This is a genomic window from Xanthomonas sp. F4, assembly GCF_011761895.1.
This window is the reverse complement of record NZ_JAASQX010000006.1, coordinates 57,672-173,014: the sequence shown is the minus strand read 5'-3', so window position 1 is coordinate 173,014 and position 115,343 is coordinate 57,672. Positions and strand designations below refer to the sequence as shown.

Below are 115,343 nucleotides of genomic sequence, written 5' to 3'. Positions count from 1 at the left end.
ACCGGTCGGCCGCGGCGAACCTCGCCTGCATTGGATCGCTGACGCCGCTGTTCAAGGGCGACTACGACCTCCATCTCCGCAACGGCCGCACCCTGCGGCTCAGCCGGCGCTATCGCGACGCCTTGTTCGCGCGCATGGGCGGGTAGCGTCCGCCTCGCCCCGGCGGGCCTCCTTTCACCCCAAATCCGCTGCTGGCCGGCTGCCGTTCGCTCAGGCTCCCTGGTATCGCGGAGAACAGGGGCCCAATCGATGCTTGCCACCACACGCCCGCAGGAGCGCTACGACTTCCTGGACTGGTTGCGCGTCATCGCCATTTTCGTCCTGTTCTTCTTCCATACCGGGATGATCTTCGTCGGCTGGGGCTGGCATATCGTCAACAGCCAGACCATTCCGTCGCTGCAATGGCCGATGGATATCGCCCACCGCTTGCGCATGCCGTTGCTGTTCGTCGTCGCGGGGGCCGGCATGTGGTTCGCGCTGCAGCGACGCAGTACCGGGCAGTTCCTGCAGGAACGGACGAAGAAGCTGCTTTTGCCGCTGATCGTCGGCATGTTTCTGGTCGTGCCGCCGCAGATCTACTACGAGCGGCTGCTGCATGGACAATGGAGCGGACGCTATCTGGATTTCTACCTGACACGCGTTCTGCAATTGAAGTTCTACCCGGCCGGGGATTTCGGCTGGCACCACCTGTGGTTCATCCTGTACCTCTACGCGTACGTCCTGTTGCTGCTTCCCGGGATGCTGTGGTGGAGGCGAGCCGCAAGGCGGATCGCGCCAGGAACGTGGCTGTTCCTGCTGGGAATTCCGCTCGGCATCAACGAAGCCCTACTGAAGCCGCGGTTCCCGGAGACGCACAATTTCGTCAGCGATTGGTACATCTTCGGCCAATACCTGCTGCTGACGGCATATGGATACTTCATGGCATCCATGCCCGGTGTCTGGAAGTGGCTCTCCGATATGCGCAGGTGGTCGCTGGTCCTGGGGCTGGCGGCGTTCTTCTTGTTGATCTCGCTGTTCAGTCTGGGGGTCATCGAGCACGACTCCCTGATCGATCAGGTGGGCGCCAATGTCTTCACCTGGCTGTGGATGATGGTGTTTCTCGGTTACGGCTATCGCTATCTCTCGCGGACGAACCGGGTGCTTGCCTGGGCGAAAGACGCAAGCTATCCCGTTTACATCCTGCACCAGACGATCATTGTCATCCTCGGCTACTACGTCATCCAGTGTTCGTGGGGGCCCTGGATCAAATACGTCGTCATCCTGCTCCTCAGCATGGCCGCGTGCCTTGTGCTCTACGAGGGAAGCCTGCGCAGGTTTGCATGGCTGCGCCTGGTTTTCGGGATGAGGGAAAAGCTTCCGCGCGCCGGTCGTCTTTCGAAATGACGTTGCTTTTTGCCGCCTGTACTTTCCATCGCGGGTGCCGGCGCCGAAGAAGCCGTGGTTCTTCAACTTGGAAGCCAGGCGCGCAATGGCCGTGGCGGCAATCCGGGCAGCAGAATGCGCTGCAATGTAGCCGCACGTCGTGACGGCGCGTGGCCGGCAAGATTGCCGCCGGCCACGCCGGCTCGACAGCTCAGTCGTCGGCGGCCGCGGCTGTGGCCGGCGCGCGGGGCGGCCGCCGGTACACGAAGGCCGGCGCCGGCGCGGCGGCTTCGCGCTGCGCCAGCGCCTGCAGCGCGGCGTGCGCCGGGGCGCGTTCGCAGACCGGGTCCAGCGTGGCGGCGTCGCCGCTCAGCGCCAGCGCCTGGCAGCGGCAGCCGCCCCAGTCGATCTCGCGCTTCGGGCAGCCCTGGCACACCTCCGGCATCCACGCGCTGCCGCGGAAGCGCACGAAGGCCTCGCCGTCTTCCCAGATCGCCGCCAGCGGGCGCGTGCGCAGGTTCTCGAACACCATGTCCGGCAGGGTCTCGGCGGCATGGCAGGGCAGCACGTCGCCGCGCGGGGAGATGTTGACGAAGCGCTGGCCCCAGCCGCCCATGCAGGCCTTGGGCCGGTGCGCGTAGTAGTCGGGGGTGACGAAATCGATGTGCAGGCGGTCCTGCAGCCGCTGGCGGGCGGCGTCCACCGCGGCGACAGTGGCGTCGATCTGCGCGCGGCTGGGCATCAGCGCGGCGCGATTGCGCAGGCCCCAGCCGTAGTATTGGGTATGGGCCACTTCCAGGCGTTCGGCGCCGAGGTCCAGCGCCAGCTCGATCATCGCCGGCACGCGTTCGGCGTTGTGGCGGTGGATCACCGCATTGATCGTCAGCGGCAGGTCGAGGGCGCGCACTGCCGCGGCGAACGCGCGCTTCTTCGCCAGGCTGTCGCGGTAGCCGGCGATGCGGTCGGCGCCGGCGGCGTCGGCGTCCTGGATGCTCAACTGCACGTGCTCCAGCCCGGCCGCGGCCAGGTCCGCCAGCATCGGCGCGCCGCCGGCCACGCCGGAGGTGATCAGGTTGCTGTACAGGCCCAGCGCGCGCGCATGCGCGACCAGCGCGGGCAGATCCTTGCGCAGCATCGGTTCGCCGCCGGAGAAATGCGCCTGCAGCACGCCCATCGCCGCAGCCTGGTCCAGCGCCGAGCGCCAGCCGGCGGTGTCCAGTTCCTCGCGCAGGCCGGCCAGTTCGATGGGGTTGGAGCAGTACGGGCAGGCCAGCGGGCAGCGGTGGGTCAGCTCCAGCAGGATCGACAGCGGCGGCGGCACCGGCGCGCTCATGCGCGCAGCAACCGCTTGGCGTGCAACTGCTGCGCCAGCTCGCACACGTCGCGTGCGACCTCGTCCGGCTCGGCCTCGAATTCGGCGGCCAGTTCCGCGGCGATCGTCGCCAGGCTGCGATTGCCGTCGCAGCGCGAGACGATGGCGTGCGCGATCTCGTCCAGTTCGATCACCCGCTCCGGCGCCAGCAACACCCACTGCGCGCGGGCGCGGTCGTGCTGCAGGCGTACGCCGGCGGCGAGCCGTGGCTGGCTGCTGGCGTCCAGTACGCTCATGCCGGGGCCTGTGCCGGGTCCGGGGCGAATGCGTCCGGCCAGGCCACGCCCGGCTGTACGTAGGCGAAGTGCAGCGCATCCAGTTGCGACCACAGCACGCCGCACTTGAAGCGCAACGCGTCCTGCACCAGTTTCTGCTTCTCCACGGTGTCGGCGTGGCGCTTGACGTAGTCGAGGGCGAAGTCCGAATCGCGCGGCGCCTCGTGCAGGCGATGCTCGAAATACGCCAGCGCCTCGCGCGAGACGAAATCGTAGTGCTGCAGCATGCCGGCGACGCGGTGGCTGATGATGCCCGGCGCGAACAGTTCGGTGAGCGACGACGCGATGGCCTCGAGCAGGCTCTTCTCGCGCACGAAGTGCAGGTAGCCCTGCACCGCGAAGCGGGTGCCGGGCAGCAGGCCGCGGCCGGACTGCACCAACTCGCGATCCAATCCCAGCGCGTCGGTCAGGTGCAGCCAGCGGGCGATGCCGCCTTCGCCGTCGGCGCTGCCGTCGTGGTCGACGATGCGCTGGCGCCAGATCCGGCGCAGCGCCGGGTCGTCCATGCGCGCCAGGATCGCCGCGTCCTTGAGCGGGATGCAGCGCTGGTACTCGTAGCGGTTCAGCGCCCAGGCCTGGACCTGGCCGCGGTTCAGGCGCCCGCTGTGCAGCAGGGCGTGGAAGGGATGCTGGTCGTGGTACAGCCGCGCGCCGATCGCGCGCAACGCGGTTTCCAGCTGTTCGGGGCTCAGCAATGTGGGCACGGGCTTGGTCTCGCAGGGGCTGGATGAGCAGCGGTCACAGTGCGATCTCCATGCCGTCGTGGGCCACGTCCCAGCCGTGCGCAGCGACCGTGGCGCGCTCGGGGGAGGCGGCGTCGAGGATCGGGTTGGTGGTGTTGATGTGGATGAAGATCTTGCGTGCCACCTGCAGGTCGGCGAAGGCGCGCAGGGTGCCCGCCTCGCCATCGATGCTCATGTGGCCCATGCGCTGGCCGGTCTTGGTGCTGACGCCAAGCTGCACCAGTTCGTCGTCGCGCCACAGGGTGCCGTCGAAGAACACCAGCTCGGCGCCGCGCAGGCGCGCGCGCAGGGCATCGGTCAATACGGCGCAGCCGGGGATGTAGTGCACGCGGTGCCGGCCGTCGTCGATGGTCAGGCCCAGCGTCTCCTCGGCGGAGCCGGCCAAGTCGCCGCTGTGGCGGCTTTCCATGAACAGCGGCACCTTGCCCGGCACCGCGAACGGCGTGACCTGCAGCCCCAGCAGCGACAGCGGCATGTCCAGGGCGAAGGGGTGGCGATGCACGTAGGCCGGGTGCAGGGCGTCGAACACCGGGTTCTGCGCCAGCAGCTCGAGCACACGGCCACTGGCGTACAGGTCGAAGCGCTGGCTTTCGCGCATCGACAGCAGGCCGGCAATGTGGTCGATCTCGCCGCTGGTCAGCAGCACCGCCTCGATCGGCGAATGGCGCTGCTCGCGTTGCGGCCACAGCGCCGGGGTGGCCAGCACCTGCTGGCGAAAATCGGGCGAGGCGTTGATCAGCAGCCAGCGCTGGCGGTCGACGCTGACCGCGATGCTGGCCTGGGTACGGCGTTGGGCACCCGGATGTTGCTGCCACGCGCGTTGGCTCGCGGGCGTGTGGCAGTTCCACTGCGGGTGCCCTCCGCCTGCCGCCGATCCCAATACGATGAGGTGCATCCGGTCTCCGTCTTTAGCGCATGGCCGGTCGCGCGTCGGTCGCGGGAAGGGAGGAGCGCGCGGGTCAGAGCTCGCCGGAGGCGTAGCAGTTGATTTCCGCGCCGACGCAGATCTCGCGGATCACAGGCTTGTTCCACTTCTTCATGTGCGTTCCTCTTCGAGTCGGTCTAGGGGTCGACGGCCGCGGCGCATGCAGAACAGCAGCGGGTGGCCGTCGCGTTCGAGCATAGGCGCGGGGGTCGGGGCGGTTGTGAAATTCCGGTAAAAGCGCCGCAAGTCGCAACCGGGTCACAGTGAGTTGGCGGTGCGTATCTGCGCCGCACGCCGCGGGCGCGCCGTCGGCGCAATTGTGAGAACGCGCACAAGCGCGCTAGTGTAGGCGGCACCGTTTCGTCGACTGCGTCCGTCCTTGAACCACACCGCCCACTCCGGCCTGGAGGCGTTGCTGCAGCGCCCGGCGGCCGCGACCCTGGCGCCCGCCCTGCGCGCGGCGCTGTTGCAAGCCTGGCAGGACCAGCCCGAGCCACCGCGGCTGCCGTGGCCGGTGCTGGCCGATACCCTGGACGCGCTGGCGTTGCTGTCCGCCGACGAGGCCGCGCTGCTGGCCGCGCTGTTGTTCGACCTGCCGGGCTTGCGCGCACAGTTGCCGCAGCTGCCGGTGGAACCGCCGGCACGGGCGCAGGCGGTCACCGGGTTGCTGGACGCGCAGGACGCCGCCGACCAGGTGTGGGCGCTGCACGCCGGGCGCGAGGCCGGGCGCAACAGCGAGGGCCTGCGCCGGCTGCTGCTGTCGATCGTGCAGGACCTGCGGGTGGTGCCGATCCTGCTGGCGCGGCAATTGGCGCAGATGCGCGTGGCCGACAAGGCACCGGAGGCGCAGCGCCGCGCACTTGCCCAGCTGACCCGCGACATCCACGCGCCGCTGGCCAACCGCCTGGGCATCTGGCAGCTGAAATGGGAGCTGGAGGACCTGGCGTTCCGGCACCTGGAGCCGGACACCTACCGGCGCATCGCCCGCGAGGTCGACGAGAGCCGGGTGGCGCGCGAGCGCTACATCGAGGCGGTCAAGAAGATCCTGTCCAAGGCGCTGGCCGAGCAGGGCCTGCGCGCGGAGATCAGTGGGCGGCCCAAGCACATCTACAGCATCTGGCGGAAGATGCAGAAGAAGCGGCTGGCCTTCGACCAGCTCTACGACCTGCGCGCGGTGCGGGTGATGGTCGACGACGTCGCCGCCTGCTATGCGGCGCTGGGCGTGGTGCACGCGCTGTGGGCGCCGGTGCCCAGCGAGTTCGACGACTACATTGCCCGGCCCAAGGCCAACGACTACCGCTCGCTGCACACCGCGGTGGTCGGCCCGGAAGGGCGCACGATCGAGGTGCAGATCCGCACCCACGACATGCACGCGCAGGCCGAGCTGGGCGTGGCCGCGCACTGGAAATACAAGGAAGGCGGCAAGGGCGCGGAGAAGGCGTTCGACCGCAAGATCACCTGGATGCGGCAGCTGCTGGAGCAGTCGCAGGACGGCGAGCAGGGTGGGCTGGCCGGGGCGCTGGACGCCGAGCTGGTCGAGGACCGGGTCTATGCGTTGACCCCGATGGGCGAGGTGATCGACCTGCCGCAGGGCGCCACCCCGCTGGATTTCGCCTACCACGTGCACACCATGGTCGGGCACCGCTGCCGCGGCGCCAAGGTCAACAACCGCATCGTGCCGCTGACCCATAAATTGCGCAGCGGCGACCGCGTGGAGATCCTCACCGGCAAGGAAGCCGAGCCGCGCCGCGACTGGCTGCTGCCGGCCAACGGCTACCTGGCCAGCGGACGCTCGCGCGACAAGGTGCGCGCCTGGTTCCACAAGCTCGACCGCGCGCGCAACGTGCAGGCTGGCAAGGAGCTGCTGGAGCGCGAGCTCAAGCGCCTCGGGCTGCAGCAGGCCGACTTGTTGCCGGCGGCGAAGAAGTTCCATGCCGATGGCGTGGAGGAGCTGTACATCCAGGTCGCGCTGGGCGACGTCGGCCCCAGCCAGGTCGGGCGCGCCCTGCACGAGGCCGAGCGCGCCGCGGCGCAGCCGGCCGCGCCGGCCATGCCACGGCCGACCGCCCGCCGCACCGGGCTGGGCAAGTCCAAGTTCACCGTGCAGGGCGTGGGCAATCTGCTGGTGCAGCTGGCGCGCTGCTGCCAGCCGGTGGCCGGCGAGCCGATCGCCGGCTACCTGACCCGCACCCGCGGCGTCACCGTGCACCGCAGCGACTGCGCGGCATTCGCGCGGCTCGCCGCGGGCAACCCGCAGCGCGTGCTGCCGGTGGAGTGGGGCCAGGCCGGCGGCGGCTACGAGGTCGACGTGCTGGTGCGCGCGGTGGACCGGCGCTGGCTGCTGAAGGACATCACCAACCTGATCGCCCAGGAAGAGGCGCACGTGCTGGAGATCAACAGCGACAACGTGCGCGACAGCGGCCTGGCGCAACTGCGGTTGCGGCTGAAGGTAGGCGACTACGGGCAACTGTCCACCTTGCTCGGCAAGCTCGATGCGCTGCCGGGCGTGCACGAGGCGCGGCGGCTGGGCTGAGGCGGCTGCGGGGGCGGCCTCAGGCGTGCCCGCGGCCGGTCCGCCACCCAGCCGGGTGGCTGGCGCCACGCACAGCTGTTCGTCATCGGCGCACCGCTAAGCTTGCGCGGTGAGCATGCCGCCAGATCAGGTCAGGGACGAACCCGAGCGCAGGCAGCGGCCAGTGCCGCTGTGGCGCGATCGGCGTGCCTGGCGCTGGGCGCTGGCGGTGCTGCTGGTGCTGGGCATGGCCGTGGTGGTGTTCCGCCGCCCGCTGGCCGACCTGATCTGGCCGGAGACGCGCATCCAGCAATTGCTCGACCAGGGCCACGCGGCGCTGCGCGCGGGCCGGCTCAGCGCCGCCGACGGCAGCGGCGCGCGCGAGCGTTTCGAGGCCGCGCTGGCGCTGGACAGCGATCGCATGCAGGCGCGCGTCGGGCTGGCCGCGACCGGGCGCGCGGCGCTCGGGCAGGCGCGCGCGGCGCTGGCCGCCGGCCGCTACCCGCAGGCGCACGCGGCGCTGGCCCTGGCGCGCGCGCTGCAGGTGCCGCGCGCCGATGCCGATCGCATCGAGGCGGCGTTGCGCACGCGTGAGGCCGCGCACGCCGGCATCGATCAACTGCTGCAGCGGGCGGCGCAGGCGCGCCGCGACGGGCATCTGGACGATGGCCCGGAGGCGGCGCTGCCGCTGTACCAGCGGGTGCTCGAGTTCGCCCCGGAGCGCACCGCGGCCCTGGAAGGCCGCGAGGATGCGCTGTCGGAACTGCTGCAGTACGCGCGTACTGCGCTGGCGCGCGGCGACCTGGCCGGCGCCGCGGCGCTGGTGGAACGCGCGCGCGGCTACGACGCCGGCCATGTCGACCTGCCCGAGACCCAGGCGGAACTGAATCGGGCGCTGGAGCGCCTGCAGCGCGAGGCCGAACAGGCCCTGCGCCGGCAGCGCCTGGACGCGGCGGCGCGCGCCTTCGCGCAGTGGCGCGCGGCGGTGCCGGATGCGGCCGGCGCCAACGACGGCCTGGAGCGGGTGGCTGCGGCCTATGCCCTGCAGGCGAGCCGTGCCGCCGCCGATTTCCGTTTCGGCGAGGCCGAGCGCGCGCTGCGCAAGGGCCAGGCGCTGGCACCCGACAGTCGTGCCCTGGCCGATGCCAGGCAGGCGCTGCAGCGCGCCCGTCAGAGCCAGGCGACGCCGCAATCGCGGATATCGCCGGCTGAGCGCGAGCGGCGCCTGCAGCGCCTGCTGGCCGATCTGCAGGCCGCCGAGGCGCGAAGCGACTGGTTGACCCCGCCCGGCGCCAGCGCCTACGACAGCTTGCTGGCGGCGCAGATCCTGGCGCCGCGCGATGCGCGGGTGCGCGCGGCCGAGCAGCGCGTGCTGGCGGCGCTGCGGCGCTGTTTCGACGATGCCATGCGCGGCAACCGGGTGCTGGCGGCCAGCGCCTGCTACGACGCCTGGCGCGCATTGGCGCCGGGCGGCAACGGCCTGGCCAGCGCCCGCCGGCGCCTGGCGCAGCGCTGGCTGGCGGTCGGCGACGAGCGCCTGAGCGGCGGCGATGCCGCCTTCGCGCGGCAGGCGCTGCAGCGCGCCCGCGCGATCGATCCGGCCACCCCGGAACTGGCGGCCTTCGAGCGCCGTCTGCGCAGCCTCAGTCCCGGGCGTTAGCGCGGGCGGTGAGGTTCAGGGGCCGTCACTCGGCTGGTGGCGTGGCGCGTCGGGACTGAAGTCCCTCCCACAGGGGGCGCTCGGAAATGCCGGTGATCGTTGTGTATCTGCACCTGTGCGTCGTGCTCTGCATCGCCCAACGCGATCCTTGGCGATAGCCACTGCAGGTCAAGGATCCGCTTCGTTTCCACACGTGGCCCAAGCAGCGGTGATACTGGCAGCACCGTTGTGGGAGGGACTTCAGTCCCGACCCGATAGACCGCAACGCCCGTCGGGGCTCAGTCCAGGAACGCCTCGCGCACGGTGGCGCGGGCGGCGTCCAGCGAGAAGTGGGTCTCGATGTTGCGCAGGCCGTTGTCGGCCAGCCGCTGCCACAGCACCGGATCGGCGTAGAGCCGCGCGATGGCGTCCGCGAACGCCGCGGCGTCGTCGGCGATGAGCACGTCCTCGCCGTCGCGCAGGTGCATGCCTTCCACCGCGCACGCGGTGGCCACCACCGGCTGGCCGTGAGCCATGCTCAGGTTGACCTTGCCCTTGACCCCCGCGCCGAAGCGCAGCGGCGCCACGGCGATGCGCATGCCGTCCATGTAGGCGGCGATGTCGGGCACGTGGCCGAGCAGTTCGACACCGGCGGTGGCCTCGCCGAGGCGGCGGATGTCCTCCGGCATGTCCGCGCCGATGCAGTGGAAGCGCACCTCTGGCAGGCGCATGCGCACCGCCGGGAACACCTCCTGCAGGAACCAGCGCACTGCGTCCACGTTGGGCGCATGGCGGAAGCCGCCGACGAACACCAGGTCGCGACGCTGCGCCCATGGCAGGCCGGGGCCGGCGACCTCGTGCAGGTTCGAGATCAGCGCCGTGCGCACCTGCGGCGCCTCGCGCTGCAGCTGTTCGCGTTCGACCGCGCTGACCAGCACGGTCACATCGACTTGCGCCATCACCTCCAGCTCGCGCATGCGGGTGCGCTCGGCCTCGCGCAACAGGCGCGCATCGCCAGCGAGTTCGGCGCCGCGGCGCTCGCGCAGGTAGTGCAGGTCCACGGTGTCGAACAGCCGCCGCGCCTGCGGGGCGAACCGGCGCAGCAGCGGCAGGCAGGCGTGGGCGACGTGGTGGCGCACCAGCAGCACGCTGTGGAACCGCGTGCCGTGCTGCTGCAGGAACCAGGTGAGGTTCTTCAAATAGGGCGCGTACCACACCTCCACGCCGAGCCGCTGCAGCGCCTCGCTGTGGCGGCTGGCATAGCTGCGCTCGCTGGGCACGAACACCACGTGCGCGCCTTCCTGCAGCAACAGGCGGATCAGGTTGAGCTGGCGCAGCGAGGCGGAGTCACGGTCCGGCTGCGGCAGCGCTTCGTCCAGGATCAGCACTTGGCGCTGCTGTCGGTGCAGCAGGGCCGGCGTCGGCACCTCGCCGGGCGCGAGGTGTTGCGGCAACACCTCGGCCCACTTGGCGGCGAAGATCGCGCGGTTGCGCACCTGGTAGGCCTTGACCCCGCTGCTGGTGTCGGTGCCGTTGCTGGTGCCTTCGTCGTGCACCACGCGGCTGGCCGGCTGCACCAGCGTGCGCAAGCCGGCGGCGCGTACCGCGAAGGCGAGGTCGGTGTCTTCGTAGTAGGCCGGCATGTAGCGGGTGTCGAAGCCGCCCAGTGCCAGGAAGCGCGCGCGCTCGATCGCCAGTGCCGCGCCGCTGCCATAGTCGACGTCGCGCAGATAGGCGTAGCGCGGGTCGTCGGGCGATTCGAAGCGGCCGTAGCTCCAGGCGCTGCCGTCGGCGAAGACCGTGCCGCCGGCATCCTGCAGGCGGCCGTCGGGATACAGCAGTTGCGCGCTGACCAGGCCGGCCTCCGGCACCTGCGCGAAGGTGTCCAGCAGCGCGTCCAGCCAGCCCGGCTGCGGCACCGTGTCGTTGTTGAGGAACACCAGGTAGCGGCCCTGCGCACGCGCGGCGCCATCGTTGCAGGTGGCGATGAAGCCGCCGTTGCGCTCGCGCACGTGGTAGTGCAGGCCGACCACCTGCGGCAAAAACTGCGCGGTGGCGTCGCTGCTGCCGTCGTCGATCACCAGGATCTCGCAGGGCGCGGCCGGCGGGTGCGCAGCCAGCGCGCGCAGGCAGGCGAGGGTATGGTCGACGTGGTTGTAGACCGGGATCACGATGCTGACCAGCGGCGCCGGACTGTTCGGCACCGCGAACGGCGCGAACCGTGCAGGCGCCACCGCGAACAGCGCGCGCTGCGGCGGCGGCAGCGGTTGCGCATGCACGCGCAGGCGTTGCCAGGTGCTGCGCCAGCCGCGCGTGCGCAGGCTGGTCAGGCCGCGCCGGACCAGGCCGGCCAGGCGGTTCAGGGCGTAGCGCACATTCGCCCACGACATCGACATCCGGTACCACTCCAACTTAAACGAAGAGGCCCCCGCGCCGCGCTGCCCGCTGGGCTGCGCTAGACTCGGCGGAATTTACATTCTCGCATTCCCGTGCCCCGACGCTACGACGATCACGACACCGACGATCAGGACGACGCCCTGGACAGCCCCGCCGCAGTATGGCGCCGGCGTCTGCTCACCTGGGGCCTGGCCGCCGCCGCACTCGGCCTGGGCTTCCTGATTCCGTACACGGTCTATCTGAACAAACAGGTCACCCAGCGGTTCGGCGAACTGCGCTGGCAGATTCCCACCCGCGTGTACGCGCGGCCGCTGGTGCTGGCGCCGGACACGGCGATGGACCCGCAGACGCTGAAGACCGAACTGGATGCGGCCAGCTATCGCGCCGACGCCGGCGCCGAGCGTCCCGGCAGCTACCAGCAGGACGGCAGCCGCTTCGTCATCGCCAGTCGCGGCTACGTCGACGTCGACGGCCGGGTCGCGCCGCGCCGCATCGAGGTCGGCCTGGGCGGGGGGCGCGTGGTGGCGCTGCGCGATGCGCAGACGCGCAAGTCGCTCAAGGCCGCGCGCCTGGATCCGGCGCGCATCGCCACGCTGTACGGACAGAAGCAGGAAGAGCGGCGCCTGGTGCGCGTGGACGAGGTGCCGGAACTGCTGGTCACCGGCCTGCAGGCGGTGGAAGACCGCGACTTCAACTCGCACCACGGCATCGACCTCAGCGGCATGGTCCGCGCGGCCTGGGTGATGGTGCGTTCCGGCGGCAAGAGCCGGCAGGGCGCCAGCACCCTGACCCAGCAGCTGGCGCGCAGCGGCCTACTCGGCATCGGCAAGGAACAGACCGTCACCCGCAAGTTCAACGAGATCCTGTACGCGCTGATCATGGAGGCGCGCTACGACAAGCGCACCATCCTGGAGGCGTATCTCAACCAGGTGTACCTGGGCCAGCGCGGCAGCCAGGCGGTGCATGGCGTGGCCTCGGGCGCGGAGTTCTGGTTCGGTCGTGAACTCGATGCGCTGGCGCCGGAACAGGTGGCGCTGCTGATCGGCCTGGTCAAGGGGCCGTCCTACTACGACCCGCGGCGCTATCCCGAGCGCGCGCTGGATCGGCGCAACTTCGTGCTGGGCAAGCTGCGCGAGAGCGAGCTGATCGACGAGCCGACCTATCGCAAGGCGCTGGCCGCGCCGCTGGGCGTGCCGGCCAATCCCGGCCTGGTCGCCGCCAACCGCTTCCCGGCCTATGTCGACCTGGTGCGGCGCCAGCTGGCGCGCGATTACCCGGAAAGCGCGCTGCAGGGCGCCGGCCTGAGCGTGCTCACCGGCATGTCGCCGTCGGCGCAGGCCTATGCCGAGGGCGCGGTGACCCGCACCATCACGTCGTTGGAAACCAACAAGAAGCGCCCGCCGCTGCAGGCCGGGCTGGTGCTCACCGACACCCACAACGGCGAGGTGTTGGCGGTGGTCGGCAGCCGCGATGTGGCCCAGCCCGGCTTCAACCGCGCGATCGAAGCGCAGCGCCAGGTCGGTTCGCTGCTCAAGCCCTTCGTGTACCTGCTGGCGCTGGCGCAGCCGGACCGCTATTCGCTGGCCAGCTGGGTCGACGACACCCCGGTCACCGTGCAATTGGGCCGCGGCCGCAACTGGAGTCCGGGCAATTCCGACGGCCGCAGCCATGGCACGGTGCGCGTGGTCGATGCGCTGGCGCACTCCTACAACCAGGCCACGGTGCGCATCGGCATGCAGGTCGGGCCGGAGCGCGTGGCGCAGCTGGTGAAGGTGCTGGCCGGCATCGAGGCCGAGGTCAATCCCTCGCTGATTCTCGGCGCGACCGACCAGAGCCCGTACGCGATGGCGCAGCTGTACCAGTTCCTGGCCTCCGGCGGCGAGATCCAGCCGCTGCATGCGGTGCGCGGCGTGCTCGATCCGCAGGGCAAGCTGCTCAAGCGCTACGACAAGACCCCGGCGCCGGCGCAGGAGGGCGACTCCATCGCCGCCAACCTGGTCGGCATGGCGCTGCAGCAGGTGGTCAGCAACGGCACCGCGCGGCAGTTGCTCAGCGATGGCCTGGGCAAGCTGTCGCCGGCCGGCAAGACCGGCACCAGTAACGACGGCGTGGACAGCTGGTACGCCGGCTACACCGGCGATCACCTGGCGGTGATCTGGATCGGCAACGACCAGAACAAGCAGACCGGCCTGTACGGCGCCACCGGCGCGATGCGGGTGTGGTCGGGCATCTTCTCGCGGCTGCCGAGCGCGCCGTTGCAGGTGCAGGGCAAGGGCATCGACTGGCAGTGGATGGATCCGGTGGGGTACAACAGCACCGACCCGAGCTGCCCCGGCGCGCGCCAGTTCCCGTTCGTGGTCGGTTTCGTGCCCGCGTATGCCGCCTGCACGCCGCCGCAGGCGCTGCCGGAAGAGGCCGCGCCCGCCGAGGGCGAGCGCCAGGGCGGCGGCTGGCGTAGCTGGTTCGGCCTGGACAAGAAGAAAGACCCGCCTGCCGACGCGGCCGCGCCGCCGCCGGCGCATTGATTCCCGGATTCCGGATACCGCTCATGACCCCACGTGTTCCCGCCATCGCCGCCCTCAGCCTGCTGCTCGCCTCCTGCGTCAGCGCGCCGCCGCCGCCGCCGCCGGCCGCGCCGGTGGACACCACCACGCCGGCGCAGCGCATCGCCGCGATCGACGCCAGCGGCGGCGCCGACGACACCGAGCTGAGCGTGCAGCCGCTGCGCGATCCGGAAGTCGAGGACCTGCGCGAGAGCGCCAAGCGCAAGCGCACCGCCGGCGATTTGGCCGGTGCCGCCGCAGCGCTGGACCAGGCACTGAAGCTGGTGCCGGAGGACCCGGCGCTGCTGCAGGACCGCGCTGAAGTGGCGCTGCTGCAGAAGGATGATGCGCAGGCCGAAGCCTTCGCCAAGCGCGCCATCGACCTCGGTTCGCAGACCGGCCCGTTGTGCCGCCGCCACTGGGCGACCATCGAACAGGCGCGCCTGGCCCGCGGCCAGAAGGAAAACGCCGCCTCGGCGCATGCGCAGATCGCGGGGTGCACGGTGCCGGGGATCAAGAGGTACTGAAGGCTGGGAATGGGGAGTCGGGAATGGGGAATGGTTAAAAGCTGCGTTTCTGGCGGCTTGTCATGGTGGCGGCGCTCGGTCTTCCTGCTCTACCGGCGGCCGGGACAGTGAGCGGGTAGCGATGCTGCTCTAACCATTCCCTATTCCCCATTCTCCATTCCCCTAATGTCCTTAGCCCATGCAAGCACCGAAGCGCTCAGCGAAGGCGGTGCGCTCGCGCGCCAGCTCGATGCCTTCGTGCCGCGGCCGGCGCAGTTGCGGTTGACCGCGGCGATCGCCGAGGCGTTCGAGCAGCGCGACGTGCTGCTCGCCGAGGCCGGCACCGGCACCGGCAAGACCTATGCGTATCTGGTGCCGGCGCTGCTGTCGGGGCTGAAGACCATCGTCTCCACCGGCACCCGCGCGCTGCAGGACCAGCTCTATCACCGCGATCTGCCGCGGGTGCGGGCGGCGCTGGGCGTGGGCCTGAGCAGCGCGCTGCTGAAGGGGCGCGCCAATTACCTGTGCAAGTACCGCCTGGAGCAGGCCCGCGGCGAGCCGCGGTTCACTGCGCGCGAGCAGGTCGCGCAGTTCCAGCGCATCGTCGCCTGGAGCGGGCGTACCCGCTTCGGCGACATCGCCGAACTGGACGCGCTGGCCGACGATTCGCCGCTGCTGCCGCTGGTCACCTCCACCGTGGACAACTGCCTGGGCACCGAGTGTCCGTTCTGGGGCGAGTGCTTCGTGGTGCAGGCGCGGCAGCGCGCGCAGGCCGCCGACCTGGTGGTGGTCAACCACCACCTGCTGCTGGCCGACCTGGCACTGAAGCAGGAAGGCTTCGGCGAGATCCTGCCCGGCGCGCAGGCCTTCGTGATCGACGAAGCGCACCAGTTGCCGGAATTGGCGGCGAACTTCTTCGGCGAAGGCTTCGGCATGCGCCCGCTGCAGGAACTGGCGCGCGATTGCGTGGCCGAGAGTCGCCATGTCGCCGGCGCGCTGGCCAGCCTGCAGGCGCCGGTGCAGGCGATCGAGCAGACCCTGCGCGAACTGCGCGCGGCGATGGAGGGCCTGCCGGCACGCGGCACGCAGTGGCGGCTGCTGGCCAAGCCGCAGGTGCGCGACGGCTTCGATGCGCTGCTGGCCGATCTGGCGCGGCTGCAGGAGCCGCTGGCGGTGCTGTGCGAGGCCTCGCCCGGTTTCGACGCCTGCGCGGCGCGCGCGCGCGAACTGCGTACGCGGCTGGGCCGCTGGCTCGGCGAGGATGCGCCGATTCCGGATTTCGAGGCCGAGCCGGAAGCGGACGCGCCGTCCAACGACGTGCTGTGGTACGAGCTGACCCCGCGCGGCTTCCGCTGCCAGCGCACGCCGCTGGATGTGTCCGGGCCGCTGCGCGCGCATCGCGAGGCCTCGCGCGCGGCCTGGGTGTTTACCTCGGCGACGCTGGCGGTGAAGGGCGAGTTCGAGCACATCGCCACGCGCCTGGGCCTGAGCGACCCGATGACCTTGCTGCAGCCCAGCCCGTTCGACTGGGCGCGGCAGGCGTTGTGCTACCTGCCGGCGCTGCCCGATCCCGCCGCGCGCGGCTTCGGCACCGCGCTGATCGCCGCGCTGCAGCCGGTGCTGGAGGCCTCGCAGGGCCGCGCCTTCCTGCTGTTCGCCTCGCACCGGGCGCTGCGCGAGGCGGCCGAGGCACTGCGCGACGGCCCCTGGCCGCTGTTCGTGCAGGGCGAGGCGCCGCGCGCGACCTTGCTGCAACGCTTCCGCGCCTCCGGCAACGGCGTGCTGCTCGGCTCGGCCAGCTTCCGCGAGGGCGTGGACGTGGTCGGCGATGCGTTGAGCGTGGTAGTGATCGACAAGCTGCCGTTCGCCGCGCCCGACGATCCGGTGTTCGAGGCGCGCCTGGACGCGATCCGCCGCGACGGCGGCAACCCGTTCCGCGACGAGCAGCTACCGCAGGCGGTGATCGCGCTCAAGCAGGGCGTGGGCCGGCTGATCCGCAGCGAGCGCGACCGCGGCGTGCTGGTGCTGTGCGACCCGCGCCTGCTGAGTAAGTCCTACGGCCGCACTTTCCTGGAGTCGCTACCGCCGTTCGCCCGCACCCGCGACGTGGAGGACGTCCGCCAGTTCTTCGCCGCCGAAGCCCCGACGCTGGGCGATAATCCCGACACGGGCACGTCGCTGCCATCCGACTAGCCGGCGCGCCGCTCTTGCTTTTGCGAATCCCCAATCCCGAATCCCCAATCCCGGCTTCTCAATGAATCTCCTCGCCTTCGAAACCTCCACCGAAGCCTGCTCCGTCGCCGTGCTGGTCGGCGACCGCGTGCTGGAGCGCTTCGAACTGGCGCCGCGGCGGCATGCCGAGCTGGCGCTGCCCTGGGCCGAGCAATTGCTGGCCGAGGCCGGCATCGGCCGCCGCCAGCTCGATGCGGTGGCCTTCAGCCGCGGCCCTGGCGCGTTCACTGGGGTGCGGCTGGCGATCGCGGTCGCGCAGGGCATCGCCCTGGCCCTGGACCTGCCGGTGCTGCCGGTGTCCACGCTGCAGGTGCTGGCGCTGCGCGCGCCGGCCGATGCGCCGCGGGTGCTGGCGGCGATCGATGCGCGCATGGGCGAGGTCTACGCCGCGGCCTACGCGCGGCAGGCAGATGGCAGCCTGCAGGCCCTGACCGCGGAGCAGGTGCTGAATCCGGAAGCTTTCGTGTTGCCGGAGCCGGAGGCGGCCTGGGCCGCGGTGGGTACCGGGCTGGCGGCGGTCGATGGCAGCTTGCAGCGTCGCTTCGGCACGCACTGGCGCAGCGCCGATGCGCAGGCGCTGCCGCACGCCGCCGACGTGCTGACCCTCGCCGCGGCCGCGTACGCGCGCGGCGACGGGATCGCGCCGGAACGCGCCGAGCCGGCCTACCTGCGCGACAACGTCGCCCTGACCCTGGCCGAGCAACAGGCGCAGCGGGCCGCACGATGACCGGTGGCGTTGCGCCTGGCGACCGCTTCCGCGGCTGTCTGCTGGGGCTGGCGGTGGGCGACGCGCTAGGGACCACGCTGGAATTCAAGGCGCCCGGCAGCTTCGCGCCGATCGACGACATGGTTGGCGGCGGCCCGTTCGAGCTGCAGCCGGGGCAGTGGACCGACGACACCTCGATGGCGCTGTGCCTGGCCCACAGCCTGCTGTACCGGCAGGGCTTCGACGCCGTCGACCAAATGAACCGCTACTGCAACTGGTACCGGCACGGCTACCTGAGCAGCACCGGCACGTGTTTCGACATCGGCAACACCGTGCGCGCGGCGCTGGAGCGCTACCTGCAGGGCGGGCCGGCGTTCAGCGGCAGCGACGATCCGCGCGCGGCCGGCAACGGCGCGCTGATGCGGCTGGCGCCGGTGGCGATGTTCTATGCGCAGCGCCCCGACGAACTGGCCGAGCGCGCCGCCGACAGTTCCCGTACCACCCATGCCGCGGCCGAGGTGCTGGATGCCAGCCGGCTGTTCGCCTTCCAGCTGCGTGCCGCGCTGCGCGGCGACGCTCGTGCGCACGTTCTGCAGCCGGCGGACGCACCACCGATGCAGACCCCGGCGCTGCGTGCGCTGGCCGTGCGCGACCACGCGGCGGTGCCGGCAACGCAGATCCGCGGCACCGGCTACGTGGTCGATGCCCTGTCGGCGGCGCTGTGGTGTTTCGCCACCACCGGGTGCTTCGCCGACGCGGTGCTGCACGCGGCCAACCTGGGCGACGACGCCGACACCACCGCGGCGATCTGCGGGCAGCTGGCCGGCGCCTTCTACGGCCTCGATGGGATCCCCGCGGCCTGGCGCACGCGCGTGCAGGATGCCGCCGAGATCCTGGCTTTGGCCGATCGCCTGCACGCGGTCAGCCTCGCACCCTGAGGCCGCGCAGGGTGCCGACCGCCAGCGGCCGGCACCCGTGCGCACCGCCAGCGCGCCTCGGAGCGGCGAACAAAACGACTGCGCAGCCGCCAGGCGGACGCAGACGCCACCGACCTGGCGACTGCTCGCGACGTTTTGTCAGCCACGCTTAGTAGTCGTAGCTGACGCTCAACCGCAGCGAGCGCGGCGCCTGGCGCAGCAGGGCCGCGCCATACACCGGGTCCGGGTTCCCCGGGCCCGTCTCCGAATACGGGTACTTCCACAATGTGGCCTGGCCGTTGAAGACGTTGAACACGTCCAGGGTGAAGGCCAGTTTGCGCTCGGCGTAGGCCGGCCGCCACGACACGCCGAGATCCAGTTGCTGCAGCCACGGCAGGCGACCCTGGCTGCCTGGAGGCGCCGGCTGGCCGTCGTAGTAGTGATAGGCAATGCCATAGCCGGAGGGGTCGCTGTGGTCGGGGCCGTAGGAACCCAGTGCGCTGAACGGCGAACCGGAGATCAGCTTGAGGTTGGCCGACACCAGCCATGCGGGGTTGATCTGGTAGTAGCCGTAGAACTTGAACTGATGGGTGTGGTCGTTGCTCTGCGGGCCGTTGGTGTGCTCCATCAGCTGCGCATAGTCCCAGGCCTGGGTGGTGGATACCGCGGTCTGGCCGATGCCCGACAGCAACTGGCCCTCGGTGGTGCCGTAGCTGCGCGACCAGGTGTAGTCGAAGCGGCCGTACCAGCGCTGGTCGAACGGATGCTCCAGCGACAGGTTGAGTCCGTAGTAGTTGCGCTTGAACGCGGGGAAGCCGAACTGCGCGTTGCTCAGCGGCACCTTGACGTAGTTGCCCGAGGTGTCGACCAGGGTGAAGGTGTTGGCCCGGCCCGGGTTGATCAGCCAGCAACTGACCGGATTGCTGTCCAGGGTCACCGTGTGCCCTTGCGCCGCGGCGGCGGCGAACACGGTCTCGCTGTCGCAGTAGTCGTCCACGCCGCTGCGCAGGACGCGGTAGGTACCCTTGGCGCCGTAGACCCAGCTGTCGCCCCACGCCTTGGTGAAGCCGAGGATGAACTCGTCCTGGAACGAGGGCTTGATGCCCTGCGTGGCGACGGTCTTGGGATCGGGCAGGATCCCGTAATAGTTGTTGGACGAGACCGCGCCGGAGATCTGGGTCAGGCCGGTCGGGTAGCCATTGGCGTCGATGCCGCCGTAGGTGTAGTAGGTGGAAGTGGCCAGGGTGGCGCCAGCGGCGTTGAACGCCGGATTCAGCGGCAATGCCAGGTAGTAGCGGCCGGCGTTGCCGTACACTTTGAAGCGCGCATCGCCGTCGACATCCCAGCTGAAGCCCAGCCGTGGCGCCCATTGCCCGCTGGTCTGCTTGATGTACGGCGCGCCGTCGCGGTTGTAGTTGGTGAACTGGTCCAGGCGCAGGCCGAGGCTGAGCAGCAGCCGGTCGTCGACCTGCCAGTTGTCCTCCACGTACTGCGCGCGCTGCGCCGAACGCACCGAGGCCAGTGCGCTGTAGATGTACTTGCGCACGTAATAGCCGTCCTGGCCGTTGGGGTAGCCGCCGGTGGCCGGGACGCCGAGCCCGGTGTTGATCGGCACGTTGGGACTGGCCTGGCCGTAGATCCAGTAATAGCCGTCGCCGGAGGCCACCGACCCGCGGTTGAGCGCGCGTGCGTTCTGGTTGTCGATGCCGATGGTGATGCTGTGCGCGCCGATGGCGTAGTTGAGGTCCAGGCGCAGGTTGTCGGTGCGGTTGCCGCGCGCGGGGTCGACCAGCAGCGAGGTGGTCTGTGCGTTGGTGATCGGGGTGCCGCCGGTGTAGGCCGGGTTCTGGAAGCCGGGGCTGGAGAGATAGGTCAGCGTGTCGTTGTAGCTGGGGTTGCGGCTGTAGTCGTCGGTGCGCTGCTGGCCGTACAGCGCGCTGAAGGTCAGGCGGTCGGTGAGGTAGCCGGTGTACTTGGCGCTCCACAGGTCGCCGCCGGTCTTGGTGGTGTCGGCATCCCCGCGCAGGGCGCCGATGTCGCGGCCGCTGTACTGGGAGTACGTGCCGCGCGTGATGTAGCGGCTGGAGGCGCCGGTGATCTCCAGCAGTTGGCTGTCGCTGATGTTCCAGTCGAGCTTGGCGTACCAGCTCGGCCGGCGGTACTGGTAGTCGTAGTAGTACGGCCCTGGGATGGTCTCGCGCGCACCGTAGAAGCGATCGCCGTCCTGGCGCTGCAGTTCGTAGGCGCCGAAGAAGAACAACCGGTCCTGGATCAGCGGGCCGCCGGCGTAGAGGCTCTGGCTGCTGAGCGTGGAGCCGCTCTTGCTGTCCGGCCGATACAGCGCGCCGTTGCCGGGCGCATACACGTCCTTCTGCGCGGAGCGCAGGCCGTCCGGTTCCCAGGTCGCCTGGCCGCCGAAATGCCATTCGTTGCTGCCGCGCTTGCCGACGGCGTTGAGCACGCCGCCGTCGGAACGGCCGTACTTGGCGCTGTAGCCGCCGGTATAGACCTCCAACTGATCGATGCTGCCGTAGGGCAGGGTCAGCCCGCCCAGCCCGCGCAGCGGGTCGGTGGTGTTGAAGCCATTGATGTAATACGCGTTCTCCGCCGACGAGGCACCGCCGAAGCTGAGCAATTGCGCGCCGGTCGGGCCGATGTAGGTACCGCTGCCGCTGTTGCCGGCGACGCCGGGCGCCAGTTGCGCGATGGCCTCTGCCGAGCGGCCCAGCGGCAGGCGCTGCAGCTGTTCGGCGTTGATCACCGTGCGCGAGTCCACGCTGCTGACGTCGATCGCGGCGGCGGCGCGGTCGGCGCTGACCTGCACGCCGGCCAGGCTGGTGGTGGCGGGGCTGAAGGAGACGTCGGTGACGGCACCGACGGTGAGGCTGACGCCGTCGCGGCTGCCCAACACACTGCCGTCGGCGCCCTTGGCGATGATGGTGTAGGTGCCCAGCGGCAACTGGCCGATGTTGTAGCGGCCGCGCGCGTCGACAGCGACCTCGCGACTGAGGCCGCTGTCGCTGCGCACCAGGATGCGCTGTGCATCGGCGGGCGCCTGGCCGGCGACGGCGCCGGTGGTGGACTGGGCCTGGACCGGCGGCAGGGCGAGGGCGGCACTCAGTGCCAGGGCGAGCAGGGCGCGCCTGCGGAGGGAACGGTGGTTGTGCATGCGGGGGCGGCTCGGGTGGTAGGGGTGGGGCGGGGACCGCCGCGCCGACTCGAATCCGCCCGTCCTGGATGATGCGGTGTGCGCGGTAACGTTCCCCCGCTCCATTAACCTTAATGGGACGCCATCACAGAAATGCCGCGTTGTTATGTCGGCGGCAGCAATGGTTATGTCGCTCCTCACCGGGTGTTCCGGGCGACCGTACCCTCACCCCAACCCCTCTCCCGGTGGGAGAGGGGCAGCGCTTCTCCTTCTCCCCTCGGGAGAAGGTGCCCCGAAGGGGCGGATGAGGGTACGGGCGAAGCCTCGACCTGTTTGCGACCGCCAGGCGTTGCGGCGGCCGTACCCTACCCCAACCCCTCTCCCGGTGGGAGAGGGGCTAGCGCTTCTCCTTCTCCCCTCGGGAGAAGGTGCCCCGAAGGGGCGGATGAGGGTACGTGCGAAGCCTCGAAACGTTTGCTACCGCCAGGCGTTCCGTGGCGGCCGGACCCTCACCCCAACCCTCTCCCCGCGGGAGAGGAGCTACTGCCTATACTCGCAACTCAGCGATCGTCGACCAGGCTGCCGCCGGGCAGGAACACCCAGGTGCGGGTGACCTGCAGGATGTCGATGTTGTCGTCGGTGCGCGGCAGCGGCGGGAACGGTTGCGCCAGCTGCACGATCCGCAGTGCGGCGGCATCGAGCATCGGCACGCCGCTGGAGCGCAGGATGCGGCTGCTTTCCAGGCTGCCGTCGCGGCGCACGCCGACGCTGATCACCACCTGGCCGCCGAGCCGGCGTCGCCGCGCTTCGTCGGGATAATTGAGATTGCCGACGCGCTCGGCGCGGTCGACCCAGGCGCGCAGGTAGTTGGCGTAAGCGTATTCGCGGGTGCTGGCGGAGACGAACTTGCGGTTCGGGCGCTTGGCGTACTGCTCCGAGCGCAGGTGCACTTCGGCAGCCAGTCGCGCCATTTCGGCATCGCGCTGTTCGCGCTGCGCGTCCACCGGCCGCTGCGGCTCATCGGTGCGCGGCTGGGTCTGGGCCGCCGGCAGCCGTTGCTCGCCGCGCGCGCTGCTGACCACGCGCGGGGTCGGCTCCGGTGCGGCGGCTGCGGTCTGCGCGCGCAGCGCTTGCGGCGCCAGACCGTCCTGGCGCTGCGGCACCACGCCCGGCTGGCTGTCGCGTGGGCGCTGGGGTTTGTCGTGGTCGCCGCCGCCCTGCTGGTTGGCCTGAGCCAGGAAGTCGGCCTGTTTCGGCGTCAGCGGCGTGCTGGTCTGGCTGAAGATCACGTCCAGGGTCGGCACCAGCGGTGCGTCGTCGTCGATCGCAAAGCCCACGCCGAGGATCAGCAGCCCATGCACGATCAGCGACAGCACCAGGGTGGCGCTGAGCCGTTCGCGCTCGCCGATGCGCGGCGCGGGCGTCGCGGCGGCCGCGCTCATCGCGCCGGGTAGGCCTCGATGGCGTCGAACAGCAGCCCGGCGATGTTGAGCCCGAACTGCGCGTCCAGCTCGCGCACGCAGGTGGGGCTGGTGACGTTGACCTCGGTGAGGTAATCGCCGATCACGTCCAGGCCGACGAAGCGCATGCCGCGCCGCTTCATCTCCGGGCCGACCTGGGCGGCGATCCAGCGATCGCGCTCGCTCAGCGGGCGGCCTTCGCCGCGGCCGCCGGCGGCCAGGTTGCCGCGGAACTCGTCGCCCTGCGGAATCCGCGCCAGGCAGTAGTCCACCGCCACGCCATCGACCAGCAGGATGCGCTTGTCGCCGGCGCTGATGTCCGGGATGAAGCGCTGCGCCAGGGCCAGCTTGCGGCCGCCGTCGGTCAGCGTCTCCAGGATCACGTTGAGGTTGGGATCGCCGGTGCCGCTGCGGAAGATCGAGCGCCCGCCCATGCCGTCCAGCGGCTTCAGCACCGCCTGGCCTTGCTCGAGCACGAAGGCCTTCAGCGTGGCGGCGTCGCGGCTGACCAGGGTCGGCGGGCAGCATTGCGGGAACAGCAGGGCGGCCAACTTCTCGTTGAAGTCGCGCAGGCCCTGCGGGTCGTTGACCACCTGCGCGCCGGCGCGCTGGGCCACGCTCAGCACGTGGGTGTCGTAGAGGAACTCGGCATCGAACGGCGGGTCCTTGCGCATCAGCACCACCTGGCTGGGGCCGAACGTCAGTTCGGCGAACGCGTCCAGCTCGAACCAGCCGGCCTTGTCGTCGCGCACCCGCAGCGGCGCGGCCTGGGCCAGCGCGCGGCCGTCGCGCAGGGTCAACCCGCCCGGCCGCACGTAGTGCAGTCGATGCCCGCGGCGCTGCGCTTCCAGCAGCATCGCGAAGGTCGTGTCTTTGGCGATCTTGATGCTGGCGATGGGGTCCATCACCACGATGACATCGAACGGCATGGGGGCACCTGAGAGACTGAGCGGAAGATGGTAGCGGGTCGGCGGACGCGCCGCGCACCGGGTGTCGGGCGCGCCCGCACGGTGTCGCACGTTATCCGCCAAACTGTGACATAGTTTGTGCTGTTACGTGGTTCAACGCAGACCGGCAGCGGCGGCCTTGACAGTCGCAGCGGGTCTTGGGATACATGGCGTTTCGCAGCGAAGCCGGATCCGATGAAGCGTCGCGCGCTTGGGGGCAAGTGATGAGTGAAAACACGACTGCGGGTGGGGAACTCGCAGGCTTGCGGGTGATGGTGATCGACGATTCGAAAACAATCCGTCGTACCGCCGAAACATTGCTGAAGCGCGAAGGGTGCGAAGTGGTGACGGCCACCGACGGCTTCGAGGCCTTGGCCAAGATCGCCGACCAGCAGCCGCAGATCATTTTCGTGGACATCATGATGCCGCGGCTGGACGGCTATCAGACCTGCGCGCTGATCAAGGGCAACCAGCTGTTCAAGGCCACGCCGGTGATCATGCTGTCCTCCAAGGACGGCCTGTTCGACAAGGCGCGCGGGCGCATCGTCGGGTCCGAGCAGTACCTCACCAAACCCTTCACACGCGAAGAGCTGCTGGGCGCGATCCGTACATACGTCAACGCCTGACCAGGGGGAAAGGCAGCAATGGCCCGTATCTTGTTGATCGAGGACTCACCGACCGACCGGGCGGTGTTTACGCAATGGCTGGAAAAAGCCGGGCATCAGGTGCTGTCCACCGACAACGCGGAGGACGGGATCAAGCTGGTGCGCGAGCAGGCGCCGAACCTGGTGCTGATGGACGTGGTGCTGCCGGGCATGAGCGGCTTCCAGGCCACCCGCGCGCTGTCGCGCGACGAGGCCACCCGGCACATTCCGGTGCTGATCATCAGCACCAAGAGCATGGAGACCGACAAGGTCTGGGGCATGCGCCAGGGCGCCACCGACTACATCGTCAAGCCGCCGCGGGAAGACGAGCTGATCGCCCGCATCAAGCAACTGGTGGGCTGACATGCGCTCGCCCTTCGACATCCTCGAGGCCTACGAGCGGCGCAGCCTGGCGCACGCCGTGCAGATGCCCGAACGCGCGTTCGACGACGACGTCTGGCGCGGGGTCGGCTACCGCGTCGGCAAGCGCCACCTGGTGTCGGATTTTCGCGAAGTGGTGGAGATCGTGCGCATGCCGCCGGTCACCCCGGTGCCGGGCGCGCAGCCGTGGCTGCTCGGCGTGGGCAACCTGCGCGGCAACCTGTTCCCGGTGGTCGACCTGAAGCAGTTCCTGGAAGGCGAGCGCACCACGCTGCAGGAAGGCCAGCGCGTGCTGATCATGCGCCAGAGCGGCGGCGACGTGGCCCTGACCATCGACGAACTGTTCGGCCAGCGCAGTTTCACCGAGGCGCAGGCGGTGGAGCCGGGCGATCTGGCCCAGGGCCGCTACGCGCATTTCATCGACCGCGCCTTCCGCGGCGACGCCCAGGACTGGGGCGTGTTCTCCCTGTCGCTGCTGTCGCGCACCCCCGAATTCCGGCAAGCCGCCGCCTGAGCGCGCGCGCTGCCTCCGCATCGAAGACCGAGGTCGCATCATGAGTACTGCTCCGGACGCCCGCAAGGCCAGCAAGCTCGGCAGCGTGGGCACGAGTTTCTGGCTAGGCCTGCTGGCGTTGTCGCTGGTCGTGTTCGGCGCCAACACCGGTGTGGCCACCTGGCAGGGCAACCGCCTGGCCGGCGCCAGCACCGGCGCGGCCGACCTGCAGGTGCTGTCGCAACAGCTGGCCAATCAGGCCCGCGACGCGGTGTCCGGCAACGCCGAGACCTTCAAGCAGTTCAAGCAGACCAAGGCGAAGGTGGAAACCACCGTCGCCGAGCTCAACGCGCGCTACGCCAACGAGACCGGTGTGTCCGGGCCGTTGCAGACCCTCACCGGCACCTGGGCGCCGCTGGCCAAGCACGCGCAGCAGGTGGTGGACAGCGAACCGGCGGTGCTGGCGCTGGCCGGCAATGCCGACCGCTTCGTCGGCGGCGTGCCGCAGCTGCAGGCGCAGTTGAACGAGGTGGTACGCGCGATGACCGTGGGCGGCGCCCCCGCCGCGCAGATCTACAACACCCTGCAGCAGGTGGTGGTGGCCGGCACCATGGCCCGCCGCGTCACCGAAATGCGTGCCGGCGGCCGCGGCGCGGCCAGCGCCGGCGACGCGCTGGCGCGCGACGCGGTGGTGTTCGGGCAGATGCTCGAGGGCCTGCGCAACGGCAACGAGGAACTGGGCATCGCCCCGGTGCGCAACCCCGCCGCATTGGCCGCGCTGGAGCAGTCGCAGGCGCAGTGGGCGGAGATGAAGAAGGACCTGGACGCGCTGCAGGCCAGCTCGCGCAGCCTGTTCGCCGCGCAGTCCGCGGCCGCGTCGCTGACCGCCGGCTCGGGCAAGATGCTGGAGGACAGCAAGAAGCTGTTCGACGCGTTCTCCGCGTTCGGCTCTACCCGCGACACCCGGTGGTTCCCGAACTTCTGGCTGGGCGTGATCTCCGGCCTGCTGGCGCTGCTGTCGATCGTCGGCTTCGTCTGGACCACGGTGCGCAGCCGCAGCCGCGAGCAGGAAATCCGCCTGCAGACCCAGGTCGAATACAACAGCCGCAACCAGCAGGCGATCATGCGCCTGCTCGACGAAATCAGCTCGCTCGGCGAAGGCGACCTGACGGTCAAGGCCTCGGTCACCGAGGACATGACCGGCGCCATCGCCGACGCGATCAACTACGCCGTCGACGAACTGCGCCACCTGGTGACCACCATCAACGACACCTCGGCCAAGGTCGCCGTGTCCACCGAGGAAACCCAGGCCACCGCGCGGCAGCTGGCCGAGGCGGCGGGGCACCAGGCCGAGCAGATCGGCTCGGCTTCCGAGCGCATCAACGAAATCGCCGCCAGCATCGAGCAGGTCTCGCGCAACTCCACCGAATCGGCGGAAGTGGCGCAGCGTTCGGTGGTGATCGCGGCCGAGGGCGCCGGCGTGGTCCGCGAGACCATCCAGGGCATGGACCAGATCCGCGACCAGATCCAGGAGACCTCCAAGCGCATCAAGCGCCTGGGTGAGTCGACCCAGGAAATCGGCTCGATCGTGGAACTGATCAACGACATTTCCGAGCAGACCAACATCCTGGCGCTCAACGCCGCGGTGCAGGCCGCCTCGGCCGGCGAGGCCGGCCGCGGTTTTGCCCTGGTCGCCGACGAAGTGCAGCGCCTGGCCGAACGCACCTCCGGCGCCACCCGCCGCATCGAGGGCCTGGTGCAGACCATTCAGGCCGATACCAACGAAGCGGTCAGCTCGATGGAGCAGACCACCTCCGAAGTGGTGTCCGGCGCGCGCCTGGCCGAGGACGCCGGCACCGCGCTGACCGAGATCGAGCGCGTGTCCAACGCGCTCAATACCCTCATCAAGAACATCTCCATCGCCGCGCACCAGCAGTCGGCGGCGGCGATCGACATCACCCAGACGATGGACGTGATCCGGCAGATCACCGGACAGACCTCGCAAGGCGCGGGACAGACCGCCGAATCGATCGGCCGCCTGGCGCAACTGGCGGCGGACCTGCGGCGCTCGGTCGCCGACTTCAAGCTGCCGGCGTGAGCGGGCCGGAACCGGGTGGAAGGAAGCGCACATGACGTACCGTGAACAACTCCCGCATCCCGTCGCCGCGCTCGCGCGGCACGGCGCGTGCCCGGCCGTGGAGACGCGGCGATGAGCGCGCTGCGCGATGCGATGAGCCATGCCGCGCTGGGCTGGGTCAAGCCGGAACTGGACGAGACCCTGCGCCAGGTGCGCGGCGAGATCGAAGCCTTCGTCGAGGAACCGGCCGACACCGGCCGCATGCGCTTCTGCGCCGGCTACCTGCACCAGGTGCAGGGCACCTTGCGGATGGTCGAGTTGTACGCGCCGGCGATGGTCGCCGAGGAGCTGGAACTGCTGGCGATCGCGGTGCAGAACGGCCAGGCGGCCGACCGCGACGAGGCTTGCGCCACGCTGATGCGCGGCACCGTGCTGCTGCCGGACTACCTGGAGCGCCTGCAGGACGGCCATCGCGACATTCCGATCGTGCTGCTGCCCTTGCTCAACGAGATCCGCGCCGCGCGCGGCGAAGCCGGCCTCAGCGAAGGCGCGCTGTTCGCGCTGGCGCCCGACGCGGCCGCCGCCACCGAGGCCGAGTTGGACCATGCGCGCGGCAGCCTCGCCGGGCGCAACCGCGAGCTGCTCGACACCGTCGGCACCGCGATCAAGGAAGAGCTGCTGCGGGTCAAGGACGCGCTGGACCTGCACCTGCGCACCGGCGGCGATGTCGCCGCGCTGCAGACCCAGGTCGATGAGCTGGGCAGCGTCGCCGACACCCTGGGCGTGATGGGCCTGGGTGTGGCGCGCAGCGTGGTGGTGCAGCAGCGCGACGCGCTGCGCAGCATCGTCGACGGCACCCGCGCCGCCGACGAAGGCCTGTTGCTGGATATCGCCGGCGCGCTGCTGTACGTGGACGCCTCGCTCGACGACCAGGTCGCCTACCTGGGCGCCGGCGGCGACGTGCACGACGACGCCAGCGCCGCCGAGGCGCGGCGCACGGTGGAAGTGCTGGCGCACGAGGCCATCGCCAACTTCGGCAGCGCCCGCGAGCATTTCGTCGCCTTCATCGAGACCAACTGGGACCATGCGCGTCTGGACGAGGTGCCGCGCCTGCTCGGCGAGGTCGCCGGCGCCTTGCGCATGCTGGAACTGCCGCAGCCGGCCGACTACCTGGAAGGCGTGCGCCGTTACGTCGCCACCGAACTGATCGGCAAGCGCCGCGTGCCCAGCGGCCGCCAGCTCGACACCCTGGCCGACGCGATGGCCAGCCTCGAGTACTACCTGGAGGCGCTGCGCGAGCGTCGCCCCGGGCGCGAGGAGATCCTCGACATCACGCGCAGCAGCCTGGAAGCGCTGCGCTACTGGCCGTTGCCCGAGACCGCACCGGCCGCGCCCGGCGTGTTGCCGACCGGAAGCGAAGCCACCGAGGCGGGCGAGCAGGCGCGGTCGACGTCGGCCGAGCCGATCGTCGAACCCGATGCCGCGACCATCGCCGCGCCGACCGTGCCGGCCTGGGATCTGGCATCGGCCGAGGACACGCCGGACTTGGCGACGCGCGCACCCGACGCCACGCCGTCCGCACCGCAGGCGCCGCAGTGGACCCTGGCGACGGACGAAGCCGATACCGCGGCCGAACCCGTTTCCGTGCCGGCCGATGATGGCGCTGCGCGCGACGAGCACGAGCGCGAGTCCACGGCACCGTCGCAGGCGCTCAGTTTCGATCCGGTCGCGGCCGAACAGGACAGCTGGACCGGCACCGCCGAGCCGCTGCACATCAGCCTCGATTCGCTGGTGCTGGAACAGGACGCGCTGCAGCCGGAAACGCCGCCCGCGTTCGCGCAGGAGGACGATGCTGCAGCTGTACCTACGGTCTCCGTCTCCGATGTCGCCAGCTTCGATCCGGTGGCCGCCGAATACACCGAGGAGGCGCAGACTGAGACGCCGGCCACGCTGGCGGGCCTGGACGAACGCGACGATCCGAACCTGATCGTCGTCGACGCGCCGGTTGCGGCAGAAGACACCGATGTGCTGGTCATCGAGCTGGAAGACGCGCCGGCGTTCGCCGACGCGCCGACCGCCGCGGCCGACGAGGTTCACGAGCTCGACTGGCACGCGTCGTCGGCGGTACAGGACGACGACACGACGCCTGCGCTGCCGTCGGATCCGGTCGTCCTGGTCGACACCGAGGCGCATGACGCGCCTGCGCTTGCAGCCTCCCACGACGACGCCCATCGCGATGCGCCGGCCGATGTGCCGTCGACGCCCGAACACGCCGAGTCGCTGTCGTCGACACCGCAGGACTCCGAAGCGGCACCGCAGCACGTCGTGCCCGAGGCCGAGACCGGCACCTCCGATGCTCATGCGCCTGCCGTGTCGGACGCCGAAGCCGCCTTCCTCGCCGACCTGGAAGCCGCGGCCGCGCAGTTCGATGTCACCTCTGCCGCGAGCAGCGGCGAGCATGCCGCCGCACCCGCCAGCGCGGAGGCGAGCGCCGCGCCCAGCACCGCGTCCGCGGCTGCAACGCCTGCCCTCGAGGCCGGCTTCATCGACGGCGATGGCGAGATCGACGACGAAATCCGCGCGGTGTTCCTCGAGGAATTCGACGAGGAACTGGTCAATCTCGGCGCACTGCTGCCGGCCTGGCGCGCCGCGCCCGGCCACACGGAAAGCCTGCGGCCGATCCGCCGCGTGTTCCACACCTTGAAGGGCAGCGGCCGCCTGGTCGGCGCGCGCGTGCTCGGCGAGTTCAGCTGGAAGATCGAGAGCATGCTCAACCGCGTGCTCGATGGGTCGCGCCCGGCCAGCCCGGCGGTGGTGGCCATGGTCGACCAGGCCTACGCCGTGCTGCCGCAGCTCAATGCCGCGCTGCGCGGCGAAGGCGCGGTGCAGGCCGATCTGGATGCGATCCAGGCCGTGGCCGAGCGCATCGCCGCCGGCGAGGAGGCCTTCTATTTCGCCACCCCGCAGGCTCCGGCCGCGCCGCGCGCGGGCACGCCGGCGTCGGTGGACAGCGTGCTGCGCGAGATCCTCGAAGCCGAGGTCGCCACCCACCTGGAGACCGTGCACGCCTGGCTGCAGCACGCGCCGCAACCGGCGACCGAAGCGCTGCTGCGCGCGATGCACACCATGAGCGGCGCGTTCGCGATGACCGACGTGCCGGAGATCACCGCGGTCACCGGCCCGGCCGAGAGCTATATCAAGCGCGCGCTGGCCGGCGGCAGCGTGCCCAGCGCCGAGGGCGTGCGTGCGCTCGAGGAGTCGGCGCGCGCCATCGCCGCCACCATCGCGGAACTGCAGGCGCCGTCGCCGGTGATTCCGCCGTTCACCGACCTGTCGCAGCGCCTGCGCGCATTGGTGGAGACGCTGCCGGAAGTGCAGTGGCCGCCGATCGCGTACGATGAGGACGACGAAGACCTGTCCGCGTCCGCACCGGCCGAGGCCGGCCTGGATGCGCAGGCCCTACAGGCAGTGGAACTCACCGCGGCCGACGACCTGTCGGCGTTCGTGGGCGATGCCGCGCATCTGCACGAAACGCTGCCGGCGGACGAAGCGGCCGCGCAGGCCGACGAGACCGATGCCGATCAGCGTACCGCTGACGTCCACGCGGACATGTCGTCCGCGCCGTCCTCGGACGCGGCACCGGAGACCACGCAGGCCGATGCCGAGGCTGCCATCGACGCTGATGCTGATGCGGCCCTGCCGGCATCGGCGAGCGAGGACACGGCGCCTGGCACGGAGACCTCCGCGCAGGACCAGCCGCCGACCGAGCACGCGACACCGGTCGAAGTGGCGGCGACACACGACGCGCGCGAGGCCGACGAACAGGCAGCATTGGCGCAGGACGGCCAGCTCGACGAACTGACGGTCGAGGCGCCGCTAAGCGCGGAGCAGGTGCCGGCCGAGCCGGCGCCAGAAGCGCTGGAACCGAGCGCAGAACAAGGCGCGACAGCGGACGCGGTCGTCGCCGATGCTGCGACCGATACGCCGATGGATGCGCAGGAACTGCAGGCCCCAGAGCACGATGGTGAGGCGCACGATTCCGCAGATCGCGAGGCCGACGCGCAGGACGGGGAAACCCAGGGTGCATCGGTGCACGCGCAGGATGCGCAGTCGCCGGATCATTCGGAAGCGGACCGCGACGCCGAGGCTCAGGTGACCGACGCGCAAGCCGAGGAAACCCGGGAGGTATTCGCGCACGGGCAGGATGCGCAAGCATCGGATCATTCGGCAGTGGACCGCGACGCCGAGGCGCACGCGACCGAAACGCAGGATGAGGCAACGCAGGAGACGCCCGCGCAAGCGCAGGAGTCCGATCACACTGCAGCGGACCATGATGCCGACGAGCATGCGACCGACGCACAGGCGAGCGACATCCAGGATGCGCATGCATCGGATCGTGATGATGCGCACCACGACGCCGACGCGCCCGCAGACGACGCCGACCAAGCGCACGAGCAGCAGCTCAACGAAGACGCGCCTGCGATCGGCTTGCGCCAGCAACCGTTAGCGCCGTCGAGCAGCTGGCGCCACGACGGCGCGGCCTCGGCCAACGACGACACCGAGGCCGCCGCCGAGCATGGCGACGCCGCCCCGGATGCCGCGTCGCACGCGGACGAGGTGACAGGCGAGGGCGGTGCCGCGTCCGATGCCAACGAGGCGGTGGGCGAGCACACTGATGCCGACGCGGATGCGGCGCACGTCGAGCCGGCCGATGTAGCGGCGCAAAGCGCATCGCACGACGCTGGCGGCGAAGCGGATGACGCCGCGCACGCACCCCCGTCCGACGACGCAGCCGCGACTGACCCGCATCACGCGACCGCCGACGCGGCGCATGATGCGCCCGAGGACGACGCGACTCGGAACGACACGACCACGTCGGCGGATGCCGACACAGCGGGCTCTGCCGACAGCACCCAGCACGACCCTCACACCGACGCGGAAACAGCCGATTCCGCACAGGCCCCGGCCGACAGCGCGCCTGCCGATCTGCCGGCGGCCGATCTCGGTCCGTTGGATTTCGCCGACCTCGACCGCGAGCTGGTCGATATCTTCGTCGACGAAGGCAAGGACCTGCTCGACCATTGCGATCGCCTGGTCGCGCAGCTGCGCGCCGCGCCGCAGGATCGCGACGTGCTCGGCGGCCTGCAGCGCGACCTGCACACGCTCAAGGGCGGCGCGCGCATGGCCGGGATCAACGCCATCGGCGACCTCGGCCACGGCATCGAGTCCTTGCTGGAGGCGGTCGCCGCCCATCGCACCGAACTCGACCGCCAGGACGTGCAGTTACTGGAACGCGGTTTCGATCGCCTGCACCAGTTGCTGACCCTGACCGGCAACCACCGCGCGGTGGCGATGCCGCAGGAGCTGATCGGCGCGTTCGACGCGCGCACGCACGGGCGGGCGCCCACCGCCGTCGGCGACACCGAGCGCGTTGCTGCGGCGCCGGTGACGGTGGCCGACGCCGCCCCGGCCGACACCGCTCTGGCGGCCGTGCCGGCGCCACTGTCGGCACCGCTGCCGGTGGAGGGCACGCTCGACGACGAGTCGATGCTCGCGCGGCCGATGCAGGAACAGGTGCGCGTGCGCGCCGACCTGCTCGACCGCCTGGTCAACAATGCCGGCGAAGTGGCGATCTACCGCTCGCGACTGGAGCAGCAGTTGGGCGCGTTCCGCGGCGCGATGGCCGAACTGGACCGCACCAATGCGCGTCTGCGCGACCAGTTGCGGCGTCTTGATCTGGAAACCGAGGCGCAGATCGTCGCCCGCTACCAGCGCGAACAGGACCAGGCCGAGCAGAGCTTCGACCCGCTGGAGCTGGACCGCTTCTCCACGCTGCAGCAGCTCAGCCGCGCGCTCAACGAGTCCGCGGCCGACTTGGGTGGCCTGCAGGGCGTACTCGACGACCTGGCGCGACAGTACGACGGCCTGCTGCAGCAGCAGTCGCGCGTCAGTTCCGAGCTGCAGGATGGGCTGATGCGCGCGCGCATGGTGCCGTTCGATGGCCTGGTGCCGCGGCTGCGGCGCGTGGTGCGCCAGGCCGCCAGCGAAACCGGCAAGCAGGTGCATCTGAGCCTGGAAGGCACCCACGGCGAACTCGACCGCAACGTGCTCGATCGCATGGTCGCGCCGCTGGAGCACATGCTGCGCAACTCGGTCGCGCACGGCCTGGAAGCGCCGGAACAGCGGCGTGATGCGGGCAAGGCGGAGGAGGGCAACATCGCCATCCGCCTGCGCCGCGAAGGTTCGGAAATCGTGCTGGAAGTGGCCGACGACGGCGCCGGGCTCGACCGCGAGGCGATCCGCCGCCGTGCCGAGCAGCGCGGGCTGATCGCCGCCGACGCGGCGCTGTCCGACGACGAACTGGATGCGCTGATCTTCGCGCCCGGGTTCAGCACCTACGACCAGGTCAGCCAGCTGGCCGGCCGCGGCGTGGGCATGGATGTGGTGCGCAACGAAGTGCGCCAGCTCGGCGGCTCGGTGGACATCCACTCGGTGCGCGGCCAGGGCGTCACCTTCACCCTGCGCCTGCCGCAGACCCTGGCGGTGACCCAGGCGGTGTTCGTGCAGATCGGCGATACCACCTTCGCGGTGCCAGTGGCGTCGGTCAGCGGCATCGGCCGCATCGGCCGCGAACGCTTCGAGGCCGGCACCGGCGGCTACCGCTACAGCGGCGAGGAATACGCGCTGTACGACCTCGGCTCGCTGGTCGGGCAGGCGCCGGCGCGCGCCGAAGGCCAGGCACAGGTGCCGTTGCTGCTGGTGCGCGCGGGCGACCTGCGCGCGGCGGTGGCGATCGACCAGGTGCTCGGCAACCGCGAAATCGTGGTCAAGCCGGTCGGCCTGCAGATCGCGTCGGTGCCCGGCATCTACGGTGCCACCATCACCGGCGATGGCCGCGTGGTGGTGATCCTCGACATCGCCCCGCTGGTGCGCCGCTACCTGGCGCAGCCGCTGCGGCCGGTTGTGGAGGCCGCGCCGACCGAACAGCGCCGCGTACCGCTGGTGATGGTGGTCGACGACTCGCTGACCATGCGCAAGGTCACTGGCCGCGTGCTGGAACGGCACAACTTCGACGTGGTGTCCGCGCGCGACGGTGTCGAGGCGCTGGAACGCCTGGAAGAGCGCGTGCCCGACCTGATGCTGCTGGACATCGAGATGCCGCGCATGGACGGCTACGAGCTGGCGACCGCGATGCGCGCCGACCCGCGTTACGCCGCCGTGCCGATCGTGATGATCACCTCGCGCAGTGGCGAAAAGCACCGCCAGCGCGCCTTCGAACTAGGCGTGCAGCGCTACCTCGGCAAGCCTTACCAAGAGTTGGATCTGATGCGCAACGTCTACGACCTGCTGGGGATCGCCCGTGTTCGCGAATGACGGCGACGCCACCTCCACGCCGGTCGCGTTGCTGGCCCGTCCCGGCAAGGCGCGTGAGCGCCTGCGCGAAGCGTTGCACTTGGTCGGCGCGGCGATCGTGCTGGAAGACGACCCGGGCGCGATCGATGCGCAGACCCTGGCCGATGCCGCTCCCAGTGCGGTGCTGATCGCGCTGGAGCCGGCGATCGAGGATGCGCTGGAGCGGCTGGATGCGGCGCTGGCGCTGCCCGGCATCACCGTGATCTTCGACGAGGCCGAGTTGGCCGCGCGCCGCGAGGGCTGGGAAGCGCAGCGCTGGGCGCGGCATCTGGCCGCCAAGCTGCAAGGCCATCAGGACGTGCTGCCGCCCGGCCGCGAGACCGAGACCGGCCTGCAGCCCGAGCCGGGCTTGCCGGCGACGCCGGCGCAGTTGCACGACGCCGCGCCGATCGGCGTGCACGTCGACGAAGCCGCCAGCTTCGCGGAGGCCGCGCCGGAAGATGGGATGTACACCTGGCAGCCGCCGGCCGACGTCGCGCCCGGTTTCGAGGAACTGCAGTTCGCACGTGCCGAGGCCGCTGCCAGTGAAGCGTCCGTGCAGCCGGCTGTGCCGCACGTCGATGCGACACCGGCGGCACCCGCCGCCACTCCCGCCGCGCTGCCGGCCAGTGCCTGGTCGCTGGTCGACGACGACGCGCCCTTGCTCGCCGCTGCGCCGCGTGCGCCACAGCACATCCCGCAGTTCTCCACCGAAGGCCTGTCGCTGGTCGCGCTGGAGTCGGAAGAACCCGCGTCCACGACCGGTGCCGCTGAAGGTGCCGCCGCGCGCGGTGCGGTGCTGGTGATGGCCGGCATCGGCGGCCCCGACGCGATCCGCCGCCTGCTCGCCGCACTGCCGGAGCGCTTCCCGCTGCCGCTGCTGGTGCAGTTGCGCCTGGACGGCGGCCGCTACGGCAACCTGGTCAAACAGATCGCGCGCGTGTCCGCGCTGCCGGTGCTGCTGGCCGAGGCCGGCGAGCCGGTCGTTCCCGGCAACGTCTACATCCTGCCCGACGACGTCGGCGTGCACGGCACGGCCGGCCTGCGCTTCGTCGCCCAGGACGCCGGCGCCTCGGTGGTCGCCGGCCTGCCGGCCGCACACAGTGCGGTGCTGCTGCTCAGCGGCAGCGACCCGCAACAGGTGGAGGCGGTGCTGGCGCTGGCCGCGCAGGGCGCCTGGGTGGCTGGGCAATCCGGCGACGGCTGCTACGACCCCGCCGCCGGCGCGCAACTGATCCTGCAGGGCCATCCCGGCGGCGATCCGGCGCAACTGGCCCAGGCCTTGACCGCGCGGTGGAGCGGTTGAGCGCGGCGTCCTACGCCGTTCCCCACTGAGCCCGCATCGCGCGTTTTTTCCGGTTCCAGGACGAAGTCAATCCATGAGCAGCTACGCCAGCAACGACGAAATCCGCGGTGTCCTCATCCTGGCCGGCAGCGAGCGCGTGCTGCTGCCCAACGCCACCATCGCCGAAGTGATGTCGCGCGTGCCGGTCGAACCGCTGCCCGACGCCCCGCACTGGCTGCTCGGCCAGATCGCCTGGTACGGCTGGAAAGTGCCGCTGGTCTCCTTCGCCCGCCTGACCGGCCTGGGCGCCGAAACCGTCGCCGCCAATAACAAGATCGTCGTGCTCAAGGCCCTGGGCGGCAACCCCGACCTCCCATACGTGGCACTGCTCACCCAGTCCTTCCCGCAACTGATCTCCGTCCCCCGCGACGGCCTGCTCGCCGACGCCTCCGAAGAGACGCTGCCGGCGGGCGTGCACATGCGCGTGCTGCTGGGCGAACAGAGCGCGTTGCTGCCGGATCTGGAGGCGATCGAGGGGATGGTGGTGGAGCGGTTTGCGGTGGTCGGCTAAATCGGATAGCAGTCTTGCAACGGCATTGCTTCTGACTGCGTATCGAAACCATCCTGGCCGATGCTATGCACGCTTGAGCGAAGACCGCATCGGCTTGTTGCCAGTAGGTAGCGCCATCGTCTAGCATCGCTTCCCGTAATGACAAGGATTTGTCGTATGCGTAACGTGCGTGCACCCGTTCGCTGTACTGCGTCGCTCAGGGATGACGCGACCGCTCGCTCTTGGGTATCTCCACCCGTTTGTTTCTCCGATAACACTGCCGACCGCATTGGCGGCGCGCTGTTGCGCGTCGATTGGCCTCCGGCTGGACCGGTAACTGGTAGCCGCTGACTCGATTGGCTTGATCGACTTCTTGCAAGGACGCGCGATGAACACGATGCACCACGAACGTACCTCCGGCGGCGCCACCCGCCTCGCGCTGGTAATGGCGCTGTTCTTTCTGTTCATAGGTTCGGCGTTCGCCGGGGCGGAAGGGCCGAAGCAAAAATTCGTGGTCCGCGACGCGGAGGTAAATGATCACGGCACTTACTCCACTCAGGCGGAAGCGGAAGCGGCGATCAAGGCGATTCCTGGTCCTAAGTATCGGGAGGATGCCTATCAATACGCGGATACCATCAAGAGTTCAGTGATTCGAGATGATGGCATCACGCTGATTACGTATTGGCTCGGACGCGAGAAGGCAAAAGACGAGGGTTGGGTGTACACCTCGGGCAATGTAGAAAAGATACCGACTGAGCAGGAGGCCTACGCTTTGCTTGAACAGAGGGCGCGGCAAAGGGCGCCTCAATGCGGATTGCCACAAATCGTTCCAAGGAATAACTGGGGTGATAACAGTTCGGGTCCTTATCCGCAGTATGACATTGGATATGAAATGCAGGCGCGGCAATTTACTGTCAATGCTTTTTTTAAGGATTGCAGTGATACATACGCATATGGAGATTCGATCGGTCGAAAGAGGCGGACCGAGTGTCCGCGACCTTATACCGACTGGCACATCAGTGATCAAGGCTGCACGAACAAGGAAATCTTCGCGACCATCGAAGTCTCGACACTTCAGTGTGAGAGACCGCAGGCCGGCGGCAACTCCGGCATGCGTGGCAACCCTTGCGACGTCAAGACCGGCGAGAAATTCCAAACCGAACGCGACTTGGACCTTGGCTGGATCACCCTGACGCGTTACTACCATTCAGGCATCGCGCTAAACACCGGTGCATTCGGTCCCGGCTGGACCTTCTCGCACAGTCTGCACCTGACGATCCAAGGCGACGCGCTGGGTCTGGTGGAGGGCAGCGGTTACGCCGTGCCGTTCCGCAAACTCGGGTCTGAGTATCGCGCGGCCAATGCGTCGGGCGAACGCATCGTCGCCAATGGCGACCAGTGGGTGCTGTATCGCGAGGATGCGATCTACACCTTCGATGCCAAGGGCAAGCTGGTCTCGCGCATGGCCGAGGATGGCAGTGGGTGGGTATACGGCTACAACGCGCGTGGGCGCTTGCAGAATATCGCCTCGCTGCAGGGCCGCTCCATCGAGCTGGTGTATGCCGACGACAATGACGACGCGCTGATCACCGGCATCGTCTCCGGTGGAGTGCAACTGGCGAGCTACGGCTACGACCAGCAGCGCCTTGCCAGCGTCACGTATGCCGACGGCAAGAGCCGGATCTATCACTACGAGGACACGCGCTTCCCGCGCCATCTGACCGGCGTGACTACGGAAGATGGTCAGCGTTTCAGCACCTTCGCCTACGACGAGGTCGGGCGGGCGATTTCCAGCCAGCACGCTGGTGGGATCGATGGCATCACCCTGGCGTACTCGGCGGCTGGCACTCGTGTCACCGATGCGCTGGGTGATGTCAACGATTACACGATGACCGAGGCGGGTGGCGCCTCGCCGAAGGTCGCCACCGTCGCCAGAACCGACGGTACGCTGCAGTACAGCTACAACGACCAGTCCAGCGACTTCCGCCGCCGGCTGAGCAGCGTCACTGATCGGCGTGGTATCCAAACCCAGCACAGCTACGCCGAAGCGACCGAGAATGGTATTGCGGTAAACATCCATACCGTCCGCGAAGCGGTTGGGCAGCCGCAGGAGCGCACCACGACAACGCGTACCGCGGCCAGCAGCAATCGACTGCTGTCGGTACAGACCGGCGGGCGCACCGTGTCCTACAGCTACAACGATCGCCTGCAGCCCGTGCAAATGACGAGCAGCGACACGAGCTCGGGCAAGCAACGCACTGTCACCTATAGCTACTGCGAAGCATCTGATGTGGCGGCGACCGACAGTGCTTGCCCGATCATCGGCCTCCCCAAGTCAGTCGATGGCGCGCGCACCGATGTCAACGACATCACCAGTTTTACGTATTACCCCAGCGACGACAGCACCTGCACGACGTCCCCGACCACCTGCCCGCACCGCAAGGGCGATCTCTGGAAGGTGACCAATGCGCTGGGCCAGGTCACCGAATACCTGGCCTACGACGGTGCCGGCCGCGTGCTGTCCGCAAAGGACGCCAACGGTGTAATCACTGACTTCACCTACCACTCGCGCGGTTGGCTGACTGCCAGCAAGGTGCGCGGGGGCGACGACAGCAGCGAGAGCGACGATCGCATCACTGCGATCGACTACTGGCCGACCGGCCTGGTCAAGCAGGTGACGCAGCCCGATGGCGCGTTCACCCGCTTCACCTATGACGCCGCGCATCGGCTGACCGATATCGCCGACAACGCCGGCAACACCATCCACTACACCCTGGACAATGCCGGCAACCGATCCAAGGAAGACACCAAGGACGCGTCGGGCACGCTCAAGCGCACGCTCTCGCGGGTGTACAACCAGCTCGGCCAACTGGCGACGCAGGCCACCGCGCAGGGCGATCCGACCGACTTCGGCTACGATCCCAACGGCAACACCAAGACCGTCACTGATGCGCTCGGTCATGTCACCCAGAACGACTACGACCCGCTCAACCGCCTGGCGCGGACCCTGCAGGACGTGGGCGGCATCGCCGCGGAGACCAAGTTTGGCTATGACGCCCTGGACAACCTGATCAAGGTCACCGATCCCAAGGGGTTGGACACTACCTACACCTACAATGGCCTAGGCGAGCTAGCCACGCTCACCAGCCCGGACACCGGCACGACGACCTACACCTACGACAGCGCCGGCAACCTAGCCACCCGCACCGATGCGCGTGAGGCTGTCCAGCTCTCCAGCGTGAAGTCCACGCATCACTATGACGCATTGAATCGGCCGACCCTGGTGGACTACGTGGCCCCTGCTCCCGATATCGCCTATACCTACGACGTCAGCCAGACCAGCTGCGCCAGCGGCGAGACCTACGGCGTCGGCCGGCTCACGCGCATGCAGGACGCCAGCGGCAGCACCGACTACTGCTACGACCGCTTCGGCAACATGGTGCGCAAGGTGCAGACCAGCAACGGCAAGGTGTTCGTGCTGCGCTACGCCTACACCAAGGCCGGGCGACTGAACCGGTTGACCTACCCGGACGGGACGGCGGTGGATTACGTGCGCAACGCCCAGGGCCAGGCCATCGAGGTCGGCGTGACCCCGGCCGGTGGCGCGCGACAGGTGCTGTTGACCAACGCCACCTACTACCCGTTCGGCCCGGTGGCGGGCTGGACCTATGGCAACGGCCGGCCGATGCAGCGGGTGCTGGACCAGGACTACCGCCCACTGACGATCAACGACACCCGTAGCGACGGCCTGGCGGTCGGCTTCGCCTTCGACCCGGCCGGCAACCTCAGCGCGTTGACCGCGCCGGGCAACACCGCACCGGTGGTCAGCCTGGACTACGACGCCCTCGGCCGGCTGACCGCGTTCAAGGACGGCCCGACCGGCACGGTGATCGACGGCTACAGCTACGACGCCACCGGCAACCGCCTCACCGCCAAGGTCAATGGCATCACCCAGACCTATGCCTACTCGGCCACAAGCCATCGCCTGGAGTCGGTGGATGGTGTTGCCCGGACCTACGACGCGATGGGCAATACCAGCACGGTCGGGGGCACCGCAAGACGCTACATCTACAACGCCTGGGGTCGCAGAAGCCAGTCCAGGCGCGATGGCGTGCTGTTGAGGAACTACTTCTACAACGGCCGCGGCGAGTTGATCCGCAGCTTCCTCTACGACGACAGCCGCTATGCCGTCTATGACGAAAGCGGACGCTGGCTGGGCGACTACGACAATGCTGGCGCCCCCATGCAACAAGCCATCTGGCTGGACGATCTGCCGGTCGGCGTATTGGCCGGCACCGCCTTGCACTATGTCCAGCCCGATCACTTGGGCACCCCGCGTGCGGTGATCGACCCGATCCGCGACGTCGCCGTGTGGACCTGGGACATCAAGGGCGAGGCGTTCGGCACTACGCCGCCGAATCAGGACCCGGACAACGACGGCACCGCGTTCGTGTTCGACATGCGCTTCCCCGGGCAGCGCTACGATGCGGCGCTGGGGATGAACTACAACTACTTCCGCGATTACGAGCCTGGCATCGGGCGGTATTCGCAGAGTGATCCTATTGGATTTTTGGGTGGAGTAAGCCTATATGGGTATGTAGGCCAAAATCCCGCCTCCGAAATTGATACGTATGGTCTGCAAGCTTACTCGCCGGGAACAACTCCGCCCAGTAGTATCCCCGGCGGTCCGTGGACGCCAGCTCCAGGGCAGCCGCCTGGAACATTTTTTGGTCCAAAAAATGGCGCCGATAGAGCAATATGTAGATATGTGCCAGATGGAAATAATGGTGGTCCCAAAACCGCGCCAAAGGCGTACTGGAAAACCAAGACTCCAGGCACGCCTTGGCAGCGTTACAAACTTAATGGGATACCTCAAACTGCACAGCAGGCTCATCCTGCACCCGCAACCAAAATTCCATGGATTCGCTTGCTCGGAATCACGTCTAGGTGGGGTGTGGGCGCATTCTTTGCAACTTATTCGGATTCGCTTAATGCTACCGAAGAGCAAGATATAGCGATAAGGAATGAAGATAATGAAAGATAAATTCGAAATTAAGCAAGATCCGCGGGGCGATTCGGGGATCTCTGTTGAAGAGTCGTTATTGCAATGCCTTTTGTATTTCGATGAGGCTGTATCTTCTTTCTGTCTTGGTGTTGACTATTTACATAAAACATTTGGTGATCATCCGGGTGTGGCTTGGGAAGTTAAACAGGAGTTTCTATCCGGTAAATCACTCATTACATGGGAGGGAATTCCAAATTCAAGACGTGAGGCGATAAAGAAAATAGTCATGGCGGCTGAAGGTATTCCGGATGCAGGTGTTGATGGGGTATCGGATTTTAGCCACGCTGCATGGAGTGATGTCCGTGATGCGGCTGTTGAATATCAAGCCTTCAAGGATTCCTGAGGTACACAGTGTATGGCATGCACTGCGAGGATGTATTTTCTGATTTTTTTGCGTTAATTATTCATGTTTCAGGATGCGCGCATAATTTTTCAAAATTCTATGCAACTCATGCTGACGCGGTGGCGGATGATGCTATCGCAAAGGGTGGATTCCTAACTTTTTGCCGCAGAATGCTGCCGATATCTATGAGCGGAATAGTGTTGATGCTGGTGGGGGTGCAGTTGTATTTTCTGCGCCCAGTGACAACTTCCTTAAGGGCTTCTCCAGGCTCGATCATTCGTGTTTTACATCTGCTGAACGAGCATTTTATTTGGTGCATTCGCCCGCAAAGTATCCTTGGGGAGTGAATAATTATTATTACAGGTGTGGCGGTGAGGGGATCGGTCTGCTGAAGGCGCGCGATGGAAAAAAATTCTATTATATTGAGCCGGTTGCTAGTGAGGGACTTAAGATTTTATGCAAAGCTTCAACTAGTGGTGGATGATTGGCGTCTAACCTTGACACTCATCGGAAGCACGCGATGAGCTCGATGAAGTGCAGGCATGCTTCGACGCAATCCTGCTGGAGCAGGCGGCCAAGCCCGCTCTGTAACACCCAGCAGGCCGTTTAATCCCCTCGCACTCTGCCGCATGATGTAAGGCTACGCGCCCACCACCCCGCGCGCCTCCCAATGCCGGAGCATTCCCATGCCACAACGCCGCCACTTCCTGAAAACCGCCGCCTTCGGCGCCCTGGCCGCCGGGTTGGGCGGTGTGCTGCCGGGCGCGCGTGCTGCGGCCAAGGCACAGGCCAAGACTGGTGTTGGGCCGCTGCCAAACGGCGCGGCGCGAGTGATCTCCACCTGGGACTTCGGCGTCGCCGCGAACCAGGCGGCGTGGCAGGTGCTCTCCCGCGGCGGCGCGGCGCTGGATGCGGTGGAGGCCGGGGTGCGGGTGCCGGAGGCGGATCCGGACAATCACACGGTGGGGCTGGGTGGGTATCCGGACCGCGATGGGCGGGTCACGCTGGATGCCTGCATCATGGACCACACCGGCGGGTGCGGGTCGGTCGCGGCGCTGGAGGACATCGTGCATGCGATCTCGGTGGCGCGGCGGGTGATGGAGAAGACGCCGCATGTGATGCTGGTCGGCGACGGCGCGCTGCAGTTCGCGCTGGCGCAGGGCTTTGAGCGCACCAAGCTGCTCACGCCCGAATCGGAACAGGCGTGGAAGGAGTGGCTGAAGACCTCCCACTACGCGCCCGAAGCCAACATCGAGAACCGTGCCTATCGCCGCGGCACGCTGCCCGGCGGCAAGGACAACCACGACACCATCGGCATGCTGGCGCTGGATGCGCACGGCAATCTGTCCGGCGCCTGCACCACCAGCGGCATGGCCTGGAAGATGCACGGGCGGGTCGGCGACAGCCCGATCATTGGGGCAGGGCTGTACGTGGACAACGAGGTGGGTGGGGCGACCTCCACCGGCGTCGGCGAAGAGGTGATCCGCAACGTCGGCAGTTTTGCGGTGGTGGAGATGATGCGGCAGGGCAAGAGCCCGGCCGAGGCCTGCCGCGAGGTGGTGATGCGCATCGTGCGGCGCAAGCCGCAGCTCACCCGCGATCTGCAGGTGGGCTTCCTGGCGATGAACAAGCGCGGCGAGGTCGGTGCGTTCGCGATCCAGCCCGGTTTCAGTTATGCGGTCTGCGATGCGCAGCGGCAGGATCTGCTGCTGCCCGGGCAGAGCCATTTCGCGGCGCCGGCGGCATGAGCGGGACGGTGTCGATGGGGCTGGAAGTGGCCGCCGATGCGATCGGCTCGGCGCTGGCCGCGCAGGATGGCGGGGCGATGCGGGTGGAACTCTGCGGCGGCTTGGATGGCGGCGGGCTGACGCCGTCGTTCGGCACGCTGGCGGCGGTGCGCGATCGGTTGCGCATTCCGCTGTACGTGCTGATCCGACCACGTGTCGGTGATTTTGTATTCGACGCCGCGGAGGTGGAGGCGATGCGGCGCGACGTGGAGCAGTGCGTGCGCCTGGGTTGCGACGGCGTGGTGCTCGGCGCGCTCACTGCGAACGGCGAGGTGGACATGGCGACGATGCGCGAGTTGATCGCTGCGGCCGGTCCGCTCGGCGTCACCTTCCATCGCGCCTTCGATGTCAGTACCGATCCGCGGCGTGCCTTGGAAGACGTGATCGCGCTGGGCTGCGAGCGCGTGCTGACCTCCGGTGCGCGCGAGACCGCGGAAGAGGGCGCCGACCTGATCGCCGCGTTGGTGCAGCAGGCCGGCGCGCGGTTGAGCGTGATGCCGGGGTCTGGCGTCACCGAGGCCAACCTGGCGCAATTGCGTACGCGCACCGGGGCGCGCGAGTTCCATGGGTCGGCGCGTGGGCCGCTGGCGTCGCGTGCGCTGGCGCCGCATCCGTATGTGCGCAGCCTGGGCGGCGACCGCACGCAGACCGATGTGGCGCGGGTGCGGCGGATGGTGGCGATGCTGGAGGAGCCGGGGCCGGGGACCGGGGACCCGGGGCCCGGAAAGGCGCATTTCACAGCCTGATCCTTCCGCCAGAACAGCGCTCTTGCTCTTGCTTCTCCGGGTCCCCGGTCCCGGGCCCCGAGCAAGATTCACCTGACGCCGGCAGCCGCCGTTGACTCCACACCCAGCCGCTTCGGATCCAGCACCACATGCTTGATGCGCGTGCGCTTCCAGGTGTAGCTGATGTGCACCTGGCCGTCGCGGGTCTGGATCACCGCGGGGTAGGAGAACTCGTCCTTGGGGCTGTCTTCCAGGGTCAGCACGCGGGTCCAGTGCAGGCCGTCGTCGGACAGGGCGACGGCGAGCACGCCGCGGCCGTCCCACCAGTCCTTGCCGGCGTCGGTGGGGTTGTAGACCAGCAGGGAGCGGCCGTCGGCCAGCACCACCGCGTCGGTGCCGGAATTGGGATTGGCCAGGTCGAGCAGGGTCATCGGTTCCCAGGTGCGGCCCTGGTCGCGCGACCAGGTGCTGAACACGTGGTTCTGCTGGCTGCGGCCCACCGCCTGCAGGCGGCCGTCCTTGTGCAGCAACACGCTGGGCTGGATGGCACCGATCTTGGCCGGGTCGTTCATCGCCGGGCCGCGGGTCCAGTGCGCGCCGTTGTCGTCGGACCATTCCATGTGCGCGACCCAACCGGCGTCCTCGCTGCTGCTGGGGCTGAGGATGCGGCCGCCGGGCAACTGCACCGGCTTGTTCTTGATCGGGCCGAGGATGCCGGCGGGCAGGCGCTCGGGTGTGGACCAGTGATGGCCGCCGTCGCTGGAAGTGGTCTGCATGCCCCACCAGCGCTTCGGGTCGGGGCCCACCTTGTAGAACAGCCGCAGCGGCCCTTGCGCGGGCTGGAACAGCACCGGATTCCAGGTCGGCAATGGCTTGCCTTGCGGCTGCGTGCCGTCGGCCACGCGCTGCGCCGGTTGCCAGCCTTTTGCGTCACGGCGTGCCACCCAGATGGCGACATCGTCGGCGCCCTCGTGGCGGCCGCCGAACCAGGCCGCGAGCAGGCCGTCGCGGGTTTCCACCAGGGTCGAGGCGTGGCACTGCGCGGTCGGCGCCTGCGCGTTGACGAATTCGCTGTAGACGATGGGCGAGGGCGGCATCGGTGGCGGGGCGGCGGCCGGGCCGGCGATGGCGCGCACGGCGAACAACGACAGCAGCGGAAACAGCGAAGGCGACATCATGTGGTACGGTCCTGTCCCGCTAACGGGGATACCTATTTATCATCAATTAAATACCATATGCTGACACCACCGGCAGCGCCGCCTGCCCGACAGACGACTGCGAGGATCCGCCATGCCGAACCGCCCGCTCTCTCCGCTCCGCTGGCTGGCCGCGCTCGGCCTGACCGCGTTGGCTGCGCCGCCGCTGCTCGCCGAGAACTTCGCCGAGGTCAAACCTTCGCCGCAGCAGGTGGCCTGGCAGGACCTGGAATTCGGCGTGATCGTGCATTTCGGCACCAATACCTTCCTGGACCGCGAGTGGGGCGACGGCACCGCCAGCCCGAAAGTGTTCGCACCGGACCAAGTGGACCCGGCGCAGTGGGCCCGCGCCTCCAAGGCGGCCGGCGCCAAGTACCTGATCCTGGTCGCCAAGCACCATGACGGCTTCGCGCTGTGGCCGACCGAAGAAAGCGCCTACTCGGTGAAGAACAGCCCGTGGCTCGGCGGCAAGGGCGACCTGGTGAAGATGACCGGCGAGGCCGTGCGCAAGGAAGGCATGGGCTTCGGCATCTACCTGTCGCCGTGGGACCGCCACGAGCCCAAGTACGCCGATCCCAAGGCCTACGACAAGTTCTACGCCGCGCAACTGGTGGACCTGGCCTCGCACTACGGCCCGCTCACCGAGTGGTGGCTGGACGGCGCCGGCAGCGCCGGCCACGTGTACAACTTCGACAAGTACATGGAAGAGCTACGCACCTACCAGGCTAACGCGATGGTCTTCGCCGATACCGCACTGTTCGAGTACGGCGACGTGCGCTGGGTGGGCAACGAGGCCGGGGTGATCGAGGGCGAGAACTGGAACACCATCGATCGCCACGGCTATCTGCGCTGGCGCCCGGTCGAGGTGGATACGCCGCTGCACAAGCTGCAGTGGTTCTGGCACCCGAACAGCGACCAGACGCTGAAGAGCGTCGACGAACTGGTGCAGATCTGGGAAGACAGCGTCGGCCGCGGTGGCCAGTTGGTGCTGGGCATCGCCCCGGACAAGCGCGGCCTGCTGCCCGAGGCCGACGTCAAGCGGCTGGAGGAAATGGGCCAGGCGCTGCAGGCGCGCTACGGCGCCGAACGCAACCTGGTGCGTGGCCGGCTCAAGAGCGACGACAGCATCGCCGCGGCGGTGGACGGCGACCGCGACACCTTCTGGAGCGCGCCGGACGGCTCACACCACGCCACGCTGGAGCTGCAGTTCAAGCAGCCGGTGACCTTCGACACCGCGTTGTCGATGGAATGGCTCAACGACGGCCAGTTGGTGCAGAAGTACGCGGTGGAAGTGTTCCGCGACGGCGCCTGGGTCAAGGTGGCGCAGGCGCAGGCGATCGGTCACATGAAGATCGACCACTTCCCCGCTGTCACCGCCTCGCGCGTGCGCCTGAACATCCTGTCCAGCGTCGACGCCGCGCATATCCGCGAGTTCCAGTTGTTCAACGTGGGTGCGTCCGCCACGCGTTGAATCCTGCTCGCGGAGCAAGACCGAAGCCGTACCCGGCGCGCTGCCGGGTGCGGCTTTTTTCGTTGGAGTTGTGCGCGGCGTTTGTGGCGAGGGCGCTGTCGTGCAGGCGCAGAGATTTCGGAGTGGCTGCGACGACGAAGGACGCGATGCTCTCCCCCCGGGAGAGGGGTCGGGGGTGAGGGTACGGCGCGAGCGCAGTCCCTCCACGCGATTCGTGATCGGCAGTCGACGACGCAGGCGTCCGCCCACTGACTCTACAAGGCATGCCCGTGTTTTGCCGGCGCCGCGATGCAAGCCGGCAGCGGCCCTAGAGCCGGCGTCTTTTGCGACGTCGTCCTCGATGCTTGGAGCGCGCGTTGTCCGAGCCGAGCGTCGTAACGTGTGCGCCGGAGCAAGCGATGACATACCGCCAGAATGTGGTGTGTTGTCATTGCCCGAACGCGGGCGCAAGGATTGCCTGGAGGGTGTCTACGAATGTGGACAAAGCCTGCAGCTTGCTGCGCGGGCTATGCAGGAACTACGCATTGCAGCCGATCACGAGAGGAGTACGTTGAAACGTCGAGTGGCCAAGCAAAGTATCTGGGGGGCGTCGCTATGCCGTGCACTGCAGCGCAGCCTTGGTTGCCGCCGTCTCGTGGCGTCGCCTCCCGATGGTGCCGGCCCGCTCGGCTTCTACGGTCGTCGTTCCAGGTCGCGATACCGTCCTCGGCCGCCTGATCCGATGCGCAGGGCTTACGGCATCGGCCATCCCTCTCTCAGCAGCGAACCATGACAGTTCCCAACGGCGCCAATGCACAGATCACCAAAGCGGCGACGGTGTCTACGCCACCGGCGGCGTCCACCGGAGCCTCCGCCGCGACCCCTGCTGCAACGGCAACCGATCGCGGCGAGGTCGGCGAGCGGGCCGGCGCGGCAGCCGTCGCATCGCCGCCCGTGTCGCCAACGCCGCCATCCACGCGGAAGATGCTCGACACACACATGCTCGCGCGGCCTGAGGCGTCAGGGCCGGCCTGCGTCGCGCTCGACAGCGCGATCGCGCGGGGCGTACAGCGCAGCGATGCTGAAACCATGGCCTATGCGCTGTCGCAGGTTGAGGTCGGCTCGAACATGCTGATCAGACAGGCACCAGGCCTGGTTGCGCAATCAGCGGCGGTCTATTTCGACGGCGTCAGCAAGACGGCGCTGGCCAGCCAGGGCGTGCTGCTCAAGAACCTGGCCGAGAACAAGCCGGAGCAGGCCGCCGAGGACGTTCTGGACGTACTGGTGAGCGATGCGCTGGTTGGTGCTGCCGCGGCGGTCGCGACCGCCGCCAGCGCGCTGGAGGCCGAATCGGCCAGCTTTGCCATCGACACGATCGACCAGAGCATTGCCAAGCAGCGGACCTGATGCGCTGCCGCAAGTTCGTATCCACCTAGGCGGTTCGTGCCACCGATTTCACCATGCTCACAGGGGAGCACCATGCAAGACAACCAAGCAACCGATTTCTCCACGCTGCATCAATTCGCCCAGCGATGGCTGGGTCGCCCGCTGACCAGCATCGAGGAAGCGCATCTGCGGCAGTTCGCGTCCGAAACGGCCGTAGCGCCGGCGGTGCCTGTCGCCGAAACGGCCGGCGCCTCGCCGTCCTTGATCGATGCCGAGCGTGAGCGCGTGAAAGGATTGATCCAGCAGATGCAGCAGATGCAGAACAGCCGCGGGGCACTGTCCGGCGCCACCGCGGCCAGCGAAGCAGCGGTGCTCAAGGCAGTCCAATCGGCCAATGTGCTGGACCAGCTGAGGTCGGGCCAGTTGCGTCCGCCGCAGAATGGCGAGGGCGGCGGCAATCACCTGGTGATGGCGCAGATCGACGATCGCCTGACCAAGCTGGTACAGACCGAAGTGCAGGCGTGCTTCGATCGCGAGTTCGGCACCTTGACCCAGCAGATGCAGGCCGTGCTCGAGGCGGCGCGCGCCCAGGGACTCATCGCGGATGCGCCGGCCACGGAGCCGAGAGCGCCATCGCCGCCTCCCGCTGCTTGAGCCGTGCTGGGCGTGTGTTTTTCAAGCGCACGCGTGCGTGGTGCGCTGGTGCACGCATAGTGTGCTTTGCGGCGTGCGTCAAAGCTTTGCGCCACGGTGCCGCGATGCAAATGGCTGCGTGCGATCAGCGATCCAGCCTGGTGCCACGTCGCGGACAGTCGCTCGTTCGTCTGCTCTGCACTGTTCTTTTTTCAGAGATCGTACGGCGTTGGCCGTACCTCAACCCAGGAGCGAACACATGGCATTTCCCACCGCGGTCAATAACCAGATCACCGATGCGGTCACCCAGTCCAACGTGAAGGTCGTCGGCGAAGCGCCGGCCTTCGCGATGGCGTCGATCTACCAGAGCATGGCGCATTCGACCGGCATCCTGTTCGGGAATGCCGTCTCCGCGCAGCAGCAGCGGAACACCCTGGCGCAGGCGGCGGCCAAGCAGGGCGGCATGCAGATCTACAGTCTGGACACCACCGCCGCCGCCGGCGCCACCGAGACGATCGCGCAGACCGGCGTCTCCGACAACCTCACCAGCCTGCTGACCGTGCTCAACGCGTTCAAGCAGCCGTGAGCCATGCGCGCTAACGCCGCCGCAAGACGGCGCTAGCGATGCAATCGCCTTCCTGACGCGGGCCGTTCCATGCTCCATCCCACCGCAGTCAACAACTGGATCACCGACGTCGTCACCCAGTCCAACACAAAGGTCTCGGCGAAGCGCCGATACGGGCGATGACGTCCCGGCAATCTGGCCAACTTGCTGGTGGTGCTGCAATCGTGCGAGGACAACACGCCGACGGAGTCTTGAGGGGCATCGCGGAAGACATGCTTTGCCCGGCGCAGCGCGACACGTCGTTGTGTTTGTGAGAGCGATTTCAGCCGCAACAGGGCATTCCTGCTAACGCGCGTCGCGGCGGAAGCCGCTCCTCAGAACTTGCGATGCTTTGACCAGGCCCACTGTGGGAGGGACTTCAGTCCCGACGCCTATCAAGGTCGGGTAACCGGGAGGCCTCGTTGATCGAGGCGCATGATCGTTGGCGCCTGCAAGTGGGCGCCCCTTCGCGATTGAAGGCTCCCTTGCCTCGCCGGACCTCGCATCTGCAGCGGTGGCACTTACGACGATCGGTGTTCCGATGCCACGACGTGCTTCCTGCCACGCCGACGTCGCCTCGTGATGCGCGCGCCGGTTTTTGTAAAAGCTCTTGCCCGAATCAAGTAGCCGCCGCTTCGCCAAACATGCATCCCGGGGCTGCAGCAGGCGCACGCGCCATCTCGTTGCTGCGATACGACTCGCCCCATTCGCGCAGGCTGATCAGCACCGGCGCGAGGGATTCGCCCAGCGGTGTCAGCGCATATTCGACCTTGGGCGGCACCTGCGGATACACGTGCCGCACGATGACGCCGTCCTCCTCGAGCTCGCGCAACTGCAACGTCAACATGCGCTGCGTGGCATTGGGAACCAGGCGCGTCAATTCCATGAAGCGCTTCTTGCCGGAGAGCAGGTGGAACAGGATCACCGGCTTCCACACCCCGCCGATCACCGAAAGCGTGACTTCGACCGCGCAGCCGCTCTTGCCATCCAGACGTTTCAGACGCATGGTCTTTGTACCTACAAAATTGATAGTACCTGCGAAAATTGTACGTTCTTGCGATGCAGGAGGTGCATCCCGACAATGCCCGCAACACGGTCGCGCTGCAACCGGTGCAGCGCCGCCCCTCGCCACTCTTTCGCTAAGGATGTCGTGCTCATGAAAGCCATCACCCTGCACCAGCCGGCTGGCCTCGAGAACCTCCGCCTCGTCGATCTGCCCGATCCCGGCCAACCGGGCGCCGGCGAACTCCGCGTGCGCGTGCATGCCAGCTCGCTCAACTTCCACGACCTGGGCGTGGTGACCGGGCGCATGCCCAGCGCCGACGGCCGCATCCCGATGTCCGACGGCGCCGGCGTGGTCGAGGCGGTGGGCGAGGGCGTGGACGAGTTCGCCGTGGGCGACGCGGTCGTCTCGACGTTCTTCCCGACCTGGCTGGATGGCGGACCGACCATCGCCGATTTCGCGACCGTGCCCGGCGATGGCGTCGATGGCTACGCCCGCGAAACCGTGGTGCGCCCCGCGCACTGGTTCACCCACGCGCCGCGCGGCTACAGCCACGCCGAAGCGGCCACGCTGACCACCGCCGGGCTCACCGCATGGCGCGCGCTGGTGGTGGACGCGCGGCTAAAGGCCGGCGACACCGTGCTGGTACTCGGCACCGGCGGCGTGTCGATCTTCGCGCTGCAGTTCGCCAAGCACATGGGCGCCAGCGTGATCGCCACCTCGTCCTCCGACGAGAAGCTGGCACGTGCGCAGGCACTGGGCGCCGATTTCACCATCAACTACCGCCGCGACACCGACTGGGCGGCCAAGGTGCTCGATTACACGAACGGCCGTGGCGTCGACGTCGTGATCGAAGTGGGCGGCCCCGACACGCTGGGGCAATCCATCCAGGCCTGCCGCATCGGCGGCCACATCGCTCTGATCGGCGTGCTGACCGGCATTGCCGGCCAGGTGCCGACCGTGGCGCTGATGCAACGCCACCAGACCCTGCAGGGCCTGATCGTCGGCAGCCGCCGCCACCAGCGCGACATGGTCCGCGCCCTCGACGCGACCGGCATCAAACCGGTGGTCGACCAGACCTTCGCGCTGGAAGATATCGCCGATGCGTTCGCGCATCAGGCGGCGGGGAAGCATTTCGGGAAGCTGTGCTTGTCGATCTGACGGAGATGCCTGAGCGGTCGGCGCTGTTGCGCTGACCGCGGTGGCTGTTGGACACAGTCACCAATATCGGCCGCAACGCTTGCGACGAGGTAGAAACGCGTTCGCCCCCGATCAGCGCGGTGTGCTACGACGGCAAGTGTTCACTGGCCAGTTTTCTGGCGGAAAGCAATGCCGACAGTAGCTGGTCGCGCTTGTGGCGGTTGTTGACCCCGGCAGGCAATCTGCTTTGCCACGGTTGGAACTCCCAGTGATCTCCCCCATGCACGGCGAGCCGTGTGGAGCCGGACGATGAAAGGAAATAGCGGATTGCTGCCTCCAGTTGCGCCTGGGACTGGAACTCGAGTCTGAATTTCCCGGATGAGACGACCAATACATGCCGCACGCAAGTTGGTGACGCTATTTCCGGCATGTGGTTGCGATGCACCAGTGGATCGAATGTCTCAATGGAAATCTTGCTCATCTGCTATCTACTGCTCGCGTCAGTACGCCGAGAAACGCGTCGGCTTAAGGGAGTCGATCGATAAGGGAATCGACAGCGTCACCCAGACCTCTTCTTCTTCTTGCTAAGTAGCCCAGTCTCGGCGTCGTCATGGCGTCGCGAGCGCAGCGCCGCATTTCCTGCATTCCGTGCGGGCCTGTCGATGGCCTTGTGGCGCGTTGAGCGCGGCACAGGCGTCGCAGAAGCGTATCAAGTGAATGGTCTGCCAGAGCCCGTATGCCATGAAGCCGACGGCAGCGGCAAGGAAAAGAGGCGGCGCGTCAGCCACTCAGAAGAAGACCAGCAGCATCACATCGGTGGCGATGCTGCCAACAATGAACACCCGCCGCTTCAGCGGCGCATTCTTGTTGAAGGTGAAGAACGTCAGCGCCACAAGCCCGATCGCGGCCCAGAACCCGAAGAGGTAGGGATAGAGTTCGTTCAACTGTTGGGGCGTGAGGTGCATGGATGTCCTGTCCGGATGTAGATGTGCTGGTCGGAGTCTAGGGCCTGGCGAAATCAGGCGCGCGACAGCGTGCGATGCCTGGTGTCATCGCTTGGAGGCTGCTGGCCCGGGCGCGTAATCAAACCCCTGCATCGCGCTGTGGAAGGGATGCACCGCAGGACGAGCAGAAACGATCCGCGTGGTCCACTGGGTGGCCTGACGGGCACTTGGCGACGCTGAGCAGCCACGGCTTGCGGTACACGGAATACAGCACGCAGAAGGCCATGGCATAGAAGACCATCCAGTGCCCGGAGAATCCGCGCAGCAGGGTGGGTGTCACGCCTGGCGCTTTCGGTTGGTCGCCCGTCAGGTGGGCGACGATCAAGAAGTTCACGACGGCGTAGGCGAACAGGCCGTAGGCGGCGTAGCGCATCCAGCGTGGAGACCCCGCCAGCGAGCGCTTCCAGCTATGGCGGGATTTCAGGGTGTGGTTGAGCCGCAGGGAAAGCAGCGCGGTCGGCAGCCAGACGATGAAGACGCCGAAGTGCATGGCGAAGACCGCTTCGCCGCCTGGCGGTACATACCCGGCAAGCGCCATCACGTGGACGATGAGGCTGAGGACGAAGCCGAGGGCGGCGAGCACCATCAGGGGAAGCAGGAGCGCGATCATGCGGTGGCTGCGATGCGAGTTTAGTGCGCCGGGGAAGGGCTTGATTTGGTCACCGGAGCGGGCTGACCCTCGACAAGCTTACGGCACAAGCCAAGGCGCGCGCGATGTCAACAATGGGGCGGGCCAAAAGATGGAAGTCCGGACCTGGCTTGAGTGCCGTTTCAGTGGTCGTAAGGTAGTAGCAACTGCTTGCAAACCGTGACCTCGGCTGCCCACCACTTGCCATTCTCTAACGAGCAAAGGAGGAGCCGGCCTGCTGCCGATGAAATCTCCAGAACCTGGTTATCGGATGCAGCGAACTGGAGCGACACCTCACGCCCGATCAGGTCGGACCATATGGCGGAACCCGAAACGTCGAAGTTCGTGAGCGCAGCCTCTGGCAGGAAGTACGATGTGTCCTTAGTGCCAATGGCGTACTGCACAGGCTCTCCAACCCACGAAACGAACAGCGTTCTGCCATCCTCGAAGGTGAGAGCGACCTCTCCGGCAAAATCGTGCGTCTCACCTTTCGTCGCAGCATCCAAAGCCGGCTGGTCAAATTCGAAGAGTCTGTAACAGATTTTAGTGAGTTTTGACATGTTGCCTAATGCGCTAACGAGGCGCGCTCCGAAATTTAGTTGGATTTGGCAAATCTTGGCACTGTTTCTGTCGCCCGGGAAATTTTATGGAAATACTGGTGACTAACTGAGTCAGGTTCACTTATCAAATAATTTGGGTTATTTGCGCGGGTGGCATGCGGGTCCATGCCTGCGAAACGCCGGGTTTTAACTTGGATCGTCTGCTTCACTTAGAAAGTCGATCCGGCCCCTTTTCTGAGTGCATTACCGGCTAGGCAGCATGCAAGCCATCGTTATTCTTCCAATACAAGGTCGACTCATGCTGGAGTGATACTACAAATCGAGCATCAGTTTTGGCTGCAATTAGCTTAATGAACTTACCTAGGTCGCTGAGTGCAGATGACCCCTCTGGCTCGGGTCCTTTTATTCGCAAGTAACAACGAACGGCCACAGGAAAGTCCATGCCTTTGGTGTCTTCTGTATATAGTGTCTGATCGTGGAACTCGCATGTGGCGTAAACGGACAGGCCGGAGTCGAAAAATCCTTCGGCTCTGGTGTCGTCGCTAGCTATACCCAGTGCGTCCAACTCACTTAATGTCGTAGAGATGGCGATAATTGAAAGAAGCTTATCGGCTTCAAGGTGAATGTCTATTCCCATGCTTGTAGCCTAACATCTGACGCCGCTCGCGGAAAACCAGGGTCAGGGAAAACCAGGGGAAAACCAGGGTCAGAGTCTGAGGTATCCCCACGTTTTCCCGAGTAAGTTCAACCGGTTAACGGTAGCCGGACTGGAAACAAGTGCGCGCATGGCGCAGTCTTCAAGGTGACGAAACCGATAGAGGACTGACGACCATGCGCGCCAGCCAAGTATTGCAGAAGTGCCTGTGTGATTCATTGGAGGCGATACACGCGCTGCGCGAAGCGGTGCTTTTGCGCTCGGTCGAGGCGCTGATTGCGGCACAGCGATTGACCTTGACCGATGTGGCGCGCGCCTGGCCGGGCGCCGAGCGCGTCAAGGCACCGCTCAAGGCCTTTGACCGGCTGCTCAGCAACCGGCGCCTGCATGATGAGAGCGAGCGGATCTACGCCGACATGGCCCGCTGGCTGCTGCGTGGGCAGCGGCCGGTGATCGTGATCGATTGGAGCGATCTGAAGGAAGATCGCAGTTGGTGCCTGCTGCGCGCGGCGGTTCCGATTGGTGGTCGCACGCTCCCGGTACTGGACATGGTCTTCCCGGGCAAACAGCAAGGGTCACCTACTGCGGAAAAGCGTTTTCTCAAGCGTCCGGCGACCCTGATGCCCAGGCACGTCCGGCCGATCCTGATCACCGACGCCGGCTTCCGCAGCCCCTGGTTCCGGGCGGTCTGCGCACAGGGGTGGGACTGGCTGGGACGGTTGCGAGGAACCACGTTGATCAAGCCTGTCGAAGTGGAGGATCACCATGATCAATGGGTGCCGTGCTGCGCTCTGCATCCGTTGGCCTGCGAGAAGCCCAGGTTGCTTCCTCCGATGCATATCAATCGCAGTCGGCCACTGGAATGCTGTCTGGCGCTCTATCGCAAGTCTGCCAAAAACCGTAAGCACATCACCCGGCTCGGCACCGAGGCTCGCAGCAAGCTCAGCCGGCAATGTGCAGCGCGGGAACGCGAACCGTGGTTGATCGTGGCTTCGCCCGGCCTGGCGGACATCAGCGCACGGAAACTGGTGACGCTGTATGGCCGCAGGATGCAGATCGAATCGTCCTTCCGGGATCTAAAATCACATCGCTACGGCCATGGCTTGGAGGATAGTTTGACCCACAAGCGCCGTCGGCTGGGCATCCTGCTGCTAGTCAGCGCCTTGGCCAGCTTCGCCCAGTGGTTGACCGGAATGGGATGCGAGGCGACTGGGATCGACCAATGGCTGTATCCGGCCAAACGGCGGCGCAAGCTGTACTCGACCCTACGCGTGGGCCGGGAAGCGCTGATCCGAAGTTGGCCCATGGAGCCGATCTGGAAGTGGCTGCAACGGCTGCGGGAATTGCCAGAACACGTGATCGATCAAACGGTCGCGCCAGCATGAAAAACGTGGGGATACCTCAGGGTCAGAGTGCACTTTCCCTACACAGAGTCTGGACGTTGCCCGAAGGGAACGGTTGTTCGAACGAACGAAGCTGATCCCACCTCAGCGGGAAGGATCGCACATGCCACGTCGTCCCCGTCTGGATCTTCCATACGTCGCTCAGCATATCGTGTAGTGGGGCAATGATCGGCAACCATGCTTCTTTGCCGACGTTGATCGTATACGCTACTTGCGGGATCTGCGCGAACTGGCACTCAAGCTCGGCGCTGCATCAAATTGTGGGAAGGCCGCTACAAGTCGTGTCCAGTGCAAGACGAGATCTATCTGCTTCGCTGTTATCGCTACGTCGAACTCAATCCTGTGCGGGCTGGCATGGTTGCCGATCCAGCGGACTACCGGTGGTCGAGCCATTCCTGCAATGGCCTCGGGCAGGCTAACGCGCTGGTGCAACCCCATGCGAGCTATATAGCCATTGCCCCGGCCGGCCAGCGCGCAGGCCAGTATCGCCGCTTCGTGCTGGATGCGATCGACCCAGACGAGACAGCGGCCATCCGCCTCAACTTGCAGCGGCAACACGCGCTGGGCAACAACCGTTTCCGCGAGGCGATTGAACGCCGGCTTGGCCGTCGAGCCGGCCCTGCACGAATCGGGCGGCCGCCGAAGGTCAGATCGGTAGTAGAAGAAGAAGGAAGTGCACCCTGCCCCCTGTTTTCTGCAGTCGGCTGGACATCCTGCTGCTAGTCAGCGCCTTGGCCAGCTTCGCCCAGTGCTTGACCGGAATGGGATGCGAGGCGACTGGGATCGACCAATGGCTGTATCCGGTCAAACGGCGGCGCAAGCTGTACTCGACCCTACGCGTGGGCCGGGAAGCGCTGATCCGAAGTTGGTCCATGGAGCCGATCTGGAAGTGGCTGCAGCGGCTGCGGGAATTGCCAGAGCACGTGATCGATTAAATGGTCGCGCCAGCATGAAGAACGTGGGGATACCTCAGACTCTGACCCCTGTTTTCTTGCGTATGGACCGTGGCGCGAAGATGCGCTTTGTAAGTGAATCTGACCCCGTTATCCCGCAGTAATGTGGGGACTATTTCTTGACTCGGCGGGCGTTGATGCCCTTTACCCACGTCTCCAATGTCTCTATGTCCTTCTTCAACTCGTCGGGTGCCGGCACGGGCGACCGCGCCGCCGCCGCGTGGTCGTGTCCCGTGAGCCATGCCGAGGACTTGGTCATCCCTTCCTTGACGGTCTTGCAGTCGTCGTCGGTGATGTCGGAGAGAGGAGCGAGCCGTTGGGTTTCGACGCTGGGTCTGAACCGCTCGACGATGCCGCCCAACAGAACCTCCTCTACCGCGCGCTCCCACGCCTCGCGCAGGAGACCGTAGAGTTCCTTGGCCTCCCGCTCGTAGGCGTCCTGTTCTCCGTTGCGGTGCTTCTTGTCTACGGCTTGCCACGCGTTCTTGAGGAACCCAATCTTGTCCTTCACGCGCATCGCGAGCCAAGGCAGTTCCTCGCGGCACACACCTGCGCCGTTGACCTGTCTGCGGATGTGTTGGTCAAGAGGCTTAACGTCCATCTGCTCGGCAAATTGCTTGAGTGCCAGCAGAAAGACGACATCGTGCGTAAAGACGATGACTTGCCTTCGTTTTGATTCTTCCACCAGCCGCCGCGCGACGGCGTTCCGCCACTGGAAGTCGAGCGACGACACGGGGTCGTCGAACACGATGCCGGAGGGATCGTCGGCGGTGCTAAGTTCGGCGAAGAAAGCCGCTATGGAAATGCATCTCTGCTCCCCCTCGCTCACTACCTTGGGAACGTTGACGGTCGGGTTTCTGGTGAGGACGAGCTTGTGGTAGAAGACGCCTTCCGCGCCGCCTTGCTCTTTTAGCTCGACTTCGACGTGGTTAAATTCCAATGCCTTCAACTCGTCCTTGAATCTCTTCTTGAGGCTTTCTGATACGACCGCCTTCGTCACGGCGGAGCTTTTCTGCGTGATGGCGTTCGGCTTGGTCTCATCGAGGCATTGTGCGTAGGCGGCGATTTTTTTCTTGTTCTCAATTTCATCAAGAATCGCCTTCTCATGCTTGCCGAGCACGAGCCGCGCACGCAATTCCTGCGCCTCGTCGCTCATCTTTTTCTTGGCGTCGGCGGCTCCGGCCTCGCGCAGCGACTTGAGGCGGGCATCGATTTCATCGCCGATGGATTTGGCTTGGGTCGAAGATGCTACGAGTGCTTGAAAGTCTTCGCCGAGGTCCTTGTTCTTGGAGAGCGCCGCAATGATAGCGACGCGGCGCTTCTCGCTGTGGGATATGGCGGCGCTGATGGCTTCGGCCTTGGCATCATGCTCTAGGCGCAGTTCCTTTAGGGTTTCTTCGGTCGCATCCGTGGACGTCTTGAGATTGGCAAAGGCGTTGCGCCTGCGCGCGAATTCGTCGCGCATCAGCCGAAGCTCCTTCTCCGTCGTTGAGACCACGAACTCCTCGAAATGCTTGAGCCGGTGGGTAGCGGCATGGCCGAGGTCTTGCTGGCAAAGGACGCATTTCGCGCCACCGTCCGTGACGGGAAAGCCTTGGCCCTGGTACGCCTGTTGCTCCGAGAACAGCCGCGCCGCCTCCCACATGGCCTTCCATTGTTCTTCGCCGGTTCCGGCAAGCAAACCTTGCGGAAAGGTCGCTTCGCGCAACCGCTTCGCTTCTTCGCTTTTGCGGCGTCCTTCCTTCCGCATGTCGAACACGGCGGTCACTTCCTCGTCCGCCAGAGCCGTTTCCAACCCGCGCAGATGGTCGGCAAGCGCGCGGACGCGGCTCGCACGCAGGCTCAGTTGCGCCATAAGCTTCTGCGGGTCGTTGGCTTGCAGGTCTTGGAGGGCCCTTTCCAGAAAGGTAAGCCGCTCCTGTTCCTCAGGCTTGAGACGTGCAATGGCCTGCACGTCCTCCGGCTTGGTAAACAGGGTGATGCCGTTCACGAGCTTCGCCGCCGCCGTTCCCTGCGGAATCTGCGCGATGACGCTCGTCAGGGCATTGGTGTCCAATGCGCGTTGTTCGGTTTCCAGTCTTGCGCGAACGGCTTTGCATGCGCGGACGAGCTTGTCAAAAAGGTCGAGGCCGAAGGGTAGAAACGCCACGTCCGTTCGCTCATTCAAATAAACGGCGGCGCAGTGCGTGTCGAAGATGCTGACGCGGGAGACGAACTCATCCGCGTCGCCGCCCGTCCACTCGCGGGCGGCGGCATCGGTTCCGACCTTGTATTTGATGGCGACAGTCGGCTTGGGCGGAGCCACGCCAGTTATCACGACGTTGCCGAGAATCGTCTCCTGCCGGCGCGCGCGGCAGGCTTGTTTGAGGATGCGAGTGTATCCGGTCTTTCCCGCACCATTATCGCCGTAGACGATGGTGAGGCCGGAGGCGAACTTGAGGGTCTGGTTCTCTGCCAGGGCATTGACGCCCTTGTGGTGGAAGATGGAGTCCAGCGAAACCGCCTGCTCCGCTCCCCCGCGCTTGGGCACGTGTTCCTTGGCAAGCGGTTGCGCCGCAACCTTCTCCGTCAACCCATGTCCGCCCTTGCAAATCGCCGTCAGGGCCTCGATATCCTCCGCGCCCAGCTCGCCGTTCACGACAAGACGGCGGAGCGCGTCACGTTGCCATGTCGGACGGTCTGCCGACCATGTTTGAATCTCTTGAAGGACGTTTGCCATTGTTCTTCTGAACCTCAGGGCTAGGTTCACTTATCTGTTAAGTTGGATGCTTGCGGTCGGCATGCGAGCCTAATACCTGCGAAGCACTGAGTCTTGGCTTGGACCGTGTGACGGGTTAGGTTCACTTAAGAAGTCAGCCTTACCCCGTTTCTCGCGGGTCAGCTTGAGCGAGGGGTTAGGCGTCGCCTCGCGCCCTCAGCGGAGTTGAAGTCGCGGCTTTGTGGCGAGATAAAGCCACGAAGATGTGTGCTTGAGTAAGGCAGTTCTACGCGCGCCCCGCAAATCCGTCGCGGACCTGAGCAAGGGAATGATCCCGATTAGGCCGATTTGTGTTGACAGGGCCGTTAGGCCCGCAATGGGAGAGACCAAAGTACCCGCCGCGATGAGCGTCGAGATCACCACTTCCTTGGAAAAGAGCGTCTTCAGGCTTGCAACACCCAGCTCGGATTTCAGGTCTGCAAGGTCATGTTTTAGATCGATTCGGAACTGGCGTTCCAGCTCTCGGAGATCAGTGACGCTCTTTGCTTCCTTCGTGACTCGCTTGATGTGGGCGTCTAGTGTGGCCAGATATCTTCTGCGCATTGCGGCGTAGTCCGTGCTGCTACTGCTGGCCTCTCGCTTACGGAAGTCAATAAGCTTCTTGAGTGGGACGTCACGCGCGTCCAGAACGTCAAGAGATATCGAAACCAGTCGATCATAGGCTGGAGCAACTTGGCTTACATCTAGACCAGTAATCGGCGACGTTCCAAGTGCGCTTGCATGTGCTTCTGCTAGCCAAGAGTAGGCGTCGGTCCGGTCGGTGATCTTCTGAATTAGCGTCCCGGCACAACTGTCCGCGAGGAGCGACATCATCAGGAAGCCCAGAGCTGCCGGGACGTCATAGTCCATCGCACCGGCTTCAAATCGGGCTAATCCCTCTCGTTCCAACATGTTCCAAGTCATATGGAGGAACTTGTCCGGGTAGATCAGGTATCTGCCGCCTCGCCAATCGGACGGCGCCTTTGCCATGATTGCAGCGAGCTTGCCGGTGGTTAGAAGAGTTTCGAGGGTCTTGTGGGCCTCTTGCTGCTCCTTGTCGCTTGGGCGCCGCGGCCTGACAACCAAGCTTGCTGCTTCTCGTAGTTCTATATTTTTCGGACCGTGTGGAGACGTTCGCGGCATACGGGGAACGATGGTCTCAAGCGAATCCCACAGCAGAAGCGCATTCTTCAGGATCGTCGGATTACGGACCTCGGTGTGGGGGTAGTAGAGGGCCTTGAGCATGCTGGTCTCCCTGTGACGCCTATCACCTGAATTAAACCGACCCGCGAAGTGGGTCGGCTTGAATGAATTGTTAGGCTCCACCCGACGCTGTTAGGTAGGGGGTGAAGATGCGGGTTGCGCCGAACATATCTGTGATAAGGACGACTTCGATTGCGACGAGGGCAAGTGATGGTAGATAACTTAGGCAAGCGGCGAAGCAGAATTTTATCCAGTGATATATTCGCCCTTCGCGAGTAAGCTCGAAGAGATCAGGGCTGCGGAGAATGGTGAGAATGTAGTCGCGACGTTCATGATTCTCGACGTCGGCGATGATGGATTCGTAACGATGCCTGAACTCAGAAAGAGCATCGCCTCCATCATCAGCGCTGCCTGCGCTTCGCAGCTCGCGTATGAGACTCTTGAGCTTGTCTCCGCTATCGTTGAGTTGCTCGCTGCGGATCTGGTATCGGGCGAATCCGATGATAATCGAGTAGACAAGAATTGCCACAGCCAGGAAGATTTGGATAGCTGAAAGGACGTCGCCACTGAGGAGAAGTGGTGCTTTCGCTAGCTGCATGAGTGGCACGAAAATTAGTCCAAGCGAAAATAGAGTAGAGACAGAGAACGTAAATCGTCCCTGGCGGGCAAGGCGATTTGACGCGTTATAGCGGCTTATTGCTGTTGTCTTGATAGATGCGAGCAATCGATCTTCTTGATTACTCTGCGGAACATCGGAAGGCTTCAGCTGCATAGTCGTTCCAGTGGGGCCTAACTACTGTTCGGCGACAAAATGGTGTGTAAAACAGGTGTGTAGCGTGCCGATGCAGCCGCTTTTCGTAGCCGCACGTGTGGCAGTTTCGATCTTTCGTGGTTCGAGCCGTCGCCCAATCCTTGCGTCTAACCCCACGCCATTCCCCAGTGCATCCCCGCACCAGACCGACGCTACCACTTGTTGACGGCCGTCACAAGTTAAAGGCCGCTCGGCAAACCGCCTGCGGCCTTAATTTGTAGACAAGTTGTTTGATCCCGCGCCATCCGGATTCACCGGACGGCACGCTCCGCGGATAAGTCAGTTACTGGGCGTACTCCAAACCTGCCCCTTAACCCCGCGTACGCTGGCATTCGGAGCGCCATCCAAATCAAACACAATCACGCTATTCCCACCCTTCCGCTGCCACGGCGCCGGAAAATACAACGCCCGCTGCGGCCCGATATTCCAGTGCCTTCCCAGGTTATGGCCATTGGCCCACGCAAAGCCTTTGCCGAAGGCACGCATGTCGAGGAAAGTATCTGCTGGAGTGCCGATCTTGATGCTGCCGCGGTGGAACGCGGGGCCGTCGACCTTGGCGGTGGTCCAGCCGGTGAGCTTGCTCGGGTCATCCATCGGCAGGGGGAAGGTCTGCCAGCCGGTGAGGGGCTTGCCGTCGAGCAGCACCGGGTCGACCAGGCCGGCGTGGCCGTCGGGGAGGTGGGCGCCGTAGTTGATGCGGCCGGTGTTCTCCACCAGCACGTCGAGGGTGTGGGGGCCGGCGGGGATGTCGACGTCCACCGCGACCTGCTGCAAGCGGCGCTCGGCGCTGCCGGCCAGTTTTTGATCGACGTAGACGCGGGCGTAGTCGCGTACCTCGCCCAGGTACAGGCTGCCCTTGCGCGGGCCGGTGACGGTGGTGCGGTAGAGGATGTAGCCGTAGGCCTGGCCGTAGCGCTCCATCGGCTGCGGGGTGTCGGTGGTGGCGGCCGGGGCGGGCAGGTTGTCCCACAGCGAGGCGGATTCGCGCAGCGGCGTGGCCGGCAGGTCGGCGAAGCGGATCGGCTTGGGTAGGGCCGGCGGGGCGATGCCGGTGACGCGCTGGATGGCGTCGCGGAACAGGGTGAACTTGGGGGTGGGGCGGCCGGCTTCGTCGAGCACGGCGTCGTAGTCGTAGCTGGTGGTCTGCGGGGCGTAGTGGTCGCTGGGGTTCTTCTGGAAGTTGGCACCATTCATGAAGCCGAAGCTGGTGCCGCCGACGAACATGTAGATGTTGGCGGAGTGGCCCTGGCGCAGGATCCATTCGAATTCGCTGGCCTGCTTGGCGCCGTCGGTGACGGCGTGCTGGCTGCCCCACTGGTCGAACCAGCCGGCCCAGTATTCGCCGACCATCTGCGGTTGCCCGGGGCGGAACTTGGCCAGGGTGTCGAAGGCGTTCTTGGCGTCGCCGGGGGCGAAGTTCACCACGGCCAGGGTGTCGGGCAGGGTGCCGTTGGCGAGCACGTCGGGGCCGTCGGCGGTGAACAGTAGGGCCTTGTCGAAGCCGGCGTGGACGAACATGGCGCGGTTGCGGCGCATGTAGGCGTGGTCGTCGCCGTAGGAGCCGTATTCGTTCTCCACCTGCACCGCGACGATCGGGCCGCCGTTGCCGTTGAGCCGCGGTTTGACCTGTGCGGCGAGCGCATCGAGATAAGCCTGGCTGGCGGCGATGAAGCGCGGGTCCTGGCTGCGCACGCGCATGCCCGGCTCGGCGAACAGCCATGCCGGGTAGCCGCCGGCTTCCCACTCGGCGCACACGTACGGGCCGGGGCGCAGGATCACGTTGAGACCTTGCGCGGCGGCTTCGTCGACGAAGGCTGCGATGTCGTTGTTGCCGCTGAAGTCGAACTGGCCCGGCCGCGGTTCCACCAGGTTCCAGAACACGTAGGTCTCCACCGTGTTCAGGCCCATCGCGCGCGCTTTCTGCAGGCGGTCTTTCCAGTAGGCGCGCGGGATGCGCTGGAAGTGGATGGCGCCGGAAATGACCTGGTACGGCTTGCCGTCGCGGATGAAGTGATCGCCCTGGGTGGCGAAGGCGGGCCAGGCGGTGGTGTTGTCGGCCGCGCGCACGTTGGTGGCGGGCAGGGCGAACGCCAGGGCGAGGGCAAGAGCGGCGAGGGTCGTACGCGGCATGGGGATTCTCGAAAAAAAGCGATGCGATTGCGACAGTAGGACGACTGGAGCGCGCGCCGTATTGCATCGGGTCACGCACAAGCGCGGATGTGGGGAATCAACCAATCCCGATTCCCCAATCCCCACTCCCGGCTCTCAAACGAAAGACGGCGGCAGATCGTCCTTGCCCGCACCGAACGCGGTGTTGGGCTTCGGGCCCATCTCCAGCTCCAGCGTGCCGCCGGCGGCGAGGTCGGCGTGGCGCAGCCAGCTGCGGGTGTAGGGCTTGCCGTTCCAGCGGGCGCGCTGGATGTAGACGTTGGCCGGGCTGTTGCCGTGGGCGACGATGCGCAGGGTACGGCCGTTGCCCACGTCCAGTTCGGCGCGCTTGAACAGCGGGCTGCCCAGCACGTAGTTGGCGCTGACCGGGTCCACCGCGTACAGGCCAAGTGCGCTGAGCACGAACCAGGCGCTCATCTGCCCGCAGTCCTCGTTGCCGGACAGGCCGTTGCGCGCGTCGTGGTACTGCTCGCGCAGCAGCCGCCGCACCATCGCCTGGGTCTTGTAGGGTTGCCCGGCGTAGGCGTAGAGGTAGGCGACGTGGTGGCTGGGTTCGTTGCCGTGCGCATACTGGCCGACCATGCCGTCGATGTCCGGCGGTGCGTCCGCCGGCAGTTCGGAGCTGGTGGTGAACAGTTCGTCGAGCTTGGCGACGAAGTTGTCGCGGCCGCCGAACAGGTCCATGTAGCCGTACAGGTCGTGCTGGTTGAGGAAGGTGGCTTGCCAGGCGTTGGACTCGGTGAAGTCGCGCCACTGCGCGCTGTGGCCCATCGCGCGCGGATCGAACGGGGTAGCCCACTGGCCGTTGCTCAGGCGAGGCTGCACGAAGGTGCTTTCGCGGTTGAACACGTTGCGGTACTGGCGCGAGCGTTCGCGCAGGTGCTTGGCATCGGCGTCGGCGCCGACCGCCTGCGCCAGGTGCGCCACCGCCCAGTCGTCGTAGGCGAATTCCAGGGTGCGGCTGACCGATTCGTCGACCTTGTCGCAGGGGATGTAGCCCATCTTCCGGTACAGCGCCAGGCCGTGCACGTCGTCGTCCATCGCGCGCTTGCGCCAGGCCGGGTATGCCGCCTTCCAGTCGATGCCGGTGAAGCCCTTGGCATGCGCCTCGGCCAGCACCACCGCGGAGTGGTAGCCGATCATGCAATCGGTCTCCACGCCCTGCAGCGGCCAGATGGCGACGCCCTGCGGCGATTCGTGGGCGCCGCGCACCAGGCACTGCACCAGGTCGGGCACGCGCTCGGGCTGCACCAGGGTCAGCAAGGGATGCAGGGCGCGGTAGGTGTCCCACAGCGAGTAGGTGCTGTAGTTGTGGTAGCCGGCCGGCGCCTGGTGCACCTGCAGGTCCATGCCGCGGTAGCGGCCGTCGGTGTCGCTGAACAGGGTCGGCGCGATCAGGCTGTGGTACAGCGCGGTGTAGAAGATGCGGCGCTGCGCCTCGTCGTCGCTGTCGATGCGCACCCGCCCCAGTTCCTTTTCCCATTCGGCGACGGCGGCGGCATGCACGCGGGCGAAGTCGAAGTCGGGCAGTTCCGCGTCGAGGTTGGCCAGGGCGTTCTCGGCGCTGACCGCGGAAATGCCGACCTTGACCAGCAGCGGCGCGTCGGCGGCATCGGGATAGTGCAGGGCCAGTTTCAGCCGATTGCCGTCGGCGCTGCGCGCGCTCGCGGCCAACGGTTGGTCGTCGGCATACAGCTGCGCGCTGGCGAACGGCCGCGACAGGCGCATCGCGAAGTAGATGTAGCGGCCCTTGGCCCATTGGTAGACGCGGCGACCGCCGGTGACGGTCTGCGCGTCGACCAGACGCAGGCTTGCTTCTTCCACGCGGGTGGGGATCTCGGGCTTGTCCTGCATGCCGTGGCACAGGTCCAGCAGCAGGTGCGCCGGCTTGCCCTTGGGGAAGTGGTAGCGGTGCAGGCCGGCGCGCGCGGTAGCGGTGAGTTCGGCATGCACGCCGCTGTCCTTCAGGCGCACGCGGTAGTAGCCGGGCGAGGCGGCTTCGTCGGCGTGGTCGAAGCGTGAGCGGTAGCCGGCGTCGGGATCGTCGAGCGGGCCGGGCTGCAGTTTCACTTCGCCGACGGCCGGCACCACCAGGAAATCGAGCATGTCGCCGACGCCGGTGCCGGACAGGTGGGTGTGCGAGAAGCCCATGATCGAGCCGTTGTCGGCGTGGTAGCCGGAGCAGGCGTCCCAATCGGCGTTGGAGGTATCCGGACTCAGTTGCACCATGCCGAACGGCAGCGTGGCACCGGGGAAGGTGTGGCCATGGCCGCCGGTGCCGATGAACAAGTCGACGTTGCGGGTGAGTTCGGCCTTGGCGCGCGCATCGGCCGGCAGCGCGTAGCTGCCGGCGCGTGCCTGCGCCAGGCGCGCGATGCCGCTGCTGCCGAACAGGGCCAGGGCGATGGCGCCCTGCAGGAAACCGCGTCGTGTGGCCATGGTGCTGTCCTCGGGGTGTGCGGCGGTGCGGTGGGGGTTTGGTTTTTCTGTAGGAGCGGCTTCAGCCGCGATGGGGCATTACCGGTAAAGCCCGGTCGCGGCTGAAGCCGCTCCTACGACAGCAACTGCGGCTTGCGCTGGTGCAGGTCGATGATCAGCTCGCCGAACAAGGTGTTGGCCCAGGCGAACCAAGAGCGGGTGAAGGTGCTCGGGTTGTCCTTGTCGAAGGCTTCGTGCATGAAGCCGGTGCCGGCGTCGGTGGTCTTGAGCCACTGCAGGCACTGGCGGATCTGCGCGTCGTCGTCGCTGGCCAGCGCGTACTGCATCAGCGACATCGGCCAGATCGTGCCCAGGCCGCTATGCGGGCTGCCAACGCCTTCGGCCGCGCGACCGCGGGAGAAGTAGGGGTTGCGCTCGCTCCAGGCCAGTTGCCGGGTGCGCAGGAACAGCGGATCGCGGCGATCGCAGCAGCCGAGGTAGGCCAGGCTCAGCAGGCCGGGCGCGTTGGCGTCGTCGATGAACAACTGGTTGCCGTAGCCGTCCACCTCGTAGGCCCAGAACGGCTGGCCGTCGGCGTCGCGCATCTGCCCGAACTGACGCGTGGCGGTCTCGACCTCGTCGGCCAGCGCACGGCACTCGCCGGCGAAGGCGGCGTCGTGGTGCAGCGCCTCGCTCATCGTCGCCAGTTGCCGCAGCGAGGTCACCGCGAACAGGTTGGCGGGGACGAACAGCGGGTACAGGCAGGCGTCGTCGGACGGGCGGAACATCGAGTGGATCATGCCGTTGGGCCGGGTCGGCTGCCCGTAGCCGTCCAGCACCAGGGTCTCGGTGGCCAAGGGCGAGGGCCGCTGGAAACTGTACGGGCCGCGGCCGTGCAGGCGCTGTTGCTCGCGGAAAGTGCGCACCACCACGTGCATCGCCTCGCGCCAGTCGTCGTCGAACGGCGCGGCATCGCCGCTGGCGCGCCAGTACTCGTGCGCCAGGCGGATCGGGTAGCACAGCGAATCCACTTCCCATTTGCGCTCGCCGACGCCGGGCTTCATCTCGGTGATGTCGGCCACCGACCACTTCAGGCGCTGGCTGGTGCCGTCGGGCAGGAACGCGTTGGCGTAGGGATCCAGGCGAATGCAGGCGGCCTGGCGCTGGATCAGCCCGTGGTACATGCGGCGCAGCGCCGGGTCGCGCTTGGCCAGCGGCACGTAGGGATGCACCTGCGCGGAGGAATCGCGCAGCCACATCGCCTCGATGTCGCCGGTGATGACGAAGGTGTCCGGCTTGCCGTTGCGGGTGCCGGTCTCGACCGTGGTGTCGAGGGTGTTGGGGTAGCAGTTCTCGAACAGCCAGGCCAGGCGCGGATCGGCGATGCCGGCCTTGACCGTGCGCAACTGGCGCTCGACCGCGGCGCTGACGAAGCGGCGTTTGCCCGGCGGCGGCCGCTTGCTGGGCAGGGCGGTCGAGGCCGATGCCGCGGCGGCGGCCGGCAGCGCACCGCTCAGCAGCGCGGCGCCGGCGCTGGCGCCGAGGAAGTGGAGGATGTCGCGGCGGGTGGGCATGGCCTGGAACGCTCCGTGGATCGACAAACAGTCCCGGCGCGGGCTGGCACCGGGGGGAGGCGCCGGCCGCGGCCGGGAGGACAGGTTGATGGTACCTATAACGGACCAATTTGCGACGACCTTACAACGTGTGGCCGTCCGATGCATCCTGCGACTGCACAACCGACAGGCTCAGTGGGCGTGATGCGCGCCGTGCCAGTGCATCGGTCCCGAGCACACGCATTCGCCGTCGTCGTCGCTGTTGCCGGCATGGCCGAACAGGGCCTCCAGCAGCCGCCGCGACGGGCTCCATTCGCCGATGGCCGGGTGGATCAGCATCGCCTTGCAGGCGTCCAGGTGGCTGCCGCTGAGCGCTGCGTCGATGGCGGCGTGCTCGTAGGACTTGACCGTGCGCACCAGGCCCTGGATCGCCTCGGGCAGCGGCCGTGCCGGCAGCGGGGTGATGCGGTCGCGCTCGATGGTGGAGGAGATCTCGACGATGTCGTCGTCGGCCAGTTCCGGCATGCAGCCCTGGTTGCGCACGTTGACCACGTGCCGCCCGGGGAGCGCGCCGGTCAGCGCGCTCATCACGTCCACGGCGATGCGGTGATAGCCGGTGCTGGCGCGGAACGGGTCCGGCTGCGGCGCGAGGTCGTCGGCGAAGGCCGAGCCGGCCTCGGCTTCCAGCCGCATGTACGAGCCGGAGCGCTGCTGCAGGTAGGCGGCATAGGTCTGCACCGCGCCGCTGCCGTCGCCGGCGTTGAGGCGGCTGCGCAGGTCGGCGATCAAGGTATGGTTGAGCCGTTCGATCTCGCTGCCGCGGCTGGCGCCGCTGGCGCGCTGGTTCTCCAGGGCGCGACTACGCTCGTAGTAGAAGTACAGGTACTCGGTGGGAATCAGCCGCAGCGTGCGCAGCATGTCGAAGTCGAACAGCGGTGCCAAGTACAGCTGGCGCAGGATCGCGTCGTCGGCCAGGATGCGGTCGAGCACGTCCTCGCCGCGCACCCGCACGGCGCGGATCCAGCCCAGGTGGTTGAGGCCGACGTACTCGCAGTCCACGTCCGCGGGCGGCTCGCCGAGTGCGCGGGCGATGTTGTGGAACAGCTCCACCGGCGTGTCGCAGATGCCGACCACGCGCGCGCGGGTGTGGCGGCTGATGGCCTGGGTGATCAGCCCGGCCGGGTTGGTGAAGCTGACCAGCCAGGCCTCGGGGCTGAGCCGCTCCACCATCCGCGCCTGCTCGATCGCCACCGGCACCGTGCGCAGCGCCTTGGCGACGCCGCCGGGGCCGGTGGTCTCCTGCCCGGCGTAGCCGTGGCGGATGATGGTGTGTTCGTCGGTGGCGCGCTGGCGGATGCCGCCGATGCGGATGCTGTTGAGCACGAAGTGCGCGCCGTCGATCGCCGCTTCCGCGGAACTGGCGGCGGTGACCTGCAGCTCGCCGCCGAACTCGGCGACCACCGCGCGGCCCAGCGCGACCATCAGCGCCAGCCGCTCCTGGTCCGGGTCGTAGAGCACGATCTCGCGCGCGCCGAGCGCTTCGGCGGCATCGTTGACGCCGTACACCACCAGCGGCGCACGCACGCCGCCACCGCCGATCAGGGCAAGCTTACGGTTGGGAAAGGAACTGCTCATGGAGACTCCTGAGACGTGGGGGATCGGGAAGACCGTCGAGCGCGCCGAGCGCGGTGCAACAGGCGGCGCCGCACAGGCAGCCGCGCTGCGCGCAGGCATCGAGGGAAGCGTGGTCGAGCAGCGCGTCGATGAAGCCGGCATCGAAGGCGTCGCCGGCGCCGGTGGTGTCCTGCACGGCGACCGCAGGTGCAGCGATCAGCCGCGCGCCGGCCGCGTCCACCACGCAGGCGCCGGCGCCGCCGAGCTTGATCGTCACCTGCGCCATGCCCAGCGCCTGCGCCCAGGCGCGGCAGGACGCGGCATCGTCGCCGTTGCAGCCGGCCAGCGCCGCCTCTTTCTGGTTGGGCAGGAAGTGATCGACCGCGCGGCAGGTGGCGTGGTTGTCCGCATTGGCCAGCCATGCCGGGTTGAAGCCGACGTCCAGCGAGGTGCTGCAGCCGGCCGCGCGCAACGCCGGCAGCAGCGTGCGCGCCAGCGTTGCCGGCAGCGGCAGGGCGAAGTGCACGTGGCGCGCGGCGCACATCGCCTCCAGCGCGGCCGCGCTGCGCAGCAGCGGTTCCAACTCGGCATTGGCGCCGGGATAGGTGAAGAACGAACGGTCCTCGCGCAGCGACACGCTGGCGGTGACGCCGGTACCGGCGGGGTGGTCGACCAGGCCCTCGGTGCCGACGCCGAACTCGCCCAGGCGCTGCGCGAACCAGGCGTGGTCGCCGGCGCCGATCGCGCCGATCAGCGTCACCCGCCGCCCGAGCCGCGCCAGCCCGCAGGCGGTGTTGACGGTGCCGCCGCCGAGATCGCGGTGGTAGTGCCGCGCCATCGCTTCCTCGCCCGGCCCGGGCCAGCTGGCGAAGCCGCTGAAGATGTGGTCGAGATAGACCTCGCCGACCACCGCGACGTCATGGGTTTTCATTGCTGGAAGGGCCATGCTGCCTCGCGTTTGGCCTGGATGAGATAGAGCGCGGTGCCCGCGCACAGCGCCAGCACCGCCGCCAGCAGTCGCGGCAGCGGGCTGCTGGCCAGCAGCGCCAGCCAGCCGCAGACGCTGATCAGCAGCGGCCACGGATACAGCGGCATGGCGAAGCCGGCGCGGCGCCGCGGCTGTCGCCGCAGCAGCACCACGGCCATGCATTGCGCCAGGAACTGGAACAGGATCTGGATGATCATCAGCGTGGCGATCAGGTCGTCCAGCGACAGCGGACAGGCCAGCGCCGAGGTGATGCCGACGAACAGCAGCGACACGGTGGGGAAGCGCCCGCGCGGATGCAGCCGCGCGAACACGCCGAAGAACTGGCCGGACGCCGCCGCTGCATACGGCACCCGCGAATAGCCAAGCAGCACCACCAGCGCCGAGCCCCAGCTGGCGAGCACGATCAGCGCCACCGCCACGGTGCTGCCCACCGGGCCATAGATGGCCTGCATGAAGTCGGCGACCACTGCCTTGGACTGCGCCGCCTGCTGCCACGGCAGCACGCCGAGCAGGGTCACATTCAAGCCCAGGTACAGCACCGCCACGATCGGGATCGACCACAGCACCGCGCGTGGAATCGTGCGGCGCGGCTTGCGGATCTCGCCGCCGAGCATGCACACGTTGTTGTAGCCGCCGTAGTCGTACACCGCGATCAGCGCCACCGCACCGAACCCCAGCCAGAATCCGTGCGGCGAGGCCGGCCGCGCCTGCAGGAACTCGCGTGCCAGCGCCATGTCGAAATGCAGCGCGCCGCTGAGCACGATCCACACGCACGCGGCGATCACCACCGCGCTGACCAGCAGCGACAGCACCTGCACCGAGCGCACCTGTCGATACAGCAGCGCGGTGTTGAACAGGCACAGCGCCATGGCGATGCCGGTGAGTGCGGTGTGGCTCAGCCCGGGCATCAGATAGGCCAGGTACTGCGCGCAGCCGACCGCGGCGGCAGCCACCGACAGCGGCGCGGTCAGCAGCGTCTGCCACAGGTACAGGAAGCCGAACAGGCGCCCGGCGCGGTCGCGGCCATAGGCCTCGCGCAGGTAGTGATACGGCCCACCCGAGCGCGGGATCGCCGAGCCGAGTTCGGCCCACACCAGGCCGTCGCACAGGCAAAGCAGCGCGCCGACCACCCAGCCCAGCAGCACCGCCGGCCCGGCCAGCGCCGACAGCGCCAGCGGGATGGTGATGAACGGGCCGATGCCGATCATGTTGAGCAGATTGGCCGACAGCGCGCTCCAGAACCCCAACGTGCGCGGCGGCGCGCCCTGGTCCGCAGCGGACGGGGAGGACGCGACGGGGGCGGCGAGCGACGTCATGTGCATGCGCGATCCTGCGGGGAGGGAAGGGGAGCGAAGGCCTGTGTTGCAGGCGCGGGCACCAGGCCGTCGGCACAGCGCACTAGGCCCGGTTGCAGGCGATGCAGATCGAGGATCAGGACCTGGTTGGCGCCGGCGCGCAGCCAGGCGCCGGGGCAATACAGGCACCGCTGCGGGCCGATGTCCCAGTAGCGGCCGAGCAGGCGCCCGTTGACCCACAGATAGCCTTTGCGCCAGTCGCGCATGTCCAGGTGCACGTCGCCGGGCTGGTCCAGGGTGAATTCGGTGGCGAAGAACAGGCCAGGGCGCTGCGGCGGTGCCTGCAGTGGGCGCAGCGACGGCGTCGCGTCCGCGTCCAGCGCCAGCCCGCGCACCTCCCAGTCGTGCAGGTCTCGACCATCGAGCCGGACCGGACCGAGCAGGCCCTTGCGATCGCCCAGCGCCGGGCCGAAGTTGATGTGGCCGAAGCTGTCGACCAGCACCTCGAGATCGCGCGTGTCCTTTGCTGCATCCGGCAAGCGCAGTTGCAGCGCACTATGCAGGCGTGGGTGCCGCACCCGCGACACGTGGTCCAGCTCGCGCCCGTCGACATGCACCACCGCGTAGTCGTGGACCTGCCCCAGGTGCAGCGCCTGGCCCGCGCCGATCCGCCGCCGATACAGCACCAGGCCCTGGTCCTGGCCGAGCAGACGCTGGTTGTCGGTGGGGGTGTCGGTCTGCAGCGCGGGGCCGAGGTTGTCCCACAGCGTGGCCACGGGCTTGGCCTGCACCGCATCGAAGTGCGCACGGCGCGGTGCGGCCGGCACCGGCGGCAGTGCCGCGTCGGCTTGTGCGGCGATGATCTTGCGCAGCGCGAAATACGCCGGCGTGGCGCGGCCGGCCTCGTCGATCGGCGCACCGTAGTCGTAGCTGGTCAGCGCCGGCTGGAACTGCGAGCCGTCGTCCTCGGCATTGGCGCCGGCGCTGAGGCCGAAGTTGGTGCCGCCGTGCACCACGTACAGATTGAACGAATAGCCGGCGGCGGCGATGCGGCGCAGCAGCGGCGCGTAGTCGCGGTGCGCGAACTGCGGCTCGCCCCAGTGCGTGAGCCAGCCGGGATAGCCCTCGGACACCCACACCGGCGCCTGCCCGGCGAAGGCCTTGGCTGCCTGCAGATCGTGCAGATCGGGACCATCCAGGCCGAGCGCGGCGCCGGGCAGCATGGCCTGACGCCGGCGCAGATCCTTGAGCCCTTCGGCCAGCGAGAATGGCCCGTCGACCCCATGCGCCCGCCACAGCGCGGCCAGCGCCTGCAGATAGCCGACGTCGCTGCCGTGCATCGAATACTCGTTCTCGATCTGCAGCATCAGCACCGGCCCGCCGGCACTGGCCATCAACGGCGCGATGCGCGGCGCGATCGCCCCGATGTAGCGTTCCACTGCCGCCATGTAGCGCGCATCGTGGCGATCGCGGAGGCGGATGTTCGTATCGCGCAGCAGATATGGCGGCAACCCGCCCAGCGTCCACTCTGCGCACACATACGGTCCGGGCCGCAGATACACCCACAGCCCCTCCTGCTGGCACAGCCGGATGAACCCGACGAAATCGCGCTCGCCACTGTCCAGATCGAACTGTCCCGGCGCCGTTTCCAGCGCATTCCACATCAGGTACAGCGCGATGGTGTTCAGCCCCATCGCCTTGGCCATGCGGATGCGATGCAACCAATCCGCACGTGCGATCCGCAGCGGATGCAGCTCGCCACTGCGGATCTGCCACGGCTGGCCGTCGAGCGTGAAGCGTCCTTGCGCGTAACCGAATGCGTGCGGCCGTCCATCCGGCACCGGTGCTGAGGCTGGCACCGCTGCGCGCAGCATCGGCATCGTCGCCAATCCCAACGGCGCCAGTAACCCGAACCGGCAGAACGCGCGGCGCTTCATTGCGGGCTCCAGCCGGAGCGTTGCCGTTGCTGTTGCTGTTGCTCTTCGGCTTTTGCCTTTCCCGGGTCCCCTCCGCAGCGGCGGAGCTGGCGGGCAAAACCCCCCGTAGGGGGGCGGCGCACAAGGACGTGCGCCGTTTTCGGCCGGGGCAGGATGCCCCGTCCGAAAATCCCGTCAGCGGAGCGGACCCGCGCAGCGGGCGCGAAGGCGGGGTGTGCTTGATCAGCCATTCGGCTGCTGTAAAGCGGCTTCTTTTGGTTACTTTTCTTTGCACAAGCAAAGAAAAGTAACTCGCCGTCAGGCGAAAGCTTTTGCTTTTGCTTGCCTACCCAGGCAGTACCGGTAAAGCCCGTCGGGACTGAAGTCCCTCCCACAAAAAGCGTGGCCCAGGCTGTGTCGGTAGAGCCTGTCGCGGCTGAAGCCGCTCCTACAAGAGCGGCGGCGTGTGCCGCTAGTGTGAGCTGCCGAGATCGCATGATCCAAACTGCACCAATAAAGCCCGTCGGGACTGAAGTCCCTCCCACAAGAGGCGCGGTCCAGGCTGTGTCGGGAAGGCCTGTCGCGGCTGAAGCCGCTCCTACAAGAGCGGCGGCGTGTGCCACTAGTGTGAGCTGCCGAGATCGCATGATCCAAGCTGCACCAATAAAGCCCGTCGGGACTGAAGTCCCTCCTACAAAAAGCGTGGCCCAGGCCGTGTCGGGAAAGCCTGCCGCGGCTGAAGCCGCTCCTACGACAACCCAGGCGCGCGCTGCTTGAGCTGGTTCCCGATGCAGCCTGATCCAGGCCGCACCGGTAAAGCCCGTCGGGACTGAAGCCCTTCCCACAGAAAGCGTGGCAACGCTCCGCGGTGGCATCCCAGTGCGCACGCCGCGCGGCCTAGAACGCGTACTTGACGGTCAACAGCGTCATCATGCCGGCATCGACGATGTCCGACACCGCCAGATTGTGCCGGCCCACGTGGCCCCAGTAACTGTATTCCTTGGTGAGATTGGAGATCGACAGATCCACATTCACCCCATTGTCGAACCGATAGCCCGCATGCAGATCCACCCGCCGCGTCGGCCGCGCCCACAGGTCGTCCCACGGCGCGTTCTGGTGCAGGAAATCGTAGTTCAGCAGATAGGAACTGCTGAAGTGATAGCTCAGGTTCACCGAGAACTTCGAGTGCTCGTAGAACAGCTCCAGATTGGCCATCGCATTCGGTGCCGACTGCATCTGCTCGTCTTCGAAGCCGGCCATGCCCAGATCGGCGTGCGCATGCTGGCGCGTGGCATTGGCACTGACGCCCAGCCCATCGAACGGCGCCGGCAGATCCTGGAAGCGCTGCCGCGCGCTGACCTCCACGCCGTAGACGCGGCCGTCGCCGCCGTTGGTCGGCATCTGGTAGAACACCGTGCCGCTGCCGCTGGTGTCCGAATTGGCCTGGCCGGAACCGGCGTCGTAGATGTAGTGGTGCAGGCGCTTGTAGAAGCCGGCCACCGAGAAGAATCCGCCGTGTTCGGTGGCCCACTCGCCGGACAGATCCAGGTTGGTCGAGGTGATCGCCTTCAGGTCCGGATTGCCCTGGGTGATGGTGGTGATCGGTGGCACGGCGTTGGACACGCTGATCTGGCTGCCACCACCCAACTGCACGAACGCCGGACGCGTATAGCTGGTCCACAGCGCGGCGCGATAGGTGGTGGCGCTGTCCGGACGCCAGGTCAGGAACACGCTCGGCAGCGGCTGGTCGTAGTGCGTGCTGTTGGCGGCGAAATAGCCGACCTGCTCGTTGCCGCTGTTGTCGGTGGGCGTGGTCCAGAAGGTGTTGTGGATGCTGGTGTGCTCGAAGCGCACCCCGGGTACCACTTCCAGGCTGCCGAAGTTGAAGGTCGCCATCGCGTAGGCGGCGCTGACCGCCTCGGTGCCGCGCATGGTGTTGCAGTTGTAGTTATTGACGTAGAACGCGCTGCCGCAGGTATCCAGGTCGTCGTCGGTGAGGTGGTTGGCGATCACCTGCGCCACCGCGCCTTCGCTGACCCGCGGCGTGGCCCAGTGGTACTTGCCGGGGAAGATCGCCGCATAGCCGCCGTTGAAGATGCCCAGGTCGCCCAGCGTGCTGGCGTCGGGCACCGGGCCGGTCCACCAGTCGCGGTTGCTGTAGTGGCGGCTGCTCTTGCTGTACTTCACGCCGAACTGCAGCGCGGTCAGCGCGCCGTCGCTGAAGTCGTAGTGCGCGTCGAACTTGGCGCCGCCCTTCTTCTGCCCGGAGTAGATCTTGGTCGATTCGCCGTAGCTGCTGGCGTACAGCGAAGGGATGTTGTTGACCTGCGCCAGCAGCGCCGGGGTCAGCTGCGGGTAGGGGAAGGCGCCGCTGCCGTAGCGCATCAGGCTGCTGCCGGAGTAGGCGAAGTTGGCCTGGCTGAACTTGTCCTCGCGCCCGTCGATCTCGATGTGGTCGGGACGGTCGTTGTCGCCGAAGCTGTAGAACAGGTTCGGCGACAGCGTCCAGTTGCCCACGGTCTTGCGCGCGCCCACCTGGAAGGTGGCCAGGTCGGCGATTTCCGGGTTGGTCTCGTACCAGAAGCGCGCGGCGATGCGGTTGATGTTGGGCGAATACACGCCGGGCGTGGCGCTCGGCACGAAGCTGACGTCCTGCGGCAGCAACTGCACGAAGGTGGTGCCCTGGTCGGTCTTGGCGTAGGCGTAGGTGGCGCGCGCGTACACCGACAGGGTGTCGTCCACGTTCCAGTCGAACGCCGCGTTCCCGCCGTAGCGGCGCTCCCAGCCGGCGACCACGCCGACGTTCATGCCGGTGCTGGTCAGGTTGTCCTGCGGCGCGTAGCCGGCGGCATTGCTGCCGTCGGCATTGGCGTGCAGGAATTTCCATGAGCCGTCGTTGAGCGCGCTGGTGGCCGCGGCCACCTCGCTGTTGGTCGAGGTACGGTAGTCGTAGTAGGCGCTGGCGTAGAAGCCGAACTGCTGCTCGTCGCCGAATTTGTGCTGGAACTCGCCGGCCAGGCCGCCGCCGAGGCCGTCGCCGCCATAGTCGCGGGCGCGGCTCTCGACGCGGCCGCTGACGGTGACGCTGCCGCTGCTGGGATCCTTGTAGTCGTAGGCGGTGGGCGTGCGGAAATCCAGGGTGCCGCCGATCGCGTCGCCGTCCATGTCGGCGGTGGAGGTCTTGTTGGCGACGATGGTCTGCAGGCCCGAGGGCGGCAACAGGCTCAACTGCACGCTGCGGCTGTACGGCATGCCCTGGGCGACGGTGACGCCGTCGATCAGGTTGACGTTGTATTCGGAGGGCAGGCCACGCACCGAGGCGAACATGCCTTCGCCGCGGGCGGCGCCATCGACACCGCCGAAATAGCCCGAGCCGCTGTAGGTGATGTTGATGCCGGCGATCAGGCCCAGCGCCTCGGCGACGTTGTGCACGGCGGTGTGCTCGAGATCGTTGGCCGACAGCACGTCCACGGTGTTCGAGGCGTTCATCTTCAGCGTGCTGGCGTCGTAGCGGTTGGCCGCCACGCTGATCGTCTGCAACTGCTTGGCCTCGTCCAGCGCGATCGACACATTGGCGGCGCCGCTGTCGGCGACCTGCACGGTGGTTTCCGGCGCGCTGAAGCCGGGGTAGTCCAGCTGCAGCGCGTACTGCCCGGCCGGCACGTCGTCGATGACGAAGCGGCCCTGTGCGTCGGTGACGGCACTGAGCGCAGTGCCGACGATGGCGACCTTCGCATGCGCGGCGGGCTTGCCGCTGCTGCGCTCCTTGAGTTCGCCCTGCACGGTGCCGGCCAGCGCCGGTGCGGCGGCGGCAAGGCCGGTGATGGCCAGAATGGCTGCGCACAGCGCCTTGCGCTTGCAATAGGGATGGGTTGCCACGTGACACCTCGCTGATCGTGATCGGTGCGTGCACGCGCCGAAGGCGACGCGCCGCTGCGTTCCTGGGAGGCAGACACGGTGGACGGACGGCGCGCGCGCTCGGACCGCACGCCGGGCGGCGTGCAAGCAGGACAAAGCGAACGGCGACCGACGCGAGGCGTCTGCCGGCTGGGCGGACCGTTAAACGGCGATCAGTGGCGTGGCGGCGAGTAGCCGGCGATGCACTTGGAGCGCGAACGCAGCGCGCTCAGTTTGTAGCGACGGGTCATGCGCAGCGGCTCCCGTGCGTGCCCGCGCGGCGCGCGGACAACAGGCAGGGCGCCGGAACTCCGGCGAGGCATCGATCCTGGCTGCGACGACTGCATGACATGGCACATCACCCCTGGAACTGCCCTGGAGAACGCCGCAGGTGTTGCGGCGTCCGGCGCGTCTGGCATCGTCGATGCGTAGCACCGACGTGTTATCGATACCTCTGTCCCGGAAGGCTGTCAATAGGTCGTGAAAAATAAATTGGCGGGGCGCTGGGACACGGGATCGGGGGGCGCGGCGACAGAAGGGCGGCGGGCGTTTACGCTGCACCGCCGCATGCGCTGGCGCATTTCGTAGACAGGGCCGCTTGCGGCCCCATCGCTCACTTCGGCAGGGTCACTCGATCGCTGATCGAGAACGCAGCGTCTCCGCCGGGGGCGCCGGTGCCGGGCTGGCCGCCGCCAACGAACACGCGGTAGTCGCCGGCTTCGACCGCGCGCTGGCCGCTGCGGTCCACATCGCTGAGATCGCGTGCGTTCAAGGCGAAGCTCAGCGTGCGCGCCTCGCCCGGCTGCAGGTGTACGCGCTGGAAGCCGACCAGGCTGCGCAGCGGCGACTGCGCGCGCTGCGGGTACTGCAGGTACACCTGCACCACCTCGTCGCCGGCGCGCGCGCCGGTGTTGCGCACGGTGGTGCTCACCTGCAGCGGCTGGCCGGCCTGCAACTGTGCGGCCGACAGCTGCGGCGCGTCGTAGGCGAACTGGGTGTAGCTCAGCCCGTAACCGAACGGGAACAGCGGCTCGCCCTTGAAGTAGCGGTAGGTGCGGCCCTTCATGTCGTAGCTGACGTAGGGCGGCAGGTCCTTGGTCGAGCGGTAGAAGGTCACCGGCAGGCGACCGCCGGGGTTGAGGTCGCCGGCCAGCGCCTGGGCGATCGCGGTACCACCGGACTGGCCCGGATACCACGCGGCGATGATCGCGTCGGCGTGTTGCTTGGCCCAGTTCAGCGCCACCGCGCTGCCGCTCATCAGCACCACCACCAGCGGCTTGCCGCTGGCCTTGGCCCGTTCCAGCAGCGCCTGCTGCGCGGCGGGCAGGGCCAGGTCGTTGCGGTCGCCGCCGTCGAAGCCGGGCACATCGATGCGCAGTTCCTCGCCTTCCACGTCCGGCGACAGGCCGACGAAGGCCACCACTGCGTCGGCCTGCGCCACCGCGCGTTCGGCTTCGGCCAGTTGCAGCGCCGGCGGCGCCAGCCACTCCAGGCGCAGGCCCTGGTCCTGGCCGCGGTGTTCCAGCTCCAAGCGGATGCGCCGCGGTTTCGCGTCGTCGAAATGCAGCACGGCCTCGACGTTGCGGCCATCGGCGTTGTGCATGCCGGTCGGCAGGTGCTTGTCCTCGGCGTTGCCGGCGATCACCAACCGGTCGTCGATGTACAGGCGCACCGGGTCGTGGCCGGTGCAATCGAAGCAGCGCGCCACCCTCACCGCCAGGGTGTAGTCGCCGGGGCCGGGCGGCAGCAGTTCGCCGCTCCAGCGCACCGAATAGCGGTCCTTGTCCACGTCCTTGGCCGGGGCCACGTGATCCCAGTTGAAGCCGACCACGCGGTCCTGGCGCTGCACGCGCGGCCTACCGGCCAGGTCCAGGTTGTCGAAGTACTCGCCGCGCAGCCCGGGCTTGCCGTCGCTGCGCAGCGCGGTTTCGGGGATCATGCCGGGCACGCCGGCGGCCAGCGGCGCGCCCTGCGCATAGGTGACCTGGGTGGCACCGAAGCGCGTGCGCAAGCCTTGCAGCGGCGTCACCGGGTCCACGGAGGTGCCCTGGTAGTTGGCTTCCAGCACGGCCAGCGCGTCGGCGTTGGGGCCGAGCACGGCCAGGCGCAGGCCCGGGCGCAGCGGCAGGGTGGCGTTGGCGTTCTTCAGCAGCACCAGCGATTGCTGCGCGGCCTGCAGCGCCAGCGCGCGGTGCGCGGCGCTGTCGATGTCCTTGGTGCCCAGCCGTGCATACGGATCGTTGCGCCGCGGCTGCAGCTCGCCGAGCCGGTAGCGCGCGGCGAACAGGCGCACCAGCGAGCGGTCGAGCAGGGCTTCGTCGGCTTCGCCGCGGTCGAAGGCCAGGCCGAGCTCGCGATAGGCGTAGCCGCAATTCAGATCGTGCCCGGCCTTGAGCGCGGCCGCGGACGAGCCGGCATTGTCGGCGCGGTAGTAGTGGAACTGGGTCATGTCGTCGATCGCATCGCAATCGGACACGACGAAGCCCTTGAAGCCCCAGTCGCCACGCACGCGGCCGTCGAGCAGCCAGTCGGCGGCGCAGGCGGGCGTGCCGTGCAGGGAGTTGTACGCGCACATCACCGAGCCGGCCTGGCCGTCGACGATGGCGGCGCGGAATGCCGGCGAGTAGGTGGCCTCGAAATCGTGCGGCGACACGTCCACGTCGAAGCCGTGGCGGCCCGGCTCCGGCCCGCTGTGCACGGCCAGGTGCTTGGGCGTGGCGATGGTGCGCGGCTGCGCCGGATCGTCGCCCTGCAGGCCGCGGATGAAGCCGACCGCCAGCCGTCCTGTGAGGTAGGGATCCTCGCCGTAGGTCTCCATGCCGCGGCCCCAGCGCGGGTCGCGGAAGATGTTGATGTTGGGCGACCAGATGGTCAGCCCGGCGTAGCGCGGATGGTCCTTGCCGGGGCCGCCGGCGAGGTTGAACTTGGCCCGCGCCTCGGTCGAGGTGACGGTGCCGACCTCGTGCAGCAGCTCGGGATTCCAGGTCGCGGCCAGGCCGATCGCCTGCGGGAACACCGTGGCCTCGCCGTTGCGGGCGATGCCGTGCAGCCCCTCGCTCCACCACTCGTAGGCGGGCACGCCCAGGCGCGGGATCGCCGGCGCAGCGTTCATCGCCTGCGCGATCTTCTCGGCGCGGGTCATCTTCGCCACCAGCGCGGCGGCGCGGTCCTCGGCCTCGTCGGCATGGGCGAGCGGGGCGGCGAGCAGGGCGATCGCGCACAGCGCCTGTGCCAGCGGCTGTAGGAGCGGCTTCAGCCGCGACCCCGCGCCGGCCGATGCATGCGACATCTCCCCGCCCATCACTTCGTCTCCGCCGGCTCGGCCGGGGCGCCAGCCAGGGTCCCGCCCAGGTCGCGCACCTGCAGCGCGGCGCGCAGCTGCTCCAGCGTGGCGCTGCTGTGCACGCGCACGCTCAGCGGCTCGCCCGGCAGCAGGTCGAAGGCATTGTCGGACAGCGTCACGTCGAGGTCGCCGAAGCTCAGCCACACCTGTGCGGCGAGGGTGGGGCTGCTCAAGGTCAGCGCATAGCCGTCGCCGTCCGCGCGCAGCTCGGTGCGGATGTCGGCCTGCGGCCACTGCAGGTGCTTGGCCGCGTCGAAGTACACCAGGTTGCGCGATAGCACGCGCTCGCCGTCGAGCAGCTCGAACACCGCCACGCTGCGGCGCGGATCGGCGCGGCGCAGCAGCTGCGCGTCGCTGAAGTTGCCCACGCGCACGCTGGACAGCGGCGCCAGCGTCACCGGCTTCTCGGTCTTGCTCAGCACCTTGCCGGACAGATCCATCACCCGCATGCGCCAGCGCGCGGCCAGCGGCGTGGTGCGGTCGGAGACCAGCGACACCTGGGTCTGGCCCTTGTCGTTGCGCAGCGCGGCGATCAGTTCCGGCGCGTAGAAGCGGCGCGCGTGGTACTGCAGCGCCTTCCAGCGGCCGAAGTAGTCCAGGCTCGACCACGACGCGCCGGGCCACACGTCGTTGAGTTGCCAGTACAGCGAACCCATCGATTGCGGCCGCGATGCGCGCAGGTGCTCGGCGGCCAGGGTGATGCCCTCGGCCTGCATGATCTGGCTCAGGTAGACGAAGCTGGCGAAATCCTTGGGCTCGCCGAACGCACGGCGGATGTACAGCAGCAGACGCTTGTTGCCGTTGCCCTTGTCGAACTTCTGGTGCGCGCGCATCACCGGCGATTCCGGCTGCAGGTCGCCGGGTTCGGCGAAGGCGCGGATGGTGCGCATCTCGGGGAACGACTGCAGGCCGTATTCGGACATGAAGCGCGGGGTCACGTTGAGGTACTCGGTGACCGGCAGCGCCGGGCCGCCCCAGACCTTCCAGTAGTGCATGTCGCCGTCGTCGGGCTGGTCGGCGGCGCCGTCGAAATCGGTGCCCGGCGAGGTCGCCCAGTACGGGGTGTCGCTGTCGTACTTCTGTACCGCTTCGCGCAGCACCGTGCCGAACAGCGTGGTCATGCCGCGCACGATGCGCTCGCGCTCTTCCGGGTCGATCGACTGCTTGAACTTGACCCGGTCGCCCCAGTTTTCCCAGCCGGTCTGCACTTCGTTGTTGCCGCACCAGATGACGATGCTGGGGTGGTCGCCGAGGCGCCGGACCTGCTCCTCGGCCTCGGCGCGGGTGTTCTCGCGGAAGGCCACGTCGTAGGGCGGGATGGCGCCGCCGAACATGAAGTCCTGCCAGATCATGATGCCCAGGCGGTCGGCGTCCTCGTAGAAGCTGTCCGGCTGGTAATGGCCGCCGCCCCACATGCGCAGCATGTTCATGTTGGCGTCGCGCGCGGATTGCAGGAAGCCGCGCATGCGCGCGGCGTCGACGCGGGTGGGGAAGCTGTCGAACGGGATCAGGTTGGCGCCCTTGGCGAACACCGGGATGCCGTTGACCACCAGCGCGAAGCTCTTGCCCCACTGGTCCTTCTCGCGACGCAGCTCGACGCTGCGCAGGCCGGTGACGCGCTGCACGTCCAGGCGTTCGCCTGCGGCGTCGCGCAACTGCGCCTTGAACGTGTACAGGTCCTGGCGGCCGTAGCCGGCCGGGAACCAGCGCTGCGGCTTGGCGATGCGCACCGGCACGGTCAGGGTATTGGCGCCTGGATCGACGATGGCATGCTGGCTGAACTGGCCGACGCGCTGGCCGTCGGGGCCGAGCACGTCGAGATCCAGTTGCACCTCGCCGCTGCGGCCGGCCTGCACCTGCACCTGCGCCAGCAATTGCGCCGCGTCGGCGTCCACGCGCTGCTGGGCGATGCGCAGGCCGTCCACGCGCAGGTCGTCCCAGGCTTCCAGGCGCACGCCCTGCCAGATGCCGGCGGTGACGATGCGCGGACCCCAGTCCCAGCCGAAGTTGTACGGCGCCTTGCGCACATAGGTGGAGCTGTGCCGTGCCACCGGCTCGTCGCCGAACGCCGAGTCGTAGGCGCCGGGCAGCGCATACGGCTGCTTGGACAGCCACGGCTGGATCTTCTTGATCGGCGAGGCGATGCGTACTTCCAGCACGTTGTCGCCGCGCTTGAGCAGCGGTTTGGCGTCGACCCGCCACTGCCGGAACATGTTGTCGGCGGCCAGCAGCTTCTTGCCGTTGAGGTAGACCTCGGCGAAGGTGTCCAGGCCGTCGAACACCAGTTCCAGGTGCGGGCGCGCCAGCAGGGCCGCATCGACCTGGAACCGGGTCTGGTACTGCCAGTCGCTGAGCCCGGCCCACTGGATCTGCGCTTCGTTGTCGCGATAGAACGGATCGGGCACCACCCCGGCGGCGATCAGGTCGGTCTGCACCGTGCCCGGCACCTGCGCCGGCAGCCACTGCGCCGCCTTCGGGTGCGCCTTGGCGTTGGCATCGCCCGGCGCCAGCCGCACCTGCCAGCCCTGTTGCAGCGACAGCGTCGCCGGCGCCGCCGCCTGTCCCAGCGCCGGCAAGGCCAGCGCCAGCAACAGCCCGAGGCGGGCAGGAAGGCGCGTGCGCGACGCGGAACGGGAGCGGCGGGGCGGCTGGGTCATGCGAGGGTCTCCGTGGTCAGTGCGCGGCGGCGGGGGGCGCCTGCGCCGCGGTGTCGATCAGATGGACGGCGCCGATGGCGTAGTACGGGCCGGCGATGGGCGCGGTGGAGCGCAGGCACAGGTCGTGCACGCCGGTCTGCTTGGGCAGCCGTGCTTCCAGCGCAAACTGGTCGCCCAGGGTCTTGCCGGCCGGCAGCGGCAGCCGCGCCAGCAGCTTGCCCTTGCAGTCGCCCAGCCGCACTTCGAACTCGCCGCGCGCGCTGTGCGCCGGGTAGCGCTTGACCTTGGCCTGGTCGTGCGCCAGTCCGTAGTTGCGCGCCAGCCGTGCGGCGTCGATGCGGATGCGGTCGATGCCGTCCAGGCGCGCGTCGGCGTAGCGCCAGCAACTGGTGAACAGGTCGATGTTGAACACCGGCGTGTCCTGGTCGGCCAGGTCCGGCAACAGCGGCACGCGCAGGCCCAGCTCGCCGCCCTCGCACGAGGCCAGGCCCTGGGTATCGCGGCTGAGCAGATTGGCGCGGTCGAGGATGCGGCTGCGCGGCGCGGCCAGCAGGCGGCCGTCGTCGGCGAAGGTGGCCGCGCGCACGGTGACCGGCAGGGTCACCGCGAACGGCGCCGTGTAGCGCGGCGAGTCGGCCTTGGGCTCGCTGCCGTCGGTGGTGTAGCGGAAGCTGCCGAACTTGGCCTGGTTGCCCAGCACCACGGTGGCCTTGCCGCTGTCCAGCGCCGCGTTGTCGCCGCCCTGCAGCGCGATGTCCGGAGCGAAGGCGCCGTCGCCGTAGGCGATGCCCTGCGTGCGGTAGCGATCCAGCTGCGCCGGCAGGCGCTGCAGGAAGCCGTTCCAGTCGCGCGCGGCCATCGGCGACCAGCCGGCCTCGGCCACCGCGCTCAGCCGCGGGAACAGCGCATGGTCGATATGCCAGGCGGAGGGGATGTACTCGCTCCACAGCGCCGCCTGCACGCCGAGCACGTGCTTGCTTTCCTCGGCGCTGAGCGCGGTCGGCACCGGGTCGAAGCCGTAGACCTTCTGCAGCGGCAGCGTCGCCAGGCGGCCGTTGGGCTCGTCGTTGCGCGCGCTCTGCAGGTTGTCCAGGTACATCCAGCCGGCCGGCGCCAGCACCACGTCGTGGCCTTGCTTGGCGGCGGCGACCGCGCCGTCCACGCCGCGCCAGGACATCACCGACGCACTGGCCGGCAGCCCGCCTTCCAGGATCTCGTCCCAGCCGATCAGGCGCCGCTGGTGCTGGGTCAGGTAGTCGGCCAGCTGCTGGTTGAACCAGCCCTGCAGCGCATGCGCGTCCTTGATGCCGAGCTTGCGCATCTGCGCGCGCACCGCCGGCGAGCGCTCCCACTGGTCCTTGACCGCTTCGTCGCCGCCGATGTGGATGTACGGCGAGGGGAACAGCTGCAGCACTTCGTCCAGCACGCCCTGGATGAAGGTCATGCTCTTGGCGTTGGTGTTGAACAGGTACGGATTGACGCCCCAGTCCACCGACACCTTGGGCCGCTGCCGGGTCACCCCGACCAGTTCCGGGTACGCCGCCACTGCGGACTGGGCGTGGCCGGGCATGTCCAGCTCCGGCACGATGGTGATGTGGCGTTCTGCGGCGTAGGCCACCAGGTCGCGGATCTGGTCCTGGGTGTAGAAGCCGCCGTAGCGATCGGGCAGGCCGTGGCTGCCGGCGCCGGGCGGGGTGCGCCAGGCGCCGATCTCGGTGAGCTTGGGATAGCGCTTGATCTCGATGCGCCAGCCCTGGTCGTCGGTCAGGTGCAGGTGCAGCACGTTGAGCTTGTGCTGGGCCATCGCGTCGAGCAGGCGCTTGACCGTGTCCGGGCCGTGGAAATGCCGCGCCACGTCGAGCAGCACGCCGCGCCAGCCGAAGCGCGGCCAGTCGCGGATGTGCACCTGCGGCACGTCCACCTCGCCCTTGCCGGCGTCGGGGGTCATCAACTGCCAGGCGCTGATCGCGCCGTAGAACAGGCCACGTTCGTCGCGCGCCTGGATCAGGATGGTGTGCGGGTCTACGTCCAGCGTGTAGCCCTCGACCTGCGCAACCTCGGTATTGGGATTGAGCTGCAGGCGGATGCTGCCGTTGGCGGGGATGGTCTCCGCGCGCACTTCCAGGTTCAGGCCGCGGGTCTTGCTCAGCAATTGCGACAGTTGCTCGGCCACGCGCTGCGCGCCGGGATCGTCGTTGGGCACCGACAGCACGCTGCCGGTGCCGATGGTGAGGGTGCCGCCGTCGCGCTCGGCCTTGACCGGCGCCGGGATCAGCGGCAGCGGGGTCTTGTCGTCGTCGTCATCGTGTTTCGGGGCAGGCGGCGGGGCCACGGCGGGCTTGGCCGCGGGCGTCGGCGCCGGCGGCGGGGCGCGGTCGCAGCCGCCGAGCAGGCTGCCACAGGCGAGCAGGGACAACCCCAGCCAGGCGTTGCGGGAGGCCGCCGCGATGCGCGCGCTGGCGGGCATCGGGCGGTGCGGCAATCGGGGGTGTGCACCCACTTCAGTCATCGGTCTACCTCAAGCGATCGAGATGCGTATCGTAGAGGCTGTGGGGTAGCCTGGGGTGAGCGCGGCGCTTTCGCTGCGCGCCGCATGCCCTCGTCCCGCATCTCGATCGTGACGGCCGCTCAGCGCGCCGCGGTCGGCAGTTCGTCCCAGACCTTGGGATCTTCGGCGCCCAGCACCCAGCAGCTGAAGCCTTCCAGGCCGTACTGCTTGGTCAGCTCGTAACGCGCGCGGAAGCTGCGCGCGTCCGGGCGGAACACCCACTCGCGCATGTCGTCGCGGTAGAAGTAGAACCACGACTCCTGCTCCACCGGGTCCCATTGCACGGTGGCATGCTGCTCTTCCGCCAGCGGGAACGACTCGTCGGCGTCGATGTAGTCGGCGGTGATGTTCGAGGCTTCGGTGCCGTCGGCCTTGACCGGATTGCCGGTGTACCAGCGGTAGCCGTAGGTGGCGATGCCCAGCGACAGCTTGTCCTTCGGCACCTGGGTCAGCGCGTAGTCCAGGTGCTTCTTCATCCACACCATGCCATCCACCGGGCCGGGCGTGGTCCAGCGGGTGTGCTGGTCGTAGGTCATCAGGCTGATCAGGTCGGCCGAGGCGCCCAGCGCCTTGAGGTCGTAGGCGCCGCGCCAGTACTCCCACATCCACTTGGAGAACGCCCCGCCTTCGGCATAGCCCGGCGCGTTCGGCACCACCGCCACCGACAGCTTGAAGCCGGCCTTGTGCAGCGCCTCGGCGGTCTGCTTGACCATCAGCGAATAGGCGTCGCGGTCAGTCCAGGCGATGCTCTCGAAATCGAACTGGAAGCCGTCGTAGCCGTGCTTGCGGCCGTGGATCAGCAGCGCCGCGATCATGCGCTGCTTGGCGTCCTCGTCGTGCAGCAGCTTGTGGAAGCCGTCGCGGCCGGCGGTCATCGACAGGATCGGCATCACCCGCAGCTTGTGCTGCTTGGCGATCTCGTACAGGTACATGTTCGGGGTGCCATTGACCAGGCCATTCTGATCCACGCCGTACCAGGTCGGCACCACTACGTCGATCTTGTCGACGTGGGCCAGGAAGGAGTTGGTCGATTTCTGCGTGTTCATCAGATAGAACAGCGCGGTCGGGTTCTTGGCCATGGCCGGTCCGCAGACCAGGGCGAGGGCGAACAGCAGCCCTGCGAAACGCTTCATCATCGGGAGGGATCCGTTGGCGGGGTGGGGGAGGACAGGTCGATGCGGAACACGTAGGCGTGTTCGCCCACCGGCTTGGCCGGCAGGCGCAGGTGCAGGCCGTCGGTACGTTGCTCGAACGGCACCGGCTTGCCGGTGGCGAGCAGGGTGACGCCGCGCACGCCATCGGCCGGCTTCAGCGAGCGGATCAGCGCCTTGCCGTCGGCCGGCCAGCCCAGCTCGATCGCGTACAGCGCGCCGTGGCCGGTGGTGAAGCGGAAGTCCTCGGGCGTGTACGGCTTGGTCTTGGTGTCCTGGAAGGTGCCGCCGACCACTTCGGTCGGGCCTTCACCATAGGTGCGCCATGGCGTGCTGTCGTAGATCGCCTCGCCGTTGGTCTTGAGCCACTTGCCGATCGACAACAGGATCGCGCGTTCGGTGTCCGGGATCGAGCCGTCGGCGCGCGGCCCGATGTTGAGCATCAGGTTGCCGTTCTTGCTGACCACGTCCACCAGCATGTGGATGATGAAGGTCGGGGTCTTGTAGGTGTCGTTCTCGACATAGCCCCACGAGGCGTTGCTGACCGAGGTGTCGGTCTGCCAGTGCGTGGGATGGATGCCGGTGAGCTGGCCGCGTTCGATGTCCAACGTGCCGGCGCCCTCGGGGAAGGCGCCGAGCTTGTAGTTCACCACCACGCCGCCCTTGGCCGCGCCGTGGTTGTAGTAGTACGACAGCATCGTCGGCAGCGTGCCGCGGAAGGTCGGGTGCGCGATCCACCAATCGAAATAGATCAGGTCCGGGTCGTAGCGGTCGATCAGTTCGGTGGTGCGCGCCAGCCAGTCGTCCAGCCAGGCCTGCGAGACCGGGGTCCAGTCGTTGTGCACGTCGGCGTCGTCCTTGCCCGGCAGCCGCACCTGCGCGGGGCCGTACAGGCCGGCGTAGCGCGGGTCGTTGACGTCCGAGTCGAACTGGCGGCCGCCGTCGAAGAACCAGTCGTGCTCGGCGCGGTGCGAGGACAGGCCGAAATGCAGGCCCTGCGCGCGGATCGCCTTGGACAGCTCGCCGATCACGTCGCGCTTGGGGCCCATCTTCACCGCGGTCCAGTCCGACAGCTGCGAGTCGTACATCGCGAAGCCGTCGTGGTGCTCGGCCACCGGCACCACGTAGCGGGCGCCGGAGTCGCGGAACAGCGTGGCCCAGGCCTGCGGATCGAACTTGGGCGCGGTGAACAGCGGGATCAGGTCCTTGTAGCCGAAGCGCGACTGCGGGCCGTAGGTCTGGCGGTGATGCAGGTAGTCCTTGCTGCCCTGCTGGTACATGTTGCGCGAGTACCACTCGTTGCCGAAGGCCGGCACCGAGAACACGCCCCAATGGATGAAGATGCCGAACTTGGCGTTGTCGTACCAGGACGGCGAGCGGTACTGCTTGAGCGAGGTCCAGTCGGGCCGGAACGGTCCGCCGCGTGCGCCGTCGTTGGCTTCGCGCACCAGACGCGCGCGTTCGGGCGCGTACTTGGCGGTGGCCTGCAGCCACTGCTGGTCGATCTGTTCCGGACTGAGCGTGGTGGCGGTGGGCGCAGTCGGCGACGGCGCGTCCGCGGCGCCGGCGGGCAGGGCCGTCAGCGCGAGCATGAGGGCCAGCGCGCTGGCCAGGGTCTGGCGTGCGGCTCCGGCGTGGCGGGATCGGTCCGCACGGGGGCGGGTCTCGGTCGTCATGGAACGGCACTCCTTGTTGCAGAAGACGATGCCGGCGCCGCCGCGCCGGACACGAAAAAGCGCGCCACCGTGGAGGGACGGTGGCGCGCCGGTGCTACATCAGAACTTGAAGTTCAGCTGCGCCTGGTAGCCGCGGCCGTTCTTGTACATGCCGATCGGCGCGTACTTGACCTCGTTGTACCAGTAGTAGGTCGAGTCGAGCAGGTTGGTCGCGCTGAAGCTCACGCTCATCCAGTCATTGATCTCGTACGAGGCGGTCAGATCCAGCTGCTTGTACTCGTCGGTGAACACCTGCGAGTTCAGGCGGCCGACCTGGGTGAAGTACTTGGAGCGGTAGCTGTAGTTCAGCCGCACCATCCACGGGCCGTTTTCCCAGTAGGGGATCACGTTGTAGGTGTTCTTCGACAGGTACGGCAGGTTCAGGCCGGTGCTGGCGTCGGCGGTGGCGTAGGTGTAGTTCGCCTGCAGACCGAAGCCGTAGGCGTATGCCTGCTGGTAGTTCAGCGAGGCACCCTTGACCTTGGCGTCGGAAGCGTTGATCGGCGAGGTCACCGTGAACAGGCCGCTGACGCCGCTCACCGCATCGGTCAACTGCTGTTGCGAGGTGGTGGTGACGATGTACGAGCTGATGTCGCGGTAGAACACTTCCGCCGACAGCATGCTGGACGGGGCGAAGTACCACTCGGCGGCCAGATCGTAGTTGGTCGACTCGTAGGGCTTCAGGTCCGGATTGCCGCCGCTGGCGGTCAGGTTGCCGTTGGCACTGTTGATGGTGAACGAACCGGCCAGATCGCCGTAGCGCGGACGCGCCATCACCTTGGCCACGGAGAAGCGCAGCACCTTGTCGGTGTCCAGATCGTAGGCCAGGTTGAAGCTCGGCAGCGGCTTGTAGTACTGCTTGCTCACCGTGGTCTGGCTATAGTTCGCGCCGCCATCGGCGCTCTGCCAGTACAGCGACTTGTCCTTGGTGTCGACATAGCGCACGCCCAGGTTGCCACGCCACGCGCCTGACTCGAAGTTCAGCTGCGCGTACAGGTCGCTGGTGATTTCCTTGACGTCGAACGAGGAGCCGTAGTCTCGGGTGTACGGACCTTGCGGCTGCCCGCGCAGGTAGCTGATCACCGAGTTGAGGTTGGCGGTCGGCCAGTTGGTCAGGTCGCCGCTGGCGCCCAGGCCGTCGTACAGGCCGCTCGGGGTGCTGCCGGGGCTGAAGTCGGTCAGCGAGATCGCGTTGGTGGTGTTGATGCGGTTGCCGCGAGCGTCGACGCCGTTGTCGTGGTTGATGTACTTGTAGCCGAGCTGCAGCTTGTTCAGCGGGCCCCAGTCCAGATCGCGGGCGGCGTCGAACTGGAAGTACTTCTCCTTGTCCGTGCTCTTGGCGTAGTAGATACCGCCGGCCTGCATCGCCGACGCGTCGGTGGACCCGGCGGCCAGGCCAGCCGGCGAACCGACCAGGCCCCAGTTCGCGGCACTGGCGTTGTCGTAATTGACGTCGGTGTGGCTGCCGTCGTAACCGAAGTTGTAGCCGCCGTCCTTCAGCAGGAACTTCATCAGGTACTCGGGGTTCTTGCCGCCGGTGGCCTCGGTGGTGCCGACCTGCGAAGTGAACACCCACTTGTCGCCGTAGAAGTCGTGGCGCAGGTTCAGGCTCTTGGTGGTGACGGTGCTTTCGCGGTAGTTGGTGTCCAGCTGCGCATACGGCTGCTTGCCGTTGCCTGCGCCGTCGGTGACCGTCGCCTGCGTGACGTAGCCGTTCTGCACGGTCGCGCTGGTGATCTTGTCCTGGTCGCCGCAGCCAGGGCAGACGTAGCGCGATTCGCTGAAGTTGTTGTACTTGCCCTTGATGTAGATGCCGGTCAGGTTGAACTCGTTCTGATCGTTCGGCTTCCACTGCAGCGCGCCCTGCAGGCCGTTGCGCTCGCGGGTCTGCTGGAAGAAGGCGCTGTTGATGCCCACCGGGATCTTGGCGGTCGCGACGTTACCACCGTCGCCGGAGATACGCGCGGTCGGCGGGATGCCCGCGCCGGTGTTGTAGCCGAAGAACTCGATGCCGGCGCGCGACAGGTCCTGCTTGTCGTGGGTGGCGGAGATCAACGCACCGAAGGTCTCGTCGTCGTTCTTCCAGCTCCACAGCGCCGAGCCGCGCGGATTGCCTTCTTCCGAGCGGTCGTTGTAGTTGTAGCCGATCGAGCCGCGGATGGTGTTCTTCGGCAGGTCCAGCGGCTTGCGGGTGTGCACGATCACGGTGCCGCCGATCGAGCCTTCGTCGATGCGCGCTTCCGGGGTCTTGTAGACCTCCATCAGGCCGATGATTTCCGGCGACAGCAGGGTGTAGTTGAAGGTACGGCCGCTGGTGTCGGTCGGGTTGCCGCCCCAGTCGCCCGAGGCGATGGTCTGGCCATTGAGCAGCACGCGGTTCAGCGCCGGATCGGTGCCGTTGATGCTGACCTTCTCGCCTTCGCCGAACTGGCGGTCCACGCTGATGCCCGGCAGGTGCGCCAGCGACTCGGCGGCATTGGTGTCCGGGAACTTGCCGATGTCCTCGGCGCTGATCGCATCGACGATGGAGTTGGCCGAGCGCTTCACCGACTGGCTCTTCTCCAGCGAGGCGCGGTAGCCGGTGACGGTGATGGCATCCAGTTGCTGGACGTTCTTGGAATCCGCGTTGGCGGAAGCGGGCGCTTCCTGCGCGGCGGCGTTACCGGACAGGTACAGCGCGGCCATGATGCTGATGGCTAAGGTCGTGGTGCGGCTATTCATTGGCTAAACCTCTGGGTGAGTACTTGGGCATGAGGTGCAACCGATGTTCCGGCGTGCTGGCCGCTGCCCGGCCTTGTGGATGGCGCCGCGCCTGGTGGCGCTGCGCGGATCGCATCTCGATGCGCGTCGTCCGGTCGCTGACGCGGAAGTAGCCAACCGGCGGCATCGAGGGCGCCAGTCCTTCCTGTGTTCCTGCAGGTAACAACCAAGTCCAGCAATGAAGCAGTGCACCTGCTGCCTGGTCCGGGCGCGCTGCGTCCGTGCCCGGCATCGGGCGTGGTCTCGTCGGTTCGGGGGATGCCGCCCGCAGCGTCAGCGCGCGTCCTGCCACCTGGCGCGGGAGGAGCGGCGATGCGTCGCTGTGTCTGAATCCCCTGAACGTGGCATGTCTTGAAGTTGTAAAACTTGTGTGAGCCGAGTCTGTCGTAGCGCTGACAGCGTTGTCAACACCCGTTTCACGCGGTTTTGACGATTGCAAGCAAGGCTCGCTGCGGCATCTTTCCAGAGGCTTTCACGGGGTGTCCGGCGCCCGCTCTAGGTGCTTGTCTACAAAAGAAAACATGGCCGAACACGTATGCGACACCGGCATCGGGGCCGACAGGCCAATGCGTGGCAAGGGCTGCCGGGGTGTCGGGCAGGCCGCAGAAATTTGTGCAATGCGGCGAAGTTTTGCGACGGATGTTCACCCATGCAACGGATGGCGACCAGCGGCCATCCACCTAACAAGGCGATCGGCCGCACGAAGTCGAGGCGATGAAGACAAAACGACAAGGTTGTGAAATTCATCTTGACAACGTTGTCAGGGTGATCGGACACTCGATCGATCAATCGGCCGAATCGGCGTGCGCCTGCTCTGGCGCAACGGGAGAAGACGTGTCCGCAAGCAGTTCATCAGTGGCAGCGGCCGTGCCGCGCGCCGAGCCCTTCATTGCTGCCGATGTCGGCGGAACCCATGTCCGGATCGGCCTGGTCGCGCGCGCTGCCGATGCCGGCCCGGCGCCGTCCGTCGATGTGCTGGATTACCGCAAGTACCGCTGCGCCGACTATCCCGGTCTGGCCGAGATCATCGGCGAGTTTCTGGACCAGGTGCAGGGCCCGAAGCCGACCCGCGGGGTGATCGCCAGCGCCGGTTATGCGCTCGAGGATGGCCGCGTCATCACCACCAATCTGCCGTGGACGCTGTCGCCCCCGGAGATCCGCGAACGCCTGGGTTTGAAGGCGCTGCACCTGGTCAACGATTTCGAAGCGGTGGCGTATGCGGCGGCGTCGATGGACGCCAGCGAAGTGCTGCATCTGACCGGGCCGCGCAAGGCGCAGCGCGGGCCGGCGTTGGTGATCGGTCCGGGCACCGGTCTTGGCGCCGCAGTGTGGATTCCCACCCATGGCGGCGCCGTGGTGCTGCCCACCGAAGCCGGCCATGCCGCACTACCGGTCGGCAACGCGTTGGAACTGGCGCTGGCGCAGCGCCTGTTGCGCGATCGCCCCTATGTACCGATGGAGCATTTCCTGTCCGGCCCGGGCCTGCTCAATCTCTATCGCGTGTTGTGCGACCTGCGTGGCGCCACGCCCGCGCATGCCGCACCGGGCGACATCACCGCGGCCGCCCTGGCCGGCGGCGATCCACTGGCGCACGAGGCGCTGTCGGCGTTCTGCGGCCTGCTCGGCAGCGTGATCGGCGACATGGCGCTGCTGTACGGCGTGCAGGGCGGCATCTACCTGGCCGGCGGTTTCCTGCCGCAGATCGGCGCGTTCCTGTCCGCCAGCAGTTTCGTCGAGCGCTACTTGAACAAGGGCGCGATGCGTCCGGCGCTGGAGCAGATCCCGGTGAAGCTGGTCGAACACGGCCAGCTCGGGGTGATCGGCGCGGCGAACTGGTTCCTGCAGCAGCGTCACTGAGCGCCTGGCGCGGCGATGGCCGCGCCGATGGATGCGCCCTGCGGTTGAGCGCGTCGCGCCAGACCTGCGTCGCCGGTCGCGTCGCGCAGACACTTATATATGTCATCCACGCCAGCAGCGCTGTTGCCGCTGCGATCGCGCCTGCGGGGTGACGTGCAGGCCGAGTAGGGAGCCACGCCCCTTCCTGTGCAGGTCACGGGCCGAGCGCTGTCGAATTTCCCTGGGAGTCCTCTCGCTTCCAGCGGCGCGAGCGCGGCGTGGCGTCGCTGTTTACGTCATCGCGTACGCGAACTCACAGGTCGCCGTGGTGCGCCTGCAGCGCCGCGATCGCGGCCAGGCCGGCGGTCTCGGTGCGCAGGATGCGCGGCCCCAGGCGCAGGCCGACGAAGCCTGCCGTCTCCAGCGTGGCGCGGTCGCGCGGCGACCAGCCGCCTTCCGGGCCGATCGCGATCGTCGCCGCGTCGCCGCCGATGTCCAGCGAGCGCAGCCGGTGTTCGCCCTGCGGATCCAGGATCAGCCGGCACGGGCTGTCCGCCGCGGCGCGCGCGGCATCGGCCAGCGCCAGCGGCGCGCTCAGTTGCGGCACGCGCGCGCGGCCGGACTGTTCGCAGGCCGAGATCACCACGCTGCGCCAGTGCGCCACGCGCTTGTCCACCCGCGCCGCATCCAGCTTCACTTCGGTGCGCTCGGCCCACACCGGCACGATCGCGGCGACGCCGAGCTCGGTGGCCTTCTGCAGGATCAGGTCCATCTTCTCGCCGCGCGCCACGCCCTGCAGCAGGGTGATCGCCAGCGGCGACTCGTTGTCGGCCGGCCGCGCTGCGCCGATGCGCACGCTGGCGTTGCGCTTGCCGGCCTGCAGCAGTTCGGCGTCGTAATCGCAGCCGTCGCCGTTGAACAGCACGCAGGGATCGCCTTCGCGCAGCCGCAGCACGCGCAGCAGGTGATTGGCGACGTCCTCCGGCAGGCTCAGTTCGGCGCCGGCGTGCAGCGGCAGGTCCACGTGGCAGCGGGTCAGGCGCATGCCACCGCCTCGTCGATCGCCGCCAGGGTGGTTTCGGCCAGCAGCGCCAGTTGCGCGGCGTCCACGCAGTACGGCGGCATCCAGTACAGCACGTCGCCGAGCGGACGCAGCACCACCCCGCGCTCCAGCGCGGCGCGGTAGGCGTGCAGGCCGACGCGCGCGGACGCAGGGAAAGGCGTGCGCTTGTCGCCGTTGCGGGTGAGTTCGAACGCCACCACCATGCCGGCCTGGCGCACGTCGGCCACGTGCGCATGCTCGGCGAACGGTGCCGACAGCGCGCGCATGGTTTCGGCAGTGCTGCGGTTGCGCGCGATCACGTCGTCCTCCTGCAGGATCCGCAGCGACGCCAGCGCCGCCGCGCAGGCCAGCGGATTGCCGGTGTAGCTGTGCGAATGCAGGAAGGCGCGTTCGCGGCTGTCGTCGAGGAAGGCGTCGTACAGATGCTGGGTGGCCAGCACCGCCGACAGCGGCAGGAAGCCGCCGGTCAGGCCCTTGGACAGGCACAGCAGGTCCGGCATCACCCCGGCCTGCTCGCAGGCGAACAGGGTGCCGGTGCGGCCGAAACCGGTGGCGATCTCGTCGGCGATCAGGAAGGCGCCGTTGGCGTCGCACAGTTCGCGCGCCCGGCGCAGATAGGCCGGATCGTGCATGCGCATGCCGCCGGCGCACTGCAGGCGCGGTTCCAGGATCACCGCGCAGATCTCGCCGGGATGGCGGTCGAACAGGTCGGCCAGCGCATCGGCGGCGGCTTCGGCGCGTTCGCGCGCGCTCTGCCCGGGCGCGGCCTGGTAGGCGTCGGGCGAGGGCGCGAACAGCGCCTCGGCCAGCAGCGGCGCGTACACCCGGCGGTACAGCGGGATGTCGCCGACCGACAGCGCACCGATGGTCTCGCCGTGGTAGCCGTTCTCCAGCGCGACGAAGCGGGTGCGCCCCGGCTCACCGCGGTTCTGGAAATAGTGGAAGGCCATCTTCAGCGCCACTTCCACGCCGGCCGAGCCGTTGTCGGCATAGAACACCTTGGCCAGTGGCGCGCGACCCTCCTGGCGCGGCGCCAGCGCCAGCAGCTGTTCGGCCAGCAGCACCGCCGGTTCGTGGCTGAAGCCGGCCAGCATCACCTGCTCCAGTTGCGTGGCCTGGGCGGCGATGGCGGCGGCGATGCGCGGCTCGCCGTGGCCGAACAGGTTGGTCCACCAGCTGCTCACCGCATCCAGGTAGCGGCGGCCGCCGTGGTCGATCAGCCAGGCGCCTTCGCCACGTGCGATCGGGACCAGGGGCAGGGTATCGGGGTGCTCGCGCATCTGCGTGCACGGGTGCCAAAGCACGGCCAGATCACGCGTGCGCCACGCGTCGGCCATCTGTGCTGCGGTCAGGTCTGATAGCATTTCGCGCTCATGAACAGGTTCTTCGCTCAGCGCATTCTATCGATCGACGCCGCCCGGCGCCGCAGGGTGCCGGCGTGACCCGGCCGTTGCCGGTCATCCACGCCGTGCGTGCGCGCAGCGAAACGGCTGCCGAGCGCCAGGTCGAGGAGCTGGACCTGGAATTCAGCAACGGCGAACGCCGCGTGTTCCACCGGCTCAAGGCGCCGGGCCACGGCGCGGTGGTGGTGGTGCCGATGCTGGATGCGCAGACCGTGCTGCTGGTGCGCGAATACGCCGCCGGCGTGCACCGCTACGAGCTGGGCCTGGTCAAGGGCCGCATCGATGCCGGCGAGACCCCGCTGCAGGCGGCCGACCGCGAACTCAAGGAGGAGGCCGGCTACGGCGCGCGGCAACTGCGCGTGCTGCGCGCGATGACCCTGGCGCCGACCTACATGAGCCACCAGTCGTGGCTGGTGCTCGCGCAAGATCTCTATCCCGAACGACTAGCCGGCGACGAGCCGGAGGAATTGGAAGTGGTGCCCTGGAAACTGGCTGAACTGGATCAACTGATGTTGCGTGAAGATTTTTCCGAGGGGCGTTCGCTGGCGGCGCTGTTCATTGCCCGCGAGTGGCTGGGTCGCGCCGAATGATCCGTCTGACCAGTGATTTGCGCGAAACCGTGATCGCCATCGCCATCGATGCCGCCGCGGCGATCATGTCCGTCTACGCCACCGGCTTCGAGGTGGAGCACAAGGCCGATGCCAGCCCGTTGACCCAGGCCGACCTGGCCGCGCACCAGATCATCGTCGAAGGCCTGGAACGGCTCACCCCGGACCTGCCGGTGCTGTCCGAGGAATCGGCGCAGATTCCGTGGGAGGTGCGCGAGCACTGGACCACCTATTGGTTGGTGGACCCGCTCGACGGCACCCGCGAGTTCGTCAAGCGCAATGGCGAGTTCAGCGTCAACATCGCCCTGATCCACCAGGGTGCGCCGGTGTTCGGCGTGGTCCAGGCGCCGGTGGACGGCCGCGTCTGGCATGCGGTGCGTGGCGAGCAGGCGTACCGCCGCGAAGGCTTTCGCGATACCGCGCTGAACACCCGCCGGCCGGCCACCGCGCCGCTGCGGGTGGCGGCGAGTCGCTCGCACCGCGATGCGCGCACCGACGCGCTGCTGCAGCGCATGGGCGAGATCGAACTCGTCGCGCAGGGTTCCTCGCTGAAGTTCTGCCGGATCGCCGACGGCGACCTGGACGTGTACCCGCGCTTCGGCCCGACCTCGGAGTGGGACACCGCCGCCGGACAGTGCGTGCTGCAGGCCGCCGGCGGTGCGCTGCTGGCCGCCGCGACCGGCAAGCCGTTCCGCTACAACCGCCGCGAATCGCTGCTCAACGGCGACTTCGTGGCGCTGGGCGATCCGGCGCTGCCCTGGCGCGACTGGCTGGGCTGAGCCGCGCCGCGAGCGCGCGCTGCATGGCGCGCGCTCTGCCACACTAGGCGGCAGGCGGCAGCGGTGCCGTCGCATCGGAACCTGCCCGTGACTCCAGCCCGCTACGACCTTCCCGCCCTGCTCGACATCATGGCGCGCCTGCGCGATCCCGCGCGGGGCTGCCCTTGGGACCTGGAGCAGGATTTCGCCAGCATCGCCGCGTACACGATCGAAGAGGCCTACGAAGTGGCCGACGCGATCGACCGCCAGGATCTGGCCGGGCTGAAGGACGAACTCGGCGATCTGCTGCTGCAGGTGGTGTTTCATGCGCAGATGGCGCGCGAGCAGGGGGCGTTCGGCTTCGACGATGTGGTCGCGGCGATCTGCGACAAGATGGTGCGCCGCCACCCGCACGTGTTCGGCGACAGCCAGGTCGCCGATGCCCAGCAGCAGACGCTGAAGTGGGAGGAGATCAAGCGCGCCGAGCGCGCCGCCGCCGGCGAGCGCGATGGCTCGGTGCTGGCCGGCATCGCGCGCGGCCTGCCGGAATGGCAGCGTGCGCTGAAGCTGCAGTCGCGCGCGGCGCGGGTCGGCTTCGACTGGCCCGGCCCGGCGCCGGTGCTGGACAAGGTGCAGGAAGAACTCGAGGAAGTGCGCGCGGAACTGGCACAGGGCGCCGCGGCCGATCCGGCACGGCTGCAGGACGAGATCGGCGACCTGCTGTTCGTCTGCGCCAATCTGGCGCGGCACGCCAAGGTCGATGTCGGCGCCGCGCTGCGCCACGCCAACCTCAAGTTCGAGCGCCGCTTCCGCGCGATGGAGCGGCTGGCGCAGCAGGACGGTGGTGCGCTGGACGGCCTGGCCCTGATGGAGCAGGAGGCGTACTGGCAGCGCGCCAAGGACGAAGAGCGCGCCGCAGCCGGATGAAGACGCTGCTGCTGTTCGTGCTGACCGCCGTCGCGGAAATCGTCGGCTGCTACCTGCCTTATCTCTGGCTGCGCGAACAGCGCAGCGCCTGGCTGCTGCTGCCGGCCGCAGGCAGCCTGGCGGCCTTCGTCTGGCTGCTGACCCTGCATCCGGCCGCCAGCGGCCGCGTCTATGCGGCCTACGGCGGCGTCTATGTCGCCGTCGCCTTGCTGTGGTTGTGGACGGTGCAGGGGATGCGCCCCACGCGCTGGGACCTGCTCGGCGCCGGGCTGTGCCTGCTCGGCATGGCGGTGATCATGTTCGCGCCACGGCAGGGCTGAGGTTTGCGCGGCAGGCTGTCTTGCGACAACGAGAGGCCGGCCAGCGCGTAGGAGCGGCTTCAGCCGCGACGGGCGTTCCCGGTAAAGCCCTTCGCGGCTGAAGCCGCTCCTACAGGACACATTTCGTTGCGATTGGCGGTGCTCTGCAGCGGCGCAACGTGCCATCGGCGAGTCGTGTAGCGGCTGAACCCGTTCCTGCGAAACTCACCGCACGTCCTGCTGCGTTGGCGCTGCGCAGCGCGTGAATGGAGATGACCCGACGCCTTGCCCGCAACGCGATGACGTGTCCCGCTTCCGAGGCGTTGTGCCCTGCAGCAGTTCTTTGCAGCTGGGCGGTTTCCATGCGGTCACCGAATCGTAGACATGCCTGGTGCGGCTCTGCGGTCTCCTGCGTGAGCACATCCGGCGACCGCACCTGCGCGTCGCATCCGTCCGCTGCGAGCGACACCCGCGCTCCCGGCGTATGCTGGACGCCTGCGTTGCCTCGGGAGGGCCATCGCATGCGCCGCTTCGCCAGCTTCCGTGAGTTCTATCCGTTCTATCTGAGCGAGCACCGGCATCGGGTGTCGCGACGGCTGCATTTCGTCGGCAGCCTCGGCGTGCTGGCGAGCCTGCTGCTGGCACTGTGCACCGGCCAGCCGCGCTGGCTGTGGGCGGCGCCGGTCTGCGGCTACGGCTGCGCCTGGATCGGCCATTTCGTGTTCGAGAAGAACCGGCCAGCCACCTTCAAGCACCCGCTGTACTCGCTCGCCGGCGACTGGGTGATGTTCAAGGACATGCTGCTGGGGCGCATCCGCTGGTGACCGGCACGTGCGCCTGCGCTGGCTATACTGCCGATTCGATTCCTTATTCTGGTTAATGGAGCAACCTGATGCCGTCTACCTTCTTCCTCACGCTGGTGATCCTGTTCTTCGGCGTGGTGGTGCTGTTCAAGACCGTGCGCATGGTGCCGCAGGGCTTCCAGTGGACGGTGGAGCGCTTCGGCCGCTACACCCACACGCTCTCGCCCGGCCTGCACTTCCTGATCCCGTGGATGTATGGCGTGGGCCGCAAGGTCAACATGATGGAACAGGTGCTGGACGTGCCCAGCCAGGACGTCATCACCAAGGACAACGCGGTGGTGCGGGTGGACGGCGTGGTGTTCTTCCAGGTGCTGGATGCCGCCAAGGCGGCGTATGAAGTGTCCAACCTGGAGATCGCCACCATCGCGCTGGTGCAGACCAACATCCGTACCGTGATCGGCTCGATGGACCTGGACGAGTCGCTGAGCCAGCGCGAGACCATCAACGCGCAGCTGTTGAACGTGGTCGACCATGCCACCAATCCGTGGGGCATCAAGGTCACCCGCATCGAGATCCGCGACATCCAGCCGCCGCGCGACCTGATCGACTCGATGGCCCGGCAGATGAAGGCCGAGCGCGAGAAGCGCGCGCAGATCCTCGAGGCCGAGGGCTCGCGGCAGTCGGAGATCCTGCGCGCCGACGGCGAGAAGCAGGCGGCGGTGCTGGAGGCCGAAGGCCGCAAGGAGGCCGCTTTCCGCGACGCCGAGGCGCGCGAGCGCCTGGCCGAAGCCGAAGCGCGGGCGACGGCGATGGTGTCCAAGGCGATCGCCGAGGGCGACGTGCAGGCGATCAACTACTTCATCGCGCAGAAGTACGTGGAGGCGTTCAAGGAACTGGCCACCGCGCCGAACCAGAAGTTCGTGCTGATGCCGATGGAGTCCAGCGGCATCATCGGCTCGATCGCCGGCATCGCCGAGTTGGCACGCGAGGCGCTGAACAAGCAGACCACCCCGCCGGCGGTGCCGCGCGTGCCGCCACGCAACGGAGTCTGAGCCATGCGCATTGAGGTGGTGGCCTGGGGTGCCCTGACCTTGCTGCTGTTCGCGGCCGAATCGCTGGCGCCGGGCGCCTTCATGCTGTGGATGGGCTTCGCCGCCGCAGCGGTGTTTCTTGCGGTACTGGTGTTCCCGGATATCTCCCTGCTGCTGCAGGTCGGCGCGTTCGTGGTGCTGAGCTTCGTCTCGATCCAGGTGTATCGCACCTGGTTCCGCAACCGCGGCCGGGCCAGTGACCAGCCGCTGCTCAACCGCCGCGCCGAGCAATTGATCGGCCGCGTGGTGATCCTGGATCAGCCGATCCACGGTGGCCGCGGCCGCGCCAAGGTCGACGATGCGTTCTGGGTGGTCGGCGGCCCCGACCTGCCCGCGGGCAGCGCGGTGCGTATCGTCGGCGTGGACGGCATGACGCTGCTCGTCCAGGCTGCTTGAACGCCGGGATTGGGGAGTCGGGATTGGGGATTCGCAGGAGCGGCTTCATCCGCGACCCGAGATCGGTGGCAGGTCGCGGCTGAACCTGTTCCTGCGTAGTGCGTTATCGGGCGCCAGTCCTTCGGATCGGGACGGCCGCCCCTACGAATCCCCAATCCCGAATCCCCAATCCCAGCCTTCGCTGAAGCCGCTCCTGCGGCGCTGCGCGATCGAGCGCCAGTCCTTCGGGTCCAGGAAGGCCGCTCTTGCGAATCCCAAATCCCGACTCCCCAATCCCAGCCTTCGCTGAAGCCGCTCCTACGGCACTGCGTGATCGAGCGCCAGTCCTTCGGATCCAGGACAGCCGCTCTTACGAATCCCCAATCCCGACTCCCCACTCCCGGCTCCACGCCAGCGATAATGGGGGACTTTTCTCACGGACCCGCGCCATGACCCAGAAGACCATCCTCAACGACAGCCACCGCGCCCTCGGCGCCAAGATGGTCGACTTCGGCGGCTGGGACATGCCGATCCACTACGGCTCGCAGATCGACGAACACCACCAGGTGCGCCGCGATGCCGGCATGTTCGACGTCAGCCACATGACCGTGGTCGATCTGCACGGCGAGCAGGTCCGCGCGTTCCTGCGCCATCTGCTGGCCAATTCGGTGGACAAGCTGAAGGCGCCGGGCAAGGCGCTGTACACCTGCATGCTCAACCCGCAGGGCGGGGTGATCGACGATCTGATCGTCTATTACATGTCCGATGCGTTCTTCCGCCTGGTGGTCAACGCCGCCACCCGTGCCAAGGACTTGGCGTGGATCGGCGAGCAGGCGCAGGCGTTCGGCGTGCAGGTCCGCGAGCGCGACGACTTCGCGATGATCGCGGTGCAGGGTCCTAACGCGCGCGCCAAGGCGATCGGCCTGTTGCGCGAGCAGGATCGTGCCGCGGCGCAGAAGCTCGGCCGCTTCGCCGCGATCGAGGCGACCTCGATCGATGGCGTGCCGCTGTTCGTCGCGCGCACCGGCTACACCGGCGAGGACGGCTTCGAGATCGTGCTGCCGCAAGAGCAGGCGCCTGCGTTCTGGGATGCGCTGATCGCTGCCGGGGTCAAGCCGGCTGGCCTGGGCGCGCGCGACACGCTGCGCCTGGAAGCGGGCATGAACCTCTACGGCCAGGACATGGACGACAGCGTCTCGCCCTACGAGGCCGCGCTGGCCTGGACCGTGACCCTCGACGAGGGCCGCGACTTCATCGGCCGCGCCGTGCTCGAGGCGCAGAAGGCCGGCGGCGCGCCGCGGCAGATGATCGGCCTGGTGATGGACGAGAAGGGCGTGCTGCGCCACGGGCAGAAGGTGCTGACCGCCAACGGCGACGGCGAGATCCTGTCCGGCACCTTCTCGCCGACGCTGGGCAAGGCGATCGCCTTCGCGCGGGTGCCGGCCGGCGAGCCGGGCGCAGTGCGCGTGGACATCCGCGGCAAGGAAGTGCCGGTGCGCGTGGTCAAGTTCCCGTTCGTGCGCGAAGGCCAGGTCCAGCCCGGCGTGCTCGGCTGAGTCCGGGCCGCGACCGCGGCGCGCGCGCCATCGTTCCCGCGCGCGCGGTTCGCTACACTAGCCTCCCATCCTCGATACCGTCTTCTTCCGGAGCAGCCCCATGAGCGAGATCCCTGGCGACCTCAAATTCCTCAAGTCCCACGAGTGGGCCCGCGTCGAAGGTAACGGTCGCGTGACCATCGGCATCTCCGACCATGCCCAGGGCCTGCTCGGTGACCTGGTCTACGTCGAACTGCCGAACGTCGGCGATCACGTCGAAGCCGGCAACGGCGTGGCCGTGGTCGAGTCGGTCAAGGCCGCCTCGGACGTGTACAGCCCGCTGAGCGGCAAGGTGGTCGAGGTCAACACCGCGCTGAGCGACAAGCCGGAAACGATCAACGAAGACGCCTACGGCGAAGGCTGGATCCTGGTGCTGGAAGCGGACGATGCCGAGCAGTTGAACGAACTGCTGTCGCCGGACGAGTACGCCGAACTGCTTGAGGAAGACGGCCACTGAGCCGACTGCCCGTCGCGACACCCGAACCGGCCGCCCAGTGCGGCCGGTTTCTTTTTGGGCGCCGCGCGGTGCGGTCGTCACCGTCCGCGCGTCGGCGGCACCCTTCTCTGTATGGCTATCCCGGAGCCCGCGTCGCTGCGTCGCCGCGTGCGTCGCTGCGAAGGCGATGTGAGGTCGTCGCCGGGCAGCACCGCGAGGACAACGCGTTCGCCCTAGCTGTAGGTAGCTGATGCATGCGATCCACGCGTCGGTCAGTGCCGGTTTTCCGACGCGGCGCAGGTGCAGCACGGCATGCAGGCGCGACGTGGGGTGGCGACGCGGGCAGTGGCGACGTGGCGCGCGCTTCGCGCGTCGCCGATGTGCGACGGCGCGGTGTGTGCCGGCGTCAGCCGGCGACCTGTGCGATCCGCGCCGGTCGACACACCCATGCGACGGCATCGGTGGAAGCACGAGGTGGCAGTGGGCGAGGGCCGTCGCATGCGTGGCGGTGTGTCGGCGACGTGTGTGCAGGTCGTGTCGCGGTGGTGCGATGTGTCGCGTCTCGGCGACGCGGTGCGCGACGCATCGCGCGCGTCGAGGTCGCCGCACGACGCAAAAAAGTTTGCGCACTTTTGCGCATTTGCACTTGTGCGATGCCGGAACCGCATGCGGTCGCGAAATTTTTTTTCAGCTAGCGGACAGGCTGGCGCGCACCGCCGCAGTTGCCGCCGACGCGTCGCCGATGCCTGTCCGCAACGCGATGGCGGCAGTGCGTCGTTGCAGAAAACACGGAAATTTCCCTGCTTTTTTTGCATGCGCCGATTTCCTTGCGGTGTCGGCAGCGACGCTCGGCGGCATTGGCGAGGCGGCCGGCGTGGCATGCGGCGGTCGCGGCGCGCGCGCCAGCGAAAAAAAATTTGCGCAGAAGTGTTGACAGTAAAAAAAACCGTGATTAGGTTTCGCCCAGCAGACGTTGCTGCGCAAGCGAGTGAATCGGATCGACATCAAAACGCGAAGCACAACTTGGACATCCGCCAGGAACCCGAAGATGGTGGAGTTGGAGTCGCTTCCCTCCGAGAAACGCAACGTCTCCCCTGGCATCGCACCCGTATCGACATTCGGTACGGGTGTTTCTGTATCCGATCCGGCCCGCAGCGCGCGCCGGCGGTTCCCGCAGGCGGAGCATCGCCGCGAGGTTGCTTTAACTGGGCATTTTCAATCCATAGTTCACTGACGAGGAGCCATCCCATGGCGACGAAAAAAGCTGCGAAAAAGCCGGCCGCTAAGAAGACGGTCAAGAAGACTGCCGCCAAGAAGCCGGCAGCGAAGAAGGTTTCGGTAAAGAAGGCGGTCAAGAAGGTCGCCAAGAAGGTGGCCAAGAAGGTCGCCAAGGTGAAGAAGGCGGTCAAGAAGGCCGTTGCCAAGAAGGCAGTGAAGAAGACGGCAAAGAAGGCCGCCACCAAGAAAACCGCGAAGAAGGCCGTCGCCAAGAAGGCGGTGAAGAAGACCGCGAAGAAGGCTGCGACCAAGAAGACCGCGGCGAAGAAGACGGTGAAGAAGTCGGCTGCCAAGAAGCCGGCCGCGAAGAAGGCAACTGCGAAGAAGGCCACCGCCAAGAAGACCGTGGCGAAGAAGAAGCCGGCCGCTCGCAAGAAGAAGGCCGCTCCGGTCGCGCTGCCGGCGACGCCCGCGCCGCTGATCTGATCCATCCCGATCGCTGTTCCTAGACTCTCTCCCCGGTGCCCAGCGGGGAGGGAGTTTTTTATTTGCGGTGGCTTGCCGTGCGCGATCGCAGCCTACGTCTGGACCCGGCCGCATCCGCGGCGCCGCCTGTCCCAATCCACGCCGACCGTCCTCTGCGCCCCGATTGCAGGTCGCGATGTGGACAGTGTCTTTGCTACTCGCACTGAGCGCGGCTGACTAGCGACGCCTGGACGTTCCGCCTTTCTCAACCACGCCGGCTGTCCTCTGCGCCCCGCCCCGCATGCCAGGTCGCGACGTGGACACCGTGCCTGTGCGTTTCTACCCGCGTACCGCTGACTGGCGGCGCCTGCCGCGTCCCTCTGCCTCAACCCACGCCGAGCGCCCTCTGTGCCTTGCCTGCAAGGTCGCGACGTCGGCGTTGTGCCGTGCGTCTCGTACCGCGCATCGCTGACTGGCAGCACCTGCTGCGTGCGCCCGTCTCAACTCACTTCGACGGTCCCCTGTGCGCTGATTCGTCAGTCGCCATAGGTGTTCTGCCTGTGCACCTCCCATCCAGATCGCGACTGCACGTCGTGCCATCGCTGCGTTGTCGGACGCCTGTGGCGATGGTGGTACATCCGTCGGGCGTCGGGACTTCCCGACGTGCGCGTGCCGCCTCGGCAACCACGTGCGCACCACGCGTGAGCAGGCGGGGAGCGGGAGCGACCTCCGCCACAGCGATAAGCATTCCGCCTATGTGTCTCGTATCGGGAGCGAACCTGCACGTCGGGCCGCCGCTTCGGGTCGGGTGCCAGTTGATGGCGCGCATCCATCAGGTCTTCCCGACGTGCGCGTACCGCCTCGGCGAACGCGCGAGCAGGCGGGTGCGGTGAGCGACTGCGTCACGGCGACACGCCTGTCACGCCACGCCGGTGGGCGGCAGGCAAGGGGAGGCGCACTCAAGTGAATGCACACACCCTGACGAAGACCACCTTACCGCCGCGATGCGCGGCTGCGGGAGGAACCGGGGCTGCCTGGCGTCCGCGGATCCGTCGAGGCATCGTGCGCCGTGCGTGCTCTGCGTGCTGTTCGTAGCGTGCGCCGCGGCGCGCCAGTGCGCCACGCTGAACGCTCGATCATTGGTCTTCCGCCGGTTGCATGGACGGCAGGCGCGATGCGCGCTGCCCATTGCTTGCGTGCGGTGCTACATCTAGCCGCCAGCATGCCGGCGGCGGCAGCGGGACGGCGCCGCAGGGCGCGTGCTGTCCGCCAGATGCGGGATCGCGGACGACGCAGCGAAGCGCAGCGTGCGTCTTGCGTGGTTGTGGAGAGGGATGGCGCACGGCTGGAGCGGCCGCATGCAGGCGCCCTCCACCCTGTTCCGCTGTGGCTGTGGCTGTGGCTGTGGCTGTGGCCGTCGCCGATCGTTCGTCGTGGATTGCCGTCGGCCGTTGCGACGCCGCGCTGCCGCGACGTGACCGTGCCGCCCCATGGCCGCATCGCCGCAACTGGAACAGCGCACATCCGGCGATGGCGGGGCACGAGCTGTCTGCAGCGCATCCACACCTGCAGACAGCAGAAAGGCGGCTTGCGCCGCCTTCTGCGAGGATGCTGCGGGACACCGCGCTCAGTGCGGCGAGGCCACCGACTTGGACGAGGACGCGCCCTTCTTGTCCTTCGGGTCCGGACGCTCGGCCATCAGGTTGTCGCTGCCGAAGTCGGTGTCCACGTCCAGCCAGCGCTGCGCCGGCAGGCCGATCGCGCGGTCGAGGACGGTCGGCAGCAGGCCCGAGGGCAGGCCGCTTTCGCCGTTCCACAGGATCGCCACAGCGAAGTCGCGTTCCGGCACCAGCGCGATCAGGCCCCGGTAGCCCTGCACCGCGCCGGCATGGAAGATCACCTGGTGGCCGGAGTAGTCGAACACGCGCCAGCCCAGCGCGTAGCTGGCCGAGTTGACCCGCGCGCGGCGCCAGCCCGAGCGCATCTCGCCCGGGGTGAGGATCAGCGGTGCGTGCAGGGTCGCCAGCAGCGGCTCCGGCAGCACGTCCGGGCGATGCCCGGTCTGCGCGATCAGCCACTGCGCCATGTCGCTGATGCTGGCGTTGACGCCGGCGGCGGGCGCCAGGCGGTAGTAGGTCGGCTTGGGCGTCAGCGAGACCCAGCCGTTGCGGCTGCGCACGTGCGGGCGCGCCCAGCGCGGGCTGGCCTGGATGCCGGCCAGGCCCATGCTGGCGTCGTTCATGCCCAGCGGCTTGAAGATGCGGCGCTCCACCGACTGCTCGTAGAAGCTGCCGGACGCGGCGAACACCACGTCGCCGATCAGGCTGAAGGCGACGTTCTGGTAGGCGTAGCACTCGCCCGGCGCGCACTTCAGCGGCGCATAGGCGAGCTTGTGGCTGAGCGTGTAGTAGTCGAGGTTGGATTCGACGTCGCGGTCGTAGGCGTTGTAGGTGAGACCGACGCGGTGGCTGAGCAGGTCGGCGACGTTCAGCTGGCGCGTGGCCACCGGATCGCTGAGCTGGAAGCCAGGCACGTAGTCGACGACCTTGCTGTCCCAGCGCAGGGTGCCGTCGTTGACCAGCAGGCCGGCCATGGTGCCGGCGAACGCCTTGGACAGCGAGGCCAGGCGGAACACGGTGTGCGCATCGACCGGCTCGGGACGGTTGACGTCGGTGACGCCGTAGCCGCGCGCGCTGAGCACCTGGCCGTTGTGCACGATGGCCATCGCCAGGCCGGGCACGCGCTCGCCATAGGTCAACTGTTCGGCCACAGACTCCAGCGCGGCGACGTCGAAGTCCCTGGCCAGCGGCAGCACCTGGCTCTGGGTGAGCGAGGCGCGGTAGGGCAGCGGCTGGGTCGGCGAGGTGTAGCGCGTGGCTTCGGTGTGCAGCGGCGGCGGCAGCGGTTGCGCGGGCGCCGGCGTCTGTGCGGTGGAGGACATCGCAAAGGGCAGCAATGCCCCGAGCAACCCGGTTGCCACCGGTCGAAGGAGCCGGTGCCTGCTGTTCTGTGTCATTGCGCCTGAGGCCTGTGAGGTGCTGCCGGCCACGATTCTAGCGCCGGATTTCTCGAATGCACAAACTGGGAGAAGATGAATAGGCATCGCCTTGATCCTGCTGGGGATTTCCCGCGTCGGACGGGGGTGCGCAGGCCTGCCAGCGAGGGGCGGCGTGGACTGCGGCGGATGCCGATGGACATGCAATCGCCGTGCCGCGCAAGGCCGTCGCGGGGGGCGCGGGGCCATCCATCCGCGGCGGGGCACCGCTTCTAGCCCCTCTCCCCCCGGGAGAGGGGTTGGGGTGAGGGTACGGTGACCCGGGCACTAGCAGAACCACCGTAGCAACGGTTGGCAATCGCCGCCGCTAGCCATTGCGGCACCGCCCTCACCGCAGCCGCCTCACCCCTCCCGCAGGACCATGCGCCCACGGATCAGGTCGGCGGCGCGCTCGGCGATCATCATCGTCGGGCCATTGGTGTTGCCGCTGACCAGGCGCGGCATCACCGAGGCGTCGACCACGCGCAGGCCGTCGAGCCCGCGCAGGCGCAGCTGCGGATCGACCACCGCCTGCGCGTCGCTGCCCATCCGGCAGGTGCCGATCGGGTGATAGATGGTTTCGGCCTTGGCGCGGATGAAGGCGATCAACCCGGCCTCGTCCAGATCCTCGCGCGCCGGCAGCAGCGGCGCGCCGCGCCAGGCATCGAACGCCGGCTGCTGCAGGATGTGCCGCGCCAGGCGCGCGCATTCCACCAGCATGCGCAGGTCGAAACCGTCGGGGTCGCTCAGGTAGTTGGCCTGGATCCGCGCCGGCGTGCGCGGGTCGGCGTCGTTGAGCGCGATGCGGCCACGGCTGCGCGGCTGCAGGTGGCAGGCGTGCAGGGTGAAGCCGTCGCCGGGCAGGCGATTGCGGCCGTGGTCGTCGAGCATCGCCGGCACGAAGTGCATCTGGATGTCGGCGCGCGCGTCCGGCGCCAGCGGCGAGCGGATGAAGGCGCCGGCCTCGGCGATGTTGCTGCTGCCGGCGCCACGGTGCCCGCGCAGGAAATAGTCGAAGGCGATCTTGGCCTGGTTGCGGCGGTCGTAGCTGATGCCCGGGCGGGTGCGATACAGCGTGCACACGTCCAGGTGGTCCTGCAGGTTGGCGCCGACCTGCGGCTGGTCCAGCTGTACCGCGATGCCGTGGCGGCGCAGCGCATCGGCCGGGCCGATGCCCGAGAGCATCAGCAGCTGCGGCGAGTTCACCGCGCCGGCGCTGAGCAGCACCTCGCGCGCCGCGCGCGCCTGCACCTCGCGGCCGCCCTGCGCATAGGCGACGCCGACCACGCGTCCGCCCTCGATCAGCAGGCGCAGCACCAGTGCGTCGGTGACCACCTGCAGGTTGTCGCGCATGCGCGCCGGCGCCAGGTAGGCGACCGCGGCCGAGCAGCGCGCGCCATTCTTCTGGGTGACCTGGTACAGGCCCACGCCCTGTTGCTGCGGGCCGTTGAAATCGGGGTTGTGCGGAAAGCCCGCCTCCTGCGCGGCGGCCACGAACACCTCCGAGAGTGGGTTGTGGTAGCGCAGGTCGGAGACGTGCAGCGGGCCGTCGCCGCCATGCAGCGCATCGCCGCCGCGGCTGTTGCATTCGCTGCGGCGGAAGTACGGCAGCACGCCGCGCCAGTCCCAGCCATCGGCGCCGTCGGCCGACCAGTCGTCGTAGTCGGCGGGCACGCCGCGCACGTAGCACATGGCGTTGATCGAACTGGAACCGCCGAGCACCTTGCCGCGCGGCCACCACAGCCGGCGACCGTTCAAGGCCGGCTCGGCCTCGGTCAGGTAGTTCCAGTTGATGCGGCGGTTGTTGGCCAGGCGCGCCAGGCCGGCTGGCATGTGGATGAAGGGATTGCTGTCGCGCGGCCCGGCCTCGATCAGCAGCACCTTGCAGTCGCGGTCCTCGCTCAGGCGGTTGGCGAGCACGCAGCCGGCCGAGCCTGCGCCGATGATGATGAAGTCGTACACCCGCGATGTCCCCTCAGTTCCTGGCGCCGACGCTAGTCGCCGGGGATAGAGCATATGCTCGGCGCGGGCTGCCGCCGGGTGCGATGCAAGCGCGGCGTGGTGTGCGCATGGCGCGCGCGCTGGCGGTGTTGCGGTGCATCAGCTACCGTGCGCGTTTTCCGCTCCGAAAATCGCCATGTCCCGTTCCTGCGCCAGGGTCCGCCGCCGATGAGCGCCGCCCCGCATGCCCCCGGCGCGCTGGCGCGGTTGCGCGGCGCCCTGCGCGATTCGCCGCCGCTGGCGTGGGCGTTCCTGTACTTCTTCTCGCTGCTCAGCGGCTACTACGTGCTGCGGCCGGTGCGCGAGGCGATGGGCGCCTCCGCCGACGTGGCCGCGGTGTTCCCGCCGGCGATGATCGCGTTCTTCGCGGCGCACGGCATGCCACTGAAGGAGTTCGCGCTGCAGGTGCTGTTCACCTGCACCTTCCTGATCATGCTGTTGCTGCAGCCGATCTACGGCGCGCTGGTCAGCCGCTATCCGCGACGGGTGTTCCTGCCGGTGGTGTACGGCTTCTTCATCGCCACGCTGCTGCTGTTCTACGTGCTGTTCGACAGCGGCGTGCCCGGGCGCGGCATGGCCTTCTTCCTGTGGATCTCCGTATTCAACCTGTTCGCGGTGGCGGTGTTCTGGAGCTTCATGGCCGATGTCTTCAACAATGCCGAAGCGCGCGCCTATTACGGCTACATCGGCGCCGCCGGCACGCTTGGCGCGTTCCTGGGGCCGGTGATCGCCAGCAGCCTGGTCGAACGCATCGGCATCGCCAACCTGATGCTGGTGTCGGCCGGCTTCCTGGTGGTCAGCGTGGTGTGCCTGCTGCGCCTGCGGCTGTGGGCGGTCGCCCGCGAACGCGAGCGTGGCGTGGTCGGCGGCGAGGTGCCGATGGGCGGCGACGTGCTGGCCGGGCTGAAGCTGATCGCGCGCGAACCGCTGCTGCGCTGGCTCGCCCTGATGTCGGTGTTCGGCGTGGGCGTGGGCACCCTGCTGTACAACGAACAGGCGGCGATCGTGCGCCGCCTCTACACCGACGCGGCGGCCAGCACCGCCTTCTACGCCAACATCGACCTGGCGGTGAACGCGGTGACCCTGGTGCTGCAGCTGCTGGTCACGCGCGCGCTGCTGTCGCGCTTCGGCATCGGGCCGGCGCTGCTGATTCCCGGCTGCGCGATCCTACTCGGCTACTCGTTGCTGGCGGTGTCGCCGCTGCCGATGCTGGTAGCGGTGGTGCAGGTGGTGACCCGCGCCGGCGAGTTCTCCCTGGCCAAGCCGGCGCGCGAAACCCTGTACACCCGGGTCGGCCGCGAATGGCGCTACAAGGCTGGCGCGGCGATCGATACGGTGATCTATCGTGGCAGCGACCTCAGCTTCGCATGGTTGTACAAGCTGCTGTCGGGGTTCGGCTCGCAGGTGGTGTTCGTCGCGGGCCTGCTGGCCGCCTCCGGCATGACCCTGGGCGCGTGGCGGCTGCTGCGCGAGGCGGCCAAGCTGCCACCGGAACGCACGCCGCCGACGCGGTGAGCCGGCGCAGCGTGGGGACTGGCCGCCCATCGGCACGCTGGCTATGCTGGCGCCCTGTCTCCTGTGCCGGATAGCACGATGATCCTGTTGGCTTCGATCCTGGTGGGCGCGGTCGCGCTGCTGCACCTGTACATCCTGGTACTGGAGATGGTCCTGTGGACGCGTCCGCTGGGCATGAAGGTCTTCCGCAACTCACCGGAGAAGGCCCAGGCCACGCGCGTGCTGGCCGCCAACCAGGGACTCTACAACGGCTTCCTCGCCGCCGGCCTGGCCTGGGGCCTGGTCGCGCAGCGGGTCGACGTGATGCTGTTCTTCCTCGGTTGCGTGGTCGTGGCCGGCCTGTACGGCGGCTGGAGCGTCAGCCGCCGCATCGTGTTCGTGCAGGCGCTGCCGGCGGCGCTGGCGATCGCCGCGGTGTTGCTGGCGTACTGAGCACGGTCGCACGCCGCACACCGCCCAGGCGACGCAGCGGTCAGGCCGTGGTCGGCGCGCGTGGCGACACCCACATCGCGATGCGCGCGACGCACACCACCTTCGCGCGCGGATCGCGGATCTCCACGCTGACCGGCAGGTCGTCACCGCGCTCGGCGGCGATGATCGCCACGTCCGGCGTGGCCATCGCATGCATCGGGCCCAGCGCCTTGTTGCGGTATTCCACCTGCATGCCCTTGGGAGTCCAGCGCATCGAGGGCAGCAGGCTGGCGTCGACCATGAGTCCGCCGGCCAGCTCCGCCAGGTTGCACAGGGCGATCGCGTGCACGGTGCCGATGTGGTTGTTGACCCGGCGCCGGTGCGCGATGCGCGCCTCGCAGCGGCCCGGCTCCAGGACGGTGATGCGCGGGGCGATGCTGGCGAAGTAGGACGCCTTGAAGCACACCGCACGCGAGGACAGCCAGGATCCCCCGGGTTAGCGTTGCAAGCGGCGATAGAGCGAAAGCAGTCGACGCATCGCAGTTCCCTCAAACGCACGACGGCGGACCGAAGTCCGCCGCCGTGGGTGTTGCATGGCCAGAACGATCAGGCCGCTTCGCGCGAATGCCCGTCGTCGGCCGCGGCGGCGGCACGCTGGTAGTAGCTTGCCGAGCGCAGCTCGTCGGTGTCGAAGTCGTCGACGCTGATCGTGTCCATGGTGATCTCGCGCAGCTCCTCCAGCTGACGGCGCTCGTCGGCCGAGAGCACGCCTTCGCGCACCGCCTCGTCCAACTGCGAGGCGAAGTCCAGCGACTCGATGCCCTTGCTCTTGAGCGCCTTCAGGAACTTGCGCTCCACCGGCTCGGCCAGCACGGCCTTGGTCAGGTAGCTGGCGATGCGCCCGCCGGGGTTGTTCTCGCACGGGGTCAGGAACACGCCCTGGCCCAGGCGATCGCGCGCCTCGTTGGGGGTCATCAGCAGCGCGGCGACGCGGTGACCCAGGCGGTCGCCCGGCGCCTCGGCGCGGCGGCCCCACGGGAAGATCAGCGCCCACATCAGCCAGCCGACCGGACGGATCGGGAAGTTGCGCAGTGCCGCCGACAGCGCCAGTTCGATCTTGTGCACGCTGTCGTGGAAGGCCCACGCCAGCAGCGGCTGGTCGGTGGCCGGCGCGCCGTCGTCGTGGTAGCGCTTGAGCATGGCGCTGGTCATGTAGACATGGCTCAGCACGTCGCCCAGGCGTCCGGACAGCGACTCCTTGAACTTCAGCTTGCCGCCGAGCATCAGCATCGACACGTCGGCCATCAGCGCCAGGTTCGCCGAGTAGCGGTCCAGCTTGCGGAAGTAGCGGCGGGTGTAGGCGTCGCCCGGGGCGGCGCCGATGCGCGCAGCGGTCAGGCCGAACCACAGCGAGCGCACCGCGTTGGAGATGGCGAAGCCGATGTGGCCGAACAGGTTGCGATCGAACTCGTCGACGCCGGCCTTGTGGTCCGGGTTGCCGGCGGCCTTCATCTCCTTCATCACCCACGGATGGCACAGGATTGCGCCCTGGCCGAAGATCAGCAGGCTGCGGGTCATGATGTTGGCGCCTTCCACGGTGATCGCGATCGGCGCGGCCTGCCAGCTGCGGCCGGCGAAGTTGCGCGGGCCCAGGATGATGCCCTTGCCGCCGACCACGTCCATCACGTCGCTGATGACCTCGCGGCTCATCGTGGTGCAGTGGTACTTGGCGATCGCCGACGGCACCGACGGCACGTCGCCGCGGTCCACCGCCGCAGCGGTGGCCTGCGACAGCGCGCTGATCGCATAGGCCTTGCCGCCGATCCGCGCCAGCGCCTCTTCCACGCCTTCGAAGCGGCCGACCGACAGGCCGAACTGCTTGCGGATGCGCGCATACGCACCGGTGACGACCGCGCCGAACTTGGCGCCGCCGCTGGCCGTGGAGGGCAGGGTGATCGAGCGGCCCACGGCCAGGCACTCGTTGAGCATGTTCCAGCCCTTGCCGACCATCTCCACGCCGCCGATCAGCTGGCTCAGCGGGATGAACACTTCGCGGCCGTGGATCGGGCCGTTCTGGAACGGCGAGTTCAGCGGGAAGTGGCGGCGGCCGATCTCGACCCCCGGGGTCTCGCGCGGCAGCAGCGCCAGGGTGATGCCGATGTCCTTGGTATCGCCGATCAGGCCTTCCGGGTCGTACATGCGGAACGCCAGGCCGACCAGGGTCGCCACCGGGGCCAGGGTGATGTAGCGCTTGTCGAAGGTCAGCTTGACGCCGAGCACGTTGGCGCCGTTCCACTCGCCCTTGCAGACGATGCCGTAGTCGGGGATCGAGGTGGCGTCGGAGCCTGCGAACGGACCGGTCAGGCCGAAGCAGGGCACTTCCTGTCCCACCGCCAGACGCGGCAGGTAGTAGTCCTTCTGGTCCTTGGAGCCGTAGTGCAGCAGCAGTTCGCCGGGGCCCAGCGAGTTGGGCACGCCGACGGTGGAACTGACCACGCTGGAGACCGAGGCGATCTTCTGGATCACCTTGTGGTGCGCCAGTGCGGAGAAGCCGAGGCCACCGTATTCCTTCGGGATGATCATGCCGAAGAACTTGTTCTTCTTGATGAAGCCCCAGATCTCCGGCGGCAGGTCGGCATGGACGTGGGTGATTTCCCAGTCGTTGGTCATCCGGCACAGCTCTTCCACCGGTCCATCGAGGAAGGCCTGCTCTTCGGCGGTCAGCTGTGGCTTGGGATAGTTCAGCAGCTTTTGCCAGTCCGGATCGCCGGTGAACAGTTCGCCTTCGAATCCGACCGAGCCGGTTTCCAGGGCGATGCGCTCGGTCTGCGACAGCGGCGGCAGCACCTTGCGGAACACCTTGAGCATCGGTGCGGTGAGCAGCGGCTTGCGCACGAACGGCAACAGCAGTGGCACCGCGACCACCGCCAGTACGACGGCGGCGACGATGGTGGCGACGTGGTTGGCGCCGAGCAGCCAGCACGCGACCAGCAGCGTGGCGCTCAACGCGGCCCAGACGGCGAGCCGCATGCGGTGATAGGCGGCGAACGCGCCGGCCAGCAACAACACGAGGAAGGGGGCAATGATGCTCATGGGCGTGCTCCGGGGAGGTACTCGGTGACGGCGGACGATGCGCCGGCGCAGGCCGGTGGCAGGGCGTCCAGATAGTGCAACACAGTGGCGGTAAATGCGGCGTTGTCGTCGCCGGCCAGCATATGCGTGGCTTCGGGCAGATGCGCATGCTGCGCATGCGGCACCAGCGACAGGAATTCTTCGATGGTCTGCGGCGTGACCAGATCGCTGCGGCCGCCGCTGATCAGCAGCAGTGGGCACCGCACGTGCGCAGCGGCCTGCGCGATCGCGCCCTGGTGCTGGTCGCTGTCGCGTGCCAGTTCTTCGACCAGGCGCGGATCCCAGTGCCAGTACCAGCGGCCGTCGGCGTGCTGCCGCAGCACGCTGCGCAAGGCCTCGGGCGACTTGCGCGCGCGCTGCGGCAGATAGGCGGCGATGGCATCGCCGGCCTCGTCCAGGCTGGCGAAACCCTGCGGGTGCGCGGTCATGAAGGCCAGGATGCGTTCGACCCCGGCGGGTTGCCAGCGCGGGGTGATGTCCACCAGCACCATCGCGCGGAACAGACCCGGCCAGCGCGATTCGGCGATCAGCCCGAACAACCCACCCATCGAGGCGGC

The 115,343-nt window shown here is 67.8% G+C and carries 81 protein-coding genes and 1 pseudogene (2 of these 82 cut by a window edge); 43 read left to right on the top strand and 39 right to left on the bottom strand.

Annotated features, from left to right (window positions below; all coding sequences use genetic code 11):
- Together FHR66_RS17585 and FHR66_RS17580 are read left to right on the top strand one after the other, a co-directional pair.
- Positions 1–146, top strand: the 3' end of a protein-coding gene (locus FHR66_RS17585; RefSeq protein ID WP_160969799.1) for a LytR/AlgR family response regulator transcription factor. Its footprint begins 595 nt before the window's first position; 146 of the gene's 741 nt are visible here — the last part of the coding sequence; the start codon falls outside the window, past its left edge; it ends in the stop codon at positions 144–146.
- Positions 147–249: 103 nt separating this feature from the next.
- Positions 250–1,383 (top strand): acyltransferase family protein, encoded by a 1,134-nt coding sequence (locus FHR66_RS17580; protein ID WP_160969798.1) that lies wholly within the window; start codon positions 250–252, stop codon positions 1,381–1,383.
- A gap of 190 nt (positions 1,384–1,573) precedes the next feature.
- On the opposite strand, the gene pqqE is transcribed toward FHR66_RS17580, so the two are convergent.
- The 5 genes from pqqE to pqqA all read right to left on the bottom strand — a co-directional run bounded on the left by pqqE (position 1,574) and on the right by pqqA (position 4,792).
- Complete coding sequence (gene pqqE / locus FHR66_RS17575; RefSeq protein ID WP_167087985.1) at positions 1,574–2,695, bottom strand: pyrroloquinoline quinone biosynthesis protein PqqE; 1,122 nt, start codon at positions 2,693–2,695, stop codon at positions 1,574–1,576.
- Positions 2,692–2,970 carry a pyrroloquinoline quinone biosynthesis peptide chaperone PqqD gene (gene pqqD, locus FHR66_RS17570; RefSeq protein WP_160969795.1) on the bottom strand — a complete coding sequence of 93 codons (279 nt, stop codon included), beginning with the start codon at positions 2,968–2,970 and terminating at the stop codon, positions 2,692–2,694. Before pqqD ends, pqqE begins: the two co-directional genes overlap by 4 nt.
- Positions 2,967–3,713 carry a pyrroloquinoline-quinone synthase PqqC gene (pqqC, locus tag FHR66_RS17565; RefSeq protein ID WP_160969793.1) on the bottom strand — a complete coding sequence of 249 codons (747 nt, stop codon included), beginning with the start codon at positions 3,711–3,713 and terminating at the stop codon, positions 2,967–2,969. Before pqqC ends, pqqD begins: the two co-directional genes overlap by 4 nt.
- Positions 3,714–3,747: 34 nt before the next feature.
- On the bottom strand, positions 3,748–4,647 hold the full coding sequence (gene pqqB / locus FHR66_RS17560; protein WP_160969791.1) for a pyrroloquinoline quinone biosynthesis protein PqqB: 900 nt from the start codon (positions 4,645–4,647) through the stop codon (positions 3,748–3,750).
- A gap of 64 nt (positions 4,648–4,711) precedes the next feature.
- Complete coding sequence (pqqA, locus tag FHR66_RS21180; RefSeq protein ID WP_010344287.1) at positions 4,712–4,792, bottom strand: pyrroloquinoline quinone precursor peptide PqqA; 81 nt, start codon at positions 4,790–4,792, stop codon at positions 4,712–4,714.
- 264 nt (positions 4,793–5,056) lie between these two features.
- On the opposite strand from pqqA, the gene FHR66_RS17550 reads away from it, so the two are divergent.
- Both FHR66_RS17550 and FHR66_RS17545 read left to right on the top strand, forming a co-directional pair.
- Positions 5,057–7,210, top strand: coding sequence for a RelA/SpoT family protein (locus tag FHR66_RS17550; RefSeq protein WP_160969789.1), 2,154 nt, complete (start codon positions 5,057–5,059; stop codon positions 7,208–7,210).
- 226 nt (positions 7,211–7,436) lie between these two features.
- Complete coding sequence (locus tag FHR66_RS17545; RefSeq protein WP_160969822.1) at positions 7,437–8,849, top strand: coiled-coil domain-containing protein; 1,413 nt, start codon at positions 7,437–7,439, stop codon at positions 8,847–8,849.
- A 278-nt stretch (positions 8,850–9,127) separates the two neighbouring features.
- Here FHR66_RS17545 and FHR66_RS17540 read toward each other — a convergent pair whose 3' ends face one another.
- Positions 9,128–11,224 (bottom strand): glycosyltransferase, encoded by a 2,097-nt coding sequence (locus FHR66_RS17540; RefSeq protein ID WP_160969787.1) that lies wholly within the window; start codon positions 11,222–11,224, stop codon positions 9,128–9,130.
- Between the two features lie 93 nt (positions 11,225–11,317).
- On the opposite strand from FHR66_RS17540, the gene mrcB reads away from it, so the two are divergent.
- The 5 genes from mrcB (at position 11,318) to FHR66_RS17515 (ending at position 18,150) form a co-directional block, all read left to right on the top strand.
- Positions 11,318–13,750 carry a penicillin-binding protein 1B gene (gene mrcB / locus FHR66_RS17535; RefSeq protein ID WP_160969785.1) on the top strand — a complete coding sequence of 811 codons (2,433 nt, stop codon included), beginning with the start codon at positions 11,318–11,320 and terminating at the stop codon, positions 13,748–13,750.
- Between the two features lie 23 nt (positions 13,751–13,773).
- Positions 13,774–14,295: a tetratricopeptide repeat protein gene (locus FHR66_RS17530; RefSeq protein ID WP_160969783.1), complete on the top strand. Its 522-nt coding sequence runs from the start codon at positions 13,774–13,776 to the stop codon at positions 14,293–14,295.
- Positions 14,296–14,460: 165 nt separating this feature from the next.
- Positions 14,461–16,467, top strand: coding sequence for an ATP-dependent DNA helicase (locus FHR66_RS17525; RefSeq protein ID WP_160969781.1), 2,007 nt, complete (start codon positions 14,461–14,463; stop codon positions 16,465–16,467).
- A 61-nt stretch (positions 16,468–16,528) separates the two neighbouring features.
- Entirely contained in the window at positions 16,529–17,233 is a 705-nt protein-coding gene (gene tsaB, locus FHR66_RS17520; protein WP_160969779.1) for a tRNA (adenosine(37)-N6)-threonylcarbamoyltransferase complex dimerization subunit type 1 TsaB, read from the top strand.
- Positions 17,230–18,150, top strand: coding sequence for an ADP-ribosylglycohydrolase family protein (locus tag FHR66_RS17515; RefSeq protein WP_160969777.1), 921 nt, complete (start codon positions 17,230–17,232; stop codon positions 18,148–18,150). The genes tsaB and FHR66_RS17515 overlap by 4 nt, the downstream gene beginning before the upstream one ends.
- A gap of 148 nt (positions 18,151–18,298) precedes the next feature.
- Here the strand turns inward: FHR66_RS17515 and FHR66_RS17510 are convergent, their stop codons facing one another.
- The 3 genes from FHR66_RS17510 to gshB form a co-directional block, all read right to left on the bottom strand.
- The gene (locus FHR66_RS17510; protein WP_160969775.1) at positions 18,299–21,298 is read right to left on the bottom strand and encodes a TonB-dependent receptor; all 3,000 of its coding nucleotides are present in this window, start codon (positions 21,296–21,298) and stop codon (positions 18,299–18,301) included.
- Positions 21,299–21,837: 539 nt separating this feature from the next.
- Positions 21,838–22,719, bottom strand: a complete 882-nt coding sequence (locus tag FHR66_RS17505) for an energy transducer TonB family protein (RefSeq protein ID WP_167087983.1) — start codon at positions 22,717–22,719, stop codon at positions 21,838–21,840.
- Positions 22,716–23,666 (bottom strand): glutathione synthase, encoded by a 951-nt coding sequence (gene gshB, locus FHR66_RS17500; protein ID WP_160965646.1) that lies wholly within the window; start codon positions 23,664–23,666, stop codon positions 22,716–22,718. The genes FHR66_RS17505 and gshB overlap by 4 nt, the downstream gene beginning before the upstream one ends.
- 242 nt (positions 23,667–23,908) lie before the next feature.
- Between gshB and pilG the strand changes: the two genes are divergently transcribed.
- From pilG to FHR66_RS17440, 12 genes are all read left to right on the top strand, one after another.
- A complete protein-coding gene (pilG, locus tag FHR66_RS17495; RefSeq protein ID WP_003472648.1) occupies positions 23,909–24,310 on the top strand; it encodes a twitching motility response regulator PilG in 402 nt (133 codons plus the stop codon).
- A gap of 18 nt (positions 24,311–24,328) precedes the next feature.
- On the top strand, positions 24,329–24,691 hold the full coding sequence (locus FHR66_RS17490; RefSeq protein ID WP_026144622.1) for a response regulator: 363 nt from the start codon (positions 24,329–24,331) through the stop codon (positions 24,689–24,691).
- 1 nt (position 24,692) lies between these two features.
- Positions 24,693–25,223: a chemotaxis protein CheW gene (locus tag FHR66_RS17485; protein ID WP_160965644.1), complete on the top strand. Its 531-nt coding sequence runs from the start codon at positions 24,693–24,695 to the stop codon at positions 25,221–25,223.
- Positions 25,224–25,263: 40 nt separating this feature from the next.
- On the top strand, positions 25,264–27,300 hold the full coding sequence (locus tag FHR66_RS17480) for a methyl-accepting chemotaxis protein (RefSeq protein WP_160965642.1): 2,037 nt from the start codon (positions 25,264–25,266) through the stop codon (positions 27,298–27,300).
- Between the two features lie 111 nt (positions 27,301–27,411).
- Positions 27,412–34,653, top strand: a complete 7,242-nt coding sequence (locus FHR66_RS17475; protein ID WP_160965640.1) for an Hpt domain-containing protein — start codon at positions 27,412–27,414, stop codon at positions 34,651–34,653.
- Entirely contained in the window at positions 34,640–35,977 is a 1,338-nt protein-coding gene (locus FHR66_RS17470; protein ID WP_160965638.1) for a chemotaxis protein CheB, read from the top strand. Before FHR66_RS17475 ends, FHR66_RS17470 begins: the two co-directional genes overlap by 14 nt.
- Positions 35,978–36,050: 73 nt before the next feature.
- Positions 36,051–36,527 (top strand): chemotaxis protein CheW, encoded by a 477-nt coding sequence (locus tag FHR66_RS17465; RefSeq protein ID WP_160965636.1) that lies wholly within the window; start codon positions 36,051–36,053, stop codon positions 36,525–36,527.
- Positions 36,528–36,894: 367 nt separating this feature from the next.
- Positions 36,895–41,550, top strand: coding sequence for an RHS repeat-associated core domain-containing protein (locus tag FHR66_RS21175; protein WP_237475257.1), 4,656 nt, complete (start codon positions 36,895–36,897; stop codon positions 41,548–41,550).
- The gene (locus FHR66_RS17455) at positions 41,540–41,914 is read left to right on the top strand and encodes a hypothetical protein (protein WP_160965634.1); all 375 of its coding nucleotides are present in this window, start codon (positions 41,540–41,542) and stop codon (positions 41,912–41,914) included. Before FHR66_RS21175 ends, FHR66_RS17455 begins: the two co-directional genes overlap by 11 nt.
- Before the next feature lie 8 nt (positions 41,915–41,922).
- The gene (locus FHR66_RS17450) at positions 41,923–42,261 is read left to right on the top strand and encodes a hypothetical protein (protein WP_167087981.1); all 339 of its coding nucleotides are present in this window, start codon (positions 41,923–41,925) and stop codon (positions 42,259–42,261) included.
- Positions 42,262–42,600: 339 nt separating this feature from the next.
- On the top strand, positions 42,601–43,662 hold the full coding sequence (locus FHR66_RS17445) for a N(4)-(beta-N-acetylglucosaminyl)-L-asparaginase (protein WP_167087979.1): 1,062 nt from the start codon (positions 42,601–42,603) through the stop codon (positions 43,660–43,662).
- Positions 43,663–43,676: 14 nt separating this feature from the next.
- Positions 43,677–44,447: a copper homeostasis protein CutC gene (locus FHR66_RS17440; RefSeq protein ID WP_160965666.1), complete on the top strand. Its 771-nt coding sequence runs from the start codon at positions 43,677–43,679 to the stop codon at positions 44,445–44,447.
- Between the two features lie 68 nt (positions 44,448–44,515).
- On the opposite strand, the gene FHR66_RS17435 is transcribed toward FHR66_RS17440, so the two are convergent.
- On the bottom strand, positions 44,516–45,604 hold the full coding sequence (locus FHR66_RS17435) for a sialidase family protein (RefSeq protein ID WP_160965628.1): 1,089 nt from the start codon (positions 45,602–45,604) through the stop codon (positions 44,516–44,518).
- A gap of 112 nt (positions 45,605–45,716) precedes the next feature.
- Between FHR66_RS17435 and FHR66_RS17430 the strand changes: the two genes are divergently transcribed.
- The 4 genes from FHR66_RS17430 (at position 45,717) to FHR66_RS17415 (ending at position 49,677) form a co-directional block, all read left to right on the top strand.
- Positions 45,717–47,093, top strand: coding sequence for an alpha-L-fucosidase (locus tag FHR66_RS17430; protein ID WP_160965626.1), 1,377 nt, complete (start codon positions 45,717–45,719; stop codon positions 47,091–47,093).
- A gap of 768 nt (positions 47,094–47,861) precedes the next feature.
- Positions 47,862–48,479, top strand: coding sequence for a hypothetical protein (locus FHR66_RS17425; protein WP_237475256.1), 618 nt, complete (start codon positions 47,862–47,864; stop codon positions 48,477–48,479).
- A 72-nt stretch (positions 48,480–48,551) separates the two neighbouring features.
- Complete coding sequence (locus FHR66_RS17420; protein ID WP_160965624.1) at positions 48,552–49,112, top strand: hypothetical protein; 561 nt, start codon at positions 48,552–48,554, stop codon at positions 49,110–49,112.
- 238 nt (positions 49,113–49,350) lie between these two features.
- The gene (locus tag FHR66_RS17415) at positions 49,351–49,677 is read left to right on the top strand and encodes a RebB family R body protein (RefSeq protein ID WP_160965622.1); all 327 of its coding nucleotides are present in this window, start codon (positions 49,351–49,353) and stop codon (positions 49,675–49,677) included.
- A gap of 637 nt (positions 49,678–50,314) precedes the next feature.
- On the opposite strand, the gene FHR66_RS17410 is transcribed toward FHR66_RS17415, so the two are convergent.
- A complete protein-coding gene (locus tag FHR66_RS17410) occupies positions 50,315–50,701 on the bottom strand; it encodes a winged helix-turn-helix transcriptional regulator (RefSeq protein ID WP_160965620.1) in 387 nt (128 codons plus the stop codon).
- Positions 50,702–50,851: 150 nt separating this feature from the next.
- Between FHR66_RS17410 and FHR66_RS17405 the strand changes: the two genes are divergently transcribed.
- Positions 50,852–51,859 (top strand): zinc-dependent alcohol dehydrogenase family protein, encoded by a 1,008-nt coding sequence (locus tag FHR66_RS17405; RefSeq protein WP_160965618.1) that lies wholly within the window; start codon positions 50,852–50,854, stop codon positions 51,857–51,859.
- A gap of 124 nt (positions 51,860–51,983) precedes the next feature.
- Here FHR66_RS17405 and FHR66_RS17400 read toward each other — a convergent pair whose 3' ends face one another.
- The 4 genes from FHR66_RS17400 to FHR66_RS17385 all read right to left on the bottom strand — a co-directional run bounded on the left by FHR66_RS17400 (position 51,984) and on the right by FHR66_RS17385 (position 54,030).
- The gene (locus FHR66_RS17400; RefSeq protein ID WP_148827613.1) at positions 51,984–52,319 is read right to left on the bottom strand and encodes a hypothetical protein; all 336 of its coding nucleotides are present in this window, start codon (positions 52,317–52,319) and stop codon (positions 51,984–51,986) included.
- A 307-nt stretch (positions 52,320–52,626) separates the two neighbouring features.
- Positions 52,627–52,803 (bottom strand): hypothetical protein, encoded by a 177-nt coding sequence (locus FHR66_RS21170; protein ID WP_237475255.1) that lies wholly within the window; start codon positions 52,801–52,803, stop codon positions 52,627–52,629.
- 118 nt (positions 52,804–52,921) lie between these two features.
- A complete protein-coding gene (locus FHR66_RS17390) occupies positions 52,922–53,452 on the bottom strand; it encodes a zinc ribbon domain-containing protein (RefSeq protein WP_160965616.1) in 531 nt (176 codons plus the stop codon).
- A 161-nt stretch (positions 53,453–53,613) separates the two neighbouring features.
- The gene (locus tag FHR66_RS17385) at positions 53,614–54,030 is read right to left on the bottom strand and encodes a hypothetical protein (protein WP_160965614.1); all 417 of its coding nucleotides are present in this window, start codon (positions 54,028–54,030) and stop codon (positions 53,614–53,616) included.
- 831 nt (positions 54,031–54,861) lie between these two features.
- Between FHR66_RS17385 and FHR66_RS17380 the strand changes: the two genes are divergently transcribed.
- From FHR66_RS17380 to FHR66_RS17370, 3 genes and pseudogenes are all read left to right on the top strand, one after another.
- Positions 54,862–56,070, top strand: a complete 1,209-nt coding sequence (locus FHR66_RS17380) for an IS4 family transposase (protein ID WP_160965610.1) — start codon at positions 54,862–54,864, stop codon at positions 56,068–56,070.
- A 306-nt stretch (positions 56,071–56,376) separates the two neighbouring features.
- Entirely contained in the window at positions 56,377–56,811 is a 435-nt protein-coding gene (locus FHR66_RS17375; RefSeq protein WP_237475254.1) for a hypothetical protein, read from the top strand.
- Positions 56,790–57,023 (top strand): annotated as a pseudogene (locus tag FHR66_RS17370) (IS4 family transposase); the annotation flags it as partial. The gene FHR66_RS17375 and the pseudogene FHR66_RS17370, both read left to right, overlap by 22 nt.
- A 130-nt stretch (positions 57,024–57,153) precedes the next feature.
- Here FHR66_RS17370 and FHR66_RS17365 read toward each other — a convergent pair.
- The 17 genes from FHR66_RS17365 to FHR66_RS17285 all read right to left on the bottom strand — a co-directional run bounded on the left by FHR66_RS17365 (position 57,154) and on the right by FHR66_RS17285 (position 91,777).
- A complete protein-coding gene (locus FHR66_RS17365; RefSeq protein ID WP_160965606.1) occupies positions 57,154–59,679 on the bottom strand; it encodes an AAA family ATPase in 2,526 nt (841 codons plus the stop codon).
- 276 nt (positions 59,680–59,955) lie between these two features.
- A complete protein-coding gene (locus FHR66_RS17360) occupies positions 59,956–61,023 on the bottom strand; it encodes a hypothetical protein (protein ID WP_160965604.1) in 1,068 nt (355 codons plus the stop codon).
- A 70-nt stretch (positions 61,024–61,093) separates the two neighbouring features.
- Positions 61,094–61,753: an SLATT domain-containing protein gene (locus tag FHR66_RS17355; RefSeq protein ID WP_160965602.1), complete on the bottom strand. Its 660-nt coding sequence runs from the start codon at positions 61,751–61,753 to the stop codon at positions 61,094–61,096.
- A 318-nt stretch (positions 61,754–62,071) separates the two neighbouring features.
- Positions 62,072–63,922 carry a glycoside hydrolase family 35 protein gene (locus FHR66_RS17350; RefSeq protein ID WP_160965600.1) on the bottom strand — a complete coding sequence of 617 codons (1,851 nt, stop codon included), beginning with the start codon at positions 63,920–63,922 and terminating at the stop codon, positions 62,072–62,074.
- Between the two features lie 135 nt (positions 63,923–64,057).
- Entirely contained in the window at positions 64,058–66,400 is a 2,343-nt protein-coding gene (locus tag FHR66_RS17345; protein ID WP_160965598.1) for a GH92 family glycosyl hydrolase, read from the bottom strand.
- Between the two features lie 113 nt (positions 66,401–66,513).
- Complete coding sequence (locus FHR66_RS17340) at positions 66,514–67,953, bottom strand: glycoside hydrolase family 125 protein (RefSeq protein ID WP_160965596.1); 1,440 nt, start codon at positions 67,951–67,953, stop codon at positions 66,514–66,516.
- A gap of 171 nt (positions 67,954–68,124) precedes the next feature.
- Positions 68,125–69,567: a family 4 glycosyl hydrolase gene (locus FHR66_RS17335; RefSeq protein ID WP_160965594.1), complete on the bottom strand. Its 1,443-nt coding sequence runs from the start codon at positions 69,565–69,567 to the stop codon at positions 68,125–68,127.
- Positions 69,542–70,477: a carbohydrate kinase family protein gene (locus FHR66_RS17330; RefSeq protein ID WP_160965592.1), complete on the bottom strand. Its 936-nt coding sequence runs from the start codon at positions 70,475–70,477 to the stop codon at positions 69,542–69,544. The genes FHR66_RS17335 and FHR66_RS17330 overlap by 26 nt, the downstream gene beginning before the upstream one ends.
- Complete coding sequence (locus FHR66_RS17325) at positions 70,474–71,850, bottom strand: APC family permease (protein ID WP_160965590.1); 1,377 nt, start codon at positions 71,848–71,850, stop codon at positions 70,474–70,476. The genes FHR66_RS17330 and FHR66_RS17325 overlap by 4 nt, the downstream gene beginning before the upstream one ends.
- A complete protein-coding gene (locus tag FHR66_RS17320; protein ID WP_160965588.1) occupies positions 71,847–73,766 on the bottom strand; it encodes a beta-galactosidase in 1,920 nt (639 codons plus the stop codon). Before FHR66_RS17320 ends, FHR66_RS17325 begins: the two co-directional genes overlap by 4 nt.
- Positions 73,767–74,642: 876 nt before the next feature.
- Positions 74,643–77,624, bottom strand: coding sequence for a TonB-dependent receptor (locus FHR66_RS17315; protein WP_167087977.1), 2,982 nt, complete (start codon positions 77,622–77,624; stop codon positions 74,643–74,645).
- A gap of 631 nt (positions 77,625–78,255) precedes the next feature.
- Positions 78,256–80,931, bottom strand: coding sequence for a glycoside hydrolase family 3 C-terminal domain-containing protein (locus FHR66_RS17310; protein WP_160965584.1), 2,676 nt, complete (start codon positions 80,929–80,931; stop codon positions 78,256–78,258).
- An 11-nt stretch (positions 80,932–80,942) separates the two neighbouring features.
- Positions 80,943–83,642: a beta-mannosidase gene (locus FHR66_RS17305; RefSeq protein WP_160965582.1), complete on the bottom strand. Its 2,700-nt coding sequence runs from the start codon at positions 83,640–83,642 to the stop codon at positions 80,943–80,945.
- Positions 83,643–83,658: 16 nt separating this feature from the next.
- Positions 83,659–86,151, bottom strand: coding sequence for a family 20 glycosylhydrolase (locus FHR66_RS17300; protein ID WP_160965580.1), 2,493 nt, complete (start codon positions 86,149–86,151; stop codon positions 83,659–83,661).
- A gap of 119 nt (positions 86,152–86,270) precedes the next feature.
- Positions 86,271–87,326 (bottom strand): glycosyl hydrolase family 18 protein, encoded by a 1,056-nt coding sequence (locus FHR66_RS17295; RefSeq protein WP_160965578.1) that lies wholly within the window; start codon positions 87,324–87,326, stop codon positions 86,271–86,273.
- Positions 87,323–89,017 (bottom strand): alpha-L-fucosidase, encoded by a 1,695-nt coding sequence (locus FHR66_RS17290; protein ID WP_160965576.1) that lies wholly within the window; start codon positions 89,015–89,017, stop codon positions 87,323–87,325. Before FHR66_RS17290 ends, FHR66_RS17295 begins: the two co-directional genes overlap by 4 nt.
- 99 nt (positions 89,018–89,116) lie before the next feature.
- Positions 89,117–91,777 carry a TonB-dependent receptor gene (locus FHR66_RS17285; RefSeq protein WP_160965574.1) on the bottom strand — a complete coding sequence of 887 codons (2,661 nt, stop codon included), beginning with the start codon at positions 91,775–91,777 and terminating at the stop codon, positions 89,117–89,119.
- 873 nt (positions 91,778–92,650) lie between these two features.
- Between FHR66_RS17285 and FHR66_RS17280 the strand changes: the two genes are divergently transcribed.
- Complete coding sequence (locus tag FHR66_RS17280) at positions 92,651–93,673, top strand: glucokinase family protein (protein WP_160965572.1); 1,023 nt, start codon at positions 92,651–92,653, stop codon at positions 93,671–93,673.
- 292 nt (positions 93,674–93,965) lie between these two features.
- Here the strand turns inward: FHR66_RS17280 and FHR66_RS17275 are convergent, their stop codons facing one another.
- Both FHR66_RS17275 and bioA read right to left on the bottom strand, forming a co-directional pair.
- Complete coding sequence (locus FHR66_RS17275) at positions 93,966–94,697, bottom strand: 16S rRNA (uracil(1498)-N(3))-methyltransferase (protein WP_160965570.1); 732 nt, start codon at positions 94,695–94,697, stop codon at positions 93,966–93,968.
- On the bottom strand, positions 94,688–96,079 hold the full coding sequence (gene bioA / locus FHR66_RS17270; RefSeq protein ID WP_160965568.1) for an adenosylmethionine--8-amino-7-oxononanoate transaminase: 1,392 nt from the start codon (positions 96,077–96,079) through the stop codon (positions 94,688–94,690). Before bioA ends, FHR66_RS17275 begins: the two co-directional genes overlap by 10 nt.
- Before the next feature lie 86 nt (positions 96,080–96,165).
- Between bioA and nudE the strand changes: the two genes are divergently transcribed.
- The 11 genes from nudE to FHR66_RS17215 all read left to right on the top strand — a co-directional run bounded on the left by nudE (position 96,166) and on the right by FHR66_RS17215 (position 104,714).
- Positions 96,166–96,708, top strand: coding sequence for an ADP compounds hydrolase NudE (nudE, locus tag FHR66_RS17265; RefSeq protein WP_202394582.1), 543 nt, complete (start codon positions 96,166–96,168; stop codon positions 96,706–96,708).
- Positions 96,705–97,505, top strand: coding sequence for a 3'(2'),5'-bisphosphate nucleotidase CysQ (cysQ, locus tag FHR66_RS17260; protein ID WP_160965564.1), 801 nt, complete (start codon positions 96,705–96,707; stop codon positions 97,503–97,505). The genes nudE and cysQ overlap by 4 nt, the downstream gene beginning before the upstream one ends.
- A 129-nt stretch (positions 97,506–97,634) precedes the next feature.
- A complete protein-coding gene (mazG, locus tag FHR66_RS17255; RefSeq protein WP_237475260.1) occupies positions 97,635–98,411 on the top strand; it encodes a nucleoside triphosphate pyrophosphohydrolase in 777 nt (258 codons plus the stop codon).
- Positions 98,408–98,731 carry a YnfA family protein gene (locus tag FHR66_RS17250; protein WP_160965562.1) on the top strand — a complete coding sequence of 108 codons (324 nt, stop codon included), beginning with the start codon at positions 98,408–98,410 and terminating at the stop codon, positions 98,729–98,731. The genes mazG and FHR66_RS17250 overlap by 4 nt, the downstream gene beginning before the upstream one ends.
- Positions 98,732–99,231: 500 nt before the next feature.
- Positions 99,232–99,534 carry a DUF962 domain-containing protein gene (locus tag FHR66_RS17245; protein ID WP_160965560.1) on the top strand — a complete coding sequence of 101 codons (303 nt, stop codon included), beginning with the start codon at positions 99,232–99,234 and terminating at the stop codon, positions 99,532–99,534.
- Positions 99,535–99,602: 68 nt separating this feature from the next.
- Complete coding sequence (locus tag FHR66_RS17240) at positions 99,603–100,565, top strand: SPFH domain-containing protein (protein ID WP_160965558.1); 963 nt, start codon at positions 99,603–99,605, stop codon at positions 100,563–100,565.
- A 3-nt stretch (positions 100,566–100,568) separates the two neighbouring features.
- Entirely contained in the window at positions 100,569–101,000 is a 432-nt protein-coding gene (locus FHR66_RS17235; protein ID WP_160965556.1) for an NfeD family protein, read from the top strand.
- 428 nt (positions 101,001–101,428) lie between these two features.
- Positions 101,429–102,535, top strand: coding sequence for a glycine cleavage system aminomethyltransferase GcvT (gene gcvT, locus FHR66_RS17230; protein WP_160965554.1), 1,107 nt, complete (start codon positions 101,429–101,431; stop codon positions 102,533–102,535).
- A gap of 100 nt (positions 102,536–102,635) precedes the next feature.
- Entirely contained in the window at positions 102,636–103,031 is a 396-nt protein-coding gene (gene gcvH, locus FHR66_RS17225) for a glycine cleavage system protein GcvH (RefSeq protein ID WP_010344201.1), read from the top strand.
- A gap of 601 nt (positions 103,032–103,632) precedes the next feature.
- Positions 103,633–103,944, top strand: a complete 312-nt coding sequence (locus FHR66_RS17220) for a hypothetical protein (protein ID WP_160965552.1) — start codon at positions 103,633–103,635, stop codon at positions 103,942–103,944.
- Between the two features lie 314 nt (positions 103,945–104,258).
- Positions 104,259–104,714: a histidine biosynthesis protein HisIE gene (locus FHR66_RS17215; RefSeq protein ID WP_160965550.1), complete on the top strand. Its 456-nt coding sequence runs from the start codon at positions 104,259–104,261 to the stop codon at positions 104,712–104,714.
- A gap of 1,606 nt (positions 104,715–106,320) precedes the next feature.
- On the opposite strand, the gene FHR66_RS17210 is transcribed toward FHR66_RS17215, so the two are convergent.
- Positions 106,321–107,673, bottom strand: a complete 1,353-nt coding sequence (locus FHR66_RS17210; RefSeq protein ID WP_184446895.1) for a serine hydrolase domain-containing protein — start codon at positions 107,671–107,673, stop codon at positions 106,321–106,323.
- 417 nt (positions 107,674–108,090) lie between these two features.
- On the bottom strand, positions 108,091–109,689 hold the full coding sequence (locus tag FHR66_RS17205) for a choline dehydrogenase (protein ID WP_160965546.1): 1,599 nt from the start codon (positions 109,687–109,689) through the stop codon (positions 108,091–108,093).
- A 207-nt stretch (positions 109,690–109,896) separates the two neighbouring features.
- Between FHR66_RS17205 and FHR66_RS17200 the strand changes: the two genes are divergently transcribed.
- Positions 109,897–111,243, top strand: coding sequence for an NTP/NDP exchange transporter (locus FHR66_RS17200; protein ID WP_160965544.1), 1,347 nt, complete (start codon positions 109,897–109,899; stop codon positions 111,241–111,243).
- Positions 111,244–111,321: 78 nt separating this feature from the next.
- On the top strand, positions 111,322–111,675 hold the full coding sequence (locus tag FHR66_RS17195) for a DUF1304 domain-containing protein (RefSeq protein ID WP_010344196.1): 354 nt from the start codon (positions 111,322–111,324) through the stop codon (positions 111,673–111,675).
- A gap of 40 nt (positions 111,676–111,715) precedes the next feature.
- On the opposite strand, the gene FHR66_RS17190 is transcribed toward FHR66_RS17195, so the two are convergent.
- From FHR66_RS17190 to FHR66_RS17180, 3 genes are all read right to left on the bottom strand, one after another.
- Positions 111,716–112,135 (bottom strand): hotdog fold domain-containing protein, encoded by a 420-nt coding sequence (locus FHR66_RS17190; protein ID WP_237475259.1) that lies wholly within the window; start codon positions 112,133–112,135, stop codon positions 111,716–111,718.
- 125 nt (positions 112,136–112,260) lie between these two features.
- The gene (locus FHR66_RS17185; RefSeq protein WP_160965542.1) at positions 112,261–114,747 is read right to left on the bottom strand and encodes an acyl-CoA dehydrogenase; all 2,487 of its coding nucleotides are present in this window, start codon (positions 114,745–114,747) and stop codon (positions 112,261–112,263) included.
- On the bottom strand, positions 114,744–115,343 hold the 3' portion of the coding sequence (locus tag FHR66_RS17180; RefSeq protein ID WP_160965540.1) for an alpha/beta fold hydrolase. It continues 321 nt past the right edge of the window; only the last 600 of its 921 coding nucleotides appear in the window; the start codon falls outside the window, past its right edge; the stop codon is at positions 114,744–114,746. Before FHR66_RS17180 ends, FHR66_RS17185 begins: the two co-directional genes overlap by 4 nt.

What these genes read in the sequence shown, in the direction of transcription:
- FHR66_RS17580 (WP_160969798.1), top strand. Translation starts at nt 250, where the DNA reads ATGCTTGCCACCACACGCCCGCAGGAGCGCTACGACTTCCTGGACTGG.
- pqqE (WP_167087985.1), bottom strand. Translation starts at nt 2,695, where the DNA reads ATGAGCGCGCCGGTGCCGCCGCCGCTGTCGATCCTGCTGGAGCTGACC.
- pqqD (WP_160969795.1), bottom strand. Translation starts at nt 2,970, where the DNA reads ATGAGCGTACTGGACGCCAGCAGCCAGCCACGGCTCGCCGCCGGCGTA.
- pqqB (WP_160969791.1), bottom strand. Translation starts at nt 4,647, where the DNA reads ATGCACCTCATCGTATTGGGATCGGCGGCAGGCGGAGGGCACCCGCAG.
- pqqA (WP_010344287.1), bottom strand. Translation starts at nt 4,792, where the DNA reads ATGAAGAAGTGGAACAAGCCTGTGATCCGCGAGATCTGCGTCGGCGCG.
- FHR66_RS17545 (WP_160969822.1), top strand. Translation starts at nt 7,437, where the DNA reads ATGGCCGTGGTGGTGTTCCGCCGCCCGCTGGCCGACCTGATCTGGCCG.
- FHR66_RS17540 (WP_160969787.1), bottom strand. Translation starts at nt 11,224, where the DNA reads ATGTCGATGTCGTGGGCGAATGTGCGCTACGCCCTGAACCGCCTGGCC.
- FHR66_RS17530 (WP_160969783.1), top strand. Translation starts at nt 13,774, where the DNA reads ATGACCCCACGTGTTCCCGCCATCGCCGCCCTCAGCCTGCTGCTCGCC.
- FHR66_RS17525 (WP_160969781.1), top strand. Translation starts at nt 14,461, where the DNA reads ATGTCCTTAGCCCATGCAAGCACCGAAGCGCTCAGCGAAGGCGGTGCG.
- tsaB (WP_160969779.1), top strand. Translation starts at nt 16,529, where the DNA reads ATGAATCTCCTCGCCTTCGAAACCTCCACCGAAGCCTGCTCCGTCGCC.
- FHR66_RS17515 (WP_160969777.1), top strand. Translation starts at nt 17,230, where the DNA reads ATGACCGGTGGCGTTGCGCCTGGCGACCGCTTCCGCGGCTGTCTGCTG.
- FHR66_RS17510 (WP_160969775.1), bottom strand. Translation starts at nt 21,298, where the DNA reads ATGCACAACCACCGTTCCCTCCGCAGGCGCGCCCTGCTCGCCCTGGCA.
- FHR66_RS17505 (WP_167087983.1), bottom strand. Translation starts at nt 22,719, where the DNA reads ATGAGCGCGGCCGCCGCGACGCCCGCGCCGCGCATCGGCGAGCGCGAA.
- gshB (WP_160965646.1), bottom strand. Translation starts at nt 23,666, where the DNA reads ATGCCGTTCGATGTCATCGTGGTGATGGACCCCATCGCCAGCATCAAG.
- pilG (WP_003472648.1), top strand. Translation starts at nt 23,909, where the DNA reads ATGAGTGAAAACACGACTGCGGGTGGGGAACTCGCAGGCTTGCGGGTG.
- FHR66_RS17490 (WP_026144622.1), top strand. Translation starts at nt 24,329, where the DNA reads ATGGCCCGTATCTTGTTGATCGAGGACTCACCGACCGACCGGGCGGTG.
- FHR66_RS17485 (WP_160965644.1), top strand. Translation starts at nt 24,693, where the DNA reads ATGCGCTCGCCCTTCGACATCCTCGAGGCCTACGAGCGGCGCAGCCTG.
- FHR66_RS17480 (WP_160965642.1), top strand. Translation starts at nt 25,264, where the DNA reads ATGAGTACTGCTCCGGACGCCCGCAAGGCCAGCAAGCTCGGCAGCGTG.
- FHR66_RS17475 (WP_160965640.1), top strand. Translation starts at nt 27,412, where the DNA reads ATGAGCGCGCTGCGCGATGCGATGAGCCATGCCGCGCTGGGCTGGGTC.
- FHR66_RS17465 (WP_160965636.1), top strand. Translation starts at nt 36,051, where the DNA reads ATGAGCAGCTACGCCAGCAACGACGAAATCCGCGGTGTCCTCATCCTG.
- FHR66_RS21175 (WP_237475257.1), top strand. Translation starts at nt 36,895, where the DNA reads ATGAACACGATGCACCACGAACGTACCTCCGGCGGCGCCACCCGCCTC.
- FHR66_RS17455 (WP_160965634.1), top strand. Translation starts at nt 41,540, where the DNA reads ATGAAAGATAAATTCGAAATTAAGCAAGATCCGCGGGGCGATTCGGGG.
- FHR66_RS17445 (WP_167087979.1), top strand. Translation starts at nt 42,601, where the DNA reads ATGCCACAACGCCGCCACTTCCTGAAAACCGCCGCCTTCGGCGCCCTG.
- FHR66_RS17440 (WP_160965666.1), top strand. Translation starts at nt 43,677, where the DNA reads ATGGGGCTGGAAGTGGCCGCCGATGCGATCGGCTCGGCGCTGGCCGCG.
- FHR66_RS17435 (WP_160965628.1), bottom strand. Translation starts at nt 45,604, where the DNA reads ATGATGTCGCCTTCGCTGTTTCCGCTGCTGTCGTTGTTCGCCGTGCGC.
- FHR66_RS17430 (WP_160965626.1), top strand. Translation starts at nt 45,717, where the DNA reads ATGCCGAACCGCCCGCTCTCTCCGCTCCGCTGGCTGGCCGCGCTCGGC.
- FHR66_RS17425 (WP_237475256.1), top strand. Translation starts at nt 47,862, where the DNA reads ATGACAGTTCCCAACGGCGCCAATGCACAGATCACCAAAGCGGCGACG.
- FHR66_RS17420 (WP_160965624.1), top strand. Translation starts at nt 48,552, where the DNA reads ATGCAAGACAACCAAGCAACCGATTTCTCCACGCTGCATCAATTCGCC.
- FHR66_RS17415 (WP_160965622.1), top strand. Translation starts at nt 49,351, where the DNA reads ATGGCATTTCCCACCGCGGTCAATAACCAGATCACCGATGCGGTCACC.
- FHR66_RS17410 (WP_160965620.1), bottom strand. Translation starts at nt 50,701, where the DNA reads ATGCGTCTGAAACGTCTGGATGGCAAGAGCGGCTGCGCGGTCGAAGTC.
- FHR66_RS17405 (WP_160965618.1), top strand. Translation starts at nt 50,852, where the DNA reads ATGAAAGCCATCACCCTGCACCAGCCGGCTGGCCTCGAGAACCTCCGC.
- FHR66_RS17400 (WP_148827613.1), bottom strand. Translation starts at nt 52,319, where the DNA reads ATGAGCAAGATTTCCATTGAGACATTCGATCCACTGGTGCATCGCAAC.
- FHR66_RS21170 (WP_237475255.1), bottom strand. Translation starts at nt 52,803, where the DNA reads ATGCACCTCACGCCCCAACAGTTGAACGAACTCTATCCCTACCTCTTC.
- FHR66_RS17390 (WP_160965616.1), bottom strand. Translation starts at nt 53,452, where the DNA reads ATGATCGCGCTCCTGCTTCCCCTGATGGTGCTCGCCGCCCTCGGCTTC.
- FHR66_RS17385 (WP_160965614.1), bottom strand. Translation starts at nt 54,030, where the DNA reads ATGTCAAAACTCACTAAAATCTGTTACAGACTCTTCGAATTTGACCAG.
- FHR66_RS17380 (WP_160965610.1), top strand. Translation starts at nt 54,862, where the DNA reads ATGCGCGCCAGCCAAGTATTGCAGAAGTGCCTGTGTGATTCATTGGAG.
- FHR66_RS17360 (WP_160965604.1), bottom strand. Translation starts at nt 61,023, where the DNA reads ATGCTCAAGGCCCTCTACTACCCCCACACCGAGGTCCGTAATCCGACG.
- FHR66_RS17355 (WP_160965602.1), bottom strand. Translation starts at nt 61,753, where the DNA reads ATGCAGCTGAAGCCTTCCGATGTTCCGCAGAGTAATCAAGAAGATCGA.
- FHR66_RS17350 (WP_160965600.1), bottom strand. Translation starts at nt 63,922, where the DNA reads ATGCCGCGTACGACCCTCGCCGCTCTTGCCCTCGCCCTGGCGTTCGCC.
- FHR66_RS17345 (WP_160965598.1), bottom strand. Translation starts at nt 66,400, where the DNA reads ATGGCCACACGACGCGGTTTCCTGCAGGGCGCCATCGCCCTGGCCCTG.
- FHR66_RS17340 (WP_160965596.1), bottom strand. Translation starts at nt 67,953, where the DNA reads ATGCCCACCCGCCGCGACATCCTCCACTTCCTCGGCGCCAGCGCCGGC.
- FHR66_RS17335 (WP_160965594.1), bottom strand. Translation starts at nt 69,567, where the DNA reads ATGAGCAGTTCCTTTCCCAACCGTAAGCTTGCCCTGATCGGCGGTGGC.
- FHR66_RS17330 (WP_160965592.1), bottom strand. Translation starts at nt 70,477, where the DNA reads ATGAAAACCCATGACGTCGCGGTGGTCGGCGAGGTCTATCTCGACCAC.
- FHR66_RS17325 (WP_160965590.1), bottom strand. Translation starts at nt 71,850, where the DNA reads ATGACGTCGCTCGCCGCCCCCGTCGCGTCCTCCCCGTCCGCTGCGGAC.
- FHR66_RS17320 (WP_160965588.1), bottom strand. Translation starts at nt 73,766, where the DNA reads ATGAAGCGCCGCGCGTTCTGCCGGTTCGGGTTACTGGCGCCGTTGGGA.
- FHR66_RS17310 (WP_160965584.1), bottom strand. Translation starts at nt 80,931, where the DNA reads ATGTCGCATGCATCGGCCGGCGCGGGGTCGCGGCTGAAGCCGCTCCTA.
- FHR66_RS17305 (WP_160965582.1), bottom strand. Translation starts at nt 83,642, where the DNA reads ATGACCCAGCCGCCCCGCCGCTCCCGTTCCGCGTCGCGCACGCGCCTT.
- FHR66_RS17300 (WP_160965580.1), bottom strand. Translation starts at nt 86,151, where the DNA reads ATGACTGAAGTGGGTGCACACCCCCGATTGCCGCACCGCCCGATGCCC.
- FHR66_RS17295 (WP_160965578.1), bottom strand. Translation starts at nt 87,326, where the DNA reads ATGATGAAGCGTTTCGCAGGGCTGCTGTTCGCCCTCGCCCTGGTCTGC.
- FHR66_RS17290 (WP_160965576.1), bottom strand. Translation starts at nt 89,017, where the DNA reads ATGACGACCGAGACCCGCCCCCGTGCGGACCGATCCCGCCACGCCGGA.
- FHR66_RS17285 (WP_160965574.1), bottom strand. Translation starts at nt 91,777, where the DNA reads ATGAATAGCCGCACCACGACCTTAGCCATCAGCATCATGGCCGCGCTG.
- FHR66_RS17275 (WP_160965570.1), bottom strand. Translation starts at nt 94,697, where the DNA reads ATGCGCCTGACCCGCTGCCACGTGGACCTGCCGCTGCACGCCGGCGCC.
- bioA (WP_160965568.1), bottom strand. Translation starts at nt 96,079, where the DNA reads ATGCTATCAGACCTGACCGCAGCACAGATGGCCGACGCGTGGCGCACG.
- cysQ (WP_160965564.1), top strand. Translation starts at nt 96,705, where the DNA reads ATGATCCGTCTGACCAGTGATTTGCGCGAAACCGTGATCGCCATCGCC.
- mazG (WP_237475260.1), top strand. Translation starts at nt 97,635, where the DNA reads ATGGCGCGCCTGCGCGATCCCGCGCGGGGCTGCCCTTGGGACCTGGAG.
- FHR66_RS17250 (WP_160965562.1), top strand. Translation starts at nt 98,408, where the DNA reads ATGAAGACGCTGCTGCTGTTCGTGCTGACCGCCGTCGCGGAAATCGTC.
- FHR66_RS17245 (WP_160965560.1), top strand. Translation starts at nt 99,232, where the DNA reads ATGCGCCGCTTCGCCAGCTTCCGTGAGTTCTATCCGTTCTATCTGAGC.
- FHR66_RS17240 (WP_160965558.1), top strand. Translation starts at nt 99,603, where the DNA reads ATGCCGTCTACCTTCTTCCTCACGCTGGTGATCCTGTTCTTCGGCGTG.
- FHR66_RS17235 (WP_160965556.1), top strand. Translation starts at nt 100,569, where the DNA reads ATGCGCATTGAGGTGGTGGCCTGGGGTGCCCTGACCTTGCTGCTGTTC.
- gcvT (WP_160965554.1), top strand. Translation starts at nt 101,429, where the DNA reads ATGACCCAGAAGACCATCCTCAACGACAGCCACCGCGCCCTCGGCGCC.
- gcvH (WP_010344201.1), top strand. Translation starts at nt 102,636, where the DNA reads ATGAGCGAGATCCCTGGCGACCTCAAATTCCTCAAGTCCCACGAGTGG.
- FHR66_RS17215 (WP_160965550.1), top strand. Translation starts at nt 104,259, where the DNA reads ATGGCGACGAAAAAAGCTGCGAAAAAGCCGGCCGCTAAGAAGACGGTC.
- FHR66_RS17200 (WP_160965544.1), top strand. Translation starts at nt 109,897, where the DNA reads ATGAGCGCCGCCCCGCATGCCCCCGGCGCGCTGGCGCGGTTGCGCGGC.
- FHR66_RS17195 (WP_010344196.1), top strand. Translation starts at nt 111,322, where the DNA reads ATGATCCTGTTGGCTTCGATCCTGGTGGGCGCGGTCGCGCTGCTGCAC.
- FHR66_RS17185 (WP_160965542.1), bottom strand. Translation starts at nt 114,747, where the DNA reads ATGAGCATCATTGCCCCCTTCCTCGTGTTGTTGCTGGCCGGCGCGTTC.